The following is a 115,343-nucleotide window of genomic DNA, read 5'->3' on the forward strand; positions in this document are numbered from 1 at the left end:
GCGGTTTCCACACGCCCGCGCGCAGTACGTTAGCATATCCTAACGCTTTAATCTGGGTCGCGGTTTCCCAAACCTGCTCTTCTGTTTCGGCACTGCATGGGCCTGCAATGACGAGGGGTTTCCCTCCCGTATCAACCCACGAACTCATCGGTAAAATTTCTAAGGTGGCACTCATAATCGAGAAAAATTAAAAAAATTAATTAAGTACAACAATCTGATATTAACAATTTGATAGCTAAGGACAACTTTTGTAATTTTGCATTTGTTTTATTGTTATAACAACAAACGCACGTTAAAATTATGTCTATAAGTGTTGCTTCCCCCCAAGTAGGGGTTTCATTTGATGACACTTCGGTTGCATTCTCATCAAAGTCAAATTTCCAGTTAAAGAAAACTTACTGGCTATTTGCATTAATGAATCAACCTTGGCTTGTAAAATTAGGAACTTTTTTTATAAAACTCGCGCTTTTGTTACGACTTCCCGTCAAAAACCTCATAAAAGCAACTTTATTTGGCCAATTTTGTGGAGGTGAAGACATCAAGGAGTGCAACAAAACCATAGATAATTTGGCAAAATCTAAAATTGGGACAATTTTAGATTATTCTGTTGAGGGGGAAGACAATGAGCAGAGTTTTGATAAAACTGCTAGCGAAATTCTGCTAACTATCGAAAAAGCGAGCCAAACCGAAGGGATTCCGTTTTCAGTTTTTAAGGTAACTGGAATTGGTTCAACCCCTCTGATGGAGAAAATTCAGGCAGGAGAGCCCCTTACTTCCAACGAGCAGGCCGCTTTTGAACGCCTCAAAGTACGCGTGGACCAATTATGCCAAAAAGCCCATGACCTAGATGTTAAAATTTTTGTCGATGCTGAAGAAAGCTGGATTCAGGACGTAATTGACCAACTGGCGTACAAGGCAATGCAAAAATACAACACCAAAAAGCCCATCGTCTACAATACATTTCAGATGTACCGCCGCGATATGCTGGAAAATTTGAAAAAAGCCACTCACGAAGCAAAAGTAGAAGGGTATTATTTAGGAGCTAAATTGGTAAGAGGTGCCTATTTCGAAAAAGAACGCCAACGCGCTTACGAAAGCGAATACCAAGACCCCATCCACGCTACCAAAGAAGACACCGACTCCGACTACAACAAATCCATTTTGTTTGCCCTCGAAAACCGTGACGTGATTTCTATTTGTTTGGGAACCCATAACGAAAGCAGTTGTTTTTACTGTATCGAATTAATGCAAAAACTCAACATTCCGCACAACGACCCACACGTATGGTTTGCGCAGTTGCTCGGAATGAGTGACAATATTTCCTACAACTTGGCCAATGCAGGCTATAACGTAGCCAAATACGTGCCTTATGGCCCCGTTGAGACGGTTATGCCGTATTTGTTCCGTCGTGCCGAAGAAAATAAATCCATTGCGGGACAAAGCAGCCGCGAGTTTTTGCTTATCAAACGTGAAGTGGGTCGTCGCCACACCATGAAAGTTGTTCATTAATCCCCATTCCATGACTCAATCCCCCAAAGGCCCTCTCAAATTCTTTTTGTTCGCCCTGTTGCTTATCGGTGTAGATCAAGCTTCAAAATTGCTCGTACACCAGTATATGTCTCCGGGATTTGCTGGGCAAATCAGACTCATCGGAGATTGGTTCAAGCTGTATTATGTAACCAACCCGGGCATGGCGTTTGGGATGCAAATTGACCACGAATACGGCAAGTTGTTTCTGACGGTATTCAGGCTAGGAGCCATGATTTTTATTGCTGGCTATATGTTGCGTCTTGCCCAAAAAGGAGCCTCCAACGGACTCCTCTGGGCTATGGCCATGATTTTGGCGGGAGCCATCGGCAACTTGATTGACAGTATTTTTTACGGAGTACTCATTGATAATGCCCCTTACGGCTCTCCTACTCCGTGGTTCCACGGACAGGTCATTGACATGGTGTTCATTGATTTTTGGGAAGGGTTTGTACCCGATTGGGTTCCTGTTTGGGGTGGTCAATACTACACAACGCCTATTTTCAACTTTGCTGACGCCTGTATTTTCATCGGTGTTTGTATCATTTTGATGTTCCAGGGCACTTTTTTCCCGCGTTTGGATGAGCACGAAGAGATTGAAGAGGCTCCGAAAACGGATGAAATCGCTGAGGTTCCATCAATCGTTGCATCCGAAGGCGAAACCGAAACACCCGCATCAGAAACGGAGGTAATCTCAACACAAGATGTCACCGAGCCTACTTCAACGTTGGAAGAAGAAACACCCGAATCTGCCTTGGAGGCCCTGCCCCCAACCAATGACAACACTAGCACTCAAGTGCCTACTAAAGAATAGATTACTTAACCAACTATAAAAAAAAAAGAGAGGGCCGCAGGGCCTTCTCTTTTTTTTTTATAACGGACAAAATCAAGTTTTTACTTCATTGCTGCCGCATACAATTCGGCTACTTTGTCCCAATTTACTACATTCCAAAAAGCGTCTAGATAATCGGGACGTTTGTTTTGGTACTTGAGGTAATATGCGTGCTCCCACACATCAACGCCCAAAATCGGCGCACCTTGTACATCCGCTACGGGCATCAATGGATTGTCTTGGTTTGGCGTAGAGGTGACCACCAATTTTTTGTCTTTTACAATCAACCACGCCCATCCCGAACCAAAACGGGTAGTACCTGCTTCTTTAAATTTCTTTTTGAACTCGTCCAATGAACCAAAATCTTTGGTAATGGCATCAGCCAATGCTCCTTTGGGCGCACCGCCTTTGCCAGGACCCATGATGCTCCAAAAGAAGGTGTGATTCCAATGTCCTCCACCGTTGTTGCGCACTGCGGGAGCGGTTTCTTTCGTAATTCCTTTTACGAGCGCATCAGGAGTCAATTTTTCTTCTGGTTTACCCGCCACGGCCTTGTTCAAGTTGTCGATATAGGCTTTATGGTGGCGACCATAATGGATTTCCATGGTAGTCTTGTCAATATTTGGCTCAAGTGCATCGGATGCGTACGGAAGTGGAGCCTGCGTAAATTGTGCCATAGCCTGCAACGAACCTGCGGCCAATGCTATTGCAAATGCATTGCGGAGAAATTTAGTTGTCATTTTGCGAAAAAGAGTTGATTAATGAATGATGTGCAATATTACGTAGAATACAACGCAAGAAAAGCAGCGAAAGTTATTTTCTGCGTAAAAATAAAAAAACCTTCTGCGCGATGCAGAAGGCTTTTTAAGTATTTGTAGTAGAGGTTTAGAAATAATCGTTGCAAAAGTAGTAGATAAATTGATTAAATGAATTATTTCAAGAAAAAATTTAAAAATTCACTTAGCAACTATTTCTAACCCCTTAAATCTGTTCAAAATACCGTTTCCGCTCCCAGTCCGTCACGGATGCATTGTAGGCCGCCTGCTCTGTTTTATAAAAATGCGTGTAATGCTCCACTACTTCAGGCCCAAAACTCCGCTTGGCAAACTCGCTATTTGAGAAAATCGCAATGGACTCGGCCAAGGTGTACGGAACCCTCGGCAAATGCGCCGCGGCATAGATATCACCCTCAAAAATGGCTGGTGGTTCAATTTGCTTTTCAATTCCTTCCAATCCACACGCCAGCAATCCCGCAAAAGCTAGATAAGGATTACAGTCTGCCCCTGGAATCCGGCACTCAATCCGTAGGCTTTTACCTTGACCTACTACCCGAAAACCAGCGGTGCGATTGTCATAACTCCACGCCAGACGCGTAGGGGCCCACGAACCGTCTACATAACGCTTGTAGGAGTTGATGGTTGGGGCATAAAATACCATAACATCAGGAGCGTGGGCAATACAACCACCTAAAAACCAACGGAATGTATCTGAGCATTGCACGGGTCCCAGCGTATTGTTGCCTGCAAAGGCGGTTTCGCCATCTTTCCACAAACTGATGTGAATGTGGCAACTAGAACCTGCGCGGTCGGCGGCAAATTTGGCCATAAACGTAATGCTCCAACCCATGGCATCGGCTACTTCTTTTAGGCATTGTTTGTACACTACGTGGCGATCGGCCATGTCCAGTATTTCGGCATAGCGTACATTGAGCTCATGTTGGCCCAAGCCCCACTCTCCTTTGGAGTTTTCAACGGGCACGCCCGATTGCTTCAAATAACGCCGCGCCGCCGCGTTGAACGGCTCGGTACGGGTACCTTGCAAAATATGGTAATCTTCGATGTACCAGCCTACCGGGCGCAGCTGGGCAAAGCCCGTTTCGTGCGCTTCACGAAAACTGTTTTCAAACAAATAATATTCCAGCTCAGAAGCAGCCAGCACGTCAAACCCGTGTTGAGCGGCTTTATCAAGCTGTTTTCTCAGGATAGAACGGGGCGCTATATCAACGTATTGGTGCGATTTTTCGTTTTTAACATCGCATATAATCATCGCGGTGCGGTCAAGCCACGCCGCTACCCGCAGCGTAGAAAGATCGGGCACAAGATGAAAATCACCGTAGCCGAGTTCCCAATTGGCAAACGAAAACCCTGGTACTGGGTCCATGGCCATATCGGTGGTGAGGAGGTAATTGCAGCCGTGGGTGCCATGCTTATAAATATCATCGACAAAAAAATCAGCGTCGAAACGTTTTCCGACGAGCCGCCCGTAATGGTCAGTAAAGGCTACAATAATGGTTTCAATGGTTTGTTGGTCTACAGCTTCGCGTAGTTGGTCAATAGTAAGGAGTCCTTGGGGTTTAGACATGGTGTCGTTTTTTTGCCTTAAAAATAGCAAAAAGGCAACATCCTTGCTTGAGATAATTCGACATACCACAAAAAAGTCCTTATCTCCTCACCTCTTCTGGTTTCTTTCTACCTGCAACTCAATGCATTTGAGAACGATAACCCATTATAAAAAATACGTTCAGGACTATGCCTTTAAAGGGCAAAATCACGCCATTCACACCAGTACACCCATTATTCCCAAATAACATTCTCTTTTCCTTCGTACCAAGGCTCCATCATTTGGCCGTAGGTTTTTTCAATCACATTGCGTTTGGTTTTCATGGTGGGTGTCAGCATATTGTTATCGACTGTCCAAGCTTCTTTCATTACAACAATTTTTTGGACGCGCTCGTAAGACTTAAGTTTGGGATTCACATCTGAAAGTGTAGCAGCTAGACTTTGGGCGACGGCGTCGCGTTCAACGGACCGGGCAATTTCGGACAAAACCACCAGTGCAATGGGCTGCGGTAAACTTTGGCCTACTACGCAAATTTGTTCAATCAGCTTATTGTCTGCAAATCCAAATTCTATCTGCGACGGTGCCACGTATTCACCTTTAGAAGTTTTGTACATTTCTTTTACCCGGCCCGTAATTTTGATGTAACCTTCACTGTCAATTTCGCCCACATCACCCGTATGAATCCACCCTTCTTCGTCGATGGTTTCCGAAGTCATTTGGGGTTCTTTATAATAGCCTAACATGTTCCATTCAGCGCGCGTCAGGATTTCGCCCGTATCGGGCATTATTTTTACTTCTACCCCTGGATACAGCTTTCCTACCGTTCCATCCTTGGGCGCATCGGCGGGGGCCATACATACCGCTCCCATGTTTTCGGTCATTCCGTAGGCTTCCTGAATTTTTATTCCTAGGCGGCGAAACCACGTAATCAATGACACTGGCATCGGAGCCGCCGCCGTCAAAATAAATTTCGCGTCATTGAGGCCCAACCCCTTACGGATTTTTTTCTTGACAATACCACTCAGAATAGGGATTTTGAGCAACATATCGAGCTTTTTCTGGGGCATTTTTGCCAAAATTCCCAATTGGAATTTGGTCCAGATGCGTGGAACCGCAAAAAAGTGCGTAGGCTGTGCAGCAGCCAGATTGGCCGCAAAAGTATCCAATGACTCTGCAAAGTAAATAGTCCCTCCTGTACCCACCGCCGTTACTGCCACCACATTCCGCTCGGCAATATGGCATAGTGGTAAATACGAAAAAAAACGGGTCTCGGGCAAATGATAGAGCATCATATCTTGGGTGACGTGCATGACCTTGGCCATCGCTTTGTACGTAAGCATTACTCCTTTGGGGTTACCTGTGGTTCCAGAGGTATATACAATGGAGAATAAATCCTCCAACTTCGGTCGGGGCGACTCAGTCATCGGTTTGCTGTAAACAAGAATATCATCCCACTTTATATGTTCAGGGTCAGGATTGTACGTGGGGAAAGAAATACAGCTGACGCCTGCGGGAACACCCTTTTTCATTCCCTGCCAATTATCGAGTTTTCCAACAAAAAGCACCCGACAACCGCTATGGGTTAATACTTGGTTTAACTGGTCGCTCGTGAGGGTGGGATAAAACGGCACCGAAACATGCCCAGCCATCATGATGGCGAGGTCGGCAATAATCCATTCCGCACAGTTTTTTGAAACCAGACCGATGTTGCTTTGTGGATCTAACCCCAACGAAACAAGGTAGCCAGCCAATCGCCTCACCTGCTCTCCCGTTTCAGCCCACGTAAAGTCTTTGAATTTTTTACCAAAAGGCTGGCGCAAAAAAACCTTATTGGGTTGTGTCTTTTCCCATTGATAAAAATAATCTATGACCGTTTTCAGCTCCGACCCGTTAGAAGTTGCCGTTGTTTTCATCGTTTATAAAAATTTAGGGTTTACAACAAAAATATAATTTTTTCACTAAAAAATTGTTTTTGTTCGATGTATTTATTGGGACAAAAAGTTGGTTTTTGAACACTAATTCGCTAAAAGTGACCTATTATTACGTAATCTCCGATTGTTTTCACTGATTCTTCCCATTCTAAAGGTTCATTCATACTTATTTGCGTTATCGGATTAACTTTGTACCGATTGATAAATAGAATACGAATGATTCAGTTATTGGCAAAAGTCGGCATCAACGGATTTTTCTTCGCGTTGCTTGGAATGATAGCATTGGCCTATTTTTTTCCCTCTTTCGGCACCGAACAAAGCCCCTTACACTTACCCGACATCGCCGAATATGGCGTCTCTATTATCTTCTTTTTTTACGGCCTGAAACTCAATCCTGAAAAACTAAAAAGTGGTTTGAGCAATTGGAAACTTCATTTGGTGATTCAACTGACCACCTTTGTTTTGTTTCCATTCATTATTCTTGGCATTGGAGAAGCCTTCAACGTTGATACTTCTTCGTTGACGTGGTTGGGTATTTTTTATTTAGCCACGCTCCCATCCACGGTTTCTTCTTCGGTGGTGATGGTGGCGATTGCGGGCGGCAACCTCCCCGCCGCTATTTTCAACGCCAGTATTTCCAGCATCATTGGCATTTTTATTACACCACTGTGGATGAGCCAGTTACTGGAAAAACAGGACGCCAATTTTGACATCTCGTCCATCATCCTTCGCCTATGTTTAGAAGTTTTATTACCTGTTATCCTCGGTTTTTTCCTGCACAAAAAATGGGGCAAATGGACCGAGCGCTACAACGGCACGCTGCGGATGTTTGACCAAGTTATTATTTTGTTGATTGTCTACACTTCTTTTTGCGAATCGTTTGCCAACAACATGTTCAGCAACCAATCCTTCGGTGAAATCGTAGCGCTGGGCCTGTGGATGTTATTGTTTTTTGCGGTCATGTTCGGAATCATGTTTTTGGTCAGTCGTTGGTTTGGCTTCAACCGCCCAGATACCATCACGGTGTTGTTTTGTGGTTCTAAGAAATCGCTAGTTCAGGGTGCCGTAATGGGCAAAGTGCTGTTTCCCAACCCCGTCACACTGGGGGTGGCGTTGCTGCCACTGATGATTTATCATGCGCTACAATTGCTGGTGGGCAGTATGATTGCGCAACAAATGGGGAGAAAAGAAGTAGTTTAAGCCATTACGTCGTCTCGCTTGCCATTACGATACATTAACGTTATTTTTGGAAAACTTTGGTTAGCTCATCTTTAGCATACATTTCATCATTCCAAGCCCCTTTTCCCTTGAAAAAAAACGCTACCCTCGCCCTTGCGGCAGCTTTGGCCGTTTGTCAGGCCCTGGCCCAAAAACCCAAAGAAACCTGGGACGTATCCAAACCCCAAGGCCCTTCTAAAGAAGTAAAATTTACCACCAATGAAGGCACATGGATGAACCTCGACGTCAGTCCCGACGGCAAGGAAATCGTCTTTGACCTACTCGGTGACCTCTATACGCTACCCATCAGCGGCGGCGAAGCTAAGCTACTCTCGGGCGGATTGCCGCTAGAAATCCAGCCACGCTACAGCCCCGATGGCAAGCGCATATCATTTACGAGCGACCGAGGCGGCGGCGACAATATCTGGACCATGAAACGCGATGGCTCAGATTTGAAACAAATTTCCAACGAAGATTTTCGATTGCTCAACAATGCCGTTTGGACGCCCGACGGGCAATACCTAATTGCACGTAAGCACTTTACGGCGTCGCGCTCATTGGGGGCGGGCGAAATGTGGATGTATCACGCCAGCGGCGGTACGGCGGGATTGCAGTTGACCAAACGCAAAAATGACCAACAAGACGCGGGCGAACCCTGTGTTTCACCCGACGGTCGCTACGTGTATTTCAGCGAAGACATGAGCCAGGGCCCTTTTTTTCAGTACAACAAAGACCCCAACGGACAGATTTACGTCGTTCGTCGTTTTGACCGCCAAACAGGCGCGCTAAAAAATATCGTGACGGGCCCCGGCGGTGCGGTGCGGCCGCAGATTTCGCCCGACGGCAAGCAACTGGCGTTTGTGCGCCGGGTGCGCACCAAGTCGGTGCTGTATATACATGACTTAAAAACGGGCGAAGAATTTCCCGTTTTTGACCAACTCAACAAAGACCAACAGGAAGCCTGGGCCATCATGGGTCTTTATCCCAACTACGACTGGACACCCGATAGCAAAGACATTGTCATTTGGGCCAAAGGTAAATTATTTCGGGTAAACGTTGCCAGCGCCAAAGCCACCGAAATTCCGTTTACGGTCAATGCCACTCTGACGGTTCAGGAAGCGGTTCGTTTTCCGCAAAATGTCTTTACACCGACGTTCCAATCTAAAATGATTCGCCACGCCCGGACCTCTCCCGACGAAAAAACCTTGATTTTTCACGCGGCGGGCTATCTCTACAAAAAAACATTGCCCAACGGCACGCCCGAGCGCCTCACTGCCGCCACCGATGTATTTGAATATGAGCCGACATTCAGCCCCGACGGGAAGTTTTTACTTTACACCACTTGGAATGACTCGTTGACGGGCAGCATCCGAAAGTTGAATCTGACCAACAATTCCGTTGAAACCCTGACGACCGAAAAAGGCTTTTACCAAACACCTGCGTTCTCGCCCGACGGCACCAAAATCGTTTATCGAAAAGGAACGGGCAACGGCTACATGGGCTATGCCTTCGGCAAAGAACCCGGATTATACCTCATGCCCGCCACGGGCGGCGAAGGAACCTTGCTCCGCGACAGCGGCGAAGAGCCACTCTTCAACGCCACTGGCGACCGCATTTTCTTTCTGGAAGATGGGCAAACCAAATCCTTTAAAAGCGTAACCCTCAGCAATACCGACGAGCAAACCCATTTTAGCTCCCAATACGCCACCAAGTTTGTTCCTAGCCCCGATAATAAGTGGATTGCGTTTCAGGAATTATTTCATTTGTACATCGCTGCCTTCCCCGCCACGGGCAAAGCCGTTGATTTGTCAGGAAACACCAAAGCCTTTCCCGTTTATAAAGTCACGCGCGACGCTGGCGATTATTTGCATTGGTCCAACGATAGCCAAAAACTACACTGGACAATCGGCCCTGATTATTTCACACGCTCGGTACAACAAAGCTTTTTGTTTGTAGAAGGTGCGCCCGAAAAACTGCCCGCTATTGATTCAACGGGCATTACGATTGGGCTCACGCTACCAACCGATGTCCCCAAAGGCATGGTCGCTTTTAAGGGGGGTACCATTCTGACCATGAAAGAAAACGCCCAAGGGCAGTTGGAAGTAATTAAAAACGGAACACTGGTTGTTGAAGGCAACAAAATTGTGGCCGTCGGTGCGGCGGGCAAGGTCAAAATTCCCGCTGAAGCAAAAGTCATTGACGCTACGGGAAAAACCCTGATGCCCGGAATCATTGATGCCCACGCGCACATCGGCACAGGCAACGAAAAATCGGCGCAACAGCAATGGTCATATTTTGCCAATTTGGCTTACGGAGTCACCACCGTTCACGACCCCTCTTCCAACACCGAAATGGTCTTCAGTCAATCGGAGATGGTGAAATCGGGGCGGATGATTGGGCCACGTATATACTCCACAGGAACTATTTTGTACGGAGCAGACGGCGATTTTAAAGCCGTGGTGAATAGCCTCGACGACGCCCGCTCGCATTTACGTCGGATGAAAGCAGTGGGGGCATTTTCGGTCAAAAGCTATAACCAACCGCGTCGCAATCAACGCCAGCAAATCATTCAGGCCGCCCGCGAACTGGGCATGTTGGTCGTTCCAGAAGGTGGGTCATTCTTCAACCACAACATGACCATGATTATGGACGGTCACACCACCATTGAGCACAATATTCCCGTTGACCCCGTTTATAAAGATGTGGTATCTTTGTGGAGTAACAGCAAAACGGGCTACACGCCCACGCTGATTGTGAGTTTCGGCAGTGTTTCGGGTGAATATTATTGGTACCAAAAAACCAACGTATGGGAGCAATCACGTTTGCTGCGCTTCACTCCCCGCTCAATTATCGACAGCCGTTCGCGCCGCCGCGAAATGCTCCCCGACGACGATTTTGGTCACTTTGGCAATTCACAAACGGCAAAAAAACTAACCGATACGGGCGTCAGCGTTCATTTGGGGGCACACGGTCAGCTGCAAGGCTTAGGTGCGCACTGGGAACTCTGGATGCTGGGTCAGGGCGGCATATCTAATCTGCAAGCACTCAAACAAGCCACCATCGGCCCTGCTAAAACCTTGGGCTTGGACAAAGAAATTGGCTCGCTAGAAGTTGGCAAATTAGCTGATTTGCTGGTGCTTGATAAAAATCCGTTGGAAAATCTTCGCAACAGTGAAAGCATAAAATACGTAATGGTAAACGGACGCTTATACGATGCTGAAACCATGACTGAAACGGGCAATTATAACCGCCCTCGACAGAAGTTTTTTTGGGAAAACAATCGCTACAATGCCGCATTTGAATGGCACGCCGAAACCCGCAGTTTCGGGGCTATTCGCTGTATTTGCCAAGGGCGTCAGTGATAAGTTAAAAAGGCAAAAGTATTCTTTACAGGAGTGTTGTCAAGAATACTTTTGCACCTCTTAAAACCGTGATAATCAAAGGAGTAAAATATACCATCAAAGTACTTTCTGTTTTTGTTAAAACTGCATTATTCACACCACATGCAAAAATCTTTATTCCTTCTTACCGCCTCTCTTTGGATAAGTTTGTTGGGTCGAGGTCAAGGCGCAGATACAAGCACCGTTGCTAAAAATGCGGCAAACGCACCATTGGCCCTTTATCAAGCGGCAACGATTTATTCGCCCCATTTATACAACGGCCCCCGCTATCATATTTATGACAGCCGCTCAAAAGAGCACCAGTTTTTTCAGGTCGAAGATTGGCAAAAAGGCTCCGTGCACTACGACGGGCAGTTGTTTGAGAATGTTTCCCTGCTTTATGACATTGTAAAAGGCTACGTAGTGGCCCGGCATCCAGAACGCTCGGGACTGGTGCAGTTGCAAAGCGAACGAATCCGCCATTTTTCGGTCGCTGAAAATCATTTTATCAGAATAGAGAAAAATGAAGAAAAAGGGATAGAAGTACCTACGGGGTTTTATCAGCTCTTGTACGACGGAGAAACGCAAGTGCTTGCCCGGCGCATAAAAGAACGACAAGAGCAGATTGAGAACAATAAAGTCACGGTTTATTTTCCTCCAAAAAACTTTTTTTACATCAAAAAAGACGGAGTATATCACCTCATTCGCTCCAAAAAAGCCGCCCTCAATCTCTACAACGACCGTAAAATTGCGCTCCGAAAAGCGCTCCGTGAAGACCGAATCAATTTCCGAAAAGCCCGTGAACAGGCGCTGGTACAGATGGCCACTCAGTATGATAAGCTACGCCCATGAAACACTCTTTACTCTTTACAACCCTCCTTTTCACGCTCACATTTTCCGCTTTGTTGGCCCAAACAAAGGCAGAAAAACGTCTAACCGTGGATTTAAACGAGGCGCGGTTTGGCCAATTTGTCAAAGAAGCCGAAGCACAAACTGGACACTATTTTTACTACGATGCCTCGCAGCTCGACAGCCTCAAAATCACCCTGCAAGCCAAAGACCAAACGTTGGTATCGGTGTTGGTTCAGGTATTTAAAGACACCGAGTTTAAGTTTTCAATTGATAACCAACAACGGGTGTTTGTGACGTCGGGGCAACCAATCATTACGCAACTCTCCGACGACTTGTTTAACTTGAATACGCCCAACAAAGAGTCGGAGCAAAACCAATACGTAGCGCCCACTTCAGAAGAACAAGACAAACTGCTATCGACCGCCGAGAGCAAACTGTACAATATCGGCGCCCAACGACAACGCATCACTGAAGGCAAATCGACGGTTTCGGGCTACGTCCGGAATGCCGTGACGGGCGAGCCTGTCATCGGCGCGGCGGTCTATATTGAATCGCCTTCAGTGGGGGTTTCTACCGACGCACTAGGGTTATTTTCGCTGACCATTCCGCGCGGAAAGCAAACGCTGAAAATCAAAAGCATTGGAATGCGTGATACCTACCGGCGCATTGTGTTGTATGGCGACGGCAAGCTAGACATCGAAATGCAGGAAAGCGTGACGGCCTTGAAAGAAGTTTCTATCACCGCAGGCCGCGATGTCAACATCGCAGGAACTCAGATGGGGCAGGTGAAGCTCAACATCAAAACCATGAAACAGGTACCGACGGCGTTTGGCGAAACCGATTTGCTACGCACCGTGCTTACTTTGCCCGGCGTAAAAGCGGTCAGCGAAAGTAGCGTAGGGCTCAACGTTCGCGGGGGATCCACCGACCAAAACCTCATTCTTTTCAACGACGCCGTGGTCTACAATCCTTCGCATTTGTTTGGGTTCTTTTCCGCCTTCAACCCCGACGTGATTAAGGAAGTAGAACTCTACAAAAGTACCATCCCGTCCAAATACGGTGGGCGGCTTTCGTCGGTATTGGAAATCAATAGCCGCGACGGCAACAAGAAAAAATTCGTCGGCTCTGGCGGTATCGGCCTCCTGACGGGGCGTTTTGCCATCGAGGGGCCGATTATAAAGGAGAAAAGTTCGTTCATTCTGGCCGGACGCTCTACGTATTCTAATTGGGTGCTCAAAAAATTGGAGAATGCTTCGTTTAGTCAAAGTACGGCCTCTTTTTATGACGTAAACCTCCACGTTAACCACGAAATAAACGAAAAAAACAGCCTTTCGCTGATGGGTTATTTGAGTAAAGATAAGTTCCGCTTTTTTGGCGACACGGCCTATTCGTACCAAAATCAATTGGCTTCGTTGAAATGGAAACATACGTTTAATCCTAAGTTTTACAGCGTTTTTACGACTGCCTACAGCCGCTATCAATACGACATCGGCAGCCAACGTGTACCCACCGCCGCGTTTGATTTAAAATTTGACATCAGCCAATCCACCGCCAAAGCCGACTTTACGTATTTCTTGCACCGTCAGCATACGTTGGATTTTGGGGTCAACACGGTTTATTACAAACTATACCCTGGCTCGTTGCGGCCATCACATCCCGAGTCGCTGCTGATTCCAGACGTGATGGAATCCGAGCAAGCCATCGAAAGTGCCGTGTACCTAGAAGACCGATTTGACGTAAATGCCCGACTTTCTTTGAGCGGCGGGATTCGTTTTTCGTTGTTCAATTACCTTGGCCCCAAAACAGTCTACACCTATACGCCCGGCCTCCCGATTGAAAAGATTTACAGCGACGGTAGCCAAACCTATACCGCAGGCCAAAACATCAAAACCTACCAAGGACCCGAATACCGGGTTTCGGCGCGGTATTTGGTTAATAACAGTACTTCGGTCAAAGTCAGTTACAACACCACGCGTCAGTACATTCATTTGCTGACAAACACGATGGTGATGTCACCGACCGACATCTGGAAATTGAGTGATTCGTACATTAAACCGCAACTGGGCAGTCAATTGGCCGCAGGTGTGTACCGCAATTTGCGGGGCAACAAATTGGAACTTTCGGTCGAAGCCTATTATAAAAACATTCAGAATTTTCTGGACTACAAAGGCGGAGACTCGCTTATTCTGAACCATCGTGTTGAAACCGCCGTGATTTCAACCACGGGAAAAGCCTACGGAATCGAAGTGATGCTGAAAAAACTAACGGGAAAGCTCAACGGTTGGGTAAGCTATACATACGCCCGCTCACTGTTGCGCGCCAACGACCGCACCTCTTCCGACGCGCCCAACAAGGGCAATTATTATCCGAGCAATTACGACAAACCGCACGATTTTACGCTGGTCAGCAATTATAAGTTTTCGCACCGGTTCAGTCTTTCGTTCAATTTTACCTACAGCAGCGGCCGACCTTATACCCCGCCCATCGGCAAATACATTTTGGAAGGCGTGCCGCGTATTTACTACGCCGACCGCAACCAATTCAGAATTCCTGATTACTACCGCGTTGATTTCTCGATGAATATTGAAGGAAATCACAAAATCAAAAAGCTGGCGCACAGCTCTTGGACCTTTGCCATCTTCAACGTGTTGGGCCGTAAAAATCCCTCTTCCGTTTATTTTAGAAGTCAAAACGGCGTCGTAAAAGGCTACATGCTGTCCATTTTTGGGCAACCGATTCCGACCGTTACGTACAATTTTAGATTTTAGCCCACATCGTTATTGATACTTATGAAAACCCTCTTATCTCTTATCGCAGTGGTTGTCAGTCTGGTGATGTTGAACGGCTGTGTTTTGCCATTTACCCCACCTGAAGTTACGGCGGCCGACCGTTTTTTGGTCATCGATGGATTTCTGAACACGGGCGGCAAAGACAGCAGCCGCATTACGTTGACCTACACCCAATTGGTGTCCAATAAAAACTCCTTCACGCCCGAGCTACGCGCCCAAGTGATTGTGGAGGGCGACAAAGGCAGCACTTTTCTCTTTACCGAAATCGGCAAAGGGCTTTATCGATTGGCTCCCAGAACTTTTAACCTCAATGAAAATTTTCGAATCAGGGTTAAAACTACGGGTAAAAAAGAATTCCTTTCTGACTTTACAACGCCTAAACAAACGCCGCCGATTGATAGCATTACGTACAAAATAGCGGCCGACCGAAGCTCGCTCCAAATCAATATCAACACCCACGATCCACTAAACAAAACGCGTTTTTATCGCTGGAAATTTGAAGAAACTTGGGAGTACAACATGCCACTTTATTCGCTTTTTGAAATAAAAAACAATGCCATCATTGACCGCGTTCAAAACATTAATACCTGCTGGCGTACCGAAACTCCTTCCACAATTTTGCTTGGCTCTACCATCAAACTCACCCAAGATGTGATTCGGGATGCGCCCATCACCTACATTCCCGCCTCGTCGGGCAAGTTGCTCGTCAAATATAGCATCATCGTTAAGCAATTCGGATTGACGCAGGAAGGCTATGAATATTGGAACGCCCTCGCCAAAACCACCGAAACAACAGGCGGATTATTTGACTCACAGCCGTCTCAAATCACTGGAAACATTAAATGCACCACCAACTCACAGGAGCTTGTTTTCGGTTTTTTTAGCGCAGGCGTACCGCAAGAAAAACGCATTTTTTTGTCGCCCGCTCTGGGGAGACCTCAGTCGTGCCAACCACTCGATACCCTGAGCATTGCTGATGCCATCAAAGCCCAAAGCTTTCTACTTACGGAATACTGGGCCGACGGTGCCCGGGTTCCTGAGTACATCACTGGTGACCCTGGCTGCGGAGATTGTCGCACCAAGGGCGGAAATACCACCCGTCCAAGTTTTTGGCCATAATGTTGTCATGATAAATTTCCCCGCCTCCATGAATCCATTTTCATTCTTAAAAAAAACAGCACTTTGGATGAGTCTTTTGACTCCCACCCTTGGCGTTGGACAAAGCAAATCATTATCTCAGCGGCTTGTTCAACATAACCAACAGGCCGTGCAGGAAAAAGTGTTTGTCCACCTCGACCGACCGCTGTATTTGGTAGGCGAAACGATATGGTTTAAGACTTTTTGTCTGGATGCTTCGTTGCATACTCCGTTGGATATGAGCAAAGTAGCCTATCTGGAAGTACTCGACCGCGACCATAACCCTGTGTTACAAACAAAAATTGCATTGGACGGCGGCAAAGGTTTCGGCTCGGTTTTTATTCCGCCTTTTATCGCAAGTGGGCAGTATTCGGTGCGTAGTTATACCCACTGGATGAAAAATTTTAGTCCCGATTTCTATTTTGAAACCACCATCAGCATCGTTAATCCGTTCAGCAAACCTAGCCTTTCGTCCCCTTCGAAACCCACGCTGGCTTACGATTTGCAGTTGTTTCCCGAAGGTGGGAATCTGGTACAGGGGCTGGAAAGCAATGTAGCCTTTCGGGCCGTGGGTCAAGATGGCAAAGGCATAAAATTCAAGGGAAGTATCGTCAATCAACAAAATGATACGGTTGCTCATTTTGAACCTTTGAAGTTCGGAATCGGCACTTTTTCCTTTACGCCCAAAGAAGGCGAAGCCTACCGAGTACTGCTCTATGATGCAAAAAGACAATGGTTTACGTATACTCTACCAACCGTCAAAACGCAGGGCTATGTGATGCAGGTCAAAGAATCGACGTTGGCGCTGGAAGTCACAGTTTCGGCACCTACCCAAACTAGCGCTTCGGAAGTTTACCTCTTGGCGCATACCAAATCTGTTCCTAAAGTGACAGAAAAGAAGGCTCTTACCAGTGGCAAAGCCACCTTTACGCTTCCTAAAAACACCTTAGGAGACGGCATTACGGCCATTACGATTTTTGACGCAAACCAAAAACCCGTTTGCGAGCGACTTTATTTTAAGCGCCCCACGCAATCCCTCATGCTGACGGCCCAAACCGATAAAAAGCAGTACAATACCCGCGAAAAAATCAATCTTGAACTCACGTCTTCCCTCAAGTCAAACACGCCCACCGTGGCCGATTTGTCGGTTTCAGTGTTTTTGGCAGACTCCCTCCCCACCGAAGACCCGCTCCTGATTGATACGTACCTGGCCCTGACCTCCGACCTGAAAGGAACCGTTGAGTCGCCCTCCTATTATTTTATAAATTCAGGACAGGAAGTTGACCAAGCTCTTGATAACCTGATGATTACCCACGGATGGCGTCGGTTCAACTGGGAAGATATTGATAAGAAAGCAATCTATAACTACCTCCCTGAGCACGGTGGACATTTTATTTCAGGCAAGGTTGTACATGCCCAAACGGGCTTACCCGCCCCGTATGTTGCCACGTATCTTGCCGCCCCAAGCAAGCGACCTCAACTGTTTGTATCGCGCAGCGACACCGCTGGTCGGATTTCGTATGAAGTGAAACACTTTTTCGGGCCAAAAGAAATCATTGTCCAAACCAACACCCAGTACGACAGCACCTACCGCATCGAAATCAATAGTCCTTTTTCCGATAAAATCTCGTCGTATTCGCTCCCTCCGTTTGCTTTTGATGCTGGTTGGAAAAACCACTTGCTGACCAGAAGCATCAATATGCAGGCTCAAAACGCGTTTTTGCCCAAATCTGCTCTGCAAACCACAACGGGAGAAACCGACACGCTGGCTTTTTACGGCGTCCCCGACGAGAAGTATTTCCTAGATGCTTTTACCCGTTTTCCGACGGTAGAAGAGGTTTTGCGGGAATATGTACCAGGTGTGGGCGTTCGCAAACGTCGCGGCAAATTCTACTTTTTAGTCTTTGATAAACTGCAACCAAGCGTTTTTTTTGAAGAAGACCCACTCATGCTGGTTGACGGCGTGCCCGTATTTGATACCGACAAAATCATGGCGTTTGACCCGCTAAAAATCAAAAAACTGGAAGTAATTAGTGGGCTTTATTACTTAGGCCCAATGGCGTTTTCGGGCATTGTGAGCTTTTCTACCTATAAAGGAGATTTGGCGGGCTTTCCGCTCGACCCACGGGCCTTGGTGCAGTCGTACGAAGGCGTTCAGGGGAAAAAAACATTTTATGCGCCCGTCTATGACACCCCCGAACAACTGAAAAGCCGCACGCCTGATTTCAGGAATCTATTGTTTTGGGCACCGCAGGTCATCACAGATGCTCAGGGTAAGCAATCGCTCAATTTCTATTCATCCGACCAACCAGGTACGTACAAAGCAGTCATTCAGGGTATAACTGAAAATGGTTTAGCAGGCAGTAAAACGCTTACATTTGAGATAAAAAAATCGTCATTGTGAGACATTTTAAGCTTAACACAATGAGATGAGACTTGCCAAGTGTTGAGCCAAATTCCATAAAAAAGAGTCGGGCAAGTGCTCGACTCTTTTCGTTTCAGATTGTTGTGAGTGTAAATTAACGGTTAAAGGTATCAGATTTTAATCAGTTTATGCTTATTTGAGACTTAATTCGCGCGTTTTTCCTTTTTCAACGGCCTTCATCACGCGAAAGAAATTACCACTCCAGATTTTTTCAATGTCTTTTTTAGAATAGCCCCGGCGCACCAATTCGATGGTCATGTTTTCGTATTGGCTTACATCAAAGCAATCTGCCAACGCGCCGCCGCCGTCAAAATCGGCCCCCATACCCACGTGGTCAATGCCGATTAGCTTCACGATGTGATCAATGTGATCAATGGCGTCTTTGACAGTAGCCAACTGAATCGGGTATTTTTTATTCAATTCCATAAAATCAGCCCGCGCTTTTTGTTGCTCCGCCTCTGGCAGCGTCATCATTCCCCGACGGTCTTTGATGCTATATTTTGCGTACAATTCTTTCAGCGCACCTTCTCTTTCGGGGCTTGGCGGAATGGTCTTGATATAATCGCTCAGCAAGTTTAATTGAATCACCCCGCCATTTTTAGCCAAAGCTTTGAGCATATCGTCGGTGAGGTTACGTGGGTGATTGCAGATGGCCTTTGCCCCCGAATGTGTTGCCACAACAGGCACTTTTGACTGCCGAATCACGTCATAAAACGTAGAGTCTGACACATGCGACACGTCGATAATCATACCCAAACGGTTCATTTCTTTGACCACTTGCTCTCCCAATGGGCTTAAACCTTGGTATTCGGCGCCTTTGGGGTCAGTGGAAGAATCGCAAATATCGTTGTTGCTTGAATGGCAAAGCGTCATGTAGCGCGCACCCAAATCATAAAATTTCTGCAACATTGGTAAATCATGGCCCATGGCGTAGCCATTTTCTACCCCGATAAAAATCACCCGTTTGCCTGTTTTTCCAATGCGGTAGGCATCTTCGGGCGTGGTGGCGAGTTCGGCCAATTCGCTCGTTTGTTTCAACGTGGTATTGACCGCATCAAAAATCCCCAAAGCGCGTTTTTTGGCCGCTTCGTGCGCTTCGGGCGTACGCGGTCCTTGTCCTAAATAGACAGCAAAAAAAATAGCATCCAATCCGCCGCGTTTCATGCGCGGATAGTCTACTTTGCTGTTGGTGGTGCGGGCGTCGTTGTCTTTGGTAATGTCAAACCCACCGCGAGAGAGCAACATAGGCGTGTCGGCGTGGGTATCTACGGTAAAAGCTTTCTCGTGAATTTTCTTCGCTTTTTTCAGCAAGGCGGCATCGTCTTGCGCTGTCATCGACAACGCCGTGAGCGCAAAACAGGAAATGAGTGTAGACCGAAGCGTGGTTTTCATTAGCATGATTGGTATAGTATAACGATTTATTACAAAAACCTAAACAACAAGGCTTTACCCATGAAACTCCACAGCTAAAGCCTTGTTGTTGAATAAGGAGTTAAGTTATTTTGCAATCCAGAGCTTCAACTTCATGTCGTTTGCTCCTCCTTGCTGCTTAAGCGCAGCACTAAAGTTAGTGTAGTTCAACGACTCCTCAGAACCTGGGTACGGCAAACGCGTTGGAATCACACCTCCGTTTACGTTAATAACCGCAGGCTTCAAAGCAGGAATTCCCGTGCGACGAAACTCCGTCCAAGATTCAATTCCTTGTCCAAACAAAGCAATCCATTTTTGTTCCATGATTTGCGTATACCCGTCTGCGCCCGTTTTCAACGCATTGGCCGCCAAATAATCAGCCCCAACCGTCAGTTTATACTGCGTATGCGAAGCCGTAATGGCATTGGTATAATTGGCCGCGACATCGCCCGCCGCCGCAATTCCTTTGTAAGCCATTTCGGCTTTGATAAACAGTAATTCTGAGTAACTCAAGATAACACCCGGAGCGGTGGCACTCACAAAATAAGCGCCTACTTTAGAGGTTTTAGAAAGGCCTAACGCGTTGGCATCGGCATTGGAAAGGCCATTCGGAACGCCTTTATAATCACCACCATCGGCGGGCCTGTCGGCATACACGCCCAAACGTACATCTTTCATGGCCGCCAATTTATTCACAATTGTAGCACTCACGCGGTGGTCGTCGCGGGTTTTTCGGTTTTGATTGATGGGGTTGTTATTGTTGGTGGCATCCAAATAATTAAGTTGAATGTTGTCGGCATTAGATTCAATGACTGGGTATTTGGTGGGGTCACCCAAGATACGGGCGATTTCGGTTTTTACGTCCATTGCGGCATCGGCTTTACTTAGCATCCGGTTAAGCAGCCGCAAACTCAACGAATTAGCAAATTTCTTCCAGCGAGTCAGGTTATTGGCAAAAAGAATATCGCCCGCAATGGCTTTGGATTTGTCGACGGCGTCAATCATGTCATTGGCCACTTTCAACTCCTTGATGATACCTGCGTATACTTCCTTTTGGGTATCGTATTTGGGTTGTAAAACACCTTCTAATCCTTGAAGTGACTGCGTATAAGGAATATCTCCGTAAATATCGGTCAACAACGAATAAACCCAAGAGCGCATAATCATGGCTACTGCCTGATAGTTAGGATTTTTTGTATCAACGCCTAGTTTATAAATCCGCTGATAATCGGGCAACGCCTCCACGTGGAAGGTTTGCCAAGCGTTGCTGTACACATCGCTGGAAATCGAATACTGGTCGATGTCGGTGTATTGGATACGCGCCCAATATTGGGGAATCAAATTGCCAATATCCATTCCCAACGACCCGCCCCAATAGGCATCAACGGCACTTTGGATACCGTGCGGCAAAAACAAGTCGGCTGTGGCCACCGAAGGCGCATTGGGGTTGGTATTGATTTCATCAAATTTATCCGTACACGCCGTAACGCTGAGCATCAGTGCGGCCGTGAGGGCTTTATAGCGAAAAGAGTGAAATATATTTTTCATGTGAATGTTCATTTTGAGATTTATTAGAACGGAATTAACAAGACTTGGAAAGTTTGTAGACTTTCCAAGTCTGAAACAACTCGTTACAGATTAAAACTGATGTTGAAGCCAACGCTGCGGGTGGTTGGAACCTGTCCGTTCTCAATTCCTTGAAGGTTTCCATCGTTATAAAAACTGGTTTCGGGGTCGATATGCGGCACATTGCTGTGCAACAAAAGTAAGTTTCTACCCACCACCGAGAGCGAAATATCACGGAATGGGAGTTTTTTAAACACCTGACCACTAATCACATAAGTCAGTTTTACTTCTCTCAGTTTCACAAAACTTCCGTCAAAAATGGTTCCTTCGTTGTTGGTCAGCGCGTAGTATTTGTGGTGCCATTCTTCCGAAGAAATCCGCGTGGTATTGGGTACGAATACTGGCTCCGTAGCAGTTCCCGTGTTTACAACTCCCTCTCCAACAATACCTCCTTCACGGCCCAGTACCGTTTCGGCCAATACACCCGTATAGCGGCCGATGTTTACCGATTGCGAGAAAATATCTCCGCCCTGTTTGACATCAATCAGGGTACTCAAAGAAACATTTTTGTAAGTGAAAGTATTCTGGAAACCACCAATCCACTTAGGGGTGAAATTCCCCAAAATGCGACGGGTAGGATTTAAGGTAGGATAACCGCTCTTATCGTAAATGATATTTCCGCTTGGATCACGAGCAAAACCTTGCCCAAAGAAAGTTCCGTATGGCTGTCCTACCCGCGCTTCGATGCTCATTCCCCGCACCGTTCCTAAAGTATAGGTAGTCAAGCCTTCGGCCAATTCAATGACTTTATTCTGATTACGCGCCCAGTTGACCGCAATGTCCCACTGAAACGGCCCCGCTTTTACAGGAGTGGCGCTCAGTTGAATCTCAATACCTTTGTTTTGCAATTTACCCGCGTTCAAAAGTTTAGAATTGAAGCCCGTCGATTGCGAAATATTTACGTCAAGAATCTGGTTGAAAGATTGTTTGTCATAGTAAGTTACGTCCAATCCAACACGGTTACGCCACAGTTTTACCTCTGCACCAATCTCATACGAATTGGTCAACTCTGGCTTTAAATTTGCGTTCAACATGGCGTTGTTTTCCGACAATGAAGGTGTGCTGCCCCACGGGTTTTCGTACTTGTATGCCTGAATCAAACGGTAAGCATCGGTGTCGTTTCCTACGCGGGCTATCCCCGCCCGTACTTTGGCAAATGATAATACCGTAGACTTGATATTAAACATATCGGTCAATACCGCACTCAACGACCCCGAAGGATAAAAGTACGAACGGTTATCGGAAGGCAAGGCACTCGACCAGTCGTTACGAGCCGTTAAATCCAAAAAGAGGTAATTTCTAAAACCGATGTTGGCGGCCGCGTATACGCTGTTTACTTGTTTTTCGGTAAACGAGTTTTCGGCAACTTTGGCTTGGCGCGAGTTACCCAAGTTCCACACACGAGGAATTGCCAACTCCGTAGCACCCATGTAGTTGCGTTGATAATAATTGCTTCGGTGGTTGGCACCAAAGTTGGCGGCTACGTCAAACTCACCGAATTTATGCGTAGCGGTCAACAGAACGTCAGAGTTAGATTCGCGAATAAAAATTTGCTCTTCGTTGTAGCTATCGTACTGTTTAGAGCCGTTGAGGTTATCAATCCGCGCGGCATTTTTGGTTTTACGACGGTCAATGTATACGTCGGTTCCTGAGCGTGCCGTCAGCGTCAGCCAATCGTTAAATTTATACGTAGCGGCTAAGTTGCCATACACGCGGTCACGCTTGTTGTATTTGGTACTCAGGTTCAACACATAATACGGGTTGGTCCAGTAGTTGTAGTTCCAGTTGTATTGATAAATGCTGCCCAGTGCCTGATAATTCTGCAATTTTTCCATGTCCACCTGACGGCCGAACCAGATAAAATAAAGGCCCCAGTTCGTACGATTGTCGCTACCATCTACTACGTAGTTACCCGTTGCCCGAATGCTCAATTTTTTGGTCAGATTCCAACCCGCGTTCAGCGATACCGTGCGGCGCTTGTAGTCGGTGTTGGGCAAAATCCCCGTTTGGTTCAAGTCAGTATATGAAAGACGAAAATCACCTTTTTCGTTTCCACCCGTAATGGCAATGTTGTTGGTGAAAGTCTTACCTGTTTGGAAGAATTGATTGACGTTGTCAGGATGCGGAATAAAAGGCGTTGGAGTACGAGTACCGTCGGCGGCAATCGGCGAGTCAAATTGCGGCAAAAGTCGGCCGTCCATTTTTGGGCCCCAGCTTTCATCTACACCGTCGTTTACTCCTTTTCCCGTTCCATCCACAAATGAGAACAGGCCTTTGTTGCCTTGTCCATATTCATTTTGCCACTCAGGCAAACGGAAAGGGCTGTCAAATGCGGTGTTTGAATTGACCGAAACACCAATGCCTTTCGAGCCTTTACCGCTTTTGGTCGTAATCAAAATAACGCCATTCGCCCCTCGTGAGCCGTATAAAGCCGCCGCGCTTGGCCCTTTCAGAACGCTTACGTTTTCAATGTCGTCGGGGTTGATAGATGCCGCGCCATTGCCGTAGTCTACGCCCGTTCCTGAGCCATAGTTACCATTATCAATAGGAATCCCATCAACCACAAACAAAGGCTGGTTGTTGCTCCCGATCGAACTTGCGCCCCGAATCAGAATCCGAGAAGAAGCACCCGGCGCGCCGTTGGAGCCAGTGACCTGCACCCCAGCGATTTTCCCCGAAAGCGCATTTACGAAGTTGGTGGTACGCGCTTGCGTCATTTGTTTGCCACTTACTTCCTGAACCGAATAGCCCAAGGCTTTTTTCTCGCGGGTAATTCCCAAAGCGGTTACGACAACTTCACTCAGAATAGAGGCATCTTCATCCAACGAAATATCAAAAGTTGTTTGATTGCCCGTAGCAATTTCTTGCGGCTTGTAGCCGATAAACGAAACGACCAAAACGGCGTTAGGAGGGCCCGATATGGAGAAATCTCCCGTTGAATTTGCGCTCGTTCCGCGGTCGGAACCTTTGATGACGATACTGGCGCCGGGTAGGCTTGAACCGTCTTTGGAAAGGACACGGCCTTTCAACAGTCGATCTTGGGCATAGCTCGCTAAAGAGACAAGCATAGAGGCCACTAAACAGGTTGTGGTAAAAAACTTCCTCATGGTTAATGGATATTAAGTTATTGGGCAATATTTGTATTTTTCCAATTTAAACAGCACATTTCTTTTCAGATTTATGCCATTGAATATTCTTAATAGTTTGCGGCCATTTTCGAATAAAACTTAATTTTAAAGAGCGAGGAGCTTTTCTTACTTGGCAGTAATAAAGATGCAATTTTAGATTTATTGCACCTTTATTCCAAATATTATTTTAAATAAATTTATTTATACAAAATAATAAACTTTTTATTTTCAAAAATACCTAATTAAACTACTTAAATATTTTAGCTCAAATACTTATTATTTTGTTTAAAACTTATTTACTTTTTATTAAACAACAAAAAATATAATTATTCCTATAATTTCTCACAAATGCACGTATATACCTCAATGTAGCCGCTACATTTAAAAAAATCAGACGCCACCAAAAAAAAGACGCCAGACAGTTACGTCCGACGTCTTTGAAAAAAGGGAATTAAAATATGTTTCTTTAATCGCGGCTAGAAAGCTTAGCTAATAATCTCAGTACTTCGATGTACAGCCATACAATGGTCACAATCATGCCGAAAGCACAATACCATTCCATGTATTTGGGAGCACCGTGTTCGGCTCCTTGCTCAATCATGTCGAGGTCCAATACTAAATTAAAAGCGGCTAAACCCACCACAAAAAGCGAAAAGCCAATACCAAACCAACCATTGTCGTAGATAAGGGGCATTTCAATACTGAACATCCGCAATACCATTGCGACCAAATAAAAGATGGCAACTCCTGCCGTAGCCGCCAAGATAGTCCGCTTAAATGTAGGCGTGGCGCGAATCACACCCGCTTTGTACAAACCAACCATTCCTGCCAATATCGCAAACGTGAGCAACACCGCCGATAGGCCAATGCCTGGATACATACTTTCAAAAACAAGCGTAGTTGCACCCACAAAAACCCCTTCCACTACTGCATACAAGGGAGCAAGCGTTGGGGCCAGGTGTTGTTTAAAAGCCAGAATTAACGCTATCACAAAGCCCGCAATGGCTCCGCCAATGGCCAAAGGCATAATCAATGCTGGATTGGAAGCAAACAAAAACCAGCTGCCCAACGCGAAGGCGAGTACAAGCGCCCCCATCAGGATGATTTTATTGACGGTACCCTGTACGGTCATTGGGCCCTGCCCAACACCTTCCCGCGCGGCTTTTATAAATGATTTTTCCGATAAGGTTGGATTTGCCATGTGATGTAGGAGATTTTAGGTTTTTCAACTGATTTTACAGAATAATAAACGCAAAATGCCATATAAAATTCAAAAAGTCAAGGCAAAATCCTTTTCGGGGTCATTCCTCAAACTTTCGCTTTTGTGGTACCTCCTTTGGTCATCGAAATATCAACGGGCGCGTTGTTTTTCCACGAGCCGCCCGTAAAGTCGGGTACATCAATGGAATTGGAACGGTGGGCGACCGACCATCCACTCAAAGGTGCAATACAGCTCCACAATGCTGCATCGTAGACGTCTTGGTCGAGTGGGAGGCCGTTGCGAAGGCAGTCAATCGTGCGCCAGTCCATCAGAAAATCCATGCCGCCGTGCCCGCCGACGTTTTTGGCGATTTCGCCCATTTTTTTCACGATGGGCGGCAGGTATTTTTGCTCCAAGGCTTTGTATTCTTCGGCGCTCATCCATTCATGTCCGGTTGAATACCGGGCAGGTTCGGGGTATTTCAAGCCCACGGCTTTGGTACCGCTTACCAATTGAATCCGTGAATAAGGTCGTGGCGACGACACATCGTACTGCACCATAATGGTTTTACCTTTATGGGTCTTGATGGTCGTCGTACTCATGTTTCCGTTGAATTGCTTGTCCACGTAAGGTTTGTAAAAATCATCCTTAGCGGCAAGTTCTTTGGCTAAATTGCCCAATACAAAATCACTGCTCGACATCGACGTAAGATACTCCATTTTATCGCCGCGATTGATGTTCATCACCTGACAAATCGGTCCCAAACCGTGGGTTGGGTATAGGTTTCCTTTGCGCTGATACATCTCGTGAAGTTCCCACAATTGATAGAAATGTGTTTTTGAGAATATGTACTCCTGCAAATTGTGGATATAGGCGGCCTCACCGTGGACAATTTCTCCAAAGAAACCGTTACGCGCCAAATTGAGCGTGAGCAATTCTGAAAAATCGTAGCAGCAGTTTTCGACCATCATGCAATGCTTCTTCGTCCGCTCGGATGTTTCGACCAGTTGCCAAGCTTCTTCAATGGTTTTGGCGGCAGGAACCTCCACGCATACGTGCTTGCCATGTTCCATCGAAAATACGGCCATTGGGGTATGAAACGCCCAAGGCGTGAGGATATAAATCAGGTCAAGGTCGGTGCGCTCAGCCAATTTTTTCCAGATTTCAGGACTGCCTATGTAGGTTTCGGGGCGATGCCCCGAGGCTTCCACCAACTTTTTAGCGGCATTGACTTTTTCGGCGCGAAGATCGCAGAGGGCTTTGATTTCTACGCCTTCGATTTTGTTCATCCGCTCCACGGCCCCCATGCCGCGATTGCCCAACCCGATGAATCCGATGCGCACTTTGTCGAGTTTGGGAGCGGCGTAGCCGCTCATGTTGAATTTTTGGACGCGGGTACGATTGGCTTGTTCGTAAACTTGCGCCATTTCTTCGGGGGTATTGGCGTAAGCGGCAAAAGGATTGGAAGCAAGAAGCCCTAAACCTGTTGCGCTTGCTGTTTTTAAGAAATTTCTGCGGTTGTTTTCCATGTTTCTAGCGGTTTATCCTTCTTCTGTGTATGCCCTACATTGAGTTTGAAACTTTGCAGGTCGCTCCCGGCCTGGGTGGCCCCGCCGCCGGGCCTCGCCTTCTCCTTCAACGCTCTGTAATTTCGGGCGCGTTGCGCTTTATCCGAAATTACAAGGCGTTTCACGAGAAGGCTGGAAATTTAAAAAATCAGAGATTTTATTGGGTTCTGTGGTAACTTTATAGAGTCATTTTTCAAAAAATACAATCTCCTAAAAATGCAGGTTGGTAGCCTTTTTGGGTAGCCCATTGAACGCAGGTGAGGATGCGGTCACGGAAATCGGGTTGATAGGCTTCGTAAAACGGATAGAAATATTGCTCGTGCACCAAAAAATCAACGTACGGCGGCAAGCCTGAGGGCAGATTGGCGTAATTGTCGAGGTGCGGTACAATTTCGGGCAGCTCTTTTTTATCAATCACAATACTGCTACGGATAAACGTAATTCCTTCCTGCGTATCGTGCCATACAAAGCGCTTTTTCAATTGGCGGCGCTGCTCCACTGTTAAATAATACGACACCGCGAACAGACCATCATCTACGTTAAAATAACCCAATTGCCCCACATAACCCGCATCACGTAAAGCCCGGGAGCCTTCAACGGTGGCTTCGCCCCAATGCAGCGTAGTGACAGGCCCCATCACGGCCTCGCCCGCAAAGCGCCGAATCTCGTTTTTGACCAATTCGCAATCTTCGGCCACTTGTTCATACCCTGCCGTGCGGTAGGGCATATCGGGAAACTCACCGCGTGCGTGAAAGCTCAAACGAAGCCAATCAGCATTGGAGGTCCATTCAGATTTATATTTATCAGTTAGTTGCGACAGGTTAAAACCGTCTGTTTCGTAAAAAAGATTCAGGTGGATTTTGGTACCGTAGGCATCGTGAACCTGCTTCAAAAAACTTAAATACTCGTTATCAAAAATAGAATTGTAGTGGGCTGAGTTTTGGTGAATATCGCGCAAAAACCAAATATTATCGTCAATCGAAAGGCGGTAGTGACCTGCGAAATTGGGTAACCAAAAAACCGTTATTTGTTGGCTTTCGCCCGTGGTTCTGTTTTGAACTTCCACTAAATTCCTGTATTCAGTAAGGACGATTTCTGCTTCAAAAACACCTTCTTGTTCTCTTGCTTCTACGCCGTTAATCACAATCAAATGCTGCAAAGGTGCTTTGACCTTTACAATGGTTTGCAAGGCTCCCTTTTTCACCAAACCATCATACGAATGGAGCATATCACCGTTGATGGGGCTAATAAATTCTATGTTGTTCATTTCCTAAAAATCGGGTTTAAACATTGCTTCAAATGACTGTACAGGTTCTTCTTTTTTTCGTTGAATCTGAAAATCCACCACTTTGAGATGCAGTTTTCGCCAAAGACTATATTCCACATCAAACCGCCCCAAAATAGAGTTCAGTCGATAGGGCATATATTCCGAAAGCCACGTTTGAGCGTAAATTTGTTTTAGTTCTCCAGTTTCGTCCATCGCATCCACCAATAAACTGTGACATGGATACGTCAAATCATAGATGACGTAATCTTCCTTTTTTTTGACGAGCATGGCATAATTCCAACGGTCAACGATGGCTTTGGCCCAAATAAATCGCGTGGCCGAATAATTAATGAGCCGCGCCGACACCAGCAATGAATTGATAAAAGCGCTGTCAGATTTGGAGGCTTTTTTTAGAGCAGCTATCAAATTGGCCTGCGCCTCTTCACTATATTTTCTAACTTCCCTAAACTCTGCCGCGTGTGCTTCGGTATTGGCCAAATAGTACGCAGAAAAAGGATTTGACCAGGCTTCTACCAACGTGCCGCGCGGCATACTTTGGGTGTTTTTTCCTAGGCATTTCTTCAAATATTCGACCGAGTTAGCGATATTATCAAAGGCATCACCCATTTCTTTGCCAGCATTAGGATACATCACCGGCGCGTAGTTTCGGGCAAACGCCTTTTTATCAGGAGATTTTCCCTGCCACGCAGAAATGCAGCCGTAGGCCATAAACATCCACGACGAGCGTACAAACGGCTCAACCGAATCTGTCCAAACAGAGGTGATAAAGCCTAGTGTTTTATGGCGCAAGCCAGCTCGTAAACACAAATCAATGTTGTCGTAAGTATAATCGGCTTCGGGATAAATATGTCCCCAACCCGAAACGGCAGGTTGAATAAAAAAAGGCTTCTTTTCTTTCAGAACGGGATTCAAATAATGATACGTAGCCGCCGAATCGGGCGAATATTGCCAAATGACAGGAATGACCTCCGCAGGAAATTTCTTCATGATTTCGGGGTAAAACGAATTCATGTCCGTCCACGCCATGAGCGTTTTACCGTATTGCTTGAGTTCGTCGCTTACAAACGTCAGTTGCTGAATAAATAGCGCTTCGGGATTCAAAGACATTTCGCCGGTGCTGTTTAAACGTTTGGTTTCCCAAGTTTCATCAAAACCCACGTGAATAAATGGGCTTTTGAACAACGCGGTATATTGTTTTATCCAATTTTTGAGCAACGTCTGCACACCAGCATTGCGCGGGTCAAGCTCGTGCCCGTAGCGCCCAATGGCCAGAGAGGCGTATTTTTCGTTTCGAATCAGTTCGTGCAAATGCCCGTAAAAATTCACAAACGGAATGACGTCGATGTGCCGCTCGCGAGCGTAGGCAATGATGCTTTTGATTTGGTCTTGGGTGTAGCTTGCCTTGTAATTGAGCGTAGCATAGCCCTCCAGCTCAATGCTGACTTCGTTGTAGAAATAATATTGGTTGGTTTTCCAACGCGCCAAAAAGTCAATCTGTTTTTTGATTTCTTCTACGGTCAACAAACCACCGTGCGCAAAATCCATCATCACGCCCCGAAAAGCTAACTGAGGTTGGTCTTGAATCGTCACAAACGGCAAAGCCGCTTTGGCCCCCGAACCCTGAATCAACTGACGAATCGTCTGAACGGCGTAATACAGACCCGTTGAGGTTTGAGAGTTGATTTCCAAGCCTTTGTTATTAATGGAAATTGAATAGTGTTCACGCGTGCTTCCCACCTGCGCTTCGTTGGTTTCGGGCAATTCCCGTCCGGGTGTTTTGACCGTAAAACGAATGTTCGCCGTATTGGCCGCATGGGTCATTTTGAGCGCTTTTCCGCTCCGCTCCCGAATCGTTTGTTTGAGTTCGTTCAGGGCGAAAACAAGGTCTTTGGAAGCCGTCGGCGCTACATAAAGTGTGAGATTTTGCAACAACAGTTCGCCTTGTTCGTATTGAACGGAAGTCGGTTCAGGGTATAAAACAGGGCGATTTTGGGCAAAAATCCCTGCAAACGCCCAAAAACAGGTACAAAAAAGGGTCAAAAGGGATTTCATGAATAAAAAATTAAGGGTTTAGTGCAGTCGCTCGCATCCTGCGACGGGGCGGCCCGAGCCGTGACGACAATTAGTAAGCCTCCGGCTTACATTAAAGCAGAGGCCAGAGGCCTTATAATAATCGTCACTCGCGAGACGCGAGCGACTGCACAAACTGTGTGGCTAATACGTGGCTCTTCCTCCCGACAAATCAAATGTAAAACCAGTAGTAAAGCTATTTTTAGACGATACGATGTAGGCGACCAAGTTGGCAGCTTCGTCGAGCGTGCCGCAGCGCTTCATCGGAATTTTATCGGTCATGTATTTTACTTGCACTTCGGGCATGGCATCTACCAACGGCGTTTGAATCACGGCTGGGGCCAAGGCATTGACCGTGATGCCGTACTCGGCGTATTCTTTGCCCTGCACTTTGGTCAGCCCGATGACAGCCGCTTTGGAAGACGAATAGGCCAACATGCCCGCGTTTCCTTCCTTGCCCGCAATCGACGCAATATGCAATATACGTCCGTATTTCTGCGCCATCATGGAAGGCAAAACGGCTTTTGAAGTATAAAAGCAACTCATAAAGTTGACTTCAAACACTTTATGTAAATTCTCGCTGCTTACTTCGTGGCTTTTGAGGTTGGTTATACCCGTGATTCCCACGCAGTTGACGAGAATATCAATTTTGCCAAAATGCGCCAACGCCTGACCAATCACCTCCTGCACCCGTGCTTCGTCGGTGATGTCAATGCCGATGAGTAACGCTTGAGCCCCGTAGCTTTCAAATTCCTGTTGCAACCCTTTTTCGTTAAAATCAAGTAAAGCCACTTGGGCACCTTCGGCAAGAAGTTTATGGGCAACCACCAATCCGATGCCCGAGGCCGCACCCGTTATCAGCGCCACCTGTCCGCTAAATTCATTCATGTTTTATATCTGATTAAAATTGGGGGTCACAGAGTTACACAGAGCTAAACCTTGCGTACCTCTAAGCTCAGTGATACTTTATGACCGATTCATTTATACCGCCACTGCCACCGCAGGACGAATGGCGTAGGTTTCGTCGTTGAGTACGTCAATCACGCGTTGATTCAGTTCACGAATGTAACTGATACTCGACGCATCGGGAATGTAAGCTGCTTTACGAGCAATACTGTTGCTCAATACGCCACGGGCAATGAGTAATTCTTTTTCGGCATAATGGAACAGTTCCATGTTTTGTAACGAAAAGAAAATTTGAGGCATCACTTTCTCAAACAAATCAAACGCTTTGCCATCTTCGCCGCTACGACGCAAATCAAACACACGTTGAAGAATATCCGACACCGCCAGCCCTGGCATCACCCCTCTGATACCGATAGGAATCAATTCCAGCATGTACAAACCACCCCAACCTTCAAACAGGCCAACTTTGCCTTTGGTAGCGTTGATGATGTTTTCAAATTTAGGTGCGCAAAGTGGCTCTTCGAGCTTCAGGTATTTAAAATTAGGATTTTCGTCCATCAATTCTTTGATAAACTCCACGCTGATAGACGAACCGCCGGGGTTAAAATCCTGAATCAGAACGGGGGTATTGGGAATGGATTGCAGAAATTCCGATAGGTATTGTTTCAACGAAATTTCAGGCAAACTGAAAATACGAGGCACGGCCAACGACACCACGTCAGCACCCGCTTTCACGTTGGCCTGCGCCAGTTTTATGGCCACTTTCAAAGAAGGATGATTTGACTGCGCCACAATTTTGAGGCGTCCCGCGGCGTGCTCAACCGCTACACGTACGACTTGCAGTTTTTCGTCGTCGGTCAATTTGTAAAACTCGCTTGCGTAAGCGGGAAGGCAAACGGCTTTGATACCGCCCGCAATGGCGAAATCAATCAAACTGCGGAGGGCATCTTCGTCGATTTCCTCGTTTTCGGTAAATGGAGTGGGAATAATCGGAACAACGCCGAAAAGTTCGTTTGTTAGCTCTGACATAACTTTACTGATTATGGATTGTTATTAACCAATTTTTTTTGCTGTACTCTACTATCAACAATGGAGAGAATAAGGGTAGAAACCAGAACCAATATCCCTCCAATAATGGCCTGTGTGTTGAGCTTCTCACCCAACCAAAGGGCGGCAATGGGCAGTCCCATAAACGTAATAAGGTAATTTGACAACGCGACCTGCGTAGCATCCAAATACTTCAAAGCCCTGAAAAACAACACCATGGAAAGAAAATTGTGAAATACCGTCAGCGAAATCATGCCTATCCAGGTGTTGGTGGTGAACTCAGGAATTTTACTAAACATTTCGGGCTCGTAATACAGCACTAGCGGCGTCAGCAAAATACACATGACCAAGTAGGTGTAGAACACCATTTCGATTTCGGTGTATTTCTCGGCAATTTTCTTGCAGCCGACGTTGTAATACGCATTGCCCAAAATGGCCAGAAAGATCAGGATATTGCCCAAAGCGTAACGCGAGCTCAAATCCGCCCGTTTGATGTCGTCGGTAGAGCACAAAGCAACCCCGATGATGGCAATGGCAAAACTTACCCAACGGGCGACATTCATTTTTTCTTTTAAAATGAGGAACGCAAACACGGCGGTAATGACGGGCAAGGTCAGGACCAAAATAGCGGCATTACTGGCCAAAGAATACTGCGTACCCCAAGTCATCAATACCTGCGACGGAAACGCACCCAACGCCGCCAACTGAACAAAAACCAAAATATCTTTCAACTTTTTGCCGCCTTTTTTAAAGTCCCGAATCACAAACGGAGCCAGTAAAATCGTCGCCAACAGCATAGGTGCCCACACCGTAAAATACGGCCCGACCTGATCCTGAGTCAGCTTGATGCTCGTAAAATGAAACGCCCACATGAAGTTACAGGCAAACAAAATGGACCAGGACACAACCGATTTTTTCATAGTTTGTGGGTTTACTAAGCGTTCATTTCACTGATTTTATACTTCGCCAATGCCTCCCTGTCCAACTCAATCCCAAGGCCGACTCCCTGCGGAACAAGGGCCGCGCCGTTTTCAAATCGAATGGGTTGAACGAGCAAATCATCTTCTCTCACCAGCTCTCCAAAAATATCGGAAGGAATTGTGCAATTGACGCTTGCCGCCGCAATGTGAAGGCCCATTGTTTCCGAAATTCCCAGATCCACTTCTGAACCGCGCCAGCAGGATTTGCCTTCCAAATGAGCGATTTCGGCCAGTAAAACGCAATTGTACGCCGAGCCGTTGAAATTATACCCGTCCACCGCATCGGCCCGTACAAAAGCGATCATATCGCGAATGTCTTGGGTATAGGGCAACGAAATGTGGCGGTACATCGGAATGCCCAACTTCTCACGCAAGTACTTAAAACCCACCACATCGGCGTGCAAAATCGGGTCTTCTAAGCCGAGCATGATGTCTTTCTCCACACCTTCCATCAGTTTTAGGGTCGTGTCCACGTCGGTCCAGCGTTGGTTGGGGTCGAGCAGTATTTTGATGCCATCGCCGCACTTTTTCTTAATTTCTTCGGTCCACAGTCGTACAGGGTCTTCGTCGGAGCATTTGAATTTGAAGGCTTTATGCCCTTTTTGCATGGCCTCAAACGCCTTTTGGGCCGCCTCTTCCGGCGTACGGCGGCCCGTCCAACCAAAGCAATCAATGCGGTCGCGGTAAGCGCCGCCGAGCAATTGAGCGACCGGTACATTCAGTAATTTGCCCACCACATCCAGCACTGCCGTCTCAAAAGCTTCGTAGATCCGTTGGTCGTTCACGGGCAACCGCCGCCAGTTTACTTTTAAAACATCCTGTCCGACAAAGGTTTGCATGGCTTCATACAGCAATTCTTTTGAAGCACTGCGGTAGGTTTCGCCAATGCCGGTCAAGCCGTTTTTAAGCGTAATTTCAAGAATCCATTTGGGCTGGTTGGCAAATTCCGTCCAACGTTCCCCCGTCAAAAATTTCTGCGCAAACGCTGCGTCTTTGTCAATCACCTCCTCAGAATTCAAACTGCCGGGTTTGGCCGGCACGACAACTTCAGTGGCTTTTATGGAGTGGATAATCGTCATTTCTCGTTCTCTGAGGGATTTTGTGAATACTTTTTCGCCAATTTTCGGATATCATAGCTAAACTCAATGAATTGTTCTTCCCAATGCTCGGCACTTTGGGGAGTATATGGATAAAAGCCTTGGGCATTGCTCACGCCCTTTGCCCCGGAAGCTACCAATTCTTCCATCAATTTGGGAGCCTGAGTAGCATTGCTGAGTTCGGGAAACAGGTCTTTCATCACGGTGAGGTACGCCGGTATTCCCGTCAGATCCATAAAGCGGAACGGCCCCGCAAACGTGATCCAGTAGCCCAAATCATTCCTCAGTGAGCGGTCCACGTCTTCCATGGTGGCGTAGCCGTTTTCGACCAAATGAAATGCTTCGCGCAGCATGGCGTACATGATGCGGTTGGTAATAAAGCCGCGAATGTCTTTTTTGAGCAACGAAGGTTCTTTGCCCCAACTTTCGGCCAACGCCACGATTTGGTAGGCGTATTGTACGTCTGACTCGTTTCCGCAAATCACCTCCATAAACCGCGTAATGTGGGCCGGTTCAGCCCAATGAATCCCCAAAACACGCTCAGGATGTTGGAGCCCGCTTTGCAGCACGGTAACGGGAATCGCCGAGGTATTGCTGCCGATAATGGCCGTGGAGGAAAGCACCGTTTCGAGTTTGTGATAGACGCTTTTTTTCTCATCGATGTTTTCGGTAATGGATTCAATCACCACTTCATGGTCACGCAACAGCGCCACGTTATCCGTAATGATGTGGCGTTCCAATACATCTTCGGGGGTTTCCGATAAAATCCCTTCGTCGTAGAGTTGTTTCAAAAAACCATGAATTCGAGTTCGCGCTTCATCGGCAATGGCAATATCCTTGACCAAAGACGTTACCTCATGGCCCGCTGCCAAAATACAGGTGGCAATGCTGCTGCCCATCAGGCCCAAGCCTACCGTACCGATGCGTATTTTTTGATTCATACTACCTTAATTTTTTTACACAGAGGTGCTCAGAGATTTGAAATGAGTTTCACAGAGTAATACAACCGAACGCTCTGCGAAACTCTGAGAAAACTTTGTGGTTCTCTGTGTCCCCAAAAGTGAACTCACCTACCCTTTTTTAGAAATAATCGCAATTGCGTCAATTTCAATCTTTATCCCATCCGACAACACCGATTGCACCGTGGTACGGGCAGGCTTAACGCCCTTGAAAAAGGAGGCATAAGCGGCATCGTAGCGGTCAAAATCGTTGATATTTTCCAAATGTGTTGTGCACTTGACAATGTCTTCAATCGTACCTCCGGCGGCTTCGACTACTTTTTGGATGTGCGACAGCGTCAGCAAGGTTTCTTCCTCGATTGTACCGTGAATGACCTCGCCCGTAGCCAAATCCAACGGGCCCTGTCCGCTGATAAACAGCCACTCGCCTACCAATACGCCCGCCGAATACGCCCCTGTATTGGCGGCTTTGTCAGGATGTTTTATTTCGATTTTCTTTGACATAATTATATGATTTTTATTCAGGCAAAGTCGCTAAGGAGCAAAGACACAGTGTGCTTTAAGCAGACTTTTTGCACCTTTGTGTCCATCTTTTATACTTGCAAACGCTCCGACAAAGGCCAATTTTTGAACGATTCGATAAAGGTCACCAAGGCTTTTACAGCATGGTCAACTAAGTGCTTGCCTTTTTCGGCCGTGCCGAGCTGCGGTTCACCGCTGCTGCCATTGCTCGAAATAAATTCCGTTTGCTTAAAAACCGTCACCCCTCGATACGGCTCGTCGTCTTCCCACGGAATGTAGCCGTTGCTTTCAGGGCGTTGAGCACGCTCCACGCGGTCCATCCATACTTTATCCGCAAAAAGGTGCAGCATCATACTCGTCTCATACTCACAGGCATGGCTGAGCGCCGGGCTTTGCATCGGAGGCTCTCCCGCAAATGCTTTCCCGCCCACTTCCCAATACGTTGCCAAGGCAATCGTTGGCTGATGACTCGCGTCAAACCGTTTGCTCAATACCGCCAACGCCTGCTTGGCAGGAGTGATGTTTCCTCCGTGACCGTTGAGTAAAATGATTTTTTGAAACCCACTGATTACCAATGAATTTACTAAATCAATCAGCACTTGTGTGTACAATTCGGGAGCAATGCTAATGGTGCCACCAAAGGACAAATGATGGTGGCTCGACCCAAACGGCAAGGTCGGACAAAGCAACACCTCGTTAGGTAAAATTTTTTCTATCTGCTGAGCAACTTGCGTCACTATATCGGTATCAGTCGATACCGACAAATGCGGTCCGTGCTGTTCTATGGCCCCCAGAGGTAAGATTATTATTTTGTCTTTTGCTGCCTGATTGAGGTCAGCATAGGTGGAGGCATAAAAGAGCATACTTTGTAAGTTTAGGAACGCACTAAATATAGTTTTTTTTGATAATTTCTTTGCCATCCCGAAAAAGGATTTCTTCCAAATCCGGAATGACAAAGAATCCTAATAGCTGGTGTGAATACTAACTGTTCATTTATCTATAACCTAATAATTTGGATTCTGCTTCAGGACCGAATTACCGTCTACCACGCTCAAATCAATTTGTGCTTGAGGAATTGGGTACAGTTCGCTTTTTCCTTTCTTGAAAGTTGCCCCTTTCATGTACGTAAAGTCGTAGCCGGGTATAGAGGTTTCGTGCTTTACGTACGCATTCAGGATGTTAGCCATGTAGCCCGTTCCATTGTCCCAACGGCGCAGGTCAAAGAAGCGGTGGCCTTCCATTCCAAACTCGATTTTACGCTCAAAACGAACGGCTTCGCGGGCAAACTCTTTGCCTTTGGCCACAAATTCTGTAGTATATAAACCTACTTTATAATTGGCCGCTGGCTCATTGGTGAAGCCTTTCAGCGGAGCAGTATTGTCCAAGTATTTTTTCACCCAACCCGCAGGATTGGCCGCCCGGGCACGCACTCGGTTTACATACTCTTGTGCTTTTGCCAAACTTCCGATTTCAACTTCTACTTCGGCCGCCCAAAGCAATACATCCGCAAAACGAATCATGTTGTAATTGTTGGAAGTCCAACGCGAAGAAAACGAAGTGGTTGCCGCCGCTGCCTGATAATAAATATTTTTGATAGGGCTGTACGGTCCCGCCACCGCCTGAACGCGAATCCACGCCTTGCCTGGGTGCAAGCCCCAATCCAAATACGGTATTCCACGACGGCCAACTGTCCAGTCAAGACGCGCATCCAACGTACCCGTATAAGGTGCAAACGGCGTGCTACTTTCAATGCCCTGGTCATTTTTAACGTCTGAATCATTGAAGGTATCAATCAACGGCAGGCCCGTTTCAGCGTCGGTTTTAAAAGAATTCACTAAGCTGAAAGAGGGCTGGTAAGCTCCGCAGCAAGTAGCGGGGCCACCCATCGGGAAGTTGAGGGCGTCGCCGTAGTTTCCGTTTTGGAACGATTCGGCAATCGACATCTGCACCGCAAAAACCGACTCCGGACCGTTCTTTTTGGAAGGATTGAAGTTGTCGGCATAATTAACCAACGCATACTTTGCGCCCGAAGCCGTCACCCCATTGGCAATGATGTCTTCCAATATCGGTTTGGCGTCGGTGTATTTGTCTTGAAATAAATAGGTTTTTGCCAAAAATGCTTTCGCGGCCCAGCTATTAGCGCGGCCTACTTCTGTTTTGGTAGCACTCAGGTTTTCGGCGGCAAATTTAAAGTCCGCTTCGATTTTCGGCCACACGGGCGTTGTGTTGCTGACGTTGTAGTTTCCGTTGGAATAACTTACGTTTTCATCCAAATAGGGCACATTCTCCCACATTTTGGCTGCTTCCAAATGATACACTGCACGCAAAAATATCGCTTCAGCTTTGAATTGTTTGGCTTCTTCGGCCGACATTGATACGTCGGTGGTTTTGGCTAACACACGCAATACGTCGTTGGCACGCTGAACTCCCGCGTATAACACCATCCATTTATTGTTGAACGGCAACATCGACGCGTCGTAGTTGTAACTTTCGACAGACTCCATCGGTGGCAAAGCCGAAGCTTGCGTGCCAGTGTGGGCATCGTCGGAGGTTACTCCACCAAAAATCCAATTGCTGACCCCCACAAAATAGTAGGTTGTATTGGGCACACCCCAGCCGTCGAGCAGCGAATACGCCCCCGTCAGGAGACCTTTCACCCCTGCTTTATTGGTCAATGTGGCTTCACTCGTAGAGCCCAACGCTCCGATTTCGAGGTAATCTTCTTTGCAGGAGTTGGTGGTCGTTACCAACGCCAAACAGGCTATGAATAAAAAATAATTAAATCGTTTCATGTGAGTCAAAGTTTTTAGAAGGAGAGATTAAGTCCAAGGATGAAGTTCTTCTGGTTGTTGGGATAGTTGGCGTAATCAATCCCAAACGCCGAACTGTTTCCACTCAATTCGGGGTCTAAGCCAGTGTATTTGGTCAGCGTAAACAAATTGGCTCCCTGTGCGTAGACCCGCAGCTTGTTCATTCCGAATTTTTTCAGAACGGCTGGTTGTACCGTGTAGCCAATCATCAACGAGCGCATTTTGAGAAACGAGCCGTTTTCTACGTAAAATGAATTGGAAACCCCCGAAGAACTGAACGAACCCGTTGACTCAATTTTAGGAATCGAACTGTTGGGATTTTCGGGCGTCCAAGCATTGAGCAGGTCATTGCTTTTGGCCCCTACGTAGGTACTGAAAAAGTGCGTAAACGACCGAACGGTATTATAGATTTCGTTGCCCTGCGAGCCGTACAAAATCGTAGAGAAATCAAAGTTGCGGTAGGTTACGCCCAAATTGATACCATACGTAAATTCAGGATTGGGACTGCCTAGGAATGTACGGTCGGTCGCGTCGATTTTATTGTCACCGTTGATGTCAGCATATTTAAAGCGCCCGGGAGCCGCACCGCTTTGGGTAGGAGACGCCGTTACTTCAGCATCATTTTTGAAAATACCCAGCACCTGATACCCAAAATAAGAGCTGACAGGCTGACCCACCTGATTTCTGACCACATTTCCCATATTTTGGGTGTTGGCTCCGTCAAAATAGCCCGGTCCGGGGATGTGAACCACTTCATTTTTGTAGGTGGTGATGTTGGCACCGATGTTAAATTTGAGGCTCGGGTTGATGGTTTGACGATAGTTGAGCGCCAAATCTCCCCCTTTGTTACGAATGTCACCGATGTTGACCGTAGGAGCGGTGGCACCGCCCGCCGTAGCCGGCAAAGGTTGGGTAAACAACAATCCGTTGATGGATTTTTGGTAGTATTCAAACGAAACGTCCAGTTTGTTGTTCAAAATCGTTGCGTCCAAGCCAGCGTTGGTCACGATGTTTTCTTCCCATCCCGTATTTGGGTTTCCGATACTGGTTTGCGCAAAACCCTGTGCAAGAGAGGAATTACCGCCGATGTCATAATAGGCGTTGGCAAATGTCCCGCCAAATAGGGTGTAGGCATTTTGTGGACTCACGTTGTTTTGAGAACCCAATACCCCGTAGCTGGCTCTGAGTTTCAATTCATTCAGCCAAGTCACATCCTTCAAAAACTCCTCGCCTGTCAAACGCCAGCCTACCGATACCGATGGGAAAGTTCCGTAACGGCGATTTGACCCAAAGCGCGACGACCCATCGCGACGCACCGTGACGCCCACTAAGTATTTGTCGTTGTAAGCATAATCCACACGACTGAAAATAGAAAACAGCGTGTTGTTGTATGCGCTACTGGCGTTGGTGATATTAGTGGTTCCGTTAGAAAGGCTCAGGTAGTCAAAATTGGTAGAAAACAATCGGCTGGCTGAGCCAATCATGTAGCGTCCGTAGTTGCGAATAGCTTCCGAACCGACGATTACTTTCAGGTTATGTTTGCCAAATGCGTTGGTATACGAAAGCGTATTGGTCCACATGGTATTGCTGTTGTAAAGCGCAATTTCCGAGAAAGAATTGGGGTTGGTATTACCTTCGGAGTTGTTATATGGCGTAAACGTAAAGTTGGTAGCGTACTGATTATCAATACTTCCGCCAAAACTGGTGCGTGCCGTAAAGTGCTTCAAAAAATCGACTTCTGCGTACACATTTCCTACGGCATTCCAGGCGTTGGTTTTATTATTGATGGTATTCATCTGCACCGCCACGGGGTTGGAAGAGCTTCCTAGCTCAGGCCCCGCGAAGGTTCCAGCAAAATTGCCTTTGATGTCATAGACGGGAATCGTCGGCATGGCGCGGTAGGTCCATGCGATGGGGTTTCCAGTACTTAGGTTATCAAAACCAGGGTTTTTCTTGTAGAAAATATAAAGATTTTCGCCAATCCGAACGTTGTTTTTAACCTTAAACTGCGTATTTATTCTTGCCGAATAACGCTCTAGGTAGCTTTTCAGCATTGTACCCTGTTGGTTGAAATACCCCAACGAAACCATGTAGTTAGACTTGTCGGTCCCCCCGCTTGCCGTTAGGTTGTGGCTGGTCATGGGTGCATTTTTGAACAATTCATGAAACCAATCGGTCCCTGTTTTGTTGACCGATTGAATCAGATAATTGGCCCCAGGATTAGCGGCGTCAAAATTATACTTGGAAGGGTCTACGGCTGGGCTACCAGCATTGCCCACGCCCGTGGCACCCGGGCCTCTATACGTAAAGTCAGGAAGACCATTTTGAAACAGCCCGGTGCTTGGATAAGCGACTTTGGTTAAACGGGCAAAATCCTGCGAATTGAGCAAATTGAAGACATTTCCCTGCAACGGCTGCTGATTGCCGTAGTAGGCATCGTACGAAATCGTCGGCTGTCCTGACTTACCTTTTTTGGTAGTTACTACGATTACGCCGTTAGAACCGCGCACTCCATAAATGGCTGCCGCCCCCGCATCTTTCAGGACTTGGATAGACTCAACGTCGTCGGCACTTACGTCATTGAGTTCAGCCTGCACCCCATCTACCAATACTAAGGGCTGCGTATTTCCGAAAGACGTGATGCCTCGCACAAAAATATTGCTCGGGCTTCCCGGTGCTCCCGAACTCAGCACCGTTACACCTGCCGCTTGGCCCTGAAGGGCTTGCACCGCCGAACCCGCAGGAATTGACTTCAGTGCTTTCACATCAACGACCGATACAGAGCCTGTAATGTCCTTTTTTCGTTCCGACGAATAACCCGTCACCACCACTTCGCCGAGCGTAGTGCTCGATGGAATCAAGGAGATGTTAAAGGTGGTTTGATTCCCTACGGGGATTTCCTGAAGTTGGTAGCCAATGTACGAAACGACCAATACCGCATTCGGGCCCGCCGATAATTTAAACGTACCGTCGGCGGCCGTGATGGCTCCGTTGGTCGTATTTCCTTTGATTAAAACAGTAGCGCCCGCGATGGGTTGCGAGTCATCAGAACCCACCACTTTCCCCGTTATGGAGGTTTGAGCGTACACCGCAATGGACGTAAGCAAGCAAAGCAATAGCATACTTACCCCTTTTTTTCGGAGTAGGAAAAAGTTGTTCATGTGTAGAATGTTGTTTAAGGAAAGAGTTACTACTGAATAGGGTTTGTGCGAATGTAATTTTAGTGAGTTGATTATTCTTGGCAAATCCACCAGAGCGCATCAAGTAATCCGATCACGACACCCAATGAATAGTTGGTGAATTTGTTTACAAAGAAACTATATTTTTGTAAACAAAAAAAGATGTTGTTATTTTTTTTGCGAATACCAACATTTCAGCGATTTCCAACAACTACGTATTGCACCCTGAATACTTATCATCATAAAAGAAAAACCCGCGGCGCTGAAATAGCTTCAGCACCGCGGGCCAATCAAATCAATGTCAAAATGAGGAACAAATTAATCCAATTCCAGCGCCTCTACTTCACCGCGAAGGAGGTGCTTGGTAAGCGTTTCTTCGGCAAGTTTAACGTCTTTTTCTTTGATTGCTTTCAGCAACTGTCGATGCTCTTGGTCCGTCAGTTCATAATCATCCATGTGCGTTTGCGACTTCCCGAGTTTCTGGTGAAAGAGCGGAATGTTGCTTATTTCGTAAATATCCTTCAATTTATCATTCTGTGCCGAATCAATAAGGGTTTCATGAAACTTAACATCTGCCTCACAGGCGCCTCCAAAATATCCGCGCTCCACCATTGAGGTAAAATCATTGCATATTTCTTCCAATTTTTGAATTCCTTTTTCGTCAATTTTCTGAATCGCTAACCGAATAGCTCCCAATTCAAGAATCTCCCGCAGTTCACGTATCTGCCGTACATCTTCTACACTCATTGATTTCACAAAATAGCCGCCTTTTTCGCCCGTTTCAATCAACTGCTCCCCCAAAAGCCTCGTCAACGCCTCGCGTACCGCCATACGGTTTACATCCAGTCGTTTGGCCCAGATATCTTCTTTAAGCCTCGTGCCCGACACCAGTTGATTCGACAGGATTTTTTTTCTAAGTTCACTGTATACTTTGTTGGCAAGCGAGTCTATTTTCATTTTTTGTAATCTAATTTTAGGCAAAAATGTAAACAAATTTTAACTAACTTTGTAAAGTTAAAAAATTTCTCTTTTAAAATTTCGTTGCGATAGTACGAAATGACTTACTAAATATAGATATATTGATTGTCTATTTCTTAAACCTCAATCGTTTATCATGCAAAATTCAATACAAGGCCGAAGAAAATTTGTCAAAAATGCGGCACTTGGCAGTTTAGCGCTGGGCATCCTGCGCCCCGAATGGGCAAACGCTCAATCAGCGGCCGCTGGAAAACGCGTCGGCATCATCGGCTTGGATACTTCCCACAGCACAGCTTTTGTGAAAGCCCTCAATGCACCCGATGCAAACGCTGATTTTTTAGGGTATAAAGTAGTAGCTGCCTACCCACAAGGCAGCAAAGACATCGAAAGCAGCACCAAACGTGTTCCTGCATACACCGAAGAAGTAAAAAAACAGAATGTAGAAATCGCCGACTCCATCGCTGATTTACTCAAAAAAGTGGACGTAGTTTTGCTGGAAACCAATGATGGCCGCCTTCACCTCGAACAGGCCCTTCAAGTGCTCAAAGCGGGTAAGCGCGTTTTTATTGACAAGCCTATTGCGGCTTCGCTTTCCGATGCCATCGCTATTTTTGAGGCTTCCAAAAAATACAACATCCCCCTATTTTCGGCCTCATCACTTCGGCACATCAAAGGCGTAGAGAAAGTGGATAAAAGCATCGTCGTCGGAGCCGACACATTTAGCCCAGCGGTACTCGAAAAAACGCACCCAGATTTGTTTTGGTACGGCATCCATGGCGTCGAAACACTATACACCGTCATGGGGACGGGGTGCAAGCAAGTTAGCCGCGTGCACAATGAAGGCACCGACATTGTGATTGGCACTTGGGCCGACGGGCGCGTGGGCACATTTCGCGGTACACGCACGGGAAAACACGACTACGGCGGCACAGTTTACACCAAAAACGGCAACATTGTATTGGGGCCCTACGGTGGCTACGAACCTCTGTTGAAAGACATTGTCAATTATTTTGAAACGGGCGCGATACCCGTCTCCCCCGAAGAAACCATCGAAATCTTTGCCTTTATGGAAGCCGCCGACGAAAGTAAACGACAAGGCGGAGCAGTCGTTACACTCGAAAGCGTGATGAAAAAAGCTCGTAAATAGTCATTCAATCTATAAACAACCTTTCCAAGGTTTTGAACCTTGGAAAAGCTAAAATTCACCGATATGCCTTCCAACCATTTTTCAAGACGTGAATTCCTGAAACGAAATTCATTGACGGGCTTAGGGGCAGTACTGACGCCTACTATTCTCTCCAGAACTGTTGCAAATCAGCCTACCAAACCTTCTATTGCGCCTTCATTTTCTTTGGCCGAGCCACCAGCCTTATTGGGTGGCAAGCCTGTGCGAACCCAAGGTTGGCCCATCTGGCCGATATGGAAACCCGAAACCGACGAAAAACAACTTCTCGAAGTCATAAGAAGCGGCGTATGGTCGCGCGCAAACGTGGTCAACGAATTTGAAGCCAAATGGGCCCAAACCGTCGGAACAAAACGCGCACTGGCGGTCGTAAACGGCACCAATGCGCTCATAACGGCCTTGATGCAGTTGGATATTCGCGGCGGCGACGAAGTACTGATTCCTCCTTATACTTTTATCGGCACGGTAGCACCCGTCATTGCGACTGGAGCCATGCCTGTTTTTGTAGACGTGGACCCCGAAACATTTCAGATTGACCCCGCCAAAATTGAAGCCAAAATTACCCCTCGCACCAAAGCTATCATCCCAGTGCATATTTTGGGTTTACCCGCCAATATGCCCGCGATTTTAGCCATTGCAAAAAAACATAATCTGGCGGTGATTGAAGATGCTTGCCAGGCGCACTTGGCCGAAATTGACCATAAACAAGTGGGCACGTTTGGGGATGCGGGCTGCTTTAGTTTCCAGAATTCCAAGAACTTAGCCATCGGTGAAGGCGGCGCCATTGTCAGCAACAATGATTTGTTTATGGACCGCTGTTTTTCGTATCATAACTACGGCAACCCTTTCGGGATGGCTTCAGGGGTGATTGGTGCGGGAACAATCATTCAGGGAAATAAACAGCGACTTACCGAATACCAGGCGGCCATCGGATTGGCCCAACTCAAACGATTGGACGCCGAAACCTCGCTCCGCAACGAAAATGCAGCGTACCTGAAAGCCAAAATCCAGAAGATTCCAGGTATCGTTCCTTATAAATTATACGACAACGTGACGCGGGCGGCATTTCACCTTTTCCCTTTTCGTTACAAAAAAGAAGGATTCAAAGGTTTGTCTCGTGATACATTCCTGAAAGCGTTATCAGCCGAAGGGATTCCCTGCTCGAAAGGCTACGCTACACTTAATAATATGCCGTACCTGAACGACGCGTTTCAGTCGAAAAACTTCCAAAAAATGTACCCGAAAGCGCAGCTTGATTTCAAAAGCTACGTAGAGCGCAACTATTGCCCCCAAAACGACCGACTTTGCAACGAAGAGGCCGTGTGGTTTACGCAAAATATGCTGTTAGGCACGAAGGCAGACATGGACGAAATCGCCAACGCCATCGAAAAAATCTACACCCACGCTGATAAACTATTGAGTGTCAAATGAGAAAACACCTGTGGCTGATTGGATTTTTGATTGTTTCGTCCACGTGGGCAAAAGGCTGGAAGGCAGGCGTTGCCAAGGTAATTATCACGCCCCAAGAATCTGTTTGGCAAGCAGGCTACGCGTCCCGCACCCACGCTTCTGAGGGAAAATTGCACGATTTGTGGGCAAAAGCGTTGGCGTTAGAAGATGAAACTGGCAAAAAATGCGTGCTTGTCACGACCGATATGCTGGGATTTCCCAAAGCCATGTCTGACCGCATTCGGACCCAACTCAATCGACAGTTTGGACTGACCAACGCGCAGATTATTCTCAACAGCTCGCACACCCACTCTGGGCCAGTGTTGGACGACGCCCTGCTTGACATTTATCCATTGGATGCCAACGAGCAAGCCAAGATTAACCGCTATTCGCGCCAATTAGAAGCGCAGGTCATTGCTCTGGTAGGGCAGGCGCTAAAAGATTTAGAAGCTGTCGAGCTGTTTGCTCAAAACGGCGTGACACGGTTTCAGGTGAATCGTCGAAACAATAAAGAAGGTGCTTTGCGTGAGCAAACCGAGCTGAAAGGCCCCAACGATTATGCCGTGCCCGTCATCAAAGCCCTGACACCCAAAGGTGTGCTCAAAGCCATTGTCTTTGGGTACGCCTGCCACCCAACCGTACTTGACCTCTATCAATTTTCGGGCGACTTCCCAGGTTTTGCCCAACTGGAGTTAGAAAAAGCCCATCCGGAAGCAACGGCGCTGTTTTTTCAGGGAGCGGCGGGCGACCAAAATCCCTTGCCCCGCCGCACCGTATCTCTGGCGCGCCAATACGGGCGCGAGTTGGCGGCAGCCGTGGACCGGGTGCTTGAAGAGCCCATGCGACCTTTGTCGGCCGCGTTGACAACAGCCTATTCGGAAATACAACTGCCGCTTTCGGCTCCGCCTACGGAGGCGGAGTTACTCAAAACTCAAAACGAAAATATTCCCTATCTCAAACGTTGGGCCACCCGGGTTTTGTCAGAAATGAAGCAAGGCAAACCCTTCATCACTTCGTATTCGTACCCGTTGCAAGCGTGGAAATTGGGCGAGCAATCGATGTTTATTTTTGGCGGAGAACTCGTCATTGAATACGCCATTGAATGTAAAAAACGATTCGGACAAGACACATTCGTGATGGCCTACTCCAACGATGTGATGGGCTACATTCCGTCGGCTACGATTTTGAAAGAAGGTGGCTACGAAGGTGCTTCCTCGCAAATGGTCTATGGGCTTCCGAGCGTTTGGGATGCTTCGGTGCCAGACTTGATCTATGCTGAAGTCAACCGATTGGCGGAACAACTTAGCATTCCAAAAATAAAAAATAATTAACCGCACGGCCGGCACCGCGCAAAGGGCCCAAAAAAATGCATTACAAAGAGCGCAAAGAACAATTTAGTGCCCTCTGCACTCTCCTTTGAGTTCTTTGCGTTTCAAAAAAATCTATAAAACATGAATTCTTCACTAACCGCCAAAGCTTATTTCTCTGGCTTCGAATTAGCGCACGACACCTACAATGCCATTACAGCCGCAAGCAACGGCAAAATATACTACGTACTTTGTTCGGAATCTTATGAAGTCGGCGGGCAAATGTACGCTTACGACCCTGCCACCGACCAAACGCAATTTATAGCCGACCTGACCGAAATCTGCGGTGAAAAAAGCGCCAACGCCATCCCACAGGGCAAAAGCCACGTTCGTTTTTACGAAAATAATGGCAAGCTGTACTTTGCCACGCACATCGGCGTATATGAAATGATTGAAGGCATGGAACGTCTGCCAACTACCACTCCCAATGGCAAAAACCTCTACCCCGGCGGGCATTTTTTATCGTACGATTTAGCAACTGGAGAGTTTGAAGACCTCGCCATCGCGCCCGAAGGCGAAGGCATATTGACCATGACCATTGACCGCGAACGAGGTCATTTATACGGCATTACGTGGCCGTTGGGTTATTTTATTCATTACGATATTTCTGCTAAAACCCTCAAAAACGTCGGTTTGGTTTCGGCCAAAGGCGAAGCCGGAATTCCGGGTGAAGATTACCGCGTATTGTGCCGTTCGATGGTGGTTGACCCACGCAACGGAGCGGTTTATTTTTCTACTTCCGAAGGCGATATTTTTACGTATCATCCTGATAAAGAAGGCTTACAAAAAGTAGAAGGGATTGATTTACGGATTGACTATTTCGGAAAATACGACCCCAAACACCCCGGTAGCATGGGCTACAACTGGCGCAAGATTTTCTGGTACGCGCCTGAGCAAGTCGCTTATGGCATTCATGGAAATTCGGGCTATTTGTTTCGTTTTGACCCCAAAAACCCTAAAATTGAAATCGTAGAACGGCTTACGTCGGAGCCTTCGCGCAAAAGTGGCATGTTCGACCAGTTTAGTTACGGCTACTTGGGCTTTCAGCCTGGCCCTGATGGCGAAACGATTCATTACCTAACGGGTGGCCCGATATACATCGACGGCAAGCGCTTAAAAGGAGCCGACCAAATTGCCAAAGGCGCGGCCAAAGGATTGGAAAATCTGCATTTAATCACGTTCCATATTCCGACCCAAACCTACAAAGACCACGGTCCTGTTTTTTACGCTGACGGCAGCCGTCCAACCTACGTAAATTCAATCGCTATTGGAGCCGACGGTGCGGTTTATACTTTGGCCCGATTTGACCATAACGGGCGCGAAGTTCAGGATTTAGTCAAAATTGCTCTTTAAACGAAAGAATACTATTTATAGAGGTGCCCGAGACAGTAGCTTACGCCAAATGCTGGGTTTGAGAACCCAGCATCACACACCTAAAATTGAATTGCATAACATTGCAGCATTATGAGTAGGTAAAAATCAAAAAAGTCTTCTCCAAAAAGAACTGTTTCGGTAGCCTACTTATCTTCAAATAGTGTAGTAAATTGGCTCCTCAACAGACCCATTTATTTTTTTATACAAAACACCTTTCATGAACACTCCAGAAACTTCTACAAACAGCGAATCTCGGCGCAATTTTATCAAAAAAACACTGACAGGAACCGCTCTATTGACCGTCGGTGGTATCTTACCGGGCTTTAGTGCCAAAAGTTACGGTCGTATTTTGGGCGCTAACGAAAAAGTCCGACTCGGCGTGATGGGCGTCAATAGTCGCGGGTATGCACTGGCGAGTAATTTTGCCTTGCAACCCAACTGTGAAGTCGTTTCGATTTCAGACGTAGATTCACGGGCGGCTGAAAAGTGTATCAAAGCCGTTGAAAAAATTCAAAACTCCAAGCCCAAAGACGTCCCCGACTTTCGTAATGCACTAGAAGATAAAGGCGTAGATGCGCTCATCATCGCCGCACCCGACCATTGGCACGCACCGGCGGCTATTTTAGCGTCGAAAGCAGGCAAACACGTTTATTTGGAAAAACCATGCAGTCATAATCCGTATGAAGGAGAACTGCTTGTGGCGGTGGCGGCCAAGTACAAAAATGTGATTCAAATGGGCAATCAGCGTCGGTCGTGGCCGAATGTAAAACAAGCCCTGAAGGATATTCAGGATGGTGTTATCGGTCGGCCATATTTTGCCAAAGGTTGGTACACCAACAACCGCGCTTCCATCGGCATTGGGAAAGAACAGGCCGTTCCGTCGTGGCTTAATTACGACTTGTGGCAAGGGCCTGCGCCGCGCCGCGCCTATAAAGACAACGTTATTCACTACAATTGGCACTGGTTTTGGCATTGGGGTACGGGCGAAGCCCTCAACAACGGCACCCACATGCTCGACCTCATGCGTTGGGGATTGGGCGTGGAATTTCCTACCAAAGTCTCCTCCTCGGGTGGGCGCTATCGCTACCAAGACGACTGGGAAGCTCCCGATACTCAAGTGATTAACTTAGAGTTTGGCAAAGACAAATTTATGACGTGGGAAGGCCGCAGTTGCAACAGCCGCAATATCGAAGGCAGTAGCGTGGGTGTTTCTTTTTACGGAGAAAAAGGCACATTGGAGTACGGCGGCGGCAATGCTTATAAGATTTACGATTTGGACAATAAGATTGTCAAAGATGTAAAAAATGATTTGGTGATTGACCCTCGTAATAAAATGGACCCTTCACAAGCCTTGGATGCCTTCCACTTCCAAAACTTTGTATCGGCCATCAAAGAAGGAACGCCGTTGGCCTCAGGAATCGTCGGCGGACATCAAAGTACGCTGCTTTGTCAATTAGGAAATATCGCCTTGCGCTCCAATAGCATTTTGGAGATTGACCCTACCAACGGGCACATCAAAAATAACAAAGCGGCCAAAAAACTCTGGAAACGCGAGTACGAAAAAGGCTGGGAGCCAACTTTGTAGTTTTTTCAACATCGAACGAACGTCGGCGAGGTTTTGAACGGGGACACGGTACGCCGTTGCGGCCCAGTCCTCGCCGACGTTGAATCTACCACCGTACTATTATTCCGGCTACTCTCGCCATCAACAATAATATGAAAGCCAATACCACCGCCGTTGACGTAAGTAGCCTTACCAAACGGGAAACCAATATTTCTATTTTTTTAGTGGGAGTCATGTTTTTTATGTTTGGCTTCATCTCATGGGTCAACGCTATTCTGATTCCCTATTTCAAAATTGCCTGCGAGCTCACCAGTTTTCAGGCCTATCTGGTGGCATTTGCCTTTTACATTGCCTATTTCATCATGTCGGTACCTGCATCTTATTTGCTCAAAACGCAGGGATTCAAAAAAGGAATGATGATTGGTTTTTGGTTCATGGCATTGGGCGCGTTCATTTTCGTGCCCGCCGCCATGACCCGCACTTACGGCATTTTTCTGATGGGATTGTTTACGATTGGCATTGGGTTGTCCATCCTTCAGACCGCTGCTAATCCTTACATCACGATTTTGGGGCCGAAAGAGCGCGGGGCGCAACGCATCAGTATCATGGGGATTTGCAACAAAGCCGCGGGGATTTTGTCTCCTTTGGTCTTTGCCGCCGTCATTTTGCGCCCGACGGATACTGATTTATTCGCCCAACTCAGCACCATGAACGACCTGCAACGCAGTGCCGCTTTGGATGAATTGGTACGGAGGGTGATTACACCTTATACCGTACTGGGGGTATTTCTGTTTGTATTGGGTTATCTGGTTTACCGTTCGCCGTTGCCTGAAATCAACACCGAACACGAAAGTCCCGAAGTAGCTACGGCCAATGCAGGAAAAACGAGTATTTTTCAATTCCCGCATTTGATTTTGGGGGCAGTTGCTATCTTTCTGCACGTAGGCACGCAAGTGATTGCGATTGATACCATCATCGGCTACGCCAACTCCATGGGAATTGATTTATTGAAAGCCAAAACATTTCCTTCCTATACCTTGGCTTGCACCATTTGCGGTTACATCATCGGCATCATTACGATTCCAAAATTTGTGAGCCAAGTGAATGCCTTACGGTTTTGTACGCTGTTGGGGACAGCTTTTACCCTGCTCATCATTTTTGCCAAAGGCTCCGTTAATTTCCTCGGACAAACCGCCGACCTTTCCATTTGGTTTGTGGTGTTATTGGGTTTAGCCAATTCATTGGTTTGGGCTGGGATTTGGCCGTTGGCATTAGATGGATTGGGGCGTTATACCAAACTCGGGGCTTCTATTCTGATTATGGGTCTTTGCGGAAATGCCCTCATGCCGTTACTCTACGGCTATGTTGCTGATTTGTACGATGTTCGCACCGCTTATTGGGTCTTGTTACCCTGCTATTTGTATTTGGTTTATTACGCTTCGTATGGTCACAAAGTAAAACGCTGGGGATTGTAATGCGACAAAAACTCACCAACGGCACCATTCTTACACCCTTCCGCGCCATCAAAAACGGAACCATAGTCATAGAAAATGGCCAGATTATAGGCATCCATGAAGCAAATGTAGAAGTGCCAGATGCTATCGAAATTGATGCAAAAGGCCAATATATAGCGCCAGGCTTTATTGACATCCACGTACACGGCGGTGGCGGTTTTGACTTCATGGACGGAACGGAAGAGGCTTTTCTGAAAATCGCCGAACTCCATGCGCAATACGGCACCACTTCTTTGGTTCCGACCACACTCACGGCCGAGAAAGAAGATTTACTGCAAACCTTAGATGTTTACGAAAATGCAAATCGTCAAAACACAAAAGGCGCAAATTTTCTCGGAATCCACTTGGAAGGCCCTTATTTTGCCCTGAGTCAACGAGGAGCGCAAGACCCGCGCTATATCCGCAATCCTGACCCTGCCGAATACGAAGAAATTCTCAGTCATTCGTCGTCCATTGTGCGGTGGAGTGCTGCTCCCGAATTGGAAGGCGCGATTGCGTTCGGACAGCGATTGCGTCAAAAAGGCATCTTAGCGGCCATCGCTCACACCGACGCGTTTTACGATGATGTGTTGTCAGCGTATGAAAACGGCTATTCGCTCGTAACACACTTGTATTCAGCCATGTCTGGGGTAACGCGCAAAAATGCGTTTCGGTATGCCGGCGTGATTGAAAGTGCGTTTTTGTTGGATTTAGACGTTGAAATCATCGGTGACGGCATTCATTTACCCGCGCCGCTGCTCAAACTCATTTATAAAATCAAAGGTGCCGACCGCACCGCCCTCATCACCGACGCCATGCGCGGAGCTGGAATGGCCGAAGGCGAAAGCACGTTGGGTTCGTTGAAAAACGGCCTCAAAGTCATCATCGAAGATGGCGTAGCCAAAATGCCCGACCGCACCTCCTTTGCCGGCAGCGTAGCCACCTTCGACCGATTGGTGCGAAACATGATCAATATGGCCGACGTATCACTTTTGGAAGCTGTGCGCATGGCAAGCACCACCCCCGCCCGCATCATGGGCGTCGACCACCGCAAAGGCTCTCTCGTCAAAGGCAAAGATGCTGATATTGTCATTTTTGATAAGGATATTAATGTTTCTTTGACAATGGTTGAAGGAAGAATAGTTTATGATAAAAGTTAACCACGGAGTTTCACAGAGTGACACAAAGTATAAAAACCCTGTGCAACTCTGTGCCAACCTTCGTGAAACCCCGTGGTTATAAAAAAATAACAGTATGGCTCATCTACACGAAACAACAATAGACAACTTAGAAGTAAAATTATTCAAAACCCGTCAGGAATTAGGCCAAAACGCGGCTGAAATGGCTGCAGCTAAAATCAGAGATTTGCTGCAAAGCCAAGACGTTGTCAACATCATCTTCGCCGCAGCACCATCGCAGAATGAATTTTTGGATGCTTTGGCCCAACAGCCAGAGATTGACTGGCAACGCGTCAATGCCTTCCATATGGATGAATACATCGGCTTGTCGGACGACGCCCCACAACGGTTTGGCAATTTTTTGAAAGACCGTTTCTTCGATAAAGTACCGCTTCGAGCCGTGTTTTATATCAATGGCAACGTCAACGACCCGGACGCTGAATGCATTCGCTACGAAGCTTTGCTGAATGAATACCCAACCGACATTGTCTGCATGGGCATTGGCGAAAATTGCCACATTGCCTTCAACGACCCGCATATTGCGTTTTTTAATGACCCTGTTTTGGTTAAAAAAGTGGATTTGGACTTAACAAGCCGCCATCAACAGGTACATGACGGTTGTTTTGCCTCGTTAGAACTCGTTCCTGAATACGCCCTCACGCTCACCATTCCGGCATTGGTCAAAGCACCGACGGTGTTTTGTATGGTTCCTGCGGCACACAAAGCAGAGGCAATTTACCACACGTTGGTGGATGAAATCAGCGAAATTTATCCATCCACTATTCTGCGAAAACACCCCAACGCGACGTTGTTTATTGATCAAGACAGCGCCCGCCAATGGACGAAAGAAGCGTCATTTGCAAGTAAATAAAACCTAACGGGTGCTTATTTATCAAAAACATACCCACAATTACGTCATTTATGAAAGCACGCGTTTTAGGCTGTCTGCTGGCGGCCGGCAGTTTAACCCTCCCCGCCATGGGCCAAGAGAAGAACAAATCAGTCAGTTTGATTGTATTGGAGCCTGGGCATTTCCATGCGGCATTGGTACAAAATACCCGTTACGACAATGTAAACCCTGTCGTACATGTGTATGCATCCAAAGGCCCAGATGTAGACTCTTATCTTGACAAAATCAAAAAATATAATTCTCGCCCCGAAGACCCGACTCAATGGGACGAAAAAGTCTATACGGGACCCGACTTTTTCCAAAAAATGCTTTCAGAAAAAGCAGGTAATTTGGTTGTATTGGCGGGAAATAACCAGAAAAAGACTGATTACATCAAAAAATCAGTGGATGCTGGTCTGAACGTATTGGCAGATAAGCCCATGGCCATTGATGCCGCTGGATTCTCGTTGCTGAAAGATGCGTTTGCGCAGGCGAAAAAGAAGAACGTGCTACTCTACGACATCATGACTGAGCGCTACGAAATCTCCAACGCGCTCCAACGTGAATTGGCGTTGTTACCAGAGTTGTTTGGAACCCTACAAAAAGGTACGCCCCAAGACCCCGCCGTGACCAAAGAAAGTGTTCACCACTTTTTCAAATACGTTTCGGGTGAGCCGCTCATTCGTCCAAGTTGGTTTTTTGATGTCAATCAACAGGGCGAAGGCATCGTAGACGTGACTACGCACTTAGTGGATTTGATTCAATGGAGTTGTTTCCCCAACCAAGTTATTAATTATCAAAAAGATATAAAGCTTTTATCAGCTACGCACAACGCCACAACGCTGACTCGCGAACAATTTAAACTGGTAACCAAAAGCGATACCTATCCTGAGTATCTAAAAAAAGATGTGAAAGGAAAGAATCTGGAAGTATACGCCAATGGGCAGATTGACTACACTTTGAAAGGAGTTCACGCTCGTGCATCGGTAATCTGGAATTTTCAGGCACCGCAGGGAACAGGCGACACGCATTATTCAATCATGAAAGGCAGCAAGGCCAATCTGATTATTCGTCAGGGCAAAGAGCAAAACTTTAAACCAGTGTTGTACATTGAGCCAGTAAATGCCACGCCTGCCTACGAAAAAGCCGTTGCCGAAGCCTTCAAAAAAGCACAGGCTGCCTATCCGGGCATTGAATTGAAGAAAAATGCCAAAGGCTGGGAAGTGATTGTACCCAAGAAATATGACATTGGCCACGAAGCGCACTTTTCGCAGGTAGCCAAAAAATACATGGAGTTTTTGAAAGCAGGTAAACTCCCTGCGTGGGAAGTTCCTAATATGATTGCCAAATATTATACCACAACCGAAGCATTGAAATTGGCGAAATCGAAAAAGTAGTTTTAACCACTAAGAACACTAAGTTTTTACACAAAGGGCCTCAAAGATTGTTTCTTTGAGGCCCTTTGTGCAATTCTTTGCGACCTTTGCGGTTAAAACTTTTTACACCAACTCCCCGTACAAATCAAACTCCTCGGCATTGGTAATTTTTACGTTGGCAAAGTCACCCTGACGCACAAACTGACTTGCGGGCAATAACACTTCATTATCAACTTCTGGGGAGTCAAATTCCGTTCTTCCAATAAAATACCCACCCTCTTTCCGGTCAAAAAGCACTTTATAAGTGTTGCCGATTTTGGCTTGATTCAACGACCACGAAATATCCTGTTGCACGGCCATGATGTCGTCGGCGCGTTGTTGTTTTACTTCGGCAGGAATATCGTCGGGCATGGTGTGCGAGAAAGTTTGCTCTTCGTGAGAGTACGTAAATACGCCCAAGCGATCAAAACGCGTGCGCTCTACAAACTCCAATGTCTCTTCAAAGATTTCTTCAGTCTCTCCCGGGTGACCCGCAATCAGTGTGGTACGCAAAGCAATATTTGGTACTTTATCACGAATAGTTTTGATCAAATCCTCCGTTTTTTCGCGCGTGATACCGCGACGCATCAACTTCAATAAATCCGTACTGCCACTTTGAAGCGGCATATCTAAGTATTTACAAATATTGGAACGCTCACGCATTACGTCCAAAATATCCATCGGAAAACCCGACGGGTAGGCATATTGCAAACGAATCCATTCAATGCCTTCCACGTCGGAAAGGTGATTTAATAATTCAGACAGATTACGTTTTTTATAAATATCTAACCCGTAATAGGTCAAATCTTGGGCAATCAAAATCAGTTCTTTCGTGCCGCGACGCGCCAATGATTTTGCCTCAATCACCAAATCATCAATCGTCCGCGAAACGTGCCCGCCACGCATGAGCGGAATCGCGCAAAAGCTACAGGGACGGTCGCAGCCCTCCGCAATTTTAAGATACGCGTAATGAGCAGGCGTAGTCAATAAACGTTCGCCGACGAGTTCCTGTTTGTAATCTGCTTTAAGGGTTTTGAGCAAACGAGGCAGTTCGTTGGTGCCAAACCAAGCGTCGACGGTTGGGATTTCAACCGCCAATTCATCTTTATAGCGGTGTGACAAACAGCCAGTTACGTACACTTTGTCTACCAAGCCAGCATCCTTGGCATCGGCATAGCGTAAAATGGTATCGATGGATTCCTGCTTGGCGTTGTCGATAAATCCGCACGTATTTACGATCACAATGCTGGCGTCGTCTTTTTTAGATTCGTGCGAAACGTTGTAGCCGTTGCCTTTGAGTTGGGTGAAGATATTCTCGCTGTCGACCAGATTTTTACTGCAACCCAGCGTCACGATGTTGACTTTATTTTTCTTGGTTCCTTTGGTTTTCATTTCTCCTAAGTATTGGGTACTGAGTAATGGGAATTGAGTGAAATAATGATACTCAACACTTTATACCCACTACTTACTACTATTTTTTACGCCACAAAGTTCGGCAACGTAATCGGAAGCACCAAAATTGATTTATAAGCAGGAACGCTTTATTTCCTCAAATTCAACAAATAAGCGCCCATCAGTCCGTTGCGGGCCCATGTACCACGCATCCGTCCGGGTGTGAGACCCAGCGGGTGACTGCCCAAGGCGAAATCAATATCTCCATCGCCGTCGATGTCGCCAGTATCTAAGGTAAGCCAGCGGCCCATACGGCCAATCGGGATAGACCACGGCTTGAATTTTCCTTTCTGATTTTCAAAATATAGAACGTTGGTTTGGGGATTGGTATCTATATCATCGTAAAATGCAATGCTGACTAAGTCCAAATCTCCGTCGGCATCTACATCCGCGGGAGCCACTTTGTAGGCACCGTCGATGGGATAAAAATAGCTTTGCCTAAATTCCTCTTTACCCTGATTTTCAAAGATATACAACCCATGATAGGGTTTAAAAATGACCGAAAGATCGGCATTATCACCGCAGGTATAGAGAATATCCAACCGACCGTCTTTATTCATATCGACCACATCAAAATAGCTAGAACCAAACACCGGCGGGAAGCGCAGCAGTGTTTTTTCTTCAAACTTCAGGTTGCCTTTGTTGAGGTACAGCACAATACGCTCGTCACCTTGGGCAAACAGCGTCATTAAATCTGACATACCATCTTTGTTCCAATCCACGACCACCGTACGCAGCGCTCCTGGGGTAGCACTTAGCACGTTGGCCTCATAAGTACCCGCCACATTTCTCTTCCAAACAGAGAATTTTCCTTCTATGACCCCAAACTCACAGGTAATCAGTTCGGGCTGGCCGTCGTTGTCCATATCATGCTGAAGGGTTTGCGTGGGACGGAGCAACTTGGTGAGCAACAACGAGGCGTTATTCGCACTTTTTTGGCCCATGTTGACCGTTTGCGCGTAGCCGTTGGCGTTGTAGGTAACCTTGACGGTTTCGCCAATATAGGTCACCAAAAGATTTTGATGGGAAGCATCCAAAAACTGCAAATCACTAACTGCCGGCTGACCGCCAAAGCGTTTAACGGCCTTTCCTTCGGCATCCATCAGCCATACCGTTTGGTTTACTTCATCGGCTACATATACGCCTTTGTTGGCTTCGTCGATACGAACGCAGGTGACATTGGCCATTTCTTGTTCGATGGGCGAAAACAAAGGGCGAATTTCAAACTGTTTCTCAATTAATGTTGCTTTTTGGGAAGAAACGAGCGGGGTCAGGCGCTTGGGAGCCAAGTCCAAATAATAGTCTTTTATTTTTTGCCAATCCTCCTGTGAAATCAGGGGGTGAGCGGCTTTTACTTTGAGGTCGTTGGCGTTCAGTTTTCGGATTTTCTTCAAATCTTCATCCAACCCTAACCGCAACGCCATATAGGGTAGTACATCTTTTTCCCAAACAGTTTTGGGCAATAAATTAGGGTCGGGGAACAAATGGCATCCACCGCAATGCTGCCGCGCCAACGGTTCATGTTGGGCAGGGTCTTTTTGACAGCCTACAAAAAAACAGAACAATACCAATAACGAAAGGGCAAACGCAGAACGAAGCATCATAGGTTTGGGAAATAAAAGCCAAACTTAACAGCAATGAGGCTATTCGCCAAGTTTTAAAGCACTTACCTCCTTTCTATCCCAACACCACGCAACTGTAAGGCTCCAATGAAAGTGTTTCTGTTTTCAACAACTTAGTCTCGGGATGAGTACTGAAAATAAATTGGGAAGGCTGATTAGCGACAGAGAACTTCACGCTTTTGGCCGAAAGATTGTGAATTACCCAAACCGCTTGGCCATTGGACTTTCTGATGAAAGCCACCAAGCGCGGGTCTTCATTGGGGAGCGGCTCAATGTCTCCGTGAATATCGGCCAACGCAGGCTGTGATTTTCGTAATTGAATCAACCGTTTATAATGGTTGTATAATGAGTTTGGGTCGTTGATTTGCCCCACCAACGGAACGACAGTATTGCTTTTGTTGTATTTGGGCTGCATCCACCGCGCTCGGTGACGGTCTTTTTCGCGATAATCCCATAAAAACGGCTCTCGGATATACTCATCGGGCTTTTTACCCAACATTCCGAGTTCTTCCCCATAGTATAAATAAGGTTGCCCGGGCAGCGTCAGTAGTAAATTCGCCGCTACTTTGAGGCGGTTGAGATTGCCGCCCATCACACTTCCGATGCGCACTTGGTCATGGTTGGTGAGCATGATGGCGTCGATAAATTGCGGGCTTGTTTGAAAAAAAACGGCCCGAGTACCCGCCAAAGTGGCCACCAACTGCACCGTATCACGTTCTTTGGCGACTATTTTTTGAATGGCCAAACTCAAGTCGAAGTTAAAATTGGCCGTCAGTCCTTTGAAGTACGGGGCGATGTTTTCGGCGGCGGTCCATACTTCCCCTACCAAATACACATCAGGATTCGCCTTTTGCATTTCCGTCCGAAATTCTACCCAAAAATCGTAGTTTTTGTGTTCCTCCCATTCGGGATAAATGTGCCGGGCGGCATCCAAACGAAAACCGTCTACACCCAGGTTGAGCCAATAACGGCCTATTTCGTAAATTGCCTGACGCACAGGCGGATGGTCGCAATTAAGGTCGGGCATTCCTTTCCAGAAAAGTCCGTAGTATTTTTCGGTGTTTTGCCGCCACTTATGCCACGGATTCCGATCCCAGGTATCGGGTGTCACCTCGCGGGTGGCAATGCCCAGTCGCTCAATATCCTCGGGACTTTTCCAAGTATAAAATGACCGATAGGGGCTATCCTTTCCCTTCACCGACTCCTGAAACCACGGGTGATTGGCGCTGGTATGGTTAATGACCAAATCCATAATAATCCTGATTCCCCGCGCATGGGCTTCGGAAAGCAGGCGCTTAAAATCATCTAACGTGCCATACTCTGGGTCAATGGCATAATAATCAACGACATCGTATTTATGATAGCTGGGCGAAAGCAAAATGGGCGAAAGCCATAGCGCTTCGACCCCCAAATCTTGTAGATAGTCTAGTTTTGAGGTGATACCGTTGAGGTCACCGATGTTATCTCCGTTTGAATCACAAAACGAGCGAACGAAGATTTCGTAGCAGATGCGTGGGAATGCCAATGTTTTAGAATATTTTAATCGCTACTAATTCTTCTTCGCCAGAATCTTCTGCATATACTTGCCTAGTATATCAAATTCCAGATTGACCACGTCGCCCGCCCGAAGCTGGTGAAAATTGGTATGCTCGTAGGTATATGGAATGATGGTTACTCGAAAACCATCGTCCTGCGAATTAAAGACCGTCAAACTCACGCCATTGATACAAATTGAGCCTTTTTCGACGGTAATATTTCCCACCGACGCATCGTATTTAAAATCATACAACCAGCTCCCGCCGACCTCTTCTACGTAAGTACAGATGCCCGTTTGGTCGACGTGCCCCTGCACAATATGTCCGTCGAAGCGGCCATTGGCGGGCATACAACGTTCAACGTTGACTTTTGTACCCACTTTCCAATAACCGAGATTGGTTTTTTTGAGGGTTTCGTCCACCGCCGTTACGGTGTAGGTATCTTGCTCCAGGCTCGTTACGGTCAGGCACACCCCGTTATGGCTCACACTTTGGTCGATTTTGAGCTCGGAGGCCAAGTGAGAATGAAGCTTAAAAGTGATATTTGTCCCCTCAAAGATAATTTCAACTACTTCGGCGGTCGTCTCTACAATTCCTGTAAACATTATTCTAGGTTTTTAGATTTTAGACGACAAACGTCGGAGAAAGCGCTTCTTTTTCTAACGTCTGTCGTCGGCTATCTTATTTCAATATTCCTAATAAATACCGGCCATAACCACTTTTCAGAAGCGGTTGGGCAATTTCCCGCAATTGTTCGGCATCAATAAAGCCCATCCGGTACGCTACTTCTTCAATACAACCGATTTTCAGTCCCTGACGTTCTTCAATCACTTCCACAAATTGACCTGCCTGCATCAAGGATGCAAACGTACCTGTATCGAGCCACGCTGTTCCGCGCGTGAGTACGCCTACTTTCAATTTTCCACGCTCAAGATACACGCGATTAATGTCCGTAATTTCTAATTCTCCACGCGGGCTAGGTTTAATATTTTTAGCAATTTCAACAACCTCATTATCATAAAAATATAACCCGGGCACGGCATAGTTTGACTTGGGATGTTCAGGTTTTTCTTCAATGGACACTACGTTAAAATCCTGATCAAACTCAACGACGCCGTAGCGTTCTGGGTCCTGTACTTGGTACGCATACACCACCCCTCCGTCTGGGTCGTTGTTGGCCTGTAACAATTTACTGAGGCCACTTCCGTAAAATATATTATCGCCCAACACCAGCGCTACTTTGTCTTTTCCTATAAAATCGGCCCCGATAATAAAGGCCTGCGCCAATCCATCTGGGCTGGGTTGTTCGGCATAGCTAAACGCGCACCCGATACGGCTGCCATCGCCAAGCAATTTCTGAAAATGCGGTAAATCGTGCGGAGTTGAAATAATAAGAATTTCGCGAATACCCGCCAACATCAGGATTGACAATGGATAATAAATCATCGGCTTGTCGTAAACCGGCATCAATTGTTTGCTTACAGCCAGCGTCAGAGGATGCAAACGAGTACCGGAACCTCCGGCAAGAATAATTCCTTTCATGATGATTTGATTCAAATTATGTTGAGTGAGTGAAATAATACTTTCAAAACACATTTAGTGCCATAAAAATAGAGAATCTCCGCGGGAAAGCCATAGTATAGCCCAAAAGCCCTTTAATCTAAATGACTTAAAATTAGTTTAGGGCAGAATAGACACAAAAAAGCCCGACACCGAAGCATCAGGCTTTCACGTTGGAAACCTTTATAAACTAAATTACTTTTCTAATCATTCAGCGAAATAGAACCTGAACTAGCACGCATGGTCACCAGCGTACCGCCGCCGTTGAGTTTACCATTGACACGGTCTTTTTCCATAATACCGTTGAAATTATTTAAGGTGCCAACGTTGACCCGGTTGGCGCGCAAATCCAAATCAAGTCCTTTATTCATCGGCATCTGCACATGAATCCCCCCCGCTGAAGTGGAAAGGTCAAGGTACTTGCCCAAAGAAACGATTTCGGCACTGATGCCACCTGCGCTGGTTGAGGCTTTGAGCGCGGCGGCTACACCAGTCAAGCGAATAGACCCACCTGAGGTCACTGCCGTCAATTCTCCTTTAATGTCACCGCCTTTGATACTACCGCCGCTAGTGGTGGCCCGGACATTGCCACTAAGCCCATCCAATTGAATACTGCCACCAGAGGTTACCAATTTGATGTCGCCGTTGCAGCCTTCTGCTTTGATGCTACCGCCGCTAGTGGCGAGGTCTAACTGCTCTTGGGAATTAGTTAAATGAATACTACCGCCCGAGGTACGGCCTTTCACATTCCCGCTCAATTGCTCTAATCGTAAACTACCTCCACTCGTAGCAAAGTTTTGATTTCCCGACAGTTTCGCCAGTTTTATACTACCGCCGCTGGTGGCCAAATCAGTCGTTGTTTTTTCGGGAACTGTAATTTTAAACGAAATACTCAGGCCTTGTTTCCAATCCCATTTGTCGTTTTCGCTTTTACGTTTTGATTTGCAAATAAGGGTCTCTCCGTCCATTGCTACGGTCAACTCATAGTCTTTGAGGCGCTCGGTGATTTCTTCTTTGTTCAATTCTGAGCTGCCATTCCAATTGTTGCCCCGGACGTATATTTCCACTTTGGCGTCGCCGCTTTGGCCAGTTACGGTAATACTCCCCCCCGAAGTACGCACGTTAAGTGCTTTGACAGAACCCGCGTTGAATGTTTTTGTAAAATAAGGTTTTTCGTCTTCTTTCTGGGCAAAAACGAGCGTGGCAACAAAAAGGAAAGCAAAAAGGAGGCTGTATGTTTTCATGGTCTGTAAATGTTTAGGGCGGATTATGATTTTCCGCGGTGTTTTTTTTACAAGAGATGAAAAACAAAAAAGAAACGTTGCACGTTGCCCAAAATATTTATCAAAAAATCAGTGCATCAAATAATAAACCCCGATTCCTGCCAAATATCCCAACAGTGCATAGCCTGAAATGCGCTTGAGATACCAAAGAAAATCAATTTTCAGAATACTCATAGAGGCCACCCCTGCCGCCGAACCGATAATGAGTATGCTTCCCCCCGTACCCGCGCAGTACGCCAATAAATTCCAAAAATCGGCATCAGGGGGAAACTCAGTCAATGGATACATTCCCATTGCCGCCGCCACTAGTGGAACGTTGTCGACAATCGCTGACAGAAGTCCGACTAACGTGTTGATTATGTAAATGTTGCCAAAAGTCTGATTAAGAAAAGTCGCCATTAATCGCAAATGCCCCGATGTATCTAAAGCGCCAACGGCCAGCAAAATTCCTAAAAAAAACAAAATACTGGGCGTGTCAATCCGGTGCAACATCGCCGCCACCGAAAAGCCCTGTTTGGTTTCCAGGGCTTTGTCTCGGTGCAAAAATTCGGTAAAATACCACAAAAGGCCCACGGCCAGCAAAACACCCATATACGGTGGATAGTGCGTAACCGCCTTAAATACTGGCACCGATAGAAGGGCAGCCCCTCCCAATACAAACATTATATTTTGCTCCAAAGGGGTCGTTTGCGTATGTTCGTTCGACTCTTTTACGGGCATTTTGGGCAACGCCCCACCACCGCGCAAAAAATACGTTGCCGCTAAAAGCGGGACCAATAGACTCACAAACGAAGAGATAAACAACGATTGCATAATCGCAACCGTCGTAACTTGTCCTCCAATCCAGAGCATAATGGTCGTCACATCCCCAATGGGCGACCACGCACCGCCAGCATTGGCGGCCATCACCACAAATCCGCCAAACAGCCAAATATTTTCTTTTTCTTTGATAATCCGCCGCAGCAGAGCACACATGATGATGGCCGTCGTCATGTTGTCCAGTCCTGCCGATAAGAAGTACGAAATCCAAGAAATAACCCACAGAAGCTTTACCCGATTGGTGGTAGAAATTCGGTCGGTAATGGCCCGAAACCCTTCGTGAACATCCACCAATTCAACAATTGTCATGGCTCCCAACAAGAAGAACAGAATCCCAGCTATCTCGCCTAAATGTTCAAAAAGCGCTTCGTCGAGTACTTTATGAACATCGGGTTGGGAAGATACCCCTTCAAAAGCGGGCATATTTTCGAAGCCAAACAATAAGATTATCCAACAAAAAACCCCCGTTAATAACGCGGAGGCAGCTTTGTCAATTTTCAGCGGATGCTCAAAGGCAATCAGCACGTATCCTAAAATGAATACGGCAGCGAGTAGAATAGCCATAATTGACCAAGATTAACGGGTAAAAAGAAAAGGATTAGGGGAATATCTACGCATTTGTAATGTAACTCTCCAAAAATTGGATGTGATCGACCTGTTCTTTCATGATCGAATTTACAATGTCTCCGATACTCAATACGCCTATCACTCGCTCCTCTTCCATCACTGGCAAATGGCGAAATTTTTTCTCACTAAACAACTTCATACATTCCCTAATATCCATTTCGGGAGTAACGGTAAACACTTTGGGTGTCATCACTTCGGAGATAGGGGTACTCTTTGCTTTTCGTCCCTGCACGATTCCTTTTCGGGCATAATCGCGCTCTGAAAATATTCCTACCAATTGTTCTCCGTCAAGCACAACGACCGCGCCAATATTTTTTTCCGCCATTAAAAAGAGCGCTTCAATCACCGTTGTACCGGGCGAAACACTCCAAATGTAAGATTGAGGCTTATCGGCAAGCAATTTTTTTACGGATTTCATAAGCTTTTCATTTTTAGTGAATTAGCAATCTCTATCTCTAAACGAATTTATAAAATCAATGACTTATATCCAAATAAATCGTCGAAAAATGTTATTTATTCTTTGGGGATGTTAACGCCTTCAATTATCTTTAATAAAAAACAATCATGGGTACCGTAATCGCAGCTTCCATCTTGCTTGTTCTGGTGAGTGTTGCTCTTTTGAGCGTTCGTCTATTGCTAGTCAAAGGAGGCGAGTTTAAAGGAAGTTGTGCCAGCAACAACCCTTTTCTGCAAAAAGAAGGGGCCGTTTGCGGGGTTTGCGGCCGAAAACCAGGCGAGCCTTGCGCCGACAAAGCCTAGTTCGGGGGTGAGGTCGAAAAGAAATGAGCAGTAGCAAAAGTCTGCAATTTTCCTTCGGGAGTAGCATAAATACCGTACAGCTCTAAACGTTGCTGCTTTGCAATGGTTTTTGCTTTCTCCAGCCCCATCACCAAAAACGCCGTCGCAAAGGCATCAGCCGTCATGCAATCGTCGGCAATCACCGAAATACTCAGCAAATTGTGCGTAATTGGGCTTCCCGTCTTGGGGTCGATGGCATGGCTATATTTTTTCCCTTCACGCACGACAAACTTCCGATAACTCCCCGACGTAGCAAGGGATTTCCCGTTCAACGAAACGATGGTTTGTAAGGGGCGTTCCGCCTCTTCTTTTTCGGTGGGTTTGTCAATACCGATTTGCCATATTTGCCCTTTTTCGTTGTATCCTTCGGCCCGCACTTCTCCGCCTATTTCTACCAAGTAATCGTTGATTCCATGGGCTTTCAGAAACTCGGCCATTACATCTACCGTATATCCTTGCGCAATGGCGTTAAAGTCTATTTCTATCGCTGGATTTTTTTTTACCAAAACGCTATTTTCAATACTGACGTTTTGGTAGCCAACCCATTGCAAAAGAGAATCTACCTGCGACGGCGTGGGCAAGGGTAATCCCTTTTTATAGCTGAATCCCCAAGCTTTTACCAAAGGACCCACCGTAATATCAAACGCGCCTTCGGTCAGTTTGGCGACTTCCTGAGATTTATTAAACACTTTTTCAAAATGCGCATCTGCTATTGTTCCAGAGCTATTTCTATTGAATCTACTGATGATTGACGTACTGTCCCACAGGGACATGCTATGGTCAATAGCTCGAAAAAGGCTGTCAATGGCCTTGGAAAAATCACGGCTATCAGCGTATACGATTCTAAACGTTGTCCCCTGCGCTTGGCCTTCCAAATACGTAAACGCTGGCTTACTTTTACAACCTACCAAGGCATACGCCAACCCCAACAATCCCCAAAAAAGTTTTTTCATTGTTTAGCTCCCAAAATCATCAAAGGCAATATTTTCTTTAGAAACTCCGAGATTATCCAACATAGTTTGAACGGCCGAGAGCATCATGGGAGGGCCACAAAGGTAATATTCAATGTCTTCAGGGGCAGGATGGTCGTCCAGATACTCATTTTTTACCACTTCGTGAATAAACCCAACGTAACCAGTCCAATTATCTTCGGGCAGCGGAATGGAAAGCGCAATCTCGAAGCGAAAATTAGGAAATTCACGTTCGATAGCCCGAAAATCTTCCTCATAAAAAATCTCTTTTTTACTCCGCGCCCCGTACCAATACGACACTTTACGCCCCGTTTTCAACGTATGGAATAAGTGAAAAATATGCGAACGAAGCGGTGCCATACCTGCCCCGCCGCCAATATAAATCATTTCTTTTTCGGTTTTTTTAACGTGAAATTCGCCGTAAGGCCCACTAATGGTTACTTTATCGCCAGGTTTACGCGAAAAAACGTACGAAGAACACGCCCCCGGATTCACATCCATAAAAGCATTGCGGGCTCTGTCCCACGGCGGGGTAGCCAAGCGAATATTGAGCATAATGATATTGCCTTCGGCGGGGTGATTGGCCATCGAATACGCCCTGAAAAGTGGCTCGTCAATTTTTGCTTTTATATCCCATATTTTAAACTTGTCATATTCATCTTTGAAACGCTCGGGTATGTTGTAAAGTTGGGTTTTAAAATCAATGTTCAATTCAGGAACATCCACCTGAATATAATCCCCCGATTTGAATTTTAAGTTTTCACCTTCGGGCAGTTTTACCACAAATTCTTTAATATAGGTAGAAACGTTTTCGTTGGAAATCACCGTACACTCCCATTTTTTGATGCCAAATACTTCATCGGGTACCCGAATCTCCATGTCATCTTTCACTTTTACCTGACAGGCCAAGCGTATTTTATCCTGCACCTGCCGCCGATTGAGGTGATTGGTTTCGGTTGGCAGCACTTCCCCTCCTCCTTCAAACACTTGGCATTTACACATGGCGCAGGTTCCTCCACCGCCGCAGGCCGATGCCAAAAATAAGTTCTGCGCCGCCAAGGTTGATAAAAGAGAGGACCCCGGTTTAACGACAAACGGGTGTTCTTGGTCACCGTTGATGATGATGGACACGTCTTTTTGGGGTAATAAACGGTCTTTGGCTTTTAGAATAAGAAACGCAAAGAGCAAAACAACCAAAATGAAGACGGCAATACTGGCAGTAAGTACGGGTAGCATAGCGTTTTACAGTTGGATTCCAGAAAAACTCAAAAAAGCCAAACCCATCAGGGCCGTTACAATCATCGCGATTCCCAAGCCTTGTAGAGGTTCGGGGATATTGGAGTATCGAAGGCGCTCACGGATAGCTGCCAACAAAACAATAGCCAAGAAAAAGCCAATACCTGCCCCCAACGAAAAAGCGGTGGTTTCGGCAAAATTGTATTCACGCTCCTGCATAAAAAGCGACGCCCCCAAAATGGAACAGTTGACGGTAATAAGCGGTAAAAAAATGCCCAAAGAAGTGTACAACGCGGGCAGGAATTTCTCCACCACCATTTCTACCAATTGTACTGCACCAGCAATGGTAGAAATAAAAAGGATAAATGACAAAAAGGTTAAATCAACCGAAGCAAGTGAAGGGTGTATCCATCCTAATGCACCTTCAAAAAGCAAATAACGCAAAATGAGGTAGTTGAGTGGTGTGGTAAGCACCATCACAAAAATCACCGCTAACCCCAGTCCAAAAGCGGTTTTGATTTTTTTTGACACCGCCAAAAACGAGCACATGCCCAAAAAGAAGGCAAAGATTACATTTTCAACAAAAATAGTCTTTATGAGGATATTGATGAGATGCTGCATAACAAGTGTAAAGGTTAAAATTTAACATAAAAACCTGACAACTAAACACATAACTACCTACTTAGGAAGCATTGATGAGTTTACGATTGCGACTTCGCTGCCACCAAATAAATATTCCAATCAGAAACAGCGCTGCGGGCGGTAACATCATCAATCCATTGTTGACATATCCCATGTCATAGAGCCATTGCGGCACTACTTTGAAGCCAAGCACCGAGCCCGAGCCCAACACCTCTCTGATGACCGCCACAATCACCAAAATAATTCCGTATCCCAAACCGTTGCCGATACCATCCAAAAAAGAAGGCCATGGTTTCTGCGCCAACGCAAAGGCTTCTAGGCGACCCATGACGATGCAGTTGGTAATAATCAGGCCCACAAAAACGGATAGTTTTTTGCTCACATCAAACATGTAAGCCTTCAGCAATTGATCAACAATGGTGACTAGCATCGCCGCCACAATCAACTGCACAATGATGCGAATACGGTTGGGAATGGTATTGCGAATGAGCGAGATAATGAGATTGGAAAAAGCCGTAACGACCGTTACGCCCAAAGCCATGATGATGGCGGGCTTTACCTGAACCGTAACCGCCAGAGCCGAGCAAACGCCCAATATCTGTACCGTGACGGGGTTGGTATCATCCAAAGGGTCGCGGAGTACGCGCAGGTTCTTTTTGGAGAACAATCCTTCTTTCTTTTTCTCCTCTACAACCGCAACAGGGGTGGTTTCTGTACTCATCGTTGATGTGCGTTTATAAGTTGTCTATCTCACTTTTTAATTTTTTCAAAATACGTCAAATACGGAGCCGTACAGTTTTTGAGCATGGCATCGGTGCCGCGGGAAGTAATCGTCCCGCCCGAAATGGCATCTACGCGGTGTTCATTGCCGAAACTTACTTTATCGGTTTTTTTGACCACATTGACCGACACAAACTGCCCTTCGTTCGACATGATTTTCTTGCCCTGAAACTGTTGCTGAAATGGCAACTCCGCTATTTCAGCGCCCAAACCAGGTGTTTCTCCTTTGTGGTCAAAAAAAGCGCCGTAAACCGTGTCAAAATCATCCTGCAACGATATATACCCCCATATTGGCCCCCAAAGCCCTGTGCCTCGCAGAGGCACGATATAGTATTTTTTTCCTTCTTTTTCGGTATAAATATACAGCGGAAGGCGGCGATTTTCGGGGGTTTTAGCCACCTCTTCTTTTAAATCTATGTCGGTAGTTTTAACGCCGCTCACTGGCTCACCCGCGGCGTTTATGACCATTTCCTGCACCCGTTCGGCATAGGTGTTTTCTATTTGGGTACGTTCGTCGTACGCCAATCTGACCGCCCGCAGAATATTGGACTTTTTGTCCAGCGCAATATTGGCTTCCTGTGCAGGTTTAAGCCCTTCGGCAGCCACGGCCAGCACGATTGCGGTAATGACCGACAAAACGGCGGCATAAATCAGGGTGTATTGGTTGCTATGCACGTTTTTTGCGGTTTTTGATGTGTTGTTCTACGACAAGATGGTCAATCAAAGAAGCAAAGACATTCATCAACAATATACTCAGCATCACTCCCTCCGGATAGGCGGGATTAAATACCCGAAGGATGACGGTAAACATTCCAATCAAGAGGCCATAAATCCATTTACCCGTTTCTGTTTGAGCGGCACTTACGGGGTCAGTGGCCATATAAACCGCCCCAAACGCAAAGCCGCCCATCAACAAATGATAATACGCGGGTGTATGCATGGCGTGTGTGGGCATATCGGCTGGCGCTAAGGCGTTCAGAAACACCCCCATCACCAACACCCCAACCACGCAGGAAACGATGATTTGCCAACTGCCAATCCCCGTACCAATGAGAATCAAAGCCCCAATCAGACACGCAAATGCGCTAGTTTCACCAATAGAGCCCTGTTCAAATCCCCAAAACATATCAGCGGCTGAAGGGAGTTTTGTAAAATTGGCATCAAAAGTCACTAAATTCGTTGCCCCCGAATACGCATCGACCAGCGCATGACCCGCCTCGGGCGACAGGTCGGTCCAAATATCTCCCGACATATACGCGGGAAAAGCAAAAAACATGAATGCCCGCGCCAACAACGCCGGATTCATAAAGTTCATGCCCGTACCGCCAAAAATCTCTTTGCCCAATACCGTACAGAAAATAGCCCCTAAAGCCACCATCCATAAAGGTATAGTGACAGGCATGGTGAGCGGAATCAGCAGGCCCGTCACCAGATACCCCTCACTGACTTGGTGGTTTCTGACAATGGCAAAAATAAATTCCACCCCCAACCCAACGGCATAAGATACAATAATGATGGGCAGCACTTTCCAAAAACCAAACAGAAAATTATCTACCAACGAAGCCTCCATTCCGTAGGCCAAATGATGTTGATAGCCTACGTTCCACATCCCAAAAAGCAGCGTCGGGACCAACGCCACAATGACCGTAAACATAGTTCGTTTTAAATCAATGGCGTCGCGCACGTGCACACCCTGAGACGTAGTATGCCCTGGCACAAACAAGAAGGTCTCCAAGGCATCAAATGCTGGATGTAATTTCTCAAATCGTCCCCCTTCTTTAAAGTGGGGCCTTACAGAATTCAGGAGTTTTTGGGCTATTTTCACGGTAAAAGGGTTGAGGAAAGGTTCAACAATTCTTAACTACCCATTAGCCTTCCTGACGAACATACGCCAGACCGTCGGCAATGATACGCTGTACGTCAATTTTGGAAGTGCAAACAAACTCACACAGGGCAAAATCTTCTTCCGAAACCTCATAAATGCCCAACTCTTCCATGCGCTCAAGGTCTTTGGCCAAAATAGCTTTCAGTAAATGCACGGGGTAAATATTCATCGGTAGCACTTTGTCGTATTGGCCAGTCATGACAAATGCCCGCTCTTCACCGTTATTGTTCGTATTTAGATTGTAGGAGCGATTGGGAGTCAACCACGAGAAAAAAGTACGCGAAAGGCTCAATTTATGAAATCCTGGCAGTAGCCACCCCAAAAACTCGGGTTGGTCGCCTTCAGGAATCGCCGTCAACTGGTTTTCGTAGAACGAAAGAAAATCATCTTCAGCAGTCTTTTTTCCCGTCAGAATAGTACCCTGAATCAGTCGGAAGTTGGTAGAATCCAGTTTATTCCCCGTAATACTTTTTATTTTTTGGCCCGTAATGACCTTAAAATACTGCGGTTGTTTTACGCAGCTACCCGCTAGGGCTACAATGCGCTCGGCCCGATACCGATATTCTGTAAACAACCTGCCAATAATAATCACATCTTGGGGCTGCACGTACCAAACCACTTCTCCTTTTTGGATAGGATCAATATGGTGGATTTGAATACCCACATTACCGGCTGGATGCGGCCCGCTGAAGTGGTGAAATTTATGGTTGGCAATTCCCCGGAAGTCGCTCTCTGAGAGGCGCTCTCCCACTTCCGCGTGTAGAGATATGTGAAGGTGGCCATTGGCCAGTTTGTCCAGAACTTCCAGTCCCGTTTGAAAATGTGCCCGTTGTTGTTCGATAATAAAACCCAAATCAGGTGCTAAGGGAGAAGTGTCAAAGCAAGAGACAAAGATAGCTTTGGGAATATCGTCGGGATTGGCAATCAGTGAATAAGGGCGTTGACGAATATAACTCCAGCAGCCGCTTTCGAGCAAATACTCAATCACTGCATCGCGGTCTGCATTGGGCAGATTGATTTCGGGAAAATATGCGTATTTGGTAATTTTATCGGGAATAATCCGAACTTCGAGAATTCGTCGCTTGTCGCCGCGAACGATTTCAATTACCTCACCGCTTACGGGCGAAGGCAGCCGGATTTTGGGATTGTTTTTATCGTGGAAAAGCGATTGACCCGCGACCACCTCTTGGCCCACTTCGACCGATAATCTCGGAACAACAGATGGGAAATCGTGGGGTTTAAGGGCTACTACATCCGAAAGTGCAAGGTGAGTAATGGTTTTTTGGGCCACTCCATCCATCTTAATGGTATAACCCTTCTTAATAGTAATTACCTTTCCCATATTACTATTTATTCTTTTAATAATACAAAACAAAGGATTATTTCTAAATATTCTAATAATTCTTCAAAACATTTTTTGGAATATATTTTTCTGATGATGAGGCTATTAATCCCGAATAGACTTCTGTACGTATAAAATTATCCAAATTCGTTTTTCGGTTGTTTAACTATCGGGAATTCATCTCAAAATCCGTTCTTTTGGTAGCATTCTTTCGGCTTAAAATGGGTTTTCCTGTATCTTTGAATAACCAAATTTTTAACCCATGCGAAAATTATCCTTCATCAACTCATTGCCGATGATTGTCTGCGCCCTACTTCAAGGTCTATACGCAGCCAAAGCTCAGGCTCCCACCCCTCAAAACTACCACGCCAACGACCGGTTTGAACAACTCGGCACTGGACTACCCACGCCCAACACTTATCGCACTGCCTCTGGTGCGCCTGGAAAAGACTATTGGCAACAACGCGCCGATTATGACATCAAAGTAGAATTGGACGAGGCCAACAACAAAATTATTGGCACCGAAACCATCACGTACTTCAACCAATCGCCCGACGCGCTGCCGTATGTATGGATTCAATTAGACCAAAATCTATTTGCCAAAAACTCTCCCGGCCCCGTCTCCCGCACAGGCGATTTGGGCACCCAAACCAGCATGGCGAGTTTGGCGACCATTTCCGACATGAACTATTCAAATGCAGATTATGGCTACAACATTACGTCGGTACGAGATGCCAAAACTGGTAAGCCCCTCAAATACACCATCAACCAAACCATGATGCGTATTGACCTGCCGCAACCCGTGCAGTCTAAGCAGTCGTATGCGTTTGCGATGGACTGGAATTATCGGATTGTAGAATTTTCCAAAGGTGGTCGTCGTACGGGCTTTGAAGCCTTCAAAGATGGTAACAACGTCTACGAAATTGCCCAGTTTTATCCCCGTTTGTGCGTGTACGATGACGTGACGGGCTGGCAACACAAACAATATTACAGTCAGGGAGAATTTGCGCTATCATTTGGTAATTTCAAATTGGCCATCACCGTACCCGACGACCATGTATTGGGCGCTACTGGCGAGCTACAAAACGCCGCCCAAGTGTTGACACCCAACCAATTGAAAAAATTTGAACAAGCCAAATCTTCCGATAAAGTGGTCGTAATTGCCTCGCAGGAAGAGCGCGAAAAAGCCGAAAAAGGCAAGCCAAGCGGCAAAAAAACCTGGATTTTCAAAGCCGATAATGTACGCGATGTGGCCTTTGCCACTTCCCGTAAATACATCTGGGACGGAAAAATGCAGGAAGTAGCGGGCAAAAAAGTGCTTTGCATGTCGTTTTATCCCAAAGAAGGAAATCCACTTTGGGGCAAATATTCAACCGAAGTCATTGCCCATACCATCAAAACCTATTCGAAATTTTCGGTAGATTACCCCTATCCCGTCGCCATTTCTTGCCACGGTCCCGTGGGCGGAATGGAATACCCGATGATTTCGTTCAACGGCGGCCGCCCAGAAGCCGACGGAACCTATTCGGAAGCGACCAAATATGGCATGATCAGCGTAATTATCCACGAAGTAGGTCACAACTTCTTTCCGATGATTGTCAACAACGACGAGCGCCAATGGATGTGGATGGACGAAGGGCTGAACACCTTTGTGCAATACCTGACCGAAAAAGAATGGGACAAAGACTATCCTACGCGCCGTGGTGAGCCGCAGGCCATCGTCGATTACATGAAGCAAGACCCCAAGAATCTGGTGCCCATCATGACCATGTCCGACAACCTCATCAATGCCGGCGCAAGTGCGTATGCCAAGCCCGCTACGGCGTTGAATATTTTGCGCGAAACCGTCATGGGAAGAGACCTGTTTGATTATGCTTTTAAGGAATACAGCCGCCGTTGGGCGTTCAAATCACCCACCCCTGCCGATTTCTTCCGGACCATGGAAGATGCCTCAGGCGTGGATTTGGATTGGTTTTGGAAAGGTTGGTTTTATGGCGTTGAGCCCGTCAATCAAGATTTGGTGGAAGTAGAATGGTTCGCGTTGGACACCCAAAACCCCGAAATCTCCAAAGCAGAAGCGAAAAAGCAAGCAGAAGCCAAACGCAACACCGTGGCCCGGCAGCGCGACAAAGACTACATCAAAGAATCAGTGGTGGATAAAAATCCCGACATGAAGGATTTTTACAACAGCTACGACCCGTACAAAGTGACGGAAGCCGACAAAAAGAAATACGAAACCTATCTGGCAAGCCTGACGCCTGATGAGCGTAAGTTGGTAGAATCAGGACTGAATTTTTACACGCTAAAAGTGAAAAATAAGGGCGGCTTGCCCATGCCCGTAATCGTGAAGATGCAATACGAAGATGGCACCGACTCATTGGTACGTTTCCCCGCCGAGATTTGGCGCCTGAACGACCAACAGATTTCTAAGGTAATCACATCAAAGAAAAAAGTGGTACAGTGGACCTTAGACCCGTATCGCGAGATTGCCGATATTGACGAAGAAGACAACAGTTTCCCGCGCCAACCTACCGCGCCTACGCGCTTCCAACTGTTTAAAAACCCTGCTGGCGGTCGCCGAGGTGGTGGTGGTACCAATCCGATGCAGGAAGCACAGCAAAGTCAGCCACCGAAAGCGGGTCAGCAGGGCGGCGCCAAAAATTAATACTGTAAGGGCGGATTGATTTCCGCCCTTTTTTTAGGCTCGGAGATTGCTTCAGGCTTATATTATAAGGTCCACTTTCACTTGACGGCATATAATATAGACATACTAATATTCATAATACTGACGCATTTCTTGCTCATACATATTCTCTATTTCATCAGCGAAGTCAGTATATCGTGCAAATACATCTGCGGTATGGACAAATAAAAGCATGCTTTTTTCAAATAACTCCTTCACATCCAAAAGGTTGATTGTATCTGTATGTCCAAATGAGTTATTGTTCTTTTTATCAACCGGATAGCGAAAGCTGTCAGAACCTTCATCCAATTTATGAAATATGGCAGTTAATTTGTAAACTTCATTGCAGTAATTATCGAATTCTTTAACATCATCAGGACTAACCTCAATTCCATATTTGTCATTCAGGTTCTCAATCGTGGCGTATAAATGTAGGCGAAACGCTTTAAATAAGTCTTCTAAATTATGGGTACCTGCCTTTTTAAAGTCCTCTTTACCAGAATATTGGCAAAAATACCTTATGTTGGTTTTAAATCCCAGCTCCATGCAATGCCGGGCAATAAATAGTAATGGATATGCTAGATGGTCAACGTGGGCACTTGAGTTATAAACACTCATCATTAACACTTCAAAAGCTCGGTTATAGCTTCCCAAATAGTTGGCGAATGTCAGATGATGACCCAAAAAAGCCTTGAACTGATATCTAGTATATGAGTTATCTTCTATTTCTTCCATATATTAGATTGTTAATATCTGATTTATCTTATTTTGCGTATTATCAATCTTTTTGAAGAATGGAGTAAGCTCAGGGTCTATCCATGATGCCAAATCAATTATTGAATTTCTGACACTCAATACATTTGTGCAATCAATGTGATGATTATTAAAACAGATAGGCTCACAGTGATTAATTCTGTTTCTGAGCATTCTTATATCCTCAAGTTTTTGAAATATAGAGGATCTATTCTCAGCTGCTGGTTTATGGGCAAAGACCTGTATTGGACGACCTCCGACTAGTGGATAATAAGGAGTAGAGAAAAAAGCTGTCCAGAAACCAAATGTTTGATCTGATATTATCTTACCACTTGTAGGAGGTATATGTCTGTCTGAAAGCATCCTTTCTGTCTTTTCAACGCATTTTCTTAGATAAAGCTTGGGTCTGACAGAGGTATCATTCATAAACCCATTCTTTTGATTTATAATCCACTCATTATCTGTAAAATAGGTTGATAATACATTATTTATTCCATTTCTGAAAACAACTTCAAATTGACTTAATATTGGGTGAAACGCCTGAGAAAGTCGTATATTTGCATTATAAAGTCTCTCAGCTCGCTTACTATTATTTGCTGTGGCACTTAAATATCTATTGAATCGTACTCTGGATAAATATTTGTTTCTTATTTCAGATTTCATTTGGATATGTCAAAAAAAGTTGATATATTTGTGCTATATAGACTTGGTAAAGCCTCTTTCCCTAGCGGAAACGTAATCAAGTAAGAGATTTTTGGGAGCTACAAATGTGGCTCCCTTTTTTATTTCTTTGAATTTACAAATATAATCAATTTTTTTATTCATATGCCTCTTACAGCTAATGATGATATACAGGATTTGATACCTGTCCATTTGTAAAGTGTGCATTTATATCCGACCAAGAATACCTCCTGAGCCAGTTGATGATTCTTATTTCTCGTTATCGCTAGATTGTATTCCGCTAGCAACGTTTACAAATACTACTGCGCTTGCTGTTTCGCCGATCTCATCACTAAGTGTAAAAGGAAGACTTATTCGGCCTCTAGTTCTTTATCAGTTAATCATGATATGAAAACCTGATTTTATCCCTAATTATTAAATACTTGCGCTACCATTTAAGGGATTGCTATGTTGAAAGCACTATTTAGTATATGAAACATAGGTTCGTATATTTACTGAGCAACTATAACCATATGAAAATAAGCGGAAAATGAATGATTTGATCTCACCTAAGTACCAAATGAAGCTTATAAAGGAAATTAATGAAGCAATTTGGCGAGAATTTAATAGTTACGAACAAGTAAGATATTATATTAGTAAATGGCATGAGGATAATTATGATCAAAATGGATTCAACGATTATTATTGGGAGAATTTTAAGATAGTTGAAAATGAAAGTAAAAAAATAAATCTATTAGCAACACTTAATTCAATGGATGGAACAACCTTACTTAAAGTTGCTATTGATTTAGGGGTTGATACTCCAGACTTTATACCATCAATTCCTACATTTAAAAATGAAGTTAAATCGGAATATATAACCGCTTATGACACTTTTCAAAAGGCATATAAGCAAATTGAGTCAGACCCAAGCCTAGCTATTGGACTTGCAAACTCAGCACTTGAAAGCATTATAAAGGAAATTTTAAAAGACAATAGGATTTCTAGTAAGATTTCAGGGCGAGAAACACTATATAAATTAACATTAATCATTGTAAAGGAATTTAATCTGACGGATCCCCAACAGCCAAATGAAATAAAAACAATCGGAAGCTCCCTTATAGCAATAGGTCAGGCAATAGAAATATTAAGAAGTGATAAGACTAACTTTCATGGTAAGACAACAGGCGATTATTTGATTACAGATACCATATTTGCATACTTTCTTATAAATTCAGTTGCCACTGTTGGCCTTTTTATTAACTCTTATTACAAGACTAAATATCCAAAGAGACAGGATCAACAAGTGCAATCTGAAGAGTCAGAGGATAATTTGCCATTTTAATATAGATTCTGTTGCTAGCAATCTGCGTTTTCATGGAGTTTATTTTCTCTGTTCCTGACATTAGGTGTGTCAATCACAACTTTACCCGGCACATAAAAGGCTGTATTGACCTTAATAAATACTAACGATAAAAGATTATTTTTACCGAACCTTGCTTCATCCTTTAAAAATGCCTTCCAAGATCGCTTACCGTTTTTACCCTTCATTGCTCAACACCTATTCACGGTTTTTGCAGGGAAAACTCAGCGAGCAGGAGCTATTGGACCGTATCAATCGCGTACCGATTCCGTCCACGGAAGCCCAGGTGCGCGGCGTATCGTTTGAAGATGCCGTTCTGAAAGGCATCGGTGAAGACCAGTTTGATTTCAACATTCTCCAAACTGTTCGCCTACGACTACCCAAACCCATTGTCAAAACGCAAGTGTATTGCCAATACCAAATCGACGATGCGCTGATTTACGGATTTGTGGACGTTTTAGGGCGCAAAGAGGCCGTTGACATCAAAACCACTTCTCACTACGAGCCCAACCGTTTTCTACAAGACCACCAACATTTTTATTTGCCTGCCCTGTACAATTGGGGCATTCGTCAAATGCGCTATTTGATTACTGATTTTGAGCAGGTTTACGAAGAAATATACGACGGCGAAAGCGATTTCTCAGGGCAGTTGGAAGAAGTCTATTCGTTTAAAATGTTCTTGGATGAACACCGAGAATTGATTAACAATGCAAAAATCTTCCCTAAAAAGCCTTAATTTGTCCTTTCAAAGGCCGCATTACCTTTAAATTCATTCAATCGAGATGAAAACATTCTGTACATTCTGCATTGGAATGGCGTATGCGGTGGCCATTTTTGCACAAAATAAACCTTCCAAAGACACGATTACCCGAGCGGTTCCTATGAAACTCTGGCAAAAAGAAACGACTTCTATCTCCGAAAAAATTGAGAAATTCACCGTCGGGCGCGACCGTGAAATGGATTTATATTTAGCCCCTTATGATGTGTTGGGCAATATCGCCCACGCCAAAATGCTAGAAAGCGTAGGGTTGCTAAAAAAAGAGGAACTGACCGCATTGGAAGCCGAATTGAAGAATATTTATCAGGAAATTCGGCAAGGGAGATTTGAAATAGAAGACGGTGTTGAAGACGTTCACTCGCAGGTAGAACTGATGCTGACCCGCAAACTCGGGGACATCGGCAAGAAAATCCACAGCGGCCGCTCACGCAATGACCAAGTGTTGGTCGATATGAAACTGTTTACCCGAAGTCGTTTGGAAGAAGTTGCTTTGGCTTCGCAAAAACTGTTTGACTTACTCGTTAAACGTTCCAACCAACACAAAAACGACTTGTTGCCAGGCTATACGCACTTACAAATCGCGATGCCTTCGTCGTTTGGCTTGTGGTTTGGCGCCTACGGCGAAGCCTTGGTCGACGATATGGCCATGATTCAAACGGCCTATAAACTTGCCAATAAAAACCCACTCGGCTCAGGCGCAGGCTATGGTTCTTCATTTCCATTAAACCGCACTATGACCACTGAATTGTTGGGTTTTGAAGCGTTGCATTACAACGTCGTGTACGCCCAAATGTCACGCGGGAAGACCGAACAAACAGCACTGACGGCGATTGCCGCCCTTTCGTCCACCCTTTCACGCATGGCAATGGATGTTTGTTTGTACAACAGCCAAAACTTTGCCTTCGTCACTTTACCCGACGACCTCACCACGGGCAGTAGCATCATGCCGCACAAAAAAAACCCCGACGTGGCCGAGCTTTTGCGGGCAAAGACCAATCGTCTGAAAGCCCTTCCGACCGAAATCACGATGGTGATGAGCAATTTACCATCGGGCTATCACCGCGATATGCAGCTACTGAAAGAACTGCTGATGCCCGCGTTCGACGAAATACTAGATTGTCTAGACATCGCTCACTTTATGCTTGAACACCTTGAAGTAAAGCCCGATTTATTGATTGATAAAAAATACGATTTACTGTTCAGCGTGGAGCGCGTCAATGAACTGGTGGTGCAGGGAGTACCATTCCGCGATGCGTACCGCCAAGTAGGGAAAGAAATCAACGAAGGCACTTATCAAGCCTCACGCGCCCTCAATCACACACACGAAGGCAGTATCGGCAACCTTTGTAATGACCAAATAACGGAGTTGATGAACGCCGAAATGGCGAGATTTAAGTTTGAGAAGGTACATACTGCGGTTGAAAATTTACTGAAATAGAAAATCACCTAATTGAATCAACCACAGAGACCCAGAGCAAAACCCCGTGTCTCTGTGGTTAACTATTTTTTAAAACCCTAATAGTTTAAACAATAACTCAATTCCGATACCGCTAGTCAGCATACGTTCTTTGCGGTTATTGGCTAGTTTTTGCGACCAATCTACCAACCCACCATCGGCGATTTCGAATTCTTTCTGGCCAATGGTTACAAAAATTTTGAACTGAATAACCTGATAATAAGACTGTTCTACATCTTCTACCTCAAAGGCAACACCCTTCGTTTCAGTCATAATGGTATCACATAAAGGTAAAAAATCAGGATTTTGTTTACGTGTAGACTTCAATACGACCTTTACTGATTCAATACCTGAAAAGCTTTTTAGGTAATCAGTCGTAAAACGGATATGCTCTATCAAATGTCGTTTTTCAAAAAGTAAATTCCCTTTGTCTTTCCCCGCCGTTAGAAGGCAGAAAATCTTAAAATGAGGAAGAAAAGGAGGTGGCATGTAAGGTGTGCGGAGGTGTCTGTGCACCGTGCAAAGCTGAATATCGGTTGAGTCAAATTGTATTTTTTTCCGACGACTTACGGCTTCCAGCGCAAGCAGGTTTGTGGCATCGGCTACGACTTCCGTACTTCTTAAAGCCGATAAAATTTTGTTCTGATTAACCGTTGCTACCGCAGCGCATGACCCAAGCGGACTCACAGGAGACAGTTCGAGGGGGGTAAATCCAAAAGTCTGAGCTTTTTGCAGAAGATGCAACTCAAAAGTTAAAAATGAGATGAAATCAACATCAGAGGGTTTGACAAATCGGTTGTCAGCATAACTTCTGAGCAAATCGCCCGCAGTCATTCGCTCAGTTTTTCGGCGCATTACTTCCATCAACAACGAATTGAGGTCTGAAGAAGGCAACGCCGTAAGCAAGTGCAACAAATCAGCCGTATCTGTCTCTTTATGAATCCGTTCAATGATTTTTTTGCTCATTATTCATCCGATTATTCTTCTTGCTCCCCTTCCACGCCCATGGTTTTCAGCAATTCCCACACAATATCACTTTCAAAACCCCGACTCAGGGCAAAACGAACCAATTTTTGCTTCACGGCCAAAGGTTCTCCTTTTAAGCCCTTCGCTTTTTTTTCCAGCAAATCTCGCAGTACCACCTCATAATCATCGCCGTCTATTTCGCTTAAACCCTTTTGAATCAAATCATTCGATAAGCCTTTTAGCTTCATCTCCTGCCTGATTTTAAGGCGTCCCCATCGCTTTACCCGAAACTTACCTCCCGCAAACGCTCGCGCAAAACGCTCCTCATTTAGGTAATTTTGGGCTTTTAGCTCCTCCAGCACCCACGCGGTTTCTTCCTCCGAAAGCTCCCAATCGTTTAAACGTTGTCGGGTTTCTTTCACGGTTCGTTCCTGATAAGCACAAAAGGAAGCCGCTTTTAATAACGCGAATTTTTGACGGTCAGTCATTTATGGATTTTTTCAACAAAAATAAGCATATAACATTTACAACATACCCCGTATATTGCAGAAGTTTTGCTGCAAAAAAGTACGCTTCGGCGTTTCGACCTTTAACCCCTGAGATACAATGCTTCCCAACAACTTCCGCTGGCGGATAGTGCTGTTGCTTTTTTTGGTTACTACCATCAACTACATTGATCGTAATGTACTCTCATTTGCGATGCTTGACGATACGTTCAGAAAAGAAATGCTGGGTTTTCCGCTTACCTATACACTCACCCAAGCCGACCTCAATGCGTTCAAAATCCAATACGGCTGGGTAGATACCGCTTTTAAAGTCGCCTACGCCGTTGGTTTTATGATGATTGGGTGGCTTATCGACCGAGTCGGCACCAAACGTGGATTGGCGATAGCAATTGGGCTTTGGAGCATAGCGGGCATCGCCAATGCTTTTGTGAGTTCGTTCCGGGGATTAGTGGCTACACGTTTTGTCTTGGGAATCGGTGAAGCTGGCAACTTCCCGTCAAGCATTAAGTCGATTGCTGAATGGTTTCCCAAAAAAGAACGCTCCTTTGCCACGGGAATTTTCAACGCAGGAGCCAATGTCGGCATCATCATTACCGCCGCCGTCATTCCTTGGATGACCCTGCATTATGGCTGGCGAATTTCATTTATGACTACGGGGGTATTGGGGCTGGGTGTGCTAGTAGCGTGGTGGATGACCTACCAACGCCCCGAACAACACCCCAAAGTCTCCCCCGTTGAGCTGCGTTATATTCAGCAAGACCATCAGCAAGAAGTGATTGAAGGTCGCCTGACGTGGTGGCGGCTGTTGCGCTATCGTCAAACTTGGGCACTGATTGTAGGGAAATTCATGGCCGACCCCATCTGGTGGTTTTATCTGACATGGCTACCCGATTTTTTCAACTCCAGCGAATCTCTTGACCAAACCCTTGACTTGCAGAATATTGGCCTGCCATTTATGGTTATTTACATTATTTCAGACGGCGGTAGTGTGTTTTTTGGCTGGCTTTCGTCACAATTCATGAAAAAAGGTTGGGAACTCAACCGCGCCCGCAAAACAACGATGCTGATTTGTGCGCTCTGTGTTGTTCCAATTTTCTTTGCCGCCCAAACCCAAAATATCTACATCGCCGTAGTGCTCATCGCCATTGCGGCAGCAGGGCACCTGGGGTGGTCGGCCAACGTGTACACCTTCGCCTCCGATTTATTCCCCAAAAGTGCCGTTGCGATGGTGACTGGTATCGGTGGGTTTGCGGGCGCCGTGGGTGGAGCCATTCTGGCCGCCATAGCGGGTCCCATACGCGTTCAGTTTGGTTATTTACCCTTGTTTTTGATTGCTGGCTCTACTTATTTATTGGCACTTTTCATCATCAATCTGCTTATTCCTAAAATGAAACCCGTAGAGATGTAAAAATAAACTTTTAGCATTTTAACACAATTTCTTTCTGAAAACGTTATAGCTTTGCATTAAAATCAAGTTCTTACTTTTCATTACAATAATTCCAATCCTTGGCATGAAACGATTCACCAAAATGTTATTAGCCGCGGGCTTTTTGTGTGCCGGCACGACTATCGCAAACGCACAAACCCAAATTCCCGCTGATATTGAGGCACTACTAAGCAAAAATACCTGTTTAGCCTGTCACCGTGTTGATCAGCGATTGGTTGGTCCAGGCTACAAGGAAGTAATGGCTAAGAAAAAATACAAACCAGAGCAAATCGTAGAGTTAATCTATGCTCCAAAACCTGCCAACTGGCCTGGTTATCCTCCAATGGCTGCCCTTGCCAACGTCCCTAAAGACGAGGCGCTTAAAATTGCCAAATGGATTGTGACACTTGCTCCAAAAAAGAAATAACCCGTCTTTTTTATTTTCCTCATTGTAAAGCCGACGCAAAACGTCGGCTTTTTTGTAGCTTTAAGGGCAATTTATGGTTTAATTTTCGCTTCATTAAAGTAAATAAGCCCAAAACAGATAGTAACTTTTTGATTTAATGCCATGATTTCATCTGTTTTAAAAAGAATCACTCTTACTATTCTGTTTGTCAGCATTGGCATCTGCCTCCAGGCGCAAAAAAACAAAAAGGCAGATACCGCAACCGTAAGAGCGCCTTTTGACCAGTCACGCATCGTACAACGCCTGCCTTCGACAGAGCGTCTTGATGATTTTCGTAACGACCGGGAGTATCGTTATCACAACGACGCCCCGCCCCCCGAAAACCCGCTGGCCAAATTTTGGTACTGGCTGATGCGCAAATTGTCGGCATTTTTTCAAAGCAGTTCCTACGAAAACTTCTGGCAATATGTCATTCTGGCCACCATCGGCGGCTTCGCCCTTTGGCTTCTTTACAAATCGGAGTTTTTGGGCGGCATCTTTGGCCGTAAAGCCCAAGACGACCCACTCTCTTATAATCGCATTACCGAAAATATCCACGAGCTGGATTTTAATAAGCTCATTGACGAAGCCGTTGAGAACCACAATTACCGTTTGGCCATAAGACTGTATTATTTAAAAACTCTTAAACAACTGACTGACAAACAATTGATTCATTGGCAACCCACCAAAACCAACCGTATTTACGTAGATGAATTAGGCAACCTTCGTTTAAAAGCTGATTTTGAGCGACTGACGTCCCAATTTGAGTACGTTTGGTATGGCGATTTTACGGTATCAGAGGCCGAATTTGGAGATATAAAAGAGGCCTTTTCTAATTTCTCGGCAAGAATCTAAAAAATTGACGACGCAACGACTGACATTCTTTTGAAAAATTTACGAAGCAAATATTTTTGGTTTTTAACGCTGACCATCCTCGGTTATGGGCTGTTTGAATACTACCGCCCCAAACCGATTGACTGGACGCCGTCTTACTCCGACAAGGATAAAATACCGTTTGGCACCAAAGCGCTGGTTGAGTTATTGCCGGATATCTTCGGTAGTCAAGCAGTAGAGTCATTGCGGCTGCCAATTTATAATCACCTGACTGAAAGCAAATTGCCTACCAAAAGCAATTATATTTTTGTCTGTCAAAATTTTGATATTGATAAAAATGACCGCACTCAACTCCTCAATTACGTAAAAAAGGGGAACAACGTCTTTATTTCGGCATACGATTTTTCGGACACATTGCTCAAAACCCTCAATGTGCGGGCCACGCTCAAAGCGCCTTCGCTCCGCGATACAGCATTGGTCATGAACTTTGTCAATCCAACCTTCAGAAAACCCAAAGGTTACGTTTTTCCGCAGGATGACGGGCGGAATTATTTTTTGGTAAAAAGATCTGAAAATGTGACGGTTTTGGCCCAAAATGCGCGTAATGAGCCCATTTTTCTGAAGGTATGCTACGGAAAAGGTCATTTTTATCTGCATAATTTGCCTTTGGCTTTGACCAATTATTACGCGTTGGATTCTGCTACGTCAGACTTTGCTTTTAAGAGCCTTTCGTATTTACCCGTTCAGCCCACGTATTGGGATGAATACCTGAAACAGGGTCGATTTGGCGAAAATGAGCAGTCTATTTTTCGATTTGTGATGACGCAGCCACCGCTAAAATGGGCCTATTATATGATTCTTTTCGGGCTATTTGTGTTTGCCATTTTTGCGGGGAAACGCACCCAACGCATCATTCCCGTGATGGAAGTGCCTAAAAATACCTCCCTCGAATTTGTGCAAACCATCGGAAAAATGTATTTCCAACAGGCTGACCACGCCAACATTGCTCAAAAGAAAATACAGCACTTGCTGCTCTATATTCGGGAGCGCTTTGGGCTGCGTACCAACGAATTAGACGAAGAATTTAAAGAAGCCTTATCCCAAAAAACAGGCTTTGCACGCCTAGAAATTGATTTATTATTTGGCGAAATAGCCCACGCGGAGCGCAGTGGCCGCCTTACTGAATATGCCTTACTGAGCTTAAACCGAAGAATTGAAGATTTTTATCAAAAAACCAGATAACATCTACCCTCTCATTCATGAATTTCGAATCACGCATTGACCTTCAGGACCTTAACGACGCTATTTCGGCCATAAAATCGGAAATCGGCAAAATCATTGTGGGCCAACACCACACCATCGAACTACTCCTAACCGCCATTTTGGCCGATGGACACGTCTTGGTAGAGGGAGTACCGGGAGTAGCCAAAACACTCACGGCGAAGCTATTGGCAAAAACCATCAACACCGATTTTAGTCGCATTCAGTTTACCCCCGATTTAATGCCGTCGGATGTTTTGGGAACGTCGATATTCAACCCCAAGCTCGCCAATTTTGAGTTTATGAAAGGGCCGATTTTTTCCAACCTCATTTTGGTCGATGAAATCAACCGCGCCCCCGCCAAAACCCAATCGGCCCTCTTTGAAGTGATGGAAGAACGGCAAGCCACCATCGACGGCAGTACTTACCCAATGAGTACACCGTTTATAGTAATTGCAACCCAAAATCCCGTTGAACACGAAGGCACGTACCGCTTGCCAGAAGCCCAACTAGACCGTTTTCTGTTTAAAATAGTCGTGGGTTACCCCACCGCCGAGCAGGAAGTAGAAGTGTTGCGTGGACATCATCAACGGAAGAGCATGACCGAAGCCATTGGAGAAATTACTGCTATTTTACAGCCTCAACAATTAACGGAATTACGGGCAAAAACGCACCTAGTACACGTAGAAGATAAATTGTTGGAATACATTGCCCAAATTATTCTGCAAACACGCAACAACAAATCGTTGTTTTTGGGGGCATCACCACGGGCTTCGGTGGCATTATTGAACAGCTCCAAAGCATTGGCCGCGATTAGAGGACGTGATTTTGTGACGCCCGAAGACATTCAGGCACTTGCTCCCGCCGTACTTCGTCACCGCATTATTTTGATGCCCGAGCGCGAAATGGAAGGTGCCACCCCCGACGACGCCGTAGCTCAATTATTGCAAAAAGTAGAAGTACCGCGTTAGTCCATTGCCCATATAATACCAATCGCCTGCTTTCCGAATTAAACATTCTGGAAAGCAGGCGATTGGTAATTTTTTCTTATAAACTCGCTAGAGTACTTTTTTAACCATTTCCTCAGCCTTAGCTAAATCAGCTTTGATTTTCTCGATATTGGTTTTTGATTCTTTTTGCACCTCAAGCATTTGCTCCGCCGTCAAATCTGGCGCTGGCTTATGCTCATGCTCTTCTCCGTCGTGGTGCTCGTGAGGCAATCCTGGCACTTCTACCACGCTTTCTTCCCAAGCGGCAAATGAGCCCGCTACCGCATCCAACGCCGCTACGGTAGAATCTAAACTTGCAATAGCTGCCGCATCGGTCAGCGTTTTTTTCTTTTCACTTAACACTATCTTCAACGAATCTATGCCTTCGATTTGTTGATGAATAGATTCTTCAATTTCCATTGCTTCCAGATGGACCTTGCCCGCTTCTTCCATTTTAGGGTCTTTTTTGTCACCGCAAGCAGAAAATAAATACACACCGAAAAGCATACCGCCAACGGTAAGTAAAGAATAAACGTGTTTTGTCATGGTAAAAAGTAGCGTTGGTTAGTCAATCATTGAAACTTGGTATCCCTGCTTTCTGAGAGTCGCCAAAATGGCTTCATCGGACGTTTTTCCTGCATAATAACGCACCGAAACCACCTCGTCATTCAGCTTGATTTGCGAAGGTACGACGCCTTCTACGGATTGAAGCGTATTATTTAACTTTTCTACCGATTTTAGCGGCGTTTTAAGTTCAAATTGAGCAACCCTTGTTGAGCGAATCCGCTCAAACTGCGCTTGCGCCAACTGACCTTCTTCGGCCTGAAAATACCGATGAGGAATCAGATTCAACACTACTGTAAGGCCTACCGCACCCCAAAACACTCTTTTCTCAAACAAACCAGCCTGATGAGAAGGGCGTAAGTATAAATCATAAAAAGACCACGCCAATGCTGCTAATTGCAACGCAATCAACGGAGTACGATACTCTGCCAACCAGCCGATAGATGCCCCGTTAAACAAAACGACCACCAACGGTACCCAGCAGCACAACAGGTGTACAAGCCCTGTTAAACCCACATTTAATGTTATCGAAATAATTCTTGCCATGACTATTTGCAACTATATTGCAAAAGTACGAACAAAAAACCATCATTAAAAAGTTTAGCTTAACTGCTTTTTTTATAAAAATAATTTTCACCGTCAACAATCAGATTTTATGCAAAGGATTGCCATGCTTGGTTCGGGCTTTATCGGACGTTTTTATGCAGAGTCTATCCACGGTCAGCGCGGCCGTGACCGCGTGGTGGCTATTTATGCGCGCCGCGAAGAAAGCGCCAAAAAATTTGCCGATGATTACGGCTGTACGTTTTGGTCGACCGACATGGAAGAAGTAATCGCGCACCCCGACGTCACCATGGTTTGCGTAGCGCTCCCCAACAACCTCCACGAAGCCGCCGTCATGCTTTGCGTAAAACATAAAAAGGCGGTGGTCAGTACCAAACCTTTGGGCAGAAACGGAGCCGAAGCCCTGCGCATGATGCAGGCCATTGAAGGCGCGGGCATATTCGGCGGGTATCTGGAAGATTTGTGTTACACTCCTAAATTCCTAAAATCCAAGCAGATGGTAGATAACGGTGCCTTGGGGCGGATTCTGTGGGCCAAGTCAAGAGAAACCCACCCTGGCCCTCACAGCAACTGGTTTTGGGACAAAGAACAGGCAGGCGGTGGCTGTATCCTTGATTTGGGCTGCCATTGCATCGAAATTGCCCGCAATTTTATCGGCAAAGACATCAAGCCCGTAGAAGTGATGTGCTGGGCCGCCACGCAGGTAAAACCCATTGAGGCCGAAGACCACGCCATTGCGTTGGTCAAATACGAAAACGGGGCCATCGGTCAATTTGAAGTAAGCTGGACGTTTCGCGGCGGCATGGACCTGCGCGACGAAGTCATGGGAACGGAGGGCACTATATGGATGAATAATTTTCTGCGTACTGGCTTTGAAGTATTCACGACGGGCAAAGGCGGCGACTACGTGGCCGAGAAAGCCGAAAGCAATACGGGCTGGCTTTTTCCAGTAGGCGATGAGGTCAACGAACTTGGCTACAACCACATGTTTACAGATATGTTTCGGTCGGTCGAGGAAGGCACCCAGCCTGCCGAGACCTTTTACGATGGCTACGTGGTCAACGCCATCATAGATGCCGCCTACAAATCGGCCCAAACCAAACTCTGGGAGCCTGTCGATTTACCCGTTTGGCGCGGTCAAGAAGGGTTGACGCCCGTTTCAACGCTGATTGACTACGATGCCGATTATTATTTAATTAAGGAAGAAGTCACGCACGACGGCCGTCACAAAGTAATTTTGAAAGACAAAAAGACCAACGAAATCATCGAACGGGATTTGTAGGAAATAAAAACGGGGAGCTCTTGGCAGAGTTCCCCGTACCGTTCTTGGGTAAAGAAAAATCAAATTTTCTTCACTTTAGTAGCGTTCAAGCCTTTTTTACCATCAACGATTTCGTACTCTACTCGGTCTTTTTCACGGATAACTACCCCGCCTAAGCCCGTTACGTGTACAAAAATTTCTTTTTGAGATTCATCGTCCACAATAAAACCATACCCTCTGGCTTCATTGAAAAACTTTACTGTTCCTGTTTGCATTTTACTACAATAATTAAAATAATGAAAGAAATAATTAAACAAACAGCCGCCAATCTCCTCATTTTCAGCGGATTTACAAAGATATTGACAAAACTAATCATTGAGCAAAAGGCTTGAACGCTCAAAATTAGGCACTTGCCAAGACTTACTTTGTCTTGCGATGAGAATGAAGTTTTTAAGCAGAGCTCAAACAAATTTATAAAATATTTGTTACAAGTCAAGTTCGGAGACATCTGTTATTCAGATGCTTGACTTTATAGAATAGATTTGTTACCTTCGTTTTCAAACATAAAAAACGCGATGAATCGTTTCCGGTATTTTGTTGAGAACCACGTTTTTGGCGTTTGTACTCGCTTGGGAGAAATCTTTAATATCTCGGCAAGCAGTATTCGGCTTTATTTTATTTACGCCAGCTTTTTAACCTTTGGTTCCCCCATCATTGTCTACTTGGTGATGGCATTTTGGATGGAGATTGGCAAGCACCTCCGTCGACACAATAACCCTACTATTTGGGAATTATAAGGCCCGCCAACTCCTTTTGAGCCGCCGCTAAAGCTCAATTTTACTTTTCAAAAATGCTTTTACTACTTCCAGACCGCGATGAAAATGTCGGTTATTAGGAATGATTATGTCGGCGTCAGCCTTTGAGGGTTTGATAAACTGCTCGTAGGTTGGAAATACATGATTTTCCCAACGGTACAGCACATCCGTCAAATCGTAGCCACGCTCCACTTGGTCGCGGATAATACGACGTTTGAGTTTGATGTGCTCTTTGGCGTCAATGAAGATTTTTAAATCCAACAGCTCCGCGATTTCCTTGAAGTAAAACACAAAAATCCCTTCTACCACAATGATGGGCGTAGGTCTAAAGGTAAGCATCTGCGGAATAATGGCGGGATTGTTGAAGGTATATTCCAACTGCTCCACGGTCTTGCCCTCCCGAAGGTCGATGATGTGCTCGGCGTACTTGCGGTGGTTGATAGCGGAGGGTAAGTCGAAATTATGTACCCCGTTTTCGTCGACTGGCACTTCATTACGAGAACGGTAATAATGGTCTTGCGAAATCAGGCAGATTTCATCTTCGCCAAAAGCGCCCATCAGGCTGTTAAGAAAATAGGTCTTTCCCGATGCACTCCCGCCCGTGATTCCGACGATAAAAGGTTTTTTCATGCGGTAAAGTTACGTTGCCCCGTCTAAATACCGAACTTCTGGCACCGAAATTGTAAAAGAACCCGCAACAAATTGTTAGTTTTGCGTTTAAATTACATTTTCTCCTGCTATGTTTTTGAAAAATTTTCGGGTTGACCTCTTTCGATGTTGCTGATACTGCGTTTCAGGAAATCAATTTCATAAACGAGTATTTAGTATTCTCTTATCATGACACAACCACTCAAAATCTATAATTCTCTCACCCGCCAAAAAGAACTTTTTCAACCCCTTAGCCCTCCTCACGTAGGGCTATATGTATGCGGGCCAACGGTTTATAATTACGTACACTTGGGCAATGTTCGTACGTTTCTGACTTTCGATATTCTTTTTCGCTACCTGACGCACATTGGTTACAAGGTCCGTTATGTGCGCAATATCACGGATGTAGGCCACCTTGTTGGCGATGGCGACGAAGGTGAAGATAAAATCGGACGGATGGCCAAACTAGAAAAGCTGGAGCCGATGGAAATTGTGCAGCGCTACACCAACGATTTTCATCAGGTGCTGGAGCAACTTAATTTTCGCACGCCCAGCATTGAGCCCACCGCTACTGGACATTTGATTGAACAGATAGAAGCTGTCAAAGACCTGATTGACAAGGGACTGGCTTATGAATCCAATGGCTCGGTTTATTTTGACATCAATCAATACAACGCAAACGGCAATAATTACGGCAAACTATCAGGCCGGGTATTGGAAGACCTGTTGACCGAGACTCGCGAGTTAGAGGGTACTTCGGAGAAGCGAAATCCGCTGGATTTTGCCATTTGGAAGAAAGCAGCCCCCGAGCACATCATGCAGTGGGAATCGCCATGGGGCAAAGGTTTTCCAGGTTGGCACTTAGAATGTACTTGCATGAGTACCAAATACTTAGGAAAACAATTTGATATTCACGGCGGTGGCATGGACTTAAAATTCCCTCACCATGAATGCGAAATTGCGCAGGGAACAGGATTGAACGGAACGGAGCCCGTACGCTATTGGATGCATTCCAATATGTTGACGGTCAACGGACAAAAAATGTCAAAATCATTAGGCAATTCATTTTTACCCGTCGAGTTGTTTTCTGGCAATCATCCGTTGCTTGAACAGGCCTACAGCCCCATGACGTCTCGATTCTTTATGCTCCAGAGTCAATACCGAAGCACGCTTGATTTCTCAAACGATGCACTGAAAGGGTCTCAAAAAGCGTACAAACGAATCATCAATGGACTGAAAGCCATTAAAGCATTGACCTACATCCCCGCGGAAGTCGAAAGTTCGTCCAATGAAGCAGGCTTGAAGGTTTCAACCCCTGGTGTTACGATTGATGAAAAGAAAGTAGCCGACATTCAAAAAACCGTGCAGGCGTTTTATGATGCCATGAACGACGACCTCAACACCGCCGTTGCGATTGCGCAGTTGTTTAACCTCTTAAAATACGTCAACATGATTTACCTCAACCAGTTAAATCCTGCGGCGTTGGGGGAAGAGGGATTTGCCTTGTTGAAAGAAAAATACATCACCTTTACCGAAGAAATTCTAGGTCTGAAGGAAGAAACAACGGAAAGCAATGCCGTATTGAGCGGAATGCTTGATTTATATCGCGAATACAAGTCGGCCCAGCAATACGACAAAGTTGACCAAATTCGTTCTTATTTTAAGGCGCAAAATTTAGTTATTCGGGACATGAAACACCGGATTGACTGGGCGTACGAAGAATAATTTCAACCAACCCGATATTCATTGCATTATTTCATCAAGGTACTTTATGGAGAAGCGTCGTTCATACATAAGTTATATTTTATTGGCAGTTTTTGTGCTAGCGGGGGCTTTGTATCTTTTAAGACCCTTGCTGGTTTCCAACAGCAGCGCCTCGGTTTCGGCCGAAACTGAGGCGCCCGCTTCTTCGTCGGCGGCACCCGCAGCCCCCGCGAGCGGCATTACAAAAGAGGGTGAAGTAACGTTTTTAAAAGGCGGCAAAACCTTTCGGAAGATTGACGTTGAAATCGCCGAAAACGACGCCGATCGCCAAAAAGGCCTGATGTTCCGGCCCTATCTTTCCGATTCGGTGGGAATGCTGTTTGTTTTTGAAGAACCAACTCCGCAAAGTTTTTGGATGAAAAATACCATGATTTCGTTGGACATCATCTACGTTGACCAAAACAAAAAAATTGTTTCTATCCAGAAAAAAGCCAAACCCTATTCCGAAGAAAGCCTCCCCTCCTTTGGTGACGCACAATACGTGGTAGAAGTAAACGGCGGTTACTGTGATAAATACGGCATTCAGGTAGGCGACACAATCGTTTTTTAAGGCTTCTTTCATTTTGGAACAATAGTTGTAAAGGATTAAGAAAAAGAACCTTACATGAAGTGGTGGATAACGTGCGGGCTATTGTTGATGTGGAATGCGGGGGCATGGGCCAATCACATTGTCGGGGGAGATATTGCGCTTACCAAACAAAATGGTTCCTCTACCAGCTACCTCATTACCTTAACCCTGATTTACGACGGCGTACTGGGTAGTACAAACGACAAGGCATTTGTTTCTTCTTTTCGCAAAAGTACCAACGCCCGCATTGAAGATTTTACGCTGACCCGCGCTGCACTGGAGGAAATCCCCTATTCCAACCCTCGCTGCGTTCCCAATCCTCGCGAATCTCGCATTACATTGGCTCGCTACACGGCCACCGTTTCTTTTCCTACGACTACCTACAACGACCCAGAAGGCTATTATTTTTCGTGGGAAGAATGTTGCCGCAACGGCGAAATTGTCAATATTCAAACACCCAATAGGGTTGGCTTAGCCTTTTATGCTGAAATTCCGCTCAACAGCATTTCAGCCGGTTTGCCCCAATTTAAAACTCCCGAAGTCAAATATGTGTGTGTAGGAAAAAATTTCGAAGCTGATTTTGGAGCAACAAGTTCTTCGGGAAATGAACTACGCTACAGCATTGTCACGCCTCTCATTGGCTCCACCGACCAAGGCGGCACTTTTCCCGATAAATCCAAAGCAGGCCCTTATAGTCGGGCGGTTTGGAGCGCAGGTTTTGACAGCACGAAAGCTATTCTAGGCGCTAATCCATTGAGAATTGACTCAAAAACGGGTAAAATAACGCTTAATGCTTCTAAGGTTGGTTTTTTTGCCTTTGCGGTTCGTTGTGAAGAATGGCGACAAAACGTAAAAGTAGGAGAAATACGACGCGAATTTGTGTTTAACGTTGTGGATTGTATTTCTTCAGTCCCCTCCCCCGTTTTTATTGAAATCTTAACGGCATCGCCTTCAGTTACTTACCAATCCTCAGTGGGCAATATCTCTTCGGTAGACATGTGTCAAGGCGATTCTGTAGTTCTGAAAGCCAACGATGAAAACCCGCAATGGGCGTATCAATGGCTAAAGGACGACCAACCCATCACTAATGCCAACCAATCTTATTTGGGCATTTATCAGCCCGGCAACTATAGCCTTGTCAAACGTTTTGCCGAAAGCTGCGGAACGGAGGAGTCTACCTTAAACTTCACCCGCGTCAACGTAAAAAACGCCAGCACGGTCCGAATTTCCTCCAGTCGCCCTTTGCCGCTGTGCTCCAACGACAGCACCAATCTAAGCATTGATTTACCCTCAAACGCCACCATCAGCTGGCAGCAAAACGGGGTCACTACCGACAATTCAGGGCAGGTTTTTTCCAACGTAAAACAACCGGGTGTTTACAGTGTGTTTGTAACCGAAAAAACGACCAAATGCGTAAGTAAAGACAGTGTAATCATAAAGCTTATTTCGGCCCCAACGGCCCCGCTGACGATTGACGGTACGCCTATTTTCTGCGCCAACGATTCCATAAAACTCATTACTCCCCACAATAATGCCTACGATTATGCGTGGTATCAGGAAGATACCCCCTTGTTTGCTTCGTTCGGAAACGAGTTTTCACCAACGCAAACTGGCCGGTATTCCGTAGCCGTGTCTGATACTGTCACTAAATGTACCACCCGGTCTGTTTCAGTCAATGTTATCGTAAAACCCTCCCCTACGGTCACTATTGCTCCCATACAGGCATTGTGTACCTCTGCTTTACAGGCAGTTACCTTAGAAGGCTCACCCGCAGGAGGCACTTTTAGCGGACAGGGTGTGGTAGGAAATCGGTTTGTAACGCAGGATTTATCGGCGGGTACGTATCCGATTACCTATACCTACACCAATAATCAGGGGTGTTCGGGAAAAGATACTAAACCTGCTTACATCGCCCCGCCTCCGCGCTTAGAAGTACCCAGAAAACTGGTAGTTGTACGCGGTGACAGCATTCAAATCAAAACCGCGGTACCCCTCAACGCAACCGCCGTATGGTTTCCGAGCATTGGGCTCAACAATTCAACCGCCACCAGCCCAACCGTAAGTCCCGACCGAACCACTAACTATACCGTAACCATGACCACTACGGAAGGGTGTATTGTAAAGGGCGAAGTGCTCATTACTGTTATTGACCTCACGATTCCCAACGGTTTTACGCCTAACAATGACGGTGCCAACGATACTTGGGAAATTGCAGGCATTCGGGATTTCCCCAATTGCACCATCGAAATTTTCAACCGTTGGGGCAACCTAATTTTTACCAACAAAGGCTACGAAACCCCGTGGGACGGCCGCTGGAATGGCGACTTTGTACCCGTCGGAACCTACTATTATCACATCTATTTGCGCGAAGTGGAGTATAAATTGACGGGAAGTTTGAACGTGATTCGGTAATATTGTTGTAAAATCGCACCAACAAACCCCTTCATATTCCATGCAAACTTTTCTACGGCCATTCTTTCTGGCTTTTCTCGTGGTACAAACCGCTTTTGCTCAATCTCCCAACAGTGATTATACCCAATACGTCAACCCATTGATGGGGACCGATTCTCGGCATGAACTTTCGGCTGGCAACACCTATCCCGCCATCGCCACGCCCTGGGGAATGAATTTTTGGTGCCCCCAAACGGGCAAAAATGGCGACGGATGGATGTACATGTATACCGCCAACAAAATCCGTGGCTTCAAACAAACCCACCAGCCCAGCCCTTGGATTAATGACTACGGGATGTTTTCGATTATGCCCGTGACGGGAAAATTGAAATTTACGGAAGACGAACGCCAAAGCTGGTTTTCGCACAAAGCCGAAGTGGTAAAGCCTCATTATTACAGCGTTTATCTCGCCGACCACGACACGCAAGTTGAAATCGCACCCACCGAGCGCGCCGCGCAATTTCGACTGACGTTCCCCAAAACCGACAGCGCGTTTGTGGTCATTGATGCCTTTGCCAAAGGCTCATACATCAAGATTATTCCCGAACAACAAAAAATAATTGGTTATAGCACCCAAAACAGCGGCGGTGTTCCGCTCAATTTTCGCAATTATTTTGAATTGCATTTCGACAAACCCTTTACTTATAACGCCACTTGGTCAGGCAAAAAACTATCCAAGGGGAGTCTTGAACAAAAAGACGAGCACGTAGGAGCCGTGATTGGTTTCAAAACCAAAAAAGGAGAAGTGGTTCACATCAGAGTAGCCTCTTCGTTTATCAGCGCCGAGCAAGCCGCCTTGAATCTTTCGCGCGAATTGGGCAATGACACCTTCACGGCCACGATGCAAAAAGGCCAAAAAGCTTGGAATCAAGAACTGGGCCGATTGGCGGTAGAAGGCGGCACCGACGCCCAACTCCGCACGTTTTATTCGTGCTTGTATCGTGCGTTGTTGTTTCCCCGCAAGTTTTATGAGTACGACGCCCAAAACAAAGTCGTTCACTACAGTCCTTACAACGGACAAGTATTGCCTGGATACATGTTTACCGACAATGGTTTTTGGGATACCTTCCGCTCAGCCATTCCGTTTTTCACGTTGATGTACCCCACCCTCAACAGCCAAATCATGGAAGGATTGGTGAATGCTTACAAAGAGAGCGGATTTTTGCCAGAATGGGCCAGCCCAGGTCACCGCGATTGTATGATTGGCTCCAACTCCGCATCATTGATTGCTGATTCGTACATCAAAGGTATTCGCGGGTATGACATCAACACGCTATACGAAGCCATTTTGAAAAACACCGAAAATGCAGGGCCCGTCAACTCCGTTGGGCGCTTTGGTCACGAATATTACAACGATCTCGGCTACGTGCCCTACGACGTCAAAATAAACGAAAATGCGGCCCGTACGCTCGAATATGCTTACGCAGATTTCTGTATTTGGGAATTGGCCAAAGCGCTGAAACGTCCCGAAAGTGAAATCGCGCTGTTTGCCAAACGCAACCAAAACTACCGTAACCTGTTTGACCCCGAAACCAAGCTCATGCGCGGCAAAAACAAAGCAGGCGATTTTCAGAAACCGTTTAATCCCTTCAAATGGGGCGATGCCTTTACGGAAGGAAACAGCTGGCATTATACTTGGTCGGTTTTCCATGACATCAACGGTCTTTCCAACCTCATGGGCGGCAAGGCGGCCTTTGCACAAAAACTCGACAGCGTGTTTGTCTTACCACCCGTGTACGACGAGTCGTACTATGGATTTGTGATTCACGAAATCCGCGAAATGCAAATCATGAACATGGGTCAGTACGCCCACGGCAACCAGCCGATTCAGCACATGCCTTACCTGTACAACTACGCCGGACAGCCGTGGAAATCGCAGTATTGGATTCGTCAAATCATGGACAAACTCTACCAACCCACTCCTGATGGCTATTGCGGCGACGAAGACAACGGCCAAACCTCGGCATGGTACGTATTCAGTGCCTTGGGTTTTTATCCCGTTTGCCCAGGCACCACGCAGTACGTGATTGGAAGCCCATTGTTCAAACGCATGACCATGACCTTCGAAAACGGCAAAAAACTCACCATCAACGCCTCCAACAACGGCGCGCAACAAGTGTACGTGAACCAAGTAACCCTTAACGGCAAACCGCACAACCTTAACTACTTAGAGCACCACACGCTCCAACAGGGCGGCACCTTGGACTTTAAGATGTCGGCGCAGCCCAACCAAACGCGCGGCACGCAGGCAAGCAGCTTTCCGTATTCGTTTTCGGGGAAGTAGGGGGATAAATATTATTGCTCCGTTGGTGGAAAAATACCATCAACGGAGTAGTTTTTAGATTATAACTCTCTCTAAAACGGTGCCGAAGCATTTTTCCAACCTTTCATCCTTCGAAAACGTCTTTGTCATAAACCATCCTCAAAGGCCATGAAAAGTGCAATTGTTGTTTTATTCTTCCTGCTTATCACTGGTGCCTGTACCAAAGAAGATATACCCGCCGATACGCCTGCTTGTATCAAAGAGAAGATTGAGCAAATGAAAAAAGCATCTGTCTCAAACCCTCCGTCAAGCGTCTGGCAGTACACTTTCAATAACCAAACCGTCTATTATATTCCGCCGATGTGTTGTGACGTATTTAGCAATCTTTATGATGACAAATGCAACCTCATTTGCCATCCCGACGGAGGCATTTCTGGAATGGGCGACGGAAAATGTCCTGATTTCTTCGAAAAGCGGAAGAATGAGAAGCTGATTTGGCGTGATGACAGAAAATAAACTATCGTATAAACAGCTTCCTGACTAAAATTACAACTAACCCGAAAACGCTGTACCACGCAAAGAAAGGCAATATCATTTCTGGTAGTCCCAAGCAAAGAAATACGCAGATAACCAACAGCTGAAAGCCTAAGCCCAGCAACGAAATAAGGCTCATAAACCATTGAGGAAAAGTCCGAACGAAGAGGGCTTGTTTGTCTAAGTAAAGCACCACCACATCAAAAATGAGGTATAAACTCAAAAAAATGGCGTGCAAAACATTAACGACTTTTTGGCTTTCGTAGTGGTAAGCGATGGGTTTTCGGTATTCGATGATTCGGCTGGTTTCTTCGTTGTTCAGTCTTCTTCTCAGAATAACGTAATAATAGTTGTAAATAGAGCACTGAAATTCAATCCCTAAAAACGCCCACAATAACAGCGAGTTGGAAGCCGCCCCCGTAAGAAACAGTGTACTGAAAATGAGGAGATTGATGATAAAATCAAACACCGAATCCAAATAACGGCCAATCAGGGAAGGATGATGGGTGATTCGCGCAATTTCGCCATCTACCGCATCCAGAATGTTTTTTATCATCAAAAACACCGCCGCCCATACCAATTCATTGATGTAGATGCAATAGGCGCACAAAAGCCCCGCTAACAAAAACACAATCGTAACCTGAACCGCCGTAATTTTTATCCGAGACAAGTGATGGGCCAGAAAAGTAGCAACGGGACGTCCATAATCAGAAAAATCAATAAAGCTATCTTCTTTCGAAAGTTTCGGCATTTTAAAATAGGTCAGTTTACATCTGTAATAACTATCAACTCAAACGCCCTTCGGTTGTTCAAATAAGCACTATGCCATACCCATTTTTTTCCCGTTAATACACTTTTACCGTCTTTTCAAAAGCAAGCCATCAACAAGCAAACCGTTTTTTTATAACTTACTGCATCTAAAACATACACTATGCTTTGCTATTTAGGTCTTGGCGGACAGGAAGTGATTTTCATATTTCTCCTTTTGGGGCTAACGATTGTACCACAAATCATCGCTATCGTACACATTGTACGGAGTACGTTAGAAAATACGTTAAAACTGATTTGGGTATTGGTTACCCTTTTTATCCCTTTGGGGTGGCTGGTTTATTTTTTGGCGGGAAGGCCCAAAGAATAGGATTACACATATTGATACGCCCACCAAATAAGCACCAATTGGAGTGGCAAACGTAAAATGAGAAGAGTTTTGGGAATTCGATGAAACTTTCCCGACGTCAGCATGTAGACGTTGGCGGGAAAAATGGCAATCAACAATAAAATAATTCCCCAGGCCGATGGCGAACGGGTGGCAGCGAATAACAAGCCGATGGCAAAAGCCATCTCCAATACGCCCGAAACTAGCACAGCGGCCAGCGGCATTGGCACCCACGGCGGCATCATGCGTAGGTAAATGCGGGGCTTGAGCAAGTGAATTACTCCCGCCGCAAAATACAACGCCGCCATGAGGTACAACCCAAAGTTATTCATTTTTTTCGCGGTTGGCCAATTGCCCACAGGCCGCATCAATGTCTTTCCCACGACTGCGCCGTACGTTGACAATCACTCCTTTGCTATCTAAAAAACGAGCAAATTGCTCTAATTTATCCACTCCAGTGTTTTTAAAGTCAGCCTCTGCAATGGGGTTGTATTCAATGATATTGACCTTGGCAGGCACTTTTTTGGTAAACTCCCACAACTCTTTCGCGTCTTGCAGTGTATCGTTGAAGTTGTTAAAGACAATGTACTCAAACGTAATCCGATTCTTGGTTTTACGGTAAAAGTACTGCAACGCTTCTGCCAAATTTTCCAACGAGTTAGACTCGTTGATGGGCATGATTTGGTTGCGTTTTAAGTCATTGGCTGCGTGAAGCGAGAGCGCCAGATTGAATTTCACTTCATCGTCGCCAAGTTTTTTAATCATTTTGGCAATGCCCGCCGTCGAAACCGTAATCCTTTTAGGCGACATACCCAATCCCTCGGGCGAGGTGATTTTTTCAATGGATTCAAGCACGTTGGCGTAGTTGAGCAACGGCTCACCCATGCCCATGTACACAATATTGGTGAGCGGCACGCTGAAATTTTCTTTTGCTTGCCGGTCAATGGCCACCACTTGGTCGTACATTTCGGCGGCATCTAAGTTGCGCTTACGGTCCATGTAGCCCGTGGCGCAAAACTTACAGGTAAGCGAGCAACCCACTTGGCTAGATACGCAAGCCGTCATGCGGTCGTCGGCGGGAATCAACACTCCCTCAATGAGGTGACCGTCGTGGAGTTTGAACGCCGATTTGACGGTTCCGTCGTTGCTTTTTTGCGATTTAGCGTTGGAAATAGCCCGAATTTCAAAGTGTTCGGTCAACAACTCACGCGTTTTGAGCGATAGATTGCTCATTTCGTCAAAGGAGGTGGCAGATTTTTTCCACAACCATTCTACAATTTGTTTGGCTCGAAAGCCCTGTTCGCCGTGCTGCGTCAACCAATCTTTGAGTTGAACAACGGTGAGTTTACGAATATCCTGCTTGGAAAGAGAGATTGCTTCTGTCATTAGTAAGAGAAACCTGACGGCTTATAGTCCGTCAGGTTATATTTTCAAACACAAAATTACTGATTTACAGGTGGATTACCCAATCTTCAACACAATCTTCCCAAACTGCGTTCCGTTGTCCATACGTCGCAGCGCCATTTCGGTATCGTCGAGCGCAAAGGTCTCATCCAGAATCGGTTGAATTTGTTTTTCTTCGATAAACTGAATCATTGCTTCAAACTCCGCTTCGGTTCCCATGGTAGAGCCGTAAATATTAAGTTGTTTAAAGAATACTTTTCCGGGAATAATATCGGTGATGTTGCCCGTGGTTCCCCCAAAAAAACAAATGCGGCCGCCAGCGGTGGCAACGTCGATGAGTTTGGCAAAATGCGGGCCACCCGCACTGTCGATGATGACGTCAAAATAACCACTACGGTCGCCGCCCGTGGCAGCAATCAAGTTTTTGGTCCAATTAGGGTCTTTGTAGTTTACCCCACCTTTGGCACCTAATGCAATGGCTTTCTCTATTTTTTCATCCGAGCTCGACGTTACCCATACTTCAGCCCCCGACGCCACGGCAAATTGCAGCACAAACAGCGCCACACCCCCGCCGATGCCCGTCACCAAGACGCGCTCCCTTGATTTCATGCCTGCCCTTGTCATCAGCGCCCGCCACGCCGTAAGCCCGCCGAGCGGAATCGCGGCCGCCGCTTCAAAACTCAAATGCTGGGGCTTTGGGTGCAAATACTTCGCTTCTACTTTAAGGTATTCGGCAAAAGTACCGTTGTCGGGCATTCCCAAAATTTTGAAGGATTTGCTGTAAAAACGGTCATCGGGACCCCAATTATGCGACGGATTGATGATTACTTCTTTGCCCAACCTTTCTTCAGAAACCCCTTCTCCAATTTCTGACACCACTCCCGCGCCGTCGGAACCGATGATGACCGGCAGCTTCATGCCGGGGTATTTTCCCTGCTGTACAAAAACATCTCGGTGATTGAGCGCGGCAGCTTTGAGCTGAACAATGACTTCGCCCAGACCCGCCTGCGGTTTTTCTACTTCCTGAACAGAAACGGGTTGATTGACTTCCTGAATGATTGCGGCCTTCATTGGTTGATTTTTGGTTGAATGATGTACTTTAATAAGTAAAGAAGTAAACACAAATTCCTCCTGCTTGGTTGAAGCATGTGCCATTTTTATTGGTAAATTACGTACAAAAATTCACGACATAACGTTATGATTGAGCCAGAAAATCGTAATGCCATGAAACAAATACATTTACTCTTACCCTTATTGATTTTCATACTATATGGCTGTGCAAGAGGAGAAAAAGCTTTACAAAAGGGTAAATACGACCAAGCATTACGGGTTTCGGCCAATCGCCTAAAGCGACACTCAAGTGACACAAAAGCCCAAAAAGTATTTATGGCCGCTCACAAAGAAACTGAACGCATATACCAAAGCAACATTCAACGGTACATAGCCGAAAATCAGCCCTTCAAATGGGAAAGTGTTTTGTATCAGTACCAGCAACTACAAAAAAATCAAGAGGCCTTAACAAAATGTAAAGCTTGCCTTGAATTGCTCAATTCACCCCCAAATTCCTACGCAGAGATTATTGAAAAAGTAAAAACACTGGCCGCCGACGAACGCTATCAAACAGGCTTGGACGCTTTTAAACACAAAGATAATCGGGCACTTGCCGAAGAAGCCGTCAACCATTTTTTGAAGGTAAAACAGCTTTCTCAAAGCTACAAAGACATTGATGACATCCTCATTTCGGCCAAGGAATACGCCGTTTTACGGATAGTAATTGAGCCATTAACTGAAGACGAACGCCTTTCAGAGTCTGAATATGAGTATTTACAGGAACGATTGGACGAAGAATTCTTCGGAAACCGCTCCCCGCACGAATTAGTCCGTTTTCAAAATCCAGCCGCTGCTCAAGAGGACAGCCTTCCCTCCCACCACGTACTTCGGATTTATTTTACCGGTCAATCCTGGCTAAGAGAGTCGACTGGCAGCACAGATGCTACCGTTGAAAGTAGCACGAAATACAAAGTCGGCACGAAAAAAATCAACGATACCACCGTGGTGGACGTGATGGAACCCGTCAAAGGAACGCTCACAACAAACTATCGAAAGCGGGAGAAAAATGCGGAACTAGAATATGAAATCATCGACTTGGACAATAATTGCGTGATTCATCGGGATGAGTTTCGGGGCCGTGCGGAATGGAAAGAAGAATGGGAAACATTTAGCGGCGATGAACGGGCCTTAAACGGAAAAGTACTTACGTCATCACCTACTTTGTTTCCAGCTTCCGATTGGGATCTTTTTAAAGATATAAGTCGCTCAGCGGCTCGCCAAATTTATTACCGAATACACTACTTTTACAAAAAACCGTTGCCTGTATATTCTTGCCTACCAAAAAACTCGCGGTGACGAATAATGGCTACTCCTTCCTAACGTAAGCCCCAGCGTAATTTCGTGCGAGCCTTGAGCACGAGATTGAAGGGAAGAAAGGACATATTCGTAGGTGTAGCTGACCGTAAATTTCTGCGCCACGCGCGTGCCCACCCACCCCAAAAATGCATCGCTTTTCCGGTAAGACATGCCAAACCACAGCTGATTTAAGTAGCTGAATTTGAAATTCAAATCCCAAGACATGGGTGCTTTGGCCGATTTTTTAAACAGCACCGAAGGCGTAAAGTCCCATTCATCGGTGATGGGTAGTCGATAGCCTGCTGTGAGGAAATAATGCGGAACGAGTTGTCCCTGCCAATCGTAACTCGTAGAACGAAATCGCAATTTTCTACCCAATACTTGCTGCACCGAAAAACCCGCAAAAAAGTCGGTGGAATACACCCACAGCCCCGCGTGCAAATCGGGCCGAAATGTATTGACTTTGCCCACCGACACAACAGGGTCCAAAGGGTTGGCCAAGCGAATGCGGTCAAAATCAAGCGTGTGCTGGGTAACGCCCGCTGCAAGACCAGCACTTACCTGCCATTCGTCGTTCAAAGGATAATGATACGCCCCCGAAACACTCATCGAAAACCGTGTCCAAGGGCCTGTTTGGTCACGAATGAGCGAAACACCCGCCCCGCCGTGAGCATCTGGCAAAATCGGCCCTCGCTGACGCCCGTAGCTGAATCGCGGCGAAGCAGGCGCTACTTCAAAATCAGGATTTCCGATGGGCAAATGCGCCGTCATGTATAATGTTCGCGGCGCATCCTCCAAGCCCACCCATTGCTGCCGATAACCTATTTTGGCATCGGCATAGCTTTCAATGCCCGCCAGGGCTGGATTGAGCAAAAAGTTGTTTTGGAGGTATTGAGAATATTGAGGCAGTTGTTGCCCCCGAATAATGGTTGAATAGCAAACCACGGAGAAACAGAGGCACACGAGGAGCATTTTCGTGTATCTCATCTCTCTTATTTTTTTGTGTAAAAAATCTTTTAAATGGTAACCTTGCCGCATTTATGTTAGAATCAAAACACCCTCTCTGTGTCACTCAGTTTCTCTGTGGTTAATTGAAAATCACCCTTGCTTTCACCAGCAAAAACCGCACCTAAAATAGATTAACTCTAAGAATCAATCAAATCTGTCGCAATCTTCGCCGATAGGATAGCCAGTGGAATGCCGCCACCGGGATGAACGCTACCTCCGACAAAGTAAAGGTTTTTAAATTCCCGAGAAAAATTGGCATGACGCAAAAACGCCGCAAAGCGGTTGTTGGAACTGTTGCCATACAACGCTCCCTGTGAACTTGACGTTTTGAATTCAATGCTGCGCGGGTCTAGGATTTCTTCACATTCGATAAAATCTGCGATGTTTACACCTAAATTGTGTGATACTTTCCTGAGTACGTCTTGGCGACTTTGTTCAATCAGCGCTTCCCAGTCTTGCCCTTCATTATTAGGCGCATTGACCAGAATAAACCAGTTTTCGCCGCCTTGAGGGGCATCATCGGGTTTGTGTTTTGATGTAATATTTATATAAACGGTTGGGTCAGAATACAACGTTTTTTGTTGGAACAAATGCTCAAATTCGGCGCGATAATCATTCGAAAAAAAGATATTATGCAAGCCCAATTCAGCAAAGCTTTTCTTAACACCCCAATAAAAAATCAGCGCTGAACTTGATTTGGGTTGCCGCAAAATACGTTCGGGCTGTTTGGCTTCGGGGAGCAATTTGCGGAAGGTATTTACCACGTCCATGTTGGAAACAACAATGTCGTAAGAGTCAGGTGCGGGAGTATTTGCGTCAAAAATCAGTTTAGTAACCCGATTTTCCTGCGTTTCCAGTTTCGTAATTTTCGTATTATAATAAAATTTTACGCCCAACTCTTCAGCTAGTTTGACCAAACTTTCCGTAATATCCACCATTCCTTTTTTTGGAAAAAACGCGCCGATGTTGTATTCCAAATGCGGAATAATATTCATTGTGGCGGGGGTTTGGTAGGGATCTGAGCCGTTGTAAGTAGCATATCGATTGAAAAGCTGCACCACGCGCGGATTTTGAAAACGCCGTTCGTTGGCGCTGTTCATGGTCGTAAAGGCATCCAAGCGGTGCATATTGGCGTAGCCTTTGAACGCATCGCGGTTGAAATAGGTGCTAATTTTGTGCAATGAACGGTGCAAAAACAACTTTTCGGTGACGTTGTATTTGACGGCACTATCTTTTAAATGGGCCAAAACATGCACCGACGGTTCACCCAATTTTTCTTCTATCTCTTGCGCAAACGCCCGTTGATTGGCGTGGGCGGCAAGGCGCACACCATCGTCCCAGAAATAGCGACAGGCTTCGTCTAAGCGAATATAGTCAAAATACGCTTTCGGATTTTTGCCCGAAATCTCAAACAACTCTTCCACCAAATGAGGTAAAGTAAACAATGATGGCCCCGCGTCGAATCGGTAGCCTTTCACTTCAAAACTCGACAATTTGCCACCTGGATAGCTGTTGGCTTCAAAAACGTGAACGTCGTAGCCTTTGTTGGCCAAACGAATGGCGGAGGCGATGCCTGCAATGCCTGCCCCGATAATGGCTGCTGTTTTTTTCATACTTTTCGTTACATGGGGTTTTGAGAAACCCCTCAGTCGGTTTTGAGAAACCGACTACACCTTTACTGCAAAACCTTCTGCCTTTTTTTATTCACTCATCGTTTGCCGTGATTTGCGGCTCACTACTTGTATCTCGTCACCAATCTTTAAAACTCCACTCTGATTGGTCATTACATTTTGTCCAAAGAAAATCTTGTTGTTACGCTTGCGGTACGTCGACAGCGTTTTGAGCGGTTCTTTCCCTACGATTTCACCTTTTTCAGGGTCAACGGTGGTCAGAATACAACGTGCGCAGGGTTTTACCCCAAAAAATGTCAACTTACCAATCGTAAACTCGTACCATTGGTCTTCGTCATAAGGTATTCCTCCTTCAAAAACCAGATTGGGGCGAAACCGTATCATAGAAACTGGTTCGGGCAGGCGAGTGTTTAAATCATCTAACGAAGATTGTCCAATGACCAAAAACGGAAACCCATCGGCAAAGCTCACATTAGCATCGAAAGGGGCATAATTAGAATCAGCAAGACGGGGCGAAGTATCGGGTAGATACACCAAACGCGCCGAAAAACCGAGTGCTTCGCTCAACCAACGGTTTGAAGCATCATTGACGATGACGGCCTCTATTTGGTCATCCCACACGGTCACCGTTACTAAATCAAAAGTTTCGGGCTGAAAAGGAACGATGAGCGCACTCAAATCCCGCGAGCGATGGCGCAACTGCAAACCAATGTCCGTCAGGGTCACCTCAATCAGCGCCATGTTTGGGTGGCTGCGCTGGGTTACAAAGCGGTTGTTATCGTCAATAATCAACCAGCGGCGGTCGTAGCGCAAGCCGCGCTCTTCCACCTGAGCGTGCGTGAGGCGAATTGCCCCCAACGATTTTACGGGATAAATGAAGATTTCGGAGAGGATGAGAACAGACGTCATTCTTGTTTGTAGATTTGCACAAAACTCGTTATTCAATGCCAAAATACAAACACCTATTTTTTGATCTTGACCACACGCTGTGGGATTTTGAGCGCAATTCGGCCGAATCATTGACCGATATTTACCACGGCTTTGAACTCATCAATCACGGGGTGATGTCGCTGGGTGATTTTGTGCGGGCATTCCTCGAAATCAACACAAAACTGTGGGACGATTTTGATCATGGCCGTATTGCCCATAGTTATATTCGTGAGCACCGTTTTCGGCTGGTTTTTGAAGCCCTGAACGTTAAAAATGTAGCTTTTGGCAGCGCTTTGGGCGAAGAATATTTAAAATTACTTCCGCAAAAATCGCACTTGCTCGACGGAGCCGTTGAGCTGTTGGAGTATTGTGCAAGCAAAGATTACCAACTCCACATCGTCACCAACGGTTTTGATTCCATTCAGGCGTCTAAAATGCAAAGTTCGGGCATTCATCATTATTTTCAACAGGTGGTGACCAATGAAAAAGCGGGAGCAAAAAAACCTGACGCACAGATTTTTGCGTATGCCTTACAAGCCGCCGATGCACAACCCCACGAAAGTCTAATGATTGGTGACAATTGGCAAGCGGACATTCTAGGTGCATTACGTTTTGGGATGGACGCCGCCTTTTATAACCCCAAGAAATTGGTTTTTGACCAACAACCTACCTACGACGTACAGCATCTGGATGAACTGAAATCAGTTTTGTGAAACGACGGTCGAAGGAGCGCAAAAATCACCCACGCATTTTTTCCCGCTCCCAATCAGCACATTTTTCTCGGCCTCTGAGAGCTTTCGCACTTTAGCCCCAATGTTCTGAAAATCAATCGAAATGGTCCGTTTTAAATCTTCGGGGCGAAAATTGTAGCGGTTGGCCGCCTCAGACACCAAAGTATAGAAGGCACCCATGTAAGTTTTGAAACTGCGAATGGGATAAGACGCCAACTCAAAATTTTGGGTATCGGCTTTGATTTGCTCGGCACTTTCAAGCCTCAACCCCAAGGTTTCGGCGTTGAAAACGGGCGTTTCTGGCGTCAGATTAGGCTGCGGGGTGCTTAAATAACGGTTTTGGTCAAAAAGCCCGATGGGATAATTCATCAACAAGCCGCCATCGACCAACACATCGGCAGGAATCGTGCGCGGCGGGCGTTGATGAAATCGACCCGTACTATCCATAAACACGGCGCAATAATACAACGGAATCGACATCGAGGCCCGCACGGCATCGGCAATGACCAAGTCGGGGAACTTCTCGTACGAAAGCACCATCGACTTTTGTTTGGTCAGGTTCGTTACCGTCACATACAAGTCTTTGTAGCAACTATCTCGTTGGGTAAGCGCGTGCAATTGACCAAAAGTCAAATGGGTAGCACCCGTTTTTTGTTCAATCTTCTGGGCTATCCACTTACGAAAAGCGTCTCCCTTATACCAACCAAAACGCTCAATCAAACGCTGTGTGCCACCCACAAAAATGTATTGCCCATCGTTAAAGGATTGAATTTTCATTTCCGAAACCAACTCGGTCAACTCTGCCGCCGAATAGCCCACCGCCAGCAACGACGCCTGAATGGCTCCTGCCGACGTGCCGCCCACACGGCGAATGTCTTTCAAAAGTCCGCGTTGCTCCAATTCTTGAATCGCTCCACAATAAGCAATACCGCGAATACCGCCGCCTTCCAAGACCAGATTATGGTATTTTTGTTGCGCAACAGAAGAATATGAAAAGAGAAAAAATACGCAAACAAGCCCAGTTTTGGCCCACAGGACGAACACTTTTTGGAACATAAAAACGTTTTTTGTTTAGAACGGTTTATTATAGAAAAAATTGAATGCGAATGAGGCAGATTATACATTCTAAGATGATTCTACGTGGTTTTCTGCGCTGGTCTGTGCCGCTGAGCCTTTGCTTCATTTGCGCGCTGATTGGTTTTAAATCGTTTGGTCAAACGTTTTCATTTCGTTGGGATAACTCCGCTAAAGTTCTCAAAAACAACGCCCCCATCCTCAACCCTTGGGCGGGCGGCCTTAACAGTGCCCAATTCTCAAAAATGCACCTCAACGACGACGGCACGGAAGATTTGGTCATCTTCGACCGTGGCAATCAGCAGGTATCTACTTTTTTGGCCGTTCGCCAAGCCAACGCAATCACTTGGCAACACGCTCCCCAATACGAAGCAAAATTCCCGTCCAATATGCTGTATTGGATGCTACTGGTCGATTATGACCGCGATGGCCGCAAAGATTTGTTTACCAGTACGGTGGCGGGTATTCGTGTTTTCCGCAATATTCCCGCCGCTGATGGTTTTTCCTGGTCGCTTGTGGCCGACCCACTTCTGACGCAGGGGTTTTCTAGAAACATCAATCTGTACGTTCCGTCCACCGATTTACCGGCTATTACCGACGTCGACGATGATGGCGATATCGACATTCTTACCTTCGATTTTACGGGCGCTTCTTTGGAACTACACCAAAATTTAAGCAAAGAGCAAAACAGCACGCAGCCGTTTGTCTTCCGAAAAGTAACCACCAATTGGGGCCGTTTTGCGGCTACGTCTTCGTGCGACAAATATGAACTCAATCTGGAACCCGCTGACACAGAAGTGCAAGCTCCAGAACAAGTACGCACAAACGCTGCCACCCTCAGCGAAGCATTGGGCGGGCCTTTGTCAAACGCCAAAATTCAGCACGCGGGCAATACCCTTTGGGTTGGCGATATAGACGGCGATGGCCGCAAGGATATTTTACATGGCCACGTGGCCTGCAACAACGTGACGTTGCTCAAAAACGTAGGTGGCAACGGCATGGCGGCACTGATTGGCAGTGTACAATCAAATTTTCCAGCCCAAGCCCCCATTAACTACCCCATTTTTCCTTCGGCCTACATCGAAGATTTGGACGGCGACGGGATTCAGGATTTGGTAGCCTCGCCGAGTAGCACGGATATTACTAGCAACTCACTCATCAATTTACGGCAATCCAATTGGTTTTACCGCAACGAAGGCACGGCGTCAAAGCCCAACTTTGTGTATAGTCAACCCGATTTTTTGCAGGACGGGATGATTGATTTAGGAGAAAACGCCACACCTGCCCTTGCCGATATTGACGGCGACGGCGACTTAGATTTAGTGGTAGGTTATGGGGGGGCGCGTACGCAAACTGGCTATCGGTCAAGTCTTCAGTTATATCGAAATACGGGGACGGCCACCCAAGCTCAGTTTGAGTGGGTTAGCACCGATTTTCTGAACCTGAGCAACCAACTTTTTAGCAAAGAAAACCTCATGCCAGTCAATACCAAGCCGTTTTTTGCCGACCTAAACGGCGACGGAACACTTGATTTGGGCTTTTGGGCCAATACTTTTAAAGGCATGGACATTCGATTTGTGCCCAACAAAGCCCCCCGAGGAGCAGCGATGCAACTCGACACCACCCGTTTGAGCAAACTTCCCAATCCAGCCAACTTCTCCAACGGCGAAAATTTGCTTTACTATGATATTGACCAAGACGGAAAATTGGATGTGCTGGTCAGTAAAAACTCGGGCAATGTAGAATTTCATCGAAACACGGGAAGTACCCTTGCGCCAGTGTATGAACTCAAAACGAATGTGTTTGGTGGTTTGGATGTGGATTTCAACAAACGTTCACAAGGGATGGCCGTAGCCGACCTCAACGGCGACCGAAAGCCTGAACTTATTCTGGGAGATTTGTTGGGACGATTGCGGGTATACCAAAATTTCACCACGCCCGACGCAACGTTAAAGAGTGATACCAATCTGATTTTTAACGAATTTGCAGGAAAAACAGCGTTTTTAAGAATAGGAGCAGGACTCTTTCCCGCCGTTGGAGATTTAGATGGCGACCAACTTCCCGAATTACTCATCGGTAGCAACACAGGCGGCATCAAGTACTTAAAAAACACTTCGCCCAAAGTCAATCCTCCCGTCGAAACACTGGAATTAATCGTTTATCCCAATCCAACCTCAAACTTTCTCTACGCACAAGTTCCTGTAACGGGGCAATTAGAAATAATCACCATCAACGGACAAATTGTTAAAAGTCAACCAGTTACTCAAGTAACAACAGAAACTTCTTTTGATGTAAGTAGGTTAGCGCAAGGCATTTACTTCGTTCGACTCATCGGAACCGATGGCTCCAAAACGACGCGAAAGGTAGTAATAGCCCGCTAAAACAGCGATGGCATACACCCAATACCCCCAACTTTCGGTCATCGACCAACATTCAACACACCATTGCGGCATCTCGTTTGGGTAGCGCCCCAAATCGGGTTCTAATTGAAACAATCGCATCAATGGCAACGATGTAAGTAGCACATACCCGCCCGTCCAGGTAGGGAGCCGGTTCAGTTTCAGCAACAAAAAAGTCAGAACAAACGGCATTGCGTTGTACAAAATTCGCGCTGTATCGCCCCCACCAAAAACGCTGAGAAAAAGCCAAAGGAAGAAGTGAGGAGCGAGGAGTGATACACGAGAAGTTAGTAGAAATAAGACATTAGGCGAGGGGTTAGGAGTTGAAATGAAAGCGAACCAAAATGTTCCGTACGCCAAAAACCAACTGACTGGTACGCTCAAAAATAAATCGGGATGCTCGGCATAACGCTTCATTCCTCGTAAAACACTGACAATAGAGTTATTTCGCCAGTCGGTAGAGGCAGCAGGAAAGAAGAAAACAACAAGGCAGTAAATAGCCAAAGAAAAGCAAAAAGATAAAAGCAGTGGTTTTGTGATGCCAGCGGTATCTGAATTCTTCCTAGTAAGCAAGACTGTCATTCCTAAAACGGCGATAAAGGCCTCCTTTTGAAGTGTACCCAAAACAGCGATTAAAATAAACATGCAATTGAGCCAAGCCTTCGAAAGTTTCTTTTCTTCAAGAAGTAAAAGCGCTAAAAAAGACGTCAGCAAAAAATACCCGCCTACATCCGCCGTCACGGGGTCGGGCAAATACATCCTTACGAGGCCTTTCCAATGAAATAAAATCCAGAAAAGGGCAATTGCAATCCAAAAAAACCTAATGTTGAGTTTTAACCAAATCCAAGTCAACAGCGCAATGGTCGCCAAGATAAAGACCCCATTGAGCCAAACAAAATTCGTAACTAGTTCATTAATAGGCAAATGAGCCGCCAGCCACGGCATCAAAATTCGCGTATTGAACGGGAATGACACTTCATAATTTACGGTAAAGCCTTTGAAATAGTCATAGGCCTTGGCGTATTGATGCGCATCATAGCGCAGGTCGAGCAAGGAGTAAGTATAAATCGGTTGGAAGAACGCATACAGTAAATACACTGCCAAAGCAGACAAAACGGCTGCAATTACAATCCAACCTTTTTCTTTCACAATTTTAGACGGTTTTCATTTCTGAAACATTCAGGAGACACCCTTTTAGGCCATCCTCCAGCGTCTTCCACGGCAATGGATTAGCCGAAATACACTCTACACGGCTGTCGCGGCGGTAAGCTAAGTATTCAATCGTAAACTCTCCGCGTACGGCATTGATCAACACCCAATCCACACCCGTTCTGAAAGCGCCTTTTACGCGTTCTACGTTTTGTAGGGAAGCAACCCATGCTTTCAGTTTGGGCAATTCAAAAACTTCATCGGGTGAGAACACCCATCCACAGCTATACCGTCCCAACCCGTGACTTTCCCGCATAAGCGGCTTGCCTACTTCAGGAATTGGCAATTCTTCCGAATGATGGTGGTGGTGATGCTCGTGTTCGTGCGCATGAGGATGCAGGGCTTTTCGATTTGGGAAAGGCTCAATATTGAGCCAGTTGGGGTCAATGTCACCGTGCTCTACGGCCCCGATTAAAATTTTAGGCGGAAAAAGCGCCTTGCCCCATTCCAGAAAATCCTGCGTTAGCGCCTCGCCCGCCAAATCAACCTTGTTAGCAATGAGCACATCGGCCAAGGTAATTTGGTCAATAAACGTTTCGTGTTCCCGATAATCTTCATTGTCCCACTGACGCGGGTCTACCAAGCAGACCGTAGCTCGAATGTCAAGCACATCTTTCAAAAACTTTCCGCGCAGCATATCCAAAATTGCCTCAGGATGCCCCATACCCGTCGGTTCAATCAAAATACGGTGAGGTTTTACTTGACGTAGTACCAACGTGAGCGTCATTTGCATCGGCAAATTGGCCGTGCAACAAATACATCCACCCGCTACCTCTTTGACCACCAAACCATTTTCATCTGCTCCCGCAAACGGCGTATGGTCGATTGAAACCGCCCCAAATTCATTGATAATGACGGCCCAACGCTCATCGGCAGGCTTGCGTTTAAGAATATTTTGCAGCGCCGTTGTTTTGCCAACGCCCAAAAAACCAGTGATAAGATTGACGGGAATTTTATTGAGAGCCATTGTTAGTTATGATTGTCGATTTAAGACATGATATCCAATAAACCAATCTTTACCCTCACAGATTCATTTCTCCTCCAAATTGGGTGAAAATACGCCTGATTTTGTTGATTATGGTTCTGTTTTTACTTTTTACAACAATTCTGCCTTACCTTCGTTTTTCAGCAAATTCATTCTGTAGAAGTTTCGATGACTCATTTTCTATCGGGTATTTTCAGGATAGAAAAAAACAACGCATCGGCCCATGCACATCATAAATTCATTTATAATGTTTCGTCAACTTAGTTTTTTATTTCTGGTAAGTCTTGTGGCGTTGGCGCAAGCTCAAAACCCCACTACCAAATACGACGCGCACGTATTGTTCAATCCCTTGTTTAATTACCAACCTGCCAACGAGTCCCGTACGGGTAGCGGCGCGCCAGGCCCTCGCTATTGGCAAAACCGCGCCGATTATAAAATCGCCGTCACCCTCGACGAAGCCGCCAACACCATTGCAGGTGAAGTAGAAATCACTTATACCAACAACAGCCCCGAAGCGCTACCTTTTGTGTGGCTGCAACTTGACCAAAATGCTTTCAACGACAATTCGCGCAGCGGTAAAACCACCCCCCTCAACGGCGGTCGCTACGGCAATATGGGTTTTGAAGGCGGCTATACCATCAGTGCGGTGAGCATTCAGCAAGGAAAGGGGAAATATGCCCCTGCCGATTTTGTCATCGACGATACCCGTATGCAAATTCGCCTCTCCGACGCGGTAAAGCCCACGGGCGATGTGCTGAAAATAAAAGTGAGTTATTCTTTCAAAATTCCCACGTATGCCTCCGACCGCATGGGAAAACTGGACACCAAAAACGGCACGATTTACGAAATCGCCCAATGGTACCCCCGCATGTGCGTATTTGACGACATTGAAGGTTGGAACGTACTTCCGTACATTGGCGCGGGTGAGTTTTACCTCAATTACGGCGACTATGAATACAGTGTAACCGTACCTTGGGACCACATTGTGGGCGGCTCAGGAGAACTGCTCAACCCGTCGGACGTAATGACCTCAGAGCAAATCAAACGCATGGAAGAAGCCCGCAAAAGCGACAAAACCGTGATGATTCGCAGCGCGAAAGAAATAAAAGAGAAAAAATCACGCCCCAAAGATTCGGGCATGATTACATGGAAATTCCGTTGCCAAAACGCCCGCGACGTAGCCTGGGCTACATCCCGCGCCTTTGTGTGGGATGCCGCCAAAATGAACTTACCTAGCGGTAAACCCGCTATCGCACAATCATTGTACACCGCCGAAAACGACGGTAACGATGGTTGGGGCCGCTCGACAGAATACGTGAAAGGTTGTCTGGAATTTTATTCCAAATACCTCATGGAATTTCCTTATCCCGTGGCCACCAACGTGGCGGGCATCGTGGGCGGCATGGAATACCCAGGCATTGTTTTTTGCGCACACAACGACAAAAAAGAATCACTTTGGGGCGTAACAGACCACGAATTCGGACATACTTGGTTTCCGATGATTGTGGGCAACAACGAACGTAAATTTGCGTGGATGGATGAAGGATTTAATACCTTTATCAATATGCTTTCGACCGAGGCCTTCAACGATGGTGAATACAACCGCGACCGCCTAGATGATATGCAGAACCTTGCGCCTACGCTATTCCGGGATGGTGCGGACCCTATCCTGACCGTGCCAGATGTCATCAAAGCGACCAATTTGGGCTGGGATGCGTACTATAAACCCGCGATCGGGCTTAAGCTCCTACGTGAAGTGGTACTGGGTCGCGACCGATTTGATTATGCTTTCAAACAATACGTAAAACGCTGGGCTTTCAAACACCCCACGCCTTATGACTTCTTCCGAACCATCGAAGATGCCGCTGGCGAAGACCTAGGTTGGTACTGGAAAGGCTGGTTTTACGAAAATTATAAACTGGACCAAGGCGTAAAAGAAGTTCAATACGTGGAGCAAACGCCCTCCAAAGGCTCGGTCATTACCATCGAAAACCTTGAGCAATGGGCCATGCCCACCATCCTAGAACTAGAAGAAGCCGGTGGCAAAAAGACCCGCATTACGCTTCCCGTAGAAGTTTGGCAACGCGGCAGCACCTGGACCTTCAAAGCGGCTACCAAAAACCCCTTGAAATCCGTCATCATCGACCCCGACTCTCAATTACCCGACATCAACCCACGCAACAATACCTGGCATCCTGTGCGGTATATGTCGCCGGACGAGAATTAATACTCGTCAGAACACACATACATAGCCGAGGCACTGCGCAGTGTCTCGGCTATTTTTTGGCGTAACTCTTTTGGTTCAAGTATTTCTACATCCATCCGAAATTCTAAGATTTTAGACATCCGCTTTCGGTTGATACAAAGTTTAGTTTCCAAAGAGAAGATATAACTCCAACCTGTATAAAATAGCCATTTGACTACAAAAGCATATCGTATCCCCGCCCCTCTGGCATTGTATTTGTAACTTTGATTCAGCAGTCAAGTACAATTTTTGGAATATTGACGTTACTTTTGTGCGTGTATTTCATTACGTTGTTTTACAACTCCACTTTGTATTGGGGGTTGATTGATTTTCAATTGTGGATAAAGGAACAATGCCCTTGAAAAATCTTCTATTTCTCCTTTTGGTTAGCTTTTCTCTTTTCGCACAACCCAAGCGTGAATTTAGGGGGGTGTGGATTGCCAATGTCGGAAACGTGGACTGGCCTTCCACCAAAGGGCTTTCTGCCGCCCAACAACAACAAGAATTGATTGATTTGCTGGATATGATTCAACGACGCGGACTCAACGCCGTGTTTTTTCAGATACGCAATGCCTGTGATGCAGTTTACGAAAGCAAGCTAGAACCTTGGTCCGAATGGCTTACGGGACAGCAGGGACAATCGCCCGGTTATGACCCACTGGCGTTTATGATACAAGAATGTCGCAAACGTAATCTCGAAATCCACGCGTGGATGAACCCCTATCGTGCCGTGACGGATATCCGTACGGCTTCGCTCGCTTCCAATCACGTTGCCAAAGTCCGGCCTGATGTACTGCTATCTTACGGCCCGTTACGGATTCTGGACCCGGGCCGCCCCGAAGTGCGCTCGTTTGTGACCCGTGTGGTCATGGACGTAGTACGCCGCTACGACGTAGACGGCATTCATTTCGATGATTATTTTTATCCTTACCCCCAAACGGGCGTCACAC

General features: G+C 46.0%; 96 protein-coding genes (2 of these 96 cut by a window edge). 40 read left to right on the forward strand and 56 right to left on the reverse strand.

Going from position 1 to position 115,343, the window contains the following annotated elements; all coding sequences use genetic code 11:
* Positions 1-175 carry the 5' portion of a chorismate mutase gene (locus tag NCI00_RS17000; RefSeq protein WP_114461747.1) on the reverse strand. The gene continues 923 nt to the left of window position 1, outside the view, so only the first 175 of its 1,098 coding nucleotides appear in the window; the start codon lies at positions 173-175; the stop codon falls past the left edge of the window.
* 125 nt (positions 176-300) lie between these two features.
* Here NCI00_RS17000 and NCI00_RS17005 point away from each other — a divergent pair, with 125 nt between their 5' ends.
* Entirely contained in the window at positions 301-1,509 is a 1,209-nt protein-coding gene (locus tag NCI00_RS17005) for a proline dehydrogenase family protein (protein ID WP_253529469.1), read from the forward strand.
* A gap of 10 nt (positions 1,510-1,519) precedes the next feature.
* Positions 1,520-2,341: a lipoprotein signal peptidase gene (locus NCI00_RS17010; protein ID WP_253529471.1), complete on the forward strand. Its 822-nt coding sequence runs from the start codon at positions 1,520-1,522 to the stop codon at positions 2,339-2,341.
* A gap of 80 nt (positions 2,342-2,421) precedes the next feature.
* Here NCI00_RS17010 and NCI00_RS17015 read toward each other — a convergent pair whose 3' ends face one another.
* The 3 genes from NCI00_RS17015 to NCI00_RS17025 form a co-directional block, all read right to left on the reverse strand.
* On the reverse strand, positions 2,422-3,099 hold the full coding sequence (locus tag NCI00_RS17015; protein WP_114461750.1) for a superoxide dismutase: 678 nt from the start codon (positions 3,097-3,099) through the stop codon (positions 2,422-2,424).
* A 241-nt stretch (positions 3,100-3,340) separates the two neighbouring features.
* Positions 3,341-4,720, reverse strand: coding sequence for a glutamine synthetase family protein (locus NCI00_RS17020; protein WP_206023248.1), 1,380 nt, complete (start codon positions 4,718-4,720; stop codon positions 3,341-3,343).
* 212 nt (positions 4,721-4,932) lie between these two features.
* Positions 4,933-6,612 carry an AMP-binding protein gene (locus NCI00_RS17025; protein WP_253529473.1) on the reverse strand — a complete coding sequence of 560 codons (1,680 nt, stop codon included), beginning with the start codon at positions 6,610-6,612 and terminating at the stop codon, positions 4,933-4,935.
* Between the two features lie 234 nt (positions 6,613-6,846).
* Here NCI00_RS17025 and NCI00_RS17030 point away from each other — a divergent pair, with 234 nt between their 5' ends.
* The 6 genes from NCI00_RS17030 to NCI00_RS17055 all read left to right on the forward strand — a co-directional run bounded on the left by NCI00_RS17030 (position 6,847) and on the right by NCI00_RS17055 (position 18,410).
* A complete protein-coding gene (locus tag NCI00_RS17030; protein ID WP_253529475.1) occupies positions 6,847-7,830 on the forward strand; it encodes a bile acid:sodium symporter family protein in 984 nt (327 codons plus the stop codon).
* 107 nt (positions 7,831-7,937) lie between these two features.
* Positions 7,938-11,210, forward strand: a complete 3,273-nt coding sequence (locus tag NCI00_RS17035) for an amidohydrolase family protein (RefSeq protein ID WP_253529477.1) — start codon at positions 7,938-7,940, stop codon at positions 11,208-11,210.
* 141 nt (positions 11,211-11,351) lie between these two features.
* On the forward strand, positions 11,352-12,080 hold the full coding sequence (locus tag NCI00_RS17040; RefSeq protein WP_253529480.1) for a hypothetical protein: 729 nt from the start codon (positions 11,352-11,354) through the stop codon (positions 12,078-12,080).
* Complete coding sequence (locus tag NCI00_RS17045) at positions 12,077-14,848, forward strand: TonB-dependent receptor (RefSeq protein ID WP_253529483.1); 2,772 nt, start codon at positions 12,077-12,079, stop codon at positions 14,846-14,848. Before NCI00_RS17040 ends, NCI00_RS17045 begins: the two co-directional genes overlap by 4 nt.
* Before the next feature lie 21 nt (positions 14,849-14,869).
* Complete coding sequence (locus NCI00_RS17050) at positions 14,870-15,988, forward strand: DUF4249 domain-containing protein (protein WP_253529486.1); 1,119 nt, start codon at positions 14,870-14,872, stop codon at positions 15,986-15,988.
* Between the two features lie 28 nt (positions 15,989-16,016).
* Complete coding sequence (locus NCI00_RS17055) at positions 16,017-18,410, forward strand: hypothetical protein (RefSeq protein WP_253529489.1); 2,394 nt, start codon at positions 16,017-16,019, stop codon at positions 18,408-18,410.
* A gap of 153 nt (positions 18,411-18,563) precedes the next feature.
* On the opposite strand, the gene NCI00_RS17060 is transcribed toward NCI00_RS17055, so the two are convergent.
* From NCI00_RS17060 to NCI00_RS17145, 18 genes are all read right to left on the reverse strand, one after another.
* Positions 18,564-19,823: a dipeptidase gene (locus tag NCI00_RS17060; protein WP_253529492.1), complete on the reverse strand. Its 1,260-nt coding sequence runs from the start codon at positions 19,821-19,823 to the stop codon at positions 18,564-18,566.
* Between the two features lie 105 nt (positions 19,824-19,928).
* Positions 19,929-21,389, reverse strand: coding sequence for a SusD/RagB family nutrient-binding outer membrane lipoprotein (locus NCI00_RS17065; RefSeq protein WP_253529495.1), 1,461 nt, complete (start codon positions 21,387-21,389; stop codon positions 19,929-19,931).
* Positions 21,390-21,472: 83 nt separating this feature from the next.
* Entirely contained in the window at positions 21,473-24,574 is a 3,102-nt protein-coding gene (locus NCI00_RS17070; protein ID WP_253529497.1) for a SusC/RagA family TonB-linked outer membrane protein, read from the reverse strand.
* A 487-nt stretch (positions 24,575-25,061) separates the two neighbouring features.
* The gene (locus NCI00_RS17075) at positions 25,062-25,796 is read right to left on the reverse strand and encodes a Bax inhibitor-1/YccA family protein (protein ID WP_253529498.1); all 735 of its coding nucleotides are present in this window, start codon (positions 25,794-25,796) and stop codon (positions 25,062-25,064) included.
* A gap of 107 nt (positions 25,797-25,903) precedes the next feature.
* Positions 25,904-27,325 (reverse strand): Gfo/Idh/MocA family protein, encoded by a 1,422-nt coding sequence (locus NCI00_RS17080; protein WP_253529499.1) that lies wholly within the window; start codon positions 27,323-27,325, stop codon positions 25,904-25,906.
* Entirely contained in the window at positions 27,298-27,489 is a 192-nt protein-coding gene (locus NCI00_RS17085) for a hypothetical protein (RefSeq protein ID WP_253529500.1), read from the reverse strand. Before NCI00_RS17085 ends, NCI00_RS17080 begins: the two co-directional genes overlap by 28 nt.
* 68 nt (positions 27,490-27,557) lie before the next feature.
* Positions 27,558-28,631: a hypothetical protein gene (locus tag NCI00_RS17090; protein ID WP_253529501.1), complete on the reverse strand. Its 1,074-nt coding sequence runs from the start codon at positions 28,629-28,631 to the stop codon at positions 27,558-27,560.
* Positions 28,632-28,634: 3 nt separating this feature from the next.
* Positions 28,635-30,704: a beta-N-acetylhexosaminidase gene (locus NCI00_RS17095; RefSeq protein WP_253529502.1), complete on the reverse strand. Its 2,070-nt coding sequence runs from the start codon at positions 30,702-30,704 to the stop codon at positions 28,635-28,637.
* Positions 30,705-30,866: 162 nt separating this feature from the next.
* Positions 30,867-31,610 carry an SDR family NAD(P)-dependent oxidoreductase gene (locus NCI00_RS17100; protein WP_253529503.1) on the reverse strand — a complete coding sequence of 248 codons (744 nt, stop codon included), beginning with the start codon at positions 31,608-31,610 and terminating at the stop codon, positions 30,867-30,869.
* 93 nt (positions 31,611-31,703) lie between these two features.
* Complete coding sequence (locus tag NCI00_RS17105; RefSeq protein WP_253529505.1) at positions 31,704-32,657, reverse strand: dihydrodipicolinate synthase family protein; 954 nt, start codon at positions 32,655-32,657, stop codon at positions 31,704-31,706.
* Positions 32,658-32,668: 11 nt separating this feature from the next.
* Entirely contained in the window at positions 32,669-33,595 is a 927-nt protein-coding gene (locus NCI00_RS17110) for a DMT family transporter (RefSeq protein ID WP_253529507.1), read from the reverse strand.
* A gap of 14 nt (positions 33,596-33,609) precedes the next feature.
* The gene (locus NCI00_RS17115; protein WP_253529510.1) at positions 33,610-34,734 is read right to left on the reverse strand and encodes a mandelate racemase/muconate lactonizing enzyme family protein; all 1,125 of its coding nucleotides are present in this window, start codon (positions 34,732-34,734) and stop codon (positions 33,610-33,612) included.
* Positions 34,731-35,693: a 3-hydroxyacyl-CoA dehydrogenase family protein gene (locus tag NCI00_RS17120; protein WP_253529513.1), complete on the reverse strand. Its 963-nt coding sequence runs from the start codon at positions 35,691-35,693 to the stop codon at positions 34,731-34,733. Before NCI00_RS17120 ends, NCI00_RS17115 begins: the two co-directional genes overlap by 4 nt.
* A gap of 129 nt (positions 35,694-35,822) precedes the next feature.
* On the reverse strand, positions 35,823-36,215 hold the full coding sequence (locus tag NCI00_RS17125) for a RidA family protein (RefSeq protein WP_253529515.1): 393 nt from the start codon (positions 36,213-36,215) through the stop codon (positions 35,823-35,825).
* Between the two features lie 89 nt (positions 36,216-36,304).
* A complete protein-coding gene (locus NCI00_RS17130; RefSeq protein WP_253529518.1) occupies positions 36,305-37,096 on the reverse strand; it encodes a creatininase family protein in 792 nt (263 codons plus the stop codon).
* Positions 37,097-37,237: 141 nt separating this feature from the next.
* Positions 37,238-39,025, reverse strand: coding sequence for a RagB/SusD family nutrient uptake outer membrane protein (locus tag NCI00_RS17135; protein ID WP_253529521.1), 1,788 nt, complete (start codon positions 39,023-39,025; stop codon positions 37,238-37,240).
* A gap of 14 nt (positions 39,026-39,039) precedes the next feature.
* Complete coding sequence (locus NCI00_RS17140) at positions 39,040-42,204, reverse strand: SusC/RagA family TonB-linked outer membrane protein (protein ID WP_253529524.1); 3,165 nt, start codon at positions 42,202-42,204, stop codon at positions 39,040-39,042.
* A gap of 336 nt (positions 42,205-42,540) precedes the next feature.
* Complete coding sequence (locus tag NCI00_RS17145; RefSeq protein ID WP_253529527.1) at positions 42,541-43,179, reverse strand: GntR family transcriptional regulator; 639 nt, start codon at positions 43,177-43,179, stop codon at positions 42,541-42,543.
* A gap of 157 nt (positions 43,180-43,336) precedes the next feature.
* On the opposite strand from NCI00_RS17145, the gene NCI00_RS17150 reads away from it, so the two are divergent.
* The 9 genes from NCI00_RS17150 to NCI00_RS17190 all read left to right on the forward strand — a co-directional run bounded on the left by NCI00_RS17150 (position 43,337) and on the right by NCI00_RS17190 (position 55,094).
* Positions 43,337-44,347 carry a Gfo/Idh/MocA family protein gene (locus NCI00_RS17150; protein ID WP_253529530.1) on the forward strand — a complete coding sequence of 337 codons (1,011 nt, stop codon included), beginning with the start codon at positions 43,337-43,339 and terminating at the stop codon, positions 44,345-44,347.
* A gap of 63 nt (positions 44,348-44,410) precedes the next feature.
* Positions 44,411-45,814: a DegT/DnrJ/EryC1/StrS family aminotransferase gene (locus NCI00_RS17155; protein WP_253529811.1), complete on the forward strand. Its 1,404-nt coding sequence runs from the start codon at positions 44,411-44,413 to the stop codon at positions 45,812-45,814.
* On the forward strand, positions 45,811-47,163 hold the full coding sequence (locus NCI00_RS17160; protein WP_253529532.1) for a neutral/alkaline non-lysosomal ceramidase N-terminal domain-containing protein: 1,353 nt from the start codon (positions 45,811-45,813) through the stop codon (positions 47,161-47,163). Before NCI00_RS17155 ends, NCI00_RS17160 begins: the two co-directional genes overlap by 4 nt.
* Before the next feature lie 120 nt (positions 47,164-47,283).
* Positions 47,284-48,552, forward strand: coding sequence for a Kelch repeat-containing protein (locus NCI00_RS17165; protein ID WP_253529534.1), 1,269 nt, complete (start codon positions 47,284-47,286; stop codon positions 48,550-48,552).
* Between the two features lie 238 nt (positions 48,553-48,790).
* The gene (locus NCI00_RS17170) at positions 48,791-50,158 is read left to right on the forward strand and encodes a Gfo/Idh/MocA family protein (RefSeq protein WP_166558352.1); all 1,368 of its coding nucleotides are present in this window, start codon (positions 48,791-48,793) and stop codon (positions 50,156-50,158) included.
* Between the two features lie 131 nt (positions 50,159-50,289).
* The gene (locus NCI00_RS17175; protein WP_253529536.1) at positions 50,290-51,612 is read left to right on the forward strand and encodes a sugar MFS transporter; all 1,323 of its coding nucleotides are present in this window, start codon (positions 50,290-50,292) and stop codon (positions 51,610-51,612) included.
* On the forward strand, positions 51,612-52,790 hold the full coding sequence (nagA, locus tag NCI00_RS17180; RefSeq protein WP_253529539.1) for an N-acetylglucosamine-6-phosphate deacetylase: 1,179 nt from the start codon (positions 51,612-51,614) through the stop codon (positions 52,788-52,790). The genes NCI00_RS17175 and nagA overlap by 1 nt, the downstream gene beginning before the upstream one ends.
* Before the next feature lie 94 nt (positions 52,791-52,884).
* A complete protein-coding gene (locus NCI00_RS17185; protein ID WP_253529540.1) occupies positions 52,885-53,679 on the forward strand; it encodes a glucosamine-6-phosphate deaminase in 795 nt (264 codons plus the stop codon).
* Between the two features lie 50 nt (positions 53,680-53,729).
* A complete protein-coding gene (locus tag NCI00_RS17190; protein ID WP_253529542.1) occupies positions 53,730-55,094 on the forward strand; it encodes a putative oxidoreductase C-terminal domain-containing protein in 1,365 nt (454 codons plus the stop codon).
* Positions 55,095-55,196: 102 nt separating this feature from the next.
* Here the strand turns inward: NCI00_RS17190 and rimO are convergent, their stop codons facing one another.
* The 8 genes from rimO to NCI00_RS17230 all read right to left on the reverse strand — a co-directional run bounded on the left by rimO (position 55,197) and on the right by NCI00_RS17230 (position 64,428).
* Entirely contained in the window at positions 55,197-56,504 is a 1,308-nt protein-coding gene (rimO, locus tag NCI00_RS17195; protein ID WP_253529544.1) for a 30S ribosomal protein S12 methylthiotransferase RimO, read from the reverse strand.
* A 149-nt stretch (positions 56,505-56,653) separates the two neighbouring features.
* Positions 56,654-58,168 (reverse strand): FG-GAP repeat domain-containing protein, encoded by a 1,515-nt coding sequence (locus NCI00_RS17200; RefSeq protein WP_253529546.1) that lies wholly within the window; start codon positions 58,166-58,168, stop codon positions 56,654-56,656.
* Positions 58,169-58,241: 73 nt separating this feature from the next.
* Positions 58,242-59,711: an alpha-amylase family glycosyl hydrolase gene (locus NCI00_RS17205; protein WP_253529547.1), complete on the reverse strand. Its 1,470-nt coding sequence runs from the start codon at positions 59,709-59,711 to the stop codon at positions 58,242-58,244.
* A gap of 24 nt (positions 59,712-59,735) precedes the next feature.
* Positions 59,736-60,326 carry a riboflavin synthase gene (locus NCI00_RS17210; RefSeq protein WP_166558344.1) on the reverse strand — a complete coding sequence of 197 codons (591 nt, stop codon included), beginning with the start codon at positions 60,324-60,326 and terminating at the stop codon, positions 59,736-59,738.
* A 76-nt stretch (positions 60,327-60,402) separates the two neighbouring features.
* Positions 60,403-61,263 (reverse strand): glucose-1-phosphate thymidylyltransferase RfbA, encoded by an 861-nt coding sequence (rfbA, locus tag NCI00_RS17215; RefSeq protein ID WP_253529548.1) that lies wholly within the window; start codon positions 61,261-61,263, stop codon positions 60,403-60,405.
* A 221-nt stretch (positions 61,264-61,484) separates the two neighbouring features.
* On the reverse strand, positions 61,485-62,525 hold the full coding sequence (locus NCI00_RS17220) for a DUF4097 family beta strand repeat-containing protein (RefSeq protein ID WP_253529549.1): 1,041 nt from the start codon (positions 62,523-62,525) through the stop codon (positions 61,485-61,487).
* A gap of 108 nt (positions 62,526-62,633) precedes the next feature.
* Positions 62,634-63,947 carry a sodium:proton antiporter NhaD gene (gene nhaD / locus NCI00_RS17225; protein WP_253529551.1) on the reverse strand — a complete coding sequence of 438 codons (1,314 nt, stop codon included), beginning with the start codon at positions 63,945-63,947 and terminating at the stop codon, positions 62,634-62,636.
* 46 nt (positions 63,948-63,993) lie between these two features.
* The gene (locus NCI00_RS17230) at positions 63,994-64,428 is read right to left on the reverse strand and encodes a CBS domain-containing protein (RefSeq protein ID WP_253529553.1); all 435 of its coding nucleotides are present in this window, start codon (positions 64,426-64,428) and stop codon (positions 63,994-63,996) included.
* Between the two features lie 146 nt (positions 64,429-64,574).
* On the opposite strand from NCI00_RS17230, the gene NCI00_RS17235 reads away from it, so the two are divergent.
* On the forward strand, positions 64,575-64,769 hold the full coding sequence (locus NCI00_RS17235; protein WP_114462828.1) for a membrane or secreted protein: 195 nt from the start codon (positions 64,575-64,577) through the stop codon (positions 64,767-64,769).
* On the opposite strand, the gene NCI00_RS17240 is transcribed toward NCI00_RS17235, so the two are convergent.
* The 7 genes from NCI00_RS17240 to NCI00_RS17270 form a co-directional block, all read right to left on the reverse strand.
* Positions 64,766-65,761: an FAD:protein FMN transferase gene (locus NCI00_RS17240; protein ID WP_253529555.1), complete on the reverse strand. Its 996-nt coding sequence runs from the start codon at positions 65,759-65,761 to the stop codon at positions 64,766-64,768. The genes NCI00_RS17235 and NCI00_RS17240 overlap by 4 nt on opposite strands.
* 3 nt (positions 65,762-65,764) lie before the next feature.
* Positions 65,765-67,015: an NADH:ubiquinone reductase (Na(+)-transporting) subunit F gene (nqrF, locus tag NCI00_RS17245; protein WP_166558338.1), complete on the reverse strand. Its 1,251-nt coding sequence runs from the start codon at positions 67,013-67,015 to the stop codon at positions 65,765-65,767.
* Positions 67,016-67,021: 6 nt separating this feature from the next.
* Entirely contained in the window at positions 67,022-67,636 is a 615-nt protein-coding gene (gene nqrE / locus NCI00_RS17250; protein WP_114462831.1) for an NADH:ubiquinone reductase (Na(+)-transporting) subunit E, read from the reverse strand.
* A gap of 61 nt (positions 67,637-67,697) precedes the next feature.
* On the reverse strand, positions 67,698-68,378 hold the full coding sequence (locus tag NCI00_RS17255; protein WP_114462832.1) for an NADH:ubiquinone reductase (Na(+)-transporting) subunit D: 681 nt from the start codon (positions 68,376-68,378) through the stop codon (positions 67,698-67,700).
* Between the two features lie 29 nt (positions 68,379-68,407).
* On the reverse strand, positions 68,408-69,112 hold the full coding sequence (gene nqrC, locus NCI00_RS17260; protein WP_253529557.1) for an NADH:ubiquinone reductase (Na(+)-transporting) subunit C: 705 nt from the start codon (positions 69,110-69,112) through the stop codon (positions 68,408-68,410).
* Positions 69,105-70,262 carry an NADH:ubiquinone reductase (Na(+)-transporting) subunit B gene (locus NCI00_RS17265; protein ID WP_253529560.1) on the reverse strand — a complete coding sequence of 386 codons (1,158 nt, stop codon included), beginning with the start codon at positions 70,260-70,262 and terminating at the stop codon, positions 69,105-69,107. Before NCI00_RS17265 ends, nqrC begins: the two co-directional genes overlap by 8 nt.
* A 43-nt stretch (positions 70,263-70,305) precedes the next feature.
* Positions 70,306-71,664 carry a Na(+)-translocating NADH-quinone reductase subunit A gene (locus NCI00_RS17270; protein WP_253529563.1) on the reverse strand — a complete coding sequence of 453 codons (1,359 nt, stop codon included), beginning with the start codon at positions 71,662-71,664 and terminating at the stop codon, positions 70,306-70,308.
* 262 nt (positions 71,665-71,926) lie between these two features.
* Between NCI00_RS17270 and NCI00_RS17275 the strand changes: the two genes are divergently transcribed.
* Positions 71,927-74,329, forward strand: coding sequence for a M1 family metallopeptidase (locus NCI00_RS17275; protein ID WP_253529566.1), 2,403 nt, complete (start codon positions 71,927-71,929; stop codon positions 74,327-74,329).
* A gap of 105 nt (positions 74,330-74,434) precedes the next feature.
* On the opposite strand, the gene NCI00_RS17280 is transcribed toward NCI00_RS17275, so the two are convergent.
* Positions 74,435-75,082 (reverse strand): hypothetical protein, encoded by a 648-nt coding sequence (locus tag NCI00_RS17280; protein ID WP_253529569.1) that lies wholly within the window; start codon positions 75,080-75,082, stop codon positions 74,435-74,437.
* 3 nt (positions 75,083-75,085) lie between these two features.
* The gene (locus NCI00_RS17285) at positions 75,086-75,763 is read right to left on the reverse strand and encodes a hypothetical protein (protein WP_253529573.1); all 678 of its coding nucleotides are present in this window, start codon (positions 75,761-75,763) and stop codon (positions 75,086-75,088) included.
* 577 nt (positions 75,764-76,340) lie between these two features.
* On the opposite strand from NCI00_RS17285, the gene NCI00_RS17290 reads away from it, so the two are divergent.
* From NCI00_RS17290 to argH, 3 genes are all read left to right on the forward strand, one after another.
* A complete protein-coding gene (locus tag NCI00_RS17290; protein ID WP_253529576.1) occupies positions 76,341-77,105 on the forward strand; it encodes an abortive infection family protein in 765 nt (254 codons plus the stop codon).
* 169 nt (positions 77,106-77,274) lie between these two features.
* On the forward strand, positions 77,275-77,859 hold the full coding sequence (locus NCI00_RS17295) for a hypothetical protein (protein WP_253529578.1): 585 nt from the start codon (positions 77,275-77,277) through the stop codon (positions 77,857-77,859).
* 145 nt (positions 77,860-78,004) lie between these two features.
* Positions 78,005-79,339 (forward strand): argininosuccinate lyase, encoded by a 1,335-nt coding sequence (gene argH / locus NCI00_RS17300; protein ID WP_253529812.1) that lies wholly within the window; start codon positions 78,005-78,007, stop codon positions 79,337-79,339.
* Positions 79,340-79,408: 69 nt separating this feature from the next.
* Here the strand turns inward: argH and NCI00_RS17305 are convergent, their stop codons facing one another.
* On the reverse strand, positions 79,409-80,323 hold the full coding sequence (locus tag NCI00_RS17305) for a hypothetical protein (protein WP_253529579.1): 915 nt from the start codon (positions 80,321-80,323) through the stop codon (positions 79,409-79,411).
* 11 nt (positions 80,324-80,334) lie between these two features.
* Positions 80,335-80,811 carry a regulatory protein RecX gene (locus NCI00_RS17310; RefSeq protein WP_253529581.1) on the reverse strand — a complete coding sequence of 159 codons (477 nt, stop codon included), beginning with the start codon at positions 80,809-80,811 and terminating at the stop codon, positions 80,335-80,337.
* 118 nt (positions 80,812-80,929) lie between these two features.
* Between NCI00_RS17310 and NCI00_RS17315 the strand changes: the two genes are divergently transcribed.
* From NCI00_RS17315 to NCI00_RS17335, 5 genes are all read left to right on the forward strand, one after another.
* Positions 80,930-82,237, forward strand: a complete 1,308-nt coding sequence (locus NCI00_RS17315) for an MFS transporter (RefSeq protein WP_253529583.1) — start codon at positions 80,930-80,932, stop codon at positions 82,235-82,237.
* 103 nt (positions 82,238-82,340) lie between these two features.
* Entirely contained in the window at positions 82,341-82,682 is a 342-nt protein-coding gene (locus tag NCI00_RS17320; RefSeq protein ID WP_166558326.1) for a c-type cytochrome, read from the forward strand.
* Positions 82,683-82,823: 141 nt separating this feature from the next.
* Positions 82,824-83,555, forward strand: a complete 732-nt coding sequence (locus NCI00_RS17325; protein WP_253529585.1) for a DUF4129 domain-containing protein — start codon at positions 82,824-82,826, stop codon at positions 83,553-83,555.
* A 30-nt stretch (positions 83,556-83,585) separates the two neighbouring features.
* Entirely contained in the window at positions 83,586-84,776 is a 1,191-nt protein-coding gene (locus NCI00_RS17330) for a DUF4350 domain-containing protein (protein ID WP_253529587.1), read from the forward strand.
* 17 nt (positions 84,777-84,793) lie between these two features.
* A complete protein-coding gene (locus tag NCI00_RS17335) occupies positions 84,794-85,765 on the forward strand; it encodes an AAA family ATPase (protein ID WP_253529589.1) in 972 nt (323 codons plus the stop codon).
* Between the two features lie 87 nt (positions 85,766-85,852).
* Here the strand turns inward: NCI00_RS17335 and NCI00_RS17340 are convergent, their stop codons facing one another.
* Both NCI00_RS17340 and NCI00_RS17345 read right to left on the reverse strand, forming a co-directional pair.
* Positions 85,853-86,329 (reverse strand): hypothetical protein, encoded by a 477-nt coding sequence (locus NCI00_RS17340; RefSeq protein WP_166558323.1) that lies wholly within the window; start codon positions 86,327-86,329, stop codon positions 85,853-85,855.
* Between the two features lie 18 nt (positions 86,330-86,347).
* Entirely contained in the window at positions 86,348-86,893 is a 546-nt protein-coding gene (locus NCI00_RS17345; RefSeq protein ID WP_253529593.1) for a heavy-metal-associated domain-containing protein, read from the reverse strand.
* Positions 86,894-87,002: 109 nt separating this feature from the next.
* Here NCI00_RS17345 and NCI00_RS17350 point away from each other — a divergent pair, with 109 nt between their 5' ends.
* Complete coding sequence (locus NCI00_RS17350; RefSeq protein WP_253529596.1) at positions 87,003-88,193, forward strand: Gfo/Idh/MocA family protein; 1,191 nt, start codon at positions 87,003-87,005, stop codon at positions 88,191-88,193.
* Positions 88,194-88,252: 59 nt separating this feature from the next.
* Here the strand turns inward: NCI00_RS17350 and NCI00_RS17355 are convergent, their stop codons facing one another.
* Entirely contained in the window at positions 88,253-88,447 is a 195-nt protein-coding gene (locus NCI00_RS17355; protein ID WP_013927601.1) for a cold-shock protein, read from the reverse strand.
* Positions 88,448-88,747: 300 nt separating this feature from the next.
* Between NCI00_RS17355 and NCI00_RS17360 the strand changes: the two genes are divergently transcribed.
* Complete coding sequence (locus tag NCI00_RS17360; RefSeq protein WP_166558320.1) at positions 88,748-88,969, forward strand: PspC domain-containing protein; 222 nt, start codon at positions 88,748-88,750, stop codon at positions 88,967-88,969.
* A 27-nt stretch (positions 88,970-88,996) separates the two neighbouring features.
* On the opposite strand, the gene udk is transcribed toward NCI00_RS17360, so the two are convergent.
* The gene (udk, locus tag NCI00_RS17365) at positions 88,997-89,617 is read right to left on the reverse strand and encodes a uridine kinase (protein ID WP_253529599.1); all 621 of its coding nucleotides are present in this window, start codon (positions 89,615-89,617) and stop codon (positions 88,997-88,999) included.
* A 207-nt stretch (positions 89,618-89,824) separates the two neighbouring features.
* On the opposite strand from udk, the gene cysS reads away from it, so the two are divergent.
* The 5 genes from cysS to NCI00_RS17390 all read left to right on the forward strand — a co-directional run bounded on the left by cysS (position 89,825) and on the right by NCI00_RS17390 (position 97,197).
* Entirely contained in the window at positions 89,825-91,360 is a 1,536-nt protein-coding gene (cysS, locus tag NCI00_RS17370) for a cysteine--tRNA ligase (protein ID WP_253529602.1), read from the forward strand.
* Between the two features lie 46 nt (positions 91,361-91,406).
* Complete coding sequence (locus NCI00_RS17375; protein ID WP_253529605.1) at positions 91,407-91,949, forward strand: DUF192 domain-containing protein; 543 nt, start codon at positions 91,407-91,409, stop codon at positions 91,947-91,949.
* 54 nt (positions 91,950-92,003) lie between these two features.
* Positions 92,004-94,379 (forward strand): T9SS type B sorting domain-containing protein, encoded by a 2,376-nt coding sequence (locus NCI00_RS17380; protein ID WP_253529609.1) that lies wholly within the window; start codon positions 92,004-92,006, stop codon positions 94,377-94,379.
* Between the two features lie 40 nt (positions 94,380-94,419).
* A complete protein-coding gene (locus tag NCI00_RS17385) occupies positions 94,420-96,702 on the forward strand; it encodes a GH92 family glycosyl hydrolase (RefSeq protein ID WP_253529612.1) in 2,283 nt (760 codons plus the stop codon).
* 147 nt (positions 96,703-96,849) lie between these two features.
* A complete protein-coding gene (locus tag NCI00_RS17390) occupies positions 96,850-97,197 on the forward strand; it encodes a DUF6970 domain-containing protein (protein ID WP_253529614.1) in 348 nt (115 codons plus the stop codon).
* A gap of 1 nt (position 97,198) precedes the next feature.
* On the opposite strand, the gene NCI00_RS17395 is transcribed toward NCI00_RS17390, so the two are convergent.
* On the reverse strand, positions 97,199-97,966 hold the full coding sequence (locus tag NCI00_RS17395) for a CDP-alcohol phosphatidyltransferase family protein (protein ID WP_253529616.1): 768 nt from the start codon (positions 97,964-97,966) through the stop codon (positions 97,199-97,201).
* A 180-nt stretch (positions 97,967-98,146) separates the two neighbouring features.
* Between NCI00_RS17395 and NCI00_RS17400 the strand changes: the two genes are divergently transcribed.
* Positions 98,147-98,353: a PLDc N-terminal domain-containing protein gene (locus tag NCI00_RS17400; protein WP_253529617.1), complete on the forward strand. Its 207-nt coding sequence runs from the start codon at positions 98,147-98,149 to the stop codon at positions 98,351-98,353.
* A 2-nt stretch (positions 98,354-98,355) separates the two neighbouring features.
* On the opposite strand, the gene NCI00_RS17405 is transcribed toward NCI00_RS17400, so the two are convergent.
* The 3 genes from NCI00_RS17405 to NCI00_RS17415 all read right to left on the reverse strand — a co-directional run bounded on the left by NCI00_RS17405 (position 98,356) and on the right by NCI00_RS17415 (position 100,846).
* A complete protein-coding gene (locus NCI00_RS17405) occupies positions 98,356-98,703 on the reverse strand; it encodes a DoxX family protein (RefSeq protein WP_253529618.1) in 348 nt (115 codons plus the stop codon).
* Complete coding sequence (gene rlmN / locus NCI00_RS17410) at positions 98,696-99,757, reverse strand: dual-specificity RNA methyltransferase RlmN (RefSeq protein ID WP_253529619.1); 1,062 nt, start codon at positions 99,755-99,757, stop codon at positions 98,696-98,698. Before rlmN ends, NCI00_RS17405 begins: the two co-directional genes overlap by 8 nt.
* Positions 99,758-99,832: 75 nt before the next feature.
* Positions 99,833-100,846 (reverse strand): zinc-binding dehydrogenase, encoded by a 1,014-nt coding sequence (locus NCI00_RS17415; RefSeq protein ID WP_253529814.1) that lies wholly within the window; start codon positions 100,844-100,846, stop codon positions 99,833-99,835.
* A 153-nt stretch (positions 100,847-100,999) separates the two neighbouring features.
* Between NCI00_RS17415 and NCI00_RS17420 the strand changes: the two genes are divergently transcribed.
* On the forward strand, positions 101,000-102,181 hold the full coding sequence (locus NCI00_RS17420; RefSeq protein WP_253529620.1) for a hypothetical protein: 1,182 nt from the start codon (positions 101,000-101,002) through the stop codon (positions 102,179-102,181).
* Here NCI00_RS17420 and NCI00_RS17425 read toward each other — a convergent pair.
* The 3 genes from NCI00_RS17425 to NCI00_RS17435 all read right to left on the reverse strand — a co-directional run bounded on the left by NCI00_RS17425 (position 102,161) and on the right by NCI00_RS17435 (position 105,729).
* Positions 102,161-103,168, reverse strand: a complete 1,008-nt coding sequence (locus NCI00_RS17425; RefSeq protein WP_253529621.1) for a PorP/SprF family type IX secretion system membrane protein — start codon at positions 103,166-103,168, stop codon at positions 102,161-102,163. The two genes, NCI00_RS17420 and NCI00_RS17425, sit on opposite strands and share 21 nt — an antisense overlap.
* 158 nt (positions 103,169-103,326) lie before the next feature.
* Positions 103,327-104,802: a 1-hydroxycarotenoid 3,4-desaturase CrtD gene (gene crtD, locus NCI00_RS17430; protein WP_253529622.1), complete on the reverse strand. Its 1,476-nt coding sequence runs from the start codon at positions 104,800-104,802 to the stop codon at positions 103,327-103,329.
* Positions 104,803-104,889: 87 nt separating this feature from the next.
* Positions 104,890-105,729, reverse strand: coding sequence for an MOSC domain-containing protein (locus NCI00_RS17435; protein WP_253529625.1), 840 nt, complete (start codon positions 105,727-105,729; stop codon positions 104,890-104,892).
* A gap of 35 nt (positions 105,730-105,764) precedes the next feature.
* On the opposite strand from NCI00_RS17435, the gene NCI00_RS17440 reads away from it, so the two are divergent.
* Positions 105,765-106,463 (forward strand): YjjG family noncanonical pyrimidine nucleotidase, encoded by a 699-nt coding sequence (locus tag NCI00_RS17440; protein WP_253529628.1) that lies wholly within the window; start codon positions 105,765-105,767, stop codon positions 106,461-106,463.
* Here NCI00_RS17440 and NCI00_RS17445 read toward each other — a convergent pair.
* Positions 106,452-107,537 carry a patatin-like phospholipase family protein gene (locus tag NCI00_RS17445; protein WP_253529631.1) on the reverse strand — a complete coding sequence of 362 codons (1,086 nt, stop codon included), beginning with the start codon at positions 107,535-107,537 and terminating at the stop codon, positions 106,452-106,454. The two genes, NCI00_RS17440 and NCI00_RS17445, sit on opposite strands and share 12 nt — an antisense overlap.
* A gap of 50 nt (positions 107,538-107,587) precedes the next feature.
* Here NCI00_RS17445 and NCI00_RS17450 point away from each other — a divergent pair, with 50 nt between their 5' ends.
* Entirely contained in the window at positions 107,588-109,936 is a 2,349-nt protein-coding gene (locus NCI00_RS17450) for a T9SS type A sorting domain-containing protein (protein ID WP_253529632.1), read from the forward strand.
* Here NCI00_RS17450 and NCI00_RS17455 read toward each other — a convergent pair.
* Positions 109,856-111,103, reverse strand: a complete 1,248-nt coding sequence (locus NCI00_RS17455; RefSeq protein WP_253529633.1) for a hypothetical protein — start codon at positions 111,101-111,103, stop codon at positions 109,856-109,858. The genes NCI00_RS17450 and NCI00_RS17455 overlap by 81 nt on opposite strands.
* A 4-nt stretch (positions 111,104-111,107) precedes the next feature.
* Positions 111,108-112,130 carry a CobW family GTP-binding protein gene (locus NCI00_RS17460; RefSeq protein ID WP_253529634.1) on the reverse strand — a complete coding sequence of 341 codons (1,023 nt, stop codon included), beginning with the start codon at positions 112,128-112,130 and terminating at the stop codon, positions 111,108-111,110.
* A 265-nt stretch (positions 112,131-112,395) separates the two neighbouring features.
* Between NCI00_RS17460 and NCI00_RS17465 the strand changes: the two genes are divergently transcribed.
* Positions 112,396-114,375 (forward strand): M1 family metallopeptidase, encoded by a 1,980-nt coding sequence (locus tag NCI00_RS17465; RefSeq protein ID WP_253529635.1) that lies wholly within the window; start codon positions 112,396-112,398, stop codon positions 114,373-114,375.
* Here NCI00_RS17465 and NCI00_RS17470 read toward each other — a convergent pair.
* On the reverse strand, positions 114,372-114,494 hold the full coding sequence (locus NCI00_RS17470; protein ID WP_253529636.1) for a WCX domain-containing protein: 123 nt from the start codon (positions 114,492-114,494) through the stop codon (positions 114,372-114,374). The genes NCI00_RS17465 and NCI00_RS17470 overlap by 4 nt on opposite strands.
* A 257-nt stretch (positions 114,495-114,751) precedes the next feature.
* Here NCI00_RS17470 and NCI00_RS17475 point away from each other — a divergent pair, with 257 nt between their 5' ends.
* Positions 114,752-115,343: the 5' portion of a family 10 glycosylhydrolase gene (locus NCI00_RS17475; RefSeq protein WP_253529637.1), read on the forward strand. The gene runs 1,346 nt beyond the window's last position; only the first 592 of its 1,938 coding nucleotides appear in the window; its start codon is at positions 114,752-114,754; its stop codon lies beyond the right edge, outside the window.

Source organism: Runella salmonicolor (assembly GCF_024158025.1).
In the GTDB taxonomy this organism is placed as follows: domain Bacteria; phylum Bacteroidota; class Bacteroidia; order Cytophagales; family Spirosomataceae; genus Runella; species Runella salmonicolor.

Coding starts and splice junctions, on each gene's coding strand:
- NCI00_RS17005 (WP_253529469.1), top strand. CDS start 301: ATGTCTATAAGTGTTGCTTCCCCCCAAGTAGGGGTTTCATTTGATGAC.
- NCI00_RS17010 (WP_253529471.1), top strand. CDS start 1,520: ATGACTCAATCCCCCAAAGGCCCTCTCAAATTCTTTTTGTTCGCCCTG.
- NCI00_RS17015 (WP_114461750.1), bottom strand. CDS start 3,099: ATGACAACTAAATTTCTCCGCAATGCATTTGCAATAGCATTGGCCGCA.
- NCI00_RS17020 (WP_206023248.1), bottom strand. CDS start 4,720: ATGTCTAAACCCCAAGGACTCCTTACTATTGACCAACTACGCGAAGCT.
- NCI00_RS17025 (WP_253529473.1), bottom strand. CDS start 6,612: ATGAAAACAACGGCAACTTCTAACGGGTCGGAGCTGAAAACGGTCATA.
- NCI00_RS17030 (WP_253529475.1), top strand. CDS start 6,847: ATGATTCAGTTATTGGCAAAAGTCGGCATCAACGGATTTTTCTTCGCG.
- NCI00_RS17040 (WP_253529480.1), top strand. CDS start 11,352: ATGCAAAAATCTTTATTCCTTCTTACCGCCTCTCTTTGGATAAGTTTG.
- NCI00_RS17045 (WP_253529483.1), top strand. CDS start 12,077: ATGAAACACTCTTTACTCTTTACAACCCTCCTTTTCACGCTCACATTT.
- NCI00_RS17050 (WP_253529486.1), top strand. CDS start 14,870: ATGAAAACCCTCTTATCTCTTATCGCAGTGGTTGTCAGTCTGGTGATG.
- NCI00_RS17055 (WP_253529489.1), top strand. CDS start 16,017: ATGAATCCATTTTCATTCTTAAAAAAAACAGCACTTTGGATGAGTCTT.
- NCI00_RS17060 (WP_253529492.1), bottom strand. CDS start 19,823: ATGAAAACCACGCTTCGGTCTACACTCATTTCCTGTTTTGCGCTCACG.
- NCI00_RS17065 (WP_253529495.1), bottom strand. CDS start 21,389: ATGAAAAATATATTTCACTCTTTTCGCTATAAAGCCCTCACGGCCGCA.
- NCI00_RS17070 (WP_253529497.1), bottom strand. CDS start 24,574: ATGAGGAAGTTTTTTACCACAACCTGTTTAGTGGCCTCTATGCTTGTC.
- NCI00_RS17075 (WP_253529498.1), bottom strand. CDS start 25,796: ATGGCAAATCCAACCTTATCGGAAAAATCATTTATAAAAGCCGCGCGG.
- NCI00_RS17080 (WP_253529499.1), bottom strand. CDS start 27,325: ATGGAAAACAACCGCAGAAATTTCTTAAAAACAGCAAGCGCAACAGGT.
- NCI00_RS17090 (WP_253529501.1), bottom strand. CDS start 28,631: ATGAACAACATAGAATTTATTAGCCCCATCAACGGTGATATGCTCCAT.
- NCI00_RS17095 (WP_253529502.1), bottom strand. CDS start 30,704: ATGAAATCCCTTTTGACCCTTTTTTGTACCTGTTTTTGGGCGTTTGCA.
- NCI00_RS17100 (WP_253529503.1), bottom strand. CDS start 31,610: ATGAATGAATTTAGCGGACAGGTGGCGCTGATAACGGGTGCGGCCTCG.
- NCI00_RS17105 (WP_253529505.1), bottom strand. CDS start 32,657: ATGTCAGAGCTAACAAACGAACTTTTCGGCGTTGTTCCGATTATTCCC.
- NCI00_RS17110 (WP_253529507.1), bottom strand. CDS start 33,595: ATGAAAAAATCGGTTGTGTCCTGGTCCATTTTGTTTGCCTGTAACTTC.
- NCI00_RS17115 (WP_253529510.1), bottom strand. CDS start 34,734: ATGACGATTATCCACTCCATAAAAGCCACTGAAGTTGTCGTGCCGGCC.
- NCI00_RS17120 (WP_253529513.1), bottom strand. CDS start 35,693: ATGAATCAAAAAATACGCATCGGTACGGTAGGCTTGGGCCTGATGGGC.
- NCI00_RS17125 (WP_253529515.1), bottom strand. CDS start 36,215: ATGTCAAAGAAAATCGAAATAAAACATCCTGACAAAGCCGCCAATACA.
- NCI00_RS17130 (WP_253529518.1), bottom strand. CDS start 37,096: ATGCTCTTTTATGCCTCCACCTATGCTGACCTCAATCAGGCAGCAAAA.
- NCI00_RS17135 (WP_253529521.1), bottom strand. CDS start 39,025: ATGAAACGATTTAATTATTTTTTATTCATAGCCTGTTTGGCGTTGGTA.
- NCI00_RS17140 (WP_253529524.1), bottom strand. CDS start 42,204: ATGAACAACTTTTTCCTACTCCGAAAAAAAGGGGTAAGTATGCTATTG.
- NCI00_RS17145 (WP_253529527.1), bottom strand. CDS start 43,179: ATGAAAATAGACTCGCTTGCCAACAAAGTATACAGTGAACTTAGAAAA.
- NCI00_RS17150 (WP_253529530.1), top strand. CDS start 43,337: ATGCAAAATTCAATACAAGGCCGAAGAAAATTTGTCAAAAATGCGGCA.
- NCI00_RS17155 (WP_253529811.1), top strand. CDS start 44,411: ATGCCTTCCAACCATTTTTCAAGACGTGAATTCCTGAAACGAAATTCA.
- NCI00_RS17160 (WP_253529532.1), top strand. CDS start 45,811: ATGAGAAAACACCTGTGGCTGATTGGATTTTTGATTGTTTCGTCCACG.
- NCI00_RS17165 (WP_253529534.1), top strand. CDS start 47,284: ATGAATTCTTCACTAACCGCCAAAGCTTATTTCTCTGGCTTCGAATTA.
- NCI00_RS17170 (WP_166558352.1), top strand. CDS start 48,791: ATGAACACTCCAGAAACTTCTACAAACAGCGAATCTCGGCGCAATTTT.
- NCI00_RS17175 (WP_253529536.1), top strand. CDS start 50,290: ATGAAAGCCAATACCACCGCCGTTGACGTAAGTAGCCTTACCAAACGG.
- nagA (WP_253529539.1), top strand. CDS start 51,612: ATGCGACAAAAACTCACCAACGGCACCATTCTTACACCCTTCCGCGCC.
- NCI00_RS17185 (WP_253529540.1), top strand. CDS start 52,885: ATGGCTCATCTACACGAAACAACAATAGACAACTTAGAAGTAAAATTA.
- NCI00_RS17190 (WP_253529542.1), top strand. CDS start 53,730: ATGAAAGCACGCGTTTTAGGCTGTCTGCTGGCGGCCGGCAGTTTAACC.
- rimO (WP_253529544.1), bottom strand. CDS start 56,504: ATGAAAACCAAAGGAACCAAGAAAAATAAAGTCAACATCGTGACGCTG.
- NCI00_RS17200 (WP_253529546.1), bottom strand. CDS start 58,168: ATGATGCTTCGTTCTGCGTTTGCCCTTTCGTTATTGGTATTGTTCTGT.
- NCI00_RS17210 (WP_166558344.1), bottom strand. CDS start 60,326: ATGTTTACAGGAATTGTAGAGACGACCGCCGAAGTAGTTGAAATTATC.
- rfbA (WP_253529548.1), bottom strand. CDS start 61,263: ATGAAAGGAATTATTCTTGCCGGAGGTTCCGGTACTCGTTTGCATCCT.
- NCI00_RS17220 (WP_253529549.1), bottom strand. CDS start 62,525: ATGAAAACATACAGCCTCCTTTTTGCTTTCCTTTTTGTTGCCACGCTC.
- nhaD (WP_253529551.1), bottom strand. CDS start 63,947: ATGGCTATTCTACTCGCTGCCGTATTCATTTTAGGATACGTGCTGATT.
- NCI00_RS17230 (WP_253529553.1), bottom strand. CDS start 64,428: ATGAAATCCGTAAAAAAATTGCTTGCCGATAAGCCTCAATCTTACATT.
- NCI00_RS17235 (WP_114462828.1), top strand. CDS start 64,575: ATGGGTACCGTAATCGCAGCTTCCATCTTGCTTGTTCTGGTGAGTGTT.
- NCI00_RS17240 (WP_253529555.1), bottom strand. CDS start 65,761: ATGAAAAAACTTTTTTGGGGATTGTTGGGGTTGGCGTATGCCTTGGTA.
- nqrF (WP_166558338.1), bottom strand. CDS start 67,015: ATGCTACCCGTACTTACTGCCAGTATTGCCGTCTTCATTTTGGTTGTT.
- nqrE (WP_114462831.1), bottom strand. CDS start 67,636: ATGCAGCATCTCATCAATATCCTCATAAAGACTATTTTTGTTGAAAAT.
- NCI00_RS17255 (WP_114462832.1), bottom strand. CDS start 68,378: ATGAGTACAGAAACCACCCCTGTTGCGGTTGTAGAGGAGAAAAAGAAA.
- NCI00_RS17270 (WP_253529563.1), bottom strand. CDS start 71,664: ATGGGAAAGGTAATTACTATTAAGAAGGGTTATACCATTAAGATGGAT.
- NCI00_RS17275 (WP_253529566.1), top strand. CDS start 71,927: ATGCGAAAATTATCCTTCATCAACTCATTGCCGATGATTGTCTGCGCC.
- NCI00_RS17280 (WP_253529569.1), bottom strand. CDS start 75,082: ATGGAAGAAATAGAAGATAACTCATATACTAGATATCAGTTCAAGGCT.
- NCI00_RS17285 (WP_253529573.1), bottom strand. CDS start 75,763: ATGAAATCTGAAATAAGAAACAAATATTTATCCAGAGTACGATTCAAT.
- NCI00_RS17290 (WP_253529576.1), top strand. CDS start 76,341: ATGAAGCTTATAAAGGAAATTAATGAAGCAATTTGGCGAGAATTTAAT.
- NCI00_RS17295 (WP_253529578.1), top strand. CDS start 77,275: ATGCCTTCCAAGATCGCTTACCGTTTTTACCCTTCATTGCTCAACACC.
- argH (WP_253529812.1), top strand. CDS start 78,005: ATGAAACTCTGGCAAAAAGAAACGACTTCTATCTCCGAAAAAATTGAG.
- NCI00_RS17305 (WP_253529579.1), bottom strand. CDS start 80,323: ATGAGCAAAAAAATCATTGAACGGATTCATAAAGAGACAGATACGGCT.
- NCI00_RS17310 (WP_253529581.1), bottom strand. CDS start 80,811: ATGACTGACCGTCAAAAATTCGCGTTATTAAAAGCGGCTTCCTTTTGT.
- NCI00_RS17315 (WP_253529583.1), top strand. CDS start 80,930: ATGCTTCCCAACAACTTCCGCTGGCGGATAGTGCTGTTGCTTTTTTTG.
- NCI00_RS17320 (WP_166558326.1), top strand. CDS start 82,341: ATGAAACGATTCACCAAAATGTTATTAGCCGCGGGCTTTTTGTGTGCC.
- NCI00_RS17325 (WP_253529585.1), top strand. CDS start 82,824: ATGATTTCATCTGTTTTAAAAAGAATCACTCTTACTATTCTGTTTGTC.
- NCI00_RS17335 (WP_253529589.1), top strand. CDS start 84,794: ATGAATTTCGAATCACGCATTGACCTTCAGGACCTTAACGACGCTATT.
- NCI00_RS17340 (WP_166558323.1), bottom strand. CDS start 86,329: ATGACAAAACACGTTTATTCTTTACTTACCGTTGGCGGTATGCTTTTC.
- NCI00_RS17345 (WP_253529593.1), bottom strand. CDS start 86,893: ATGGCAAGAATTATTTCGATAACATTAAATGTGGGTTTAACAGGGCTT.
- NCI00_RS17350 (WP_253529596.1), top strand. CDS start 87,003: ATGCAAAGGATTGCCATGCTTGGTTCGGGCTTTATCGGACGTTTTTAT.
- NCI00_RS17355 (WP_013927601.1), bottom strand. CDS start 88,447: ATGCAAACAGGAACAGTAAAGTTTTTCAATGAAGCCAGAGGGTATGGT.
- NCI00_RS17360 (WP_166558320.1), top strand. CDS start 88,748: ATGAATCGTTTCCGGTATTTTGTTGAGAACCACGTTTTTGGCGTTTGT.
- udk (WP_253529599.1), bottom strand. CDS start 89,617: ATGAAAAAACCTTTTATCGTCGGAATCACGGGCGGGAGTGCATCGGGA.
- cysS (WP_253529602.1), top strand. CDS start 89,825: ATGACACAACCACTCAAAATCTATAATTCTCTCACCCGCCAAAAAGAA.
- NCI00_RS17375 (WP_253529605.1), top strand. CDS start 91,407: ATGGAGAAGCGTCGTTCATACATAAGTTATATTTTATTGGCAGTTTTT.
- NCI00_RS17380 (WP_253529609.1), top strand. CDS start 92,004: ATGAAGTGGTGGATAACGTGCGGGCTATTGTTGATGTGGAATGCGGGG.
- NCI00_RS17385 (WP_253529612.1), top strand. CDS start 94,420: ATGCAAACTTTTCTACGGCCATTCTTTCTGGCTTTTCTCGTGGTACAA.
- NCI00_RS17390 (WP_253529614.1), top strand. CDS start 96,850: ATGAAAAGTGCAATTGTTGTTTTATTCTTCCTGCTTATCACTGGTGCC.
- NCI00_RS17395 (WP_253529616.1), bottom strand. CDS start 97,966: ATGCCGAAACTTTCGAAAGAAGATAGCTTTATTGATTTTTCTGATTAT.
- NCI00_RS17400 (WP_253529617.1), top strand. CDS start 98,147: ATGCTTTGCTATTTAGGTCTTGGCGGACAGGAAGTGATTTTCATATTT.
- NCI00_RS17405 (WP_253529618.1), bottom strand. CDS start 98,703: ATGAATAACTTTGGGTTGTACCTCATGGCGGCGTTGTATTTTGCGGCG.
- rlmN (WP_253529619.1), bottom strand. CDS start 99,757: ATGACAGAAGCAATCTCTCTTTCCAAGCAGGATATTCGTAAACTCACC.
- NCI00_RS17415 (WP_253529814.1), bottom strand. CDS start 100,846: ATGAAGGCCGCAATCATTCAGGAAGTCAATCAACCCGTTTCTGTTCAG.
- NCI00_RS17420 (WP_253529620.1), top strand. CDS start 101,000: ATGAAACAAATACATTTACTCTTACCCTTATTGATTTTCATACTATAT.
- NCI00_RS17425 (WP_253529621.1), bottom strand. CDS start 103,168: ATGAGATACACGAAAATGCTCCTCGTGTGCCTCTGTTTCTCCGTGGTT.
- crtD (WP_253529622.1), bottom strand. CDS start 104,802: ATGAAAAAAACAGCAGCCATTATCGGGGCAGGCATTGCAGGCATCGCC.
- NCI00_RS17435 (WP_253529625.1), bottom strand. CDS start 105,729: ATGACGTCTGTTCTCATCCTCTCCGAAATCTTCATTTATCCCGTAAAA.
- NCI00_RS17440 (WP_253529628.1), top strand. CDS start 105,765: ATGCCAAAATACAAACACCTATTTTTTGATCTTGACCACACGCTGTGG.
- NCI00_RS17445 (WP_253529631.1), bottom strand. CDS start 107,537: ATGTTCCAAAAAGTGTTCGTCCTGTGGGCCAAAACTGGGCTTGTTTGC.
- NCI00_RS17450 (WP_253529632.1), top strand. CDS start 107,588: ATGAGGCAGATTATACATTCTAAGATGATTCTACGTGGTTTTCTGCGC.
- NCI00_RS17460 (WP_253529634.1), bottom strand. CDS start 112,130: ATGGCTCTCAATAAAATTCCCGTCAATCTTATCACTGGTTTTTTGGGC.
- NCI00_RS17465 (WP_253529635.1), top strand. CDS start 112,396: ATGTTTCGTCAACTTAGTTTTTTATTTCTGGTAAGTCTTGTGGCGTTG.
- NCI00_RS17470 (WP_253529636.1), bottom strand. CDS start 114,494: ATGTCTAAAATCTTAGAATTTCGGATGGATGTAGAAATACTTGAACCA.